Source organism: Geodermatophilus sp. SYSU D00965 (assembly GCF_054050075.1).
Map to the genome: position 1 here is coordinate 57,060 of NZ_JBJGYQ010000011.1, position 112,096 is coordinate 169,155.

At 75.2% G+C, this 112,096-nt stretch carries 114 protein-coding genes and 1 riboswitch (2 of these 115 only partly in view); of the genes, 56 read left to right on the forward strand and 58 right to left on the reverse strand.

The window, feature by feature from the left end; all coding sequences use genetic code 11:
* The 3 genes from ACI789_RS12175 to ACI789_RS12185 all read right to left on the reverse strand — a co-directional run.
* Positions 1–149: the 5' portion of an MFS transporter gene (locus tag ACI789_RS12175; RefSeq protein WP_457009303.1), read on the reverse strand. It extends 1,261 nt beyond the left edge of the window; the window shows 149 of its 1,410 coding nt (coding positions 1–149); its start codon is at positions 147–149; the stop codon falls past the left edge of the window.
* A gap of 48 nt (positions 150–197) precedes the next feature.
* Complete coding sequence (locus ACI789_RS12180; protein ID WP_457009305.1) at positions 198–560, reverse strand: carboxymuconolactone decarboxylase family protein; 363 nt, start codon at positions 558–560, stop codon at positions 198–200.
* A gap of 85 nt (positions 561–645) precedes the next feature.
* Positions 646–2,493 (reverse strand): glycoside hydrolase family 15 protein, encoded by a 1,848-nt coding sequence (locus tag ACI789_RS12185; RefSeq protein WP_457009307.1) that lies wholly within the window; start codon positions 2,491–2,493, stop codon positions 646–648.
* 125 nt (positions 2,494–2,618) lie between these two features.
* Between ACI789_RS12185 and ACI789_RS12190 the strand changes: the two genes are divergently transcribed.
* Positions 2,619–4,238 carry an SHOCT domain-containing protein gene (locus ACI789_RS12190; protein WP_457009309.1) on the forward strand — a complete coding sequence of 540 codons (1,620 nt, stop codon included), beginning with the start codon at positions 2,619–2,621 and terminating at the stop codon, positions 4,236–4,238.
* Positions 4,239–4,246: 8 nt separating this feature from the next.
* On the opposite strand, the gene ACI789_RS12195 is transcribed toward ACI789_RS12190, so the two are convergent.
* The 3 genes from ACI789_RS12195 to ACI789_RS12205 form a co-directional block, all read right to left on the reverse strand.
* The gene (locus tag ACI789_RS12195; RefSeq protein WP_457009311.1) at positions 4,247–4,861 is read right to left on the reverse strand and encodes a potassium channel family protein; all 615 of its coding nucleotides are present in this window, start codon (positions 4,859–4,861) and stop codon (positions 4,247–4,249) included.
* 144 nt (positions 4,862–5,005) lie between these two features.
* A complete protein-coding gene (locus ACI789_RS12200; protein ID WP_457009313.1) occupies positions 5,006–6,454 on the reverse strand; it encodes a DUF2252 domain-containing protein in 1,449 nt (482 codons plus the stop codon).
* Positions 6,448–6,765, reverse strand: a complete 318-nt coding sequence (locus ACI789_RS12205; RefSeq protein ID WP_457009315.1) for a hypothetical protein — start codon at positions 6,763–6,765, stop codon at positions 6,448–6,450. The genes ACI789_RS12200 and ACI789_RS12205 overlap by 7 nt, the downstream gene beginning before the upstream one ends.
* Positions 6,766–7,037: 272 nt before the next feature.
* Here ACI789_RS12205 and ACI789_RS12210 point away from each other — a divergent pair, with 272 nt between their 5' ends.
* Genes ACI789_RS12210 through ACI789_RS12220 form a run of 3 tightly spaced genes read left to right on the forward strand, consistent with a single transcriptional unit; the run spans position 7,038 to position 8,536 of the window.
* Positions 7,038–7,616, forward strand: a complete 579-nt coding sequence (locus tag ACI789_RS12210; protein ID WP_457009317.1) for an HdeD family acid-resistance protein — start codon at positions 7,038–7,040, stop codon at positions 7,614–7,616.
* Positions 7,617–7,674: 58 nt separating this feature from the next.
* On the forward strand, positions 7,675–7,962 hold the full coding sequence (locus ACI789_RS12215; RefSeq protein WP_457009320.1) for an SHOCT domain-containing protein: 288 nt from the start codon (positions 7,675–7,677) through the stop codon (positions 7,960–7,962).
* A gap of 46 nt (positions 7,963–8,008) precedes the next feature.
* Positions 8,009–8,536 (forward strand): DUF1269 domain-containing protein, encoded by a 528-nt coding sequence (locus ACI789_RS12220; RefSeq protein WP_456918417.1) that lies wholly within the window; start codon positions 8,009–8,011, stop codon positions 8,534–8,536.
* A 12-nt stretch (positions 8,537–8,548) separates the two neighbouring features.
* Here the strand turns inward: ACI789_RS12220 and ACI789_RS12225 are convergent, their stop codons facing one another.
* Positions 8,549–8,689 (reverse strand): hypothetical protein, encoded by a 141-nt coding sequence (locus tag ACI789_RS12225; protein ID WP_457009322.1) that lies wholly within the window; start codon positions 8,687–8,689, stop codon positions 8,549–8,551.
* A 39-nt stretch (positions 8,690–8,728) separates the two neighbouring features.
* Here ACI789_RS12225 and ACI789_RS12230 point away from each other — a divergent pair, with 39 nt between their 5' ends.
* A complete protein-coding gene (locus tag ACI789_RS12230; protein WP_457009324.1) occupies positions 8,729–9,559 on the forward strand; it encodes a class II glutamine amidotransferase in 831 nt (276 codons plus the stop codon).
* 118 nt (positions 9,560–9,677) lie between these two features.
* Here ACI789_RS12230 and ACI789_RS12235 read toward each other — a convergent pair whose 3' ends face one another.
* On the reverse strand, positions 9,678–10,628 hold the full coding sequence (locus ACI789_RS12235) for a YhjD/YihY/BrkB family envelope integrity protein (RefSeq protein WP_457009326.1): 951 nt from the start codon (positions 10,626–10,628) through the stop codon (positions 9,678–9,680).
* A gap of 195 nt (positions 10,629–10,823) precedes the next feature.
* Here ACI789_RS12235 and ACI789_RS12240 point away from each other — a divergent pair, with 195 nt between their 5' ends.
* Positions 10,824–11,126: a hypothetical protein gene (locus ACI789_RS12240; RefSeq protein WP_456918402.1), complete on the forward strand. Its 303-nt coding sequence runs from the start codon at positions 10,824–10,826 to the stop codon at positions 11,124–11,126.
* Positions 11,127–11,135: 9 nt separating this feature from the next.
* Positions 11,136–12,398: a cation:proton antiporter domain-containing protein gene (locus tag ACI789_RS12245; protein ID WP_457009328.1), complete on the forward strand. Its 1,263-nt coding sequence runs from the start codon at positions 11,136–11,138 to the stop codon at positions 12,396–12,398.
* An 18-nt stretch (positions 12,399–12,416) separates the two neighbouring features.
* Here ACI789_RS12245 and ACI789_RS12250 read toward each other — a convergent pair whose 3' ends face one another.
* The gene (locus ACI789_RS12250; RefSeq protein ID WP_457009330.1) at positions 12,417–12,599 is read right to left on the reverse strand and encodes a helix-turn-helix domain-containing protein; all 183 of its coding nucleotides are present in this window, start codon (positions 12,597–12,599) and stop codon (positions 12,417–12,419) included.
* 43 nt (positions 12,600–12,642) lie between these two features.
* On the opposite strand from ACI789_RS12250, the gene ACI789_RS12255 reads away from it, so the two are divergent.
* Both ACI789_RS12255 and ACI789_RS12260 read left to right on the forward strand, forming a co-directional pair.
* A complete protein-coding gene (locus ACI789_RS12255; RefSeq protein WP_457009332.1) occupies positions 12,643–13,290 on the forward strand; it encodes a hypothetical protein in 648 nt (215 codons plus the stop codon).
* Positions 13,287–14,477 (forward strand): YeiH family protein, encoded by a 1,191-nt coding sequence (locus ACI789_RS12260; protein ID WP_457009334.1) that lies wholly within the window; start codon positions 13,287–13,289, stop codon positions 14,475–14,477. The genes ACI789_RS12255 and ACI789_RS12260 overlap by 4 nt, the downstream gene beginning before the upstream one ends.
* On the opposite strand, the gene ACI789_RS12265 is transcribed toward ACI789_RS12260, so the two are convergent.
* Together ACI789_RS12265 and ACI789_RS12270 are read right to left on the reverse strand one after the other, a co-directional pair.
* A complete protein-coding gene (locus ACI789_RS12265; RefSeq protein ID WP_457009336.1) occupies positions 14,366–14,857 on the reverse strand; it encodes a hypothetical protein in 492 nt (163 codons plus the stop codon). The genes ACI789_RS12260 and ACI789_RS12265 overlap by 112 nt on opposite strands.
* Before the next feature lie 81 nt (positions 14,858–14,938).
* Positions 14,939–16,924 carry an alpha/beta-hydrolase family protein gene (locus ACI789_RS12270; protein WP_457009338.1) on the reverse strand — a complete coding sequence of 662 codons (1,986 nt, stop codon included), beginning with the start codon at positions 16,922–16,924 and terminating at the stop codon, positions 14,939–14,941.
* A 105-nt stretch (positions 16,925–17,029) separates the two neighbouring features.
* Here ACI789_RS12270 and ACI789_RS12275 point away from each other — a divergent pair, with 105 nt between their 5' ends.
* The 4 genes from ACI789_RS12275 to ACI789_RS12290 all read left to right on the forward strand — a co-directional run bounded on the left by ACI789_RS12275 (position 17,030) and on the right by ACI789_RS12290 (position 21,616).
* Positions 17,030–18,757 carry an alpha/beta hydrolase gene (locus ACI789_RS12275; RefSeq protein WP_457009340.1) on the forward strand — a complete coding sequence of 576 codons (1,728 nt, stop codon included), beginning with the start codon at positions 17,030–17,032 and terminating at the stop codon, positions 18,755–18,757.
* An 18-nt stretch (positions 18,758–18,775) separates the two neighbouring features.
* Positions 18,776–19,495 carry a CPBP family intramembrane glutamic endopeptidase gene (locus ACI789_RS12280; protein WP_456918388.1) on the forward strand — a complete coding sequence of 240 codons (720 nt, stop codon included), beginning with the start codon at positions 18,776–18,778 and terminating at the stop codon, positions 19,493–19,495.
* Between the two features lie 113 nt (positions 19,496–19,608).
* Positions 19,609–19,842, forward strand: coding sequence for a three-helix bundle dimerization domain-containing protein (locus ACI789_RS12285; protein WP_457009342.1), 234 nt, complete (start codon positions 19,609–19,611; stop codon positions 19,840–19,842).
* 10 nt (positions 19,843–19,852) lie between these two features.
* Positions 19,853–21,616, forward strand: coding sequence for a SulP family inorganic anion transporter (locus tag ACI789_RS12290; protein ID WP_457009344.1), 1,764 nt, complete (start codon positions 19,853–19,855; stop codon positions 21,614–21,616).
* A gap of 19 nt (positions 21,617–21,635) precedes the next feature.
* On the opposite strand, the gene ACI789_RS12295 is transcribed toward ACI789_RS12290, so the two are convergent.
* Entirely contained in the window at positions 21,636–23,009 is a 1,374-nt protein-coding gene (locus tag ACI789_RS12295; protein WP_457009346.1) for a diacylglycerol/lipid kinase family protein, read from the reverse strand.
* A 57-nt stretch (positions 23,010–23,066) separates the two neighbouring features.
* Positions 23,067–24,164 (reverse strand): AraC family transcriptional regulator, encoded by a 1,098-nt coding sequence (locus tag ACI789_RS12300; protein WP_457009348.1) that lies wholly within the window; start codon positions 24,162–24,164, stop codon positions 23,067–23,069.
* Between the two features lie 231 nt (positions 24,165–24,395).
* Between ACI789_RS12300 and ACI789_RS12305 the strand changes: the two genes are divergently transcribed.
* The 3 genes from ACI789_RS12305 to ACI789_RS12315 all read left to right on the forward strand — a co-directional run bounded on the left by ACI789_RS12305 (position 24,396) and on the right by ACI789_RS12315 (position 25,620).
* Entirely contained in the window at positions 24,396–24,638 is a 243-nt protein-coding gene (locus ACI789_RS12305) for a response regulator transcription factor (RefSeq protein ID WP_456918381.1), read from the forward strand.
* A gap of 263 nt (positions 24,639–24,901) precedes the next feature.
* Positions 24,902–25,276 (forward strand): YidH family protein, encoded by a 375-nt coding sequence (locus ACI789_RS12310; protein WP_457009350.1) that lies wholly within the window; start codon positions 24,902–24,904, stop codon positions 25,274–25,276.
* Positions 25,273–25,620, forward strand: coding sequence for a DUF202 domain-containing protein (locus ACI789_RS12315; protein WP_456918378.1), 348 nt, complete (start codon positions 25,273–25,275; stop codon positions 25,618–25,620). The genes ACI789_RS12310 and ACI789_RS12315 overlap by 4 nt, the downstream gene beginning before the upstream one ends.
* A gap of 9 nt (positions 25,621–25,629) precedes the next feature.
* Here the strand turns inward: ACI789_RS12315 and ACI789_RS12320 are convergent, their stop codons facing one another.
* Complete coding sequence (locus tag ACI789_RS12320; protein ID WP_456918377.1) at positions 25,630–25,833, reverse strand: hypothetical protein; 204 nt, start codon at positions 25,831–25,833, stop codon at positions 25,630–25,632.
* A gap of 68 nt (positions 25,834–25,901) precedes the next feature.
* On the opposite strand from ACI789_RS12320, the gene ACI789_RS12325 reads away from it, so the two are divergent.
* From ACI789_RS12325 to ACI789_RS12390, 14 genes are all read left to right on the forward strand, one after another.
* Complete coding sequence (locus ACI789_RS12325; RefSeq protein ID WP_457009353.1) at positions 25,902–26,786, forward strand: alpha/beta fold hydrolase; 885 nt, start codon at positions 25,902–25,904, stop codon at positions 26,784–26,786.
* Positions 26,787–26,853: 67 nt separating this feature from the next.
* Positions 26,854–27,054: a DUF1918 domain-containing protein gene (locus ACI789_RS12330; RefSeq protein ID WP_456918374.1), complete on the forward strand. Its 201-nt coding sequence runs from the start codon at positions 26,854–26,856 to the stop codon at positions 27,052–27,054.
* A gap of 4 nt (positions 27,055–27,058) precedes the next feature.
* Complete coding sequence (locus ACI789_RS12335) at positions 27,059–29,128, forward strand: elongation factor G-like protein EF-G2 (protein ID WP_457009356.1); 2,070 nt, start codon at positions 27,059–27,061, stop codon at positions 29,126–29,128.
* A 164-nt stretch (positions 29,129–29,292) separates the two neighbouring features.
* Positions 29,293–29,967: a CDP-alcohol phosphatidyltransferase family protein gene (locus ACI789_RS12340; protein WP_457009358.1), complete on the forward strand. Its 675-nt coding sequence runs from the start codon at positions 29,293–29,295 to the stop codon at positions 29,965–29,967.
* Entirely contained in the window at positions 29,964–30,884 is a 921-nt protein-coding gene (locus tag ACI789_RS12345; protein WP_457009360.1) for a DUF881 domain-containing protein, read from the forward strand. The genes ACI789_RS12340 and ACI789_RS12345 overlap by 4 nt, the downstream gene beginning before the upstream one ends.
* A 2-nt stretch (positions 30,885–30,886) precedes the next feature.
* On the forward strand, positions 30,887–31,219 hold the full coding sequence (locus ACI789_RS12350) for a small basic family protein (protein ID WP_456918370.1): 333 nt from the start codon (positions 30,887–30,889) through the stop codon (positions 31,217–31,219).
* Positions 31,216–32,238 carry a DUF881 domain-containing protein gene (locus ACI789_RS12355; protein WP_457009362.1) on the forward strand — a complete coding sequence of 341 codons (1,023 nt, stop codon included), beginning with the start codon at positions 31,216–31,218 and terminating at the stop codon, positions 32,236–32,238. The genes ACI789_RS12350 and ACI789_RS12355 overlap by 4 nt, the downstream gene beginning before the upstream one ends.
* Positions 32,239–32,283: 45 nt before the next feature.
* On the forward strand, positions 32,284–32,688 hold the full coding sequence (gene gcvH, locus ACI789_RS12360) for a glycine cleavage system protein GcvH (protein WP_457009364.1): 405 nt from the start codon (positions 32,284–32,286) through the stop codon (positions 32,686–32,688).
* 300 nt (positions 32,689–32,988) lie between these two features.
* On the forward strand, positions 32,989–33,504 hold the full coding sequence (gene odhI / locus ACI789_RS12365) for an oxoglutarate dehydrogenase inhibitor Odhl (RefSeq protein WP_456946200.1): 516 nt from the start codon (positions 32,989–32,991) through the stop codon (positions 33,502–33,504).
* Positions 33,505–33,571: 67 nt separating this feature from the next.
* Positions 33,572–34,288, forward strand: coding sequence for a transcriptional regulator FtsR (gene ftsR / locus ACI789_RS12370; RefSeq protein WP_457009366.1), 717 nt, complete (start codon positions 33,572–33,574; stop codon positions 34,286–34,288).
* 120 nt (positions 34,289–34,408) lie between these two features.
* Positions 34,409–34,897: a bifunctional nuclease family protein gene (locus ACI789_RS12375; protein WP_456907306.1), complete on the forward strand. Its 489-nt coding sequence runs from the start codon at positions 34,409–34,411 to the stop codon at positions 34,895–34,897.
* A 248-nt stretch (positions 34,898–35,145) separates the two neighbouring features.
* Positions 35,146–35,718 (forward strand): MerR family transcriptional regulator, encoded by a 573-nt coding sequence (locus ACI789_RS12380; protein ID WP_456918365.1) that lies wholly within the window; start codon positions 35,146–35,148, stop codon positions 35,716–35,718.
* Positions 35,719–35,885: 167 nt separating this feature from the next.
* Positions 35,886–38,906: an aminomethyl-transferring glycine dehydrogenase gene (gcvP, locus tag ACI789_RS12385; protein WP_457009369.1), complete on the forward strand. Its 3,021-nt coding sequence runs from the start codon at positions 35,886–35,888 to the stop codon at positions 38,904–38,906.
* A gap of 102 nt (positions 38,907–39,008) precedes the next feature.
* On the forward strand, positions 39,009–39,506 hold the full coding sequence (locus ACI789_RS12390) for a phosphate-starvation-inducible PsiE family protein (protein WP_457009371.1): 498 nt from the start codon (positions 39,009–39,011) through the stop codon (positions 39,504–39,506).
* A 182-nt stretch (positions 39,507–39,688) separates the two neighbouring features.
* Here ACI789_RS12390 and coaA read toward each other — a convergent pair whose 3' ends face one another.
* Positions 39,689–40,651, reverse strand: a complete 963-nt coding sequence (gene coaA / locus ACI789_RS12395) for a type I pantothenate kinase (RefSeq protein ID WP_457009373.1) — start codon at positions 40,649–40,651, stop codon at positions 39,689–39,691.
* Between the two features lie 101 nt (positions 40,652–40,752).
* Here coaA and ACI789_RS12400 point away from each other — a divergent pair, with 101 nt between their 5' ends.
* Entirely contained in the window at positions 40,753–41,565 is an 813-nt protein-coding gene (locus ACI789_RS12400; RefSeq protein ID WP_457009375.1) for a GNAT family N-acetyltransferase, read from the forward strand.
* A 29-nt stretch (positions 41,566–41,594) separates the two neighbouring features.
* On the opposite strand, the gene ACI789_RS12405 is transcribed toward ACI789_RS12400, so the two are convergent.
* Both ACI789_RS12405 and ACI789_RS12410 read right to left on the reverse strand, forming a co-directional pair.
* On the reverse strand, positions 41,595–42,494 hold the full coding sequence (locus ACI789_RS12405) for a serine hydrolase (RefSeq protein ID WP_457009377.1): 900 nt from the start codon (positions 42,492–42,494) through the stop codon (positions 41,595–41,597).
* 76 nt (positions 42,495–42,570) lie between these two features.
* Positions 42,571–43,116, reverse strand: coding sequence for a YbhB/YbcL family Raf kinase inhibitor-like protein (locus ACI789_RS12410; protein WP_457009379.1), 546 nt, complete (start codon positions 43,114–43,116; stop codon positions 42,571–42,573).
* 210 nt (positions 43,117–43,326) lie between these two features.
* Here ACI789_RS12410 and ACI789_RS12415 point away from each other — a divergent pair, with 210 nt between their 5' ends.
* Both ACI789_RS12415 and ACI789_RS12420 read left to right on the forward strand, forming a co-directional pair.
* A complete protein-coding gene (locus ACI789_RS12415) occupies positions 43,327–44,058 on the forward strand; it encodes an HAD family hydrolase (protein WP_457009381.1) in 732 nt (243 codons plus the stop codon).
* Complete coding sequence (locus ACI789_RS12420; RefSeq protein ID WP_457009383.1) at positions 44,055–46,418, forward strand: glycoside hydrolase family 65 protein; 2,364 nt, start codon at positions 44,055–44,057, stop codon at positions 46,416–46,418. Before ACI789_RS12415 ends, ACI789_RS12420 begins: the two co-directional genes overlap by 4 nt.
* Positions 46,419–46,499: 81 nt before the next feature.
* On the opposite strand, the gene ACI789_RS12425 is transcribed toward ACI789_RS12420, so the two are convergent.
* Positions 46,500–47,204, reverse strand: coding sequence for a M50 family metallopeptidase (locus ACI789_RS12425; protein ID WP_457009385.1), 705 nt, complete (start codon positions 47,202–47,204; stop codon positions 46,500–46,502).
* A gap of 99 nt (positions 47,205–47,303) precedes the next feature.
* Here ACI789_RS12425 and ACI789_RS12430 point away from each other — a divergent pair, with 99 nt between their 5' ends.
* Complete coding sequence (locus ACI789_RS12430; protein ID WP_457009387.1) at positions 47,304–47,945, forward strand: LysE family translocator; 642 nt, start codon at positions 47,304–47,306, stop codon at positions 47,943–47,945.
* A gap of 6 nt (positions 47,946–47,951) precedes the next feature.
* Here the strand turns inward: ACI789_RS12430 and ACI789_RS12435 are convergent, their stop codons facing one another.
* From ACI789_RS12435 to ACI789_RS12445, 3 genes are read right to left on the reverse strand one after another with little or no spacing between them, the layout of a single operon-like run.
* On the reverse strand, positions 47,952–48,548 hold the full coding sequence (locus ACI789_RS12435; RefSeq protein WP_457009389.1) for a TIGR03086 family metal-binding protein: 597 nt from the start codon (positions 48,546–48,548) through the stop codon (positions 47,952–47,954).
* Between the two features lie 55 nt (positions 48,549–48,603).
* Complete coding sequence (locus tag ACI789_RS12440) at positions 48,604–49,398, reverse strand: AraC family transcriptional regulator (RefSeq protein ID WP_457009391.1); 795 nt, start codon at positions 49,396–49,398, stop codon at positions 48,604–48,606.
* A gap of 21 nt (positions 49,399–49,419) precedes the next feature.
* Positions 49,420–49,782, reverse strand: coding sequence for a VOC family protein (locus ACI789_RS12445; RefSeq protein ID WP_457009393.1), 363 nt, complete (start codon positions 49,780–49,782; stop codon positions 49,420–49,422).
* Positions 49,783–49,902: 120 nt separating this feature from the next.
* Here ACI789_RS12445 and ACI789_RS12450 point away from each other — a divergent pair, with 120 nt between their 5' ends.
* The 3 genes from ACI789_RS12450 (at position 49,903) to ACI789_RS12460 (ending at position 51,592) form a co-directional block, all read left to right on the forward strand.
* On the forward strand, positions 49,903–50,148 hold the full coding sequence (locus ACI789_RS12450) for a type II toxin-antitoxin system Phd/YefM family antitoxin (protein WP_457009395.1): 246 nt from the start codon (positions 49,903–49,905) through the stop codon (positions 50,146–50,148).
* Complete coding sequence (locus ACI789_RS12455) at positions 50,145–50,519, forward strand: type II toxin-antitoxin system VapC family toxin (protein WP_457009397.1); 375 nt, start codon at positions 50,145–50,147, stop codon at positions 50,517–50,519. Before ACI789_RS12450 ends, ACI789_RS12455 begins: the two co-directional genes overlap by 4 nt.
* A gap of 89 nt (positions 50,520–50,608) precedes the next feature.
* Positions 50,609–51,592 (forward strand): hypothetical protein, encoded by a 984-nt coding sequence (locus ACI789_RS12460; protein WP_457009399.1) that lies wholly within the window; start codon positions 50,609–50,611, stop codon positions 51,590–51,592.
* A gap of 634 nt (positions 51,593–52,226) precedes the next feature.
* Here ACI789_RS12460 and ACI789_RS12465 read toward each other — a convergent pair.
* The 3 genes from ACI789_RS12465 to ACI789_RS12475 form a co-directional block, all read right to left on the reverse strand.
* Complete coding sequence (locus ACI789_RS12465; RefSeq protein WP_457009401.1) at positions 52,227–54,602, reverse strand: ATP-binding cassette domain-containing protein; 2,376 nt, start codon at positions 54,600–54,602, stop codon at positions 52,227–52,229.
* Positions 54,603–54,819: 217 nt separating this feature from the next.
* Complete coding sequence (locus ACI789_RS12470; protein WP_457009403.1) at positions 54,820–55,230, reverse strand: VOC family protein; 411 nt, start codon at positions 55,228–55,230, stop codon at positions 54,820–54,822.
* A gap of 5 nt (positions 55,231–55,235) precedes the next feature.
* Entirely contained in the window at positions 55,236–55,685 is a 450-nt protein-coding gene (locus ACI789_RS12475; protein WP_456918346.1) for a helix-turn-helix transcriptional regulator, read from the reverse strand.
* Between the two features lie 121 nt (positions 55,686–55,806).
* Between ACI789_RS12475 and ACI789_RS12480 the strand changes: the two genes are divergently transcribed.
* Positions 55,807–56,049 carry a hypothetical protein gene (locus ACI789_RS12480; RefSeq protein WP_457009406.1) on the forward strand — a complete coding sequence of 81 codons (243 nt, stop codon included), beginning with the start codon at positions 55,807–55,809 and terminating at the stop codon, positions 56,047–56,049.
* A gap of 49 nt (positions 56,050–56,098) precedes the next feature.
* Here ACI789_RS12480 and ACI789_RS12485 read toward each other — a convergent pair whose 3' ends face one another.
* A complete protein-coding gene (locus tag ACI789_RS12485; protein ID WP_456918344.1) occupies positions 56,099–56,521 on the reverse strand; it encodes a hypothetical protein in 423 nt (140 codons plus the stop codon).
* Between the two features lie 79 nt (positions 56,522–56,600).
* Here ACI789_RS12485 and ACI789_RS12490 point away from each other — a divergent pair, with 79 nt between their 5' ends.
* The 6 genes from ACI789_RS12490 (at position 56,601) to ACI789_RS12515 (ending at position 62,370) form a co-directional block, all read left to right on the forward strand.
* Positions 56,601–57,851 carry a MalY/PatB family protein gene (locus ACI789_RS12490; protein WP_457009408.1) on the forward strand — a complete coding sequence of 417 codons (1,251 nt, stop codon included), beginning with the start codon at positions 56,601–56,603 and terminating at the stop codon, positions 57,849–57,851.
* Positions 57,852–57,885: 34 nt separating this feature from the next.
* Complete coding sequence (locus ACI789_RS12495) at positions 57,886–58,662, forward strand: glycerophosphodiester phosphodiesterase (RefSeq protein ID WP_457009410.1); 777 nt, start codon at positions 57,886–57,888, stop codon at positions 58,660–58,662.
* Between the two features lie 2 nt (positions 58,663–58,664).
* Positions 58,665–59,552, forward strand: a complete 888-nt coding sequence (locus tag ACI789_RS12500) for a lysophospholipid acyltransferase family protein (RefSeq protein ID WP_457009509.1) — start codon at positions 58,665–58,667, stop codon at positions 59,550–59,552.
* A 121-nt stretch (positions 59,553–59,673) separates the two neighbouring features.
* Complete coding sequence (locus tag ACI789_RS12505; protein WP_457009412.1) at positions 59,674–61,023, forward strand: MFS transporter; 1,350 nt, start codon at positions 59,674–59,676, stop codon at positions 61,021–61,023.
* A gap of 73 nt (positions 61,024–61,096) precedes the next feature.
* On the forward strand, positions 61,097–61,840 hold the full coding sequence (locus ACI789_RS12510; protein ID WP_456918339.1) for a thymidine kinase: 744 nt from the start codon (positions 61,097–61,099) through the stop codon (positions 61,838–61,840).
* Positions 61,841–62,025: 185 nt separating this feature from the next.
* Positions 62,026–62,370 (forward strand): RNA polymerase-binding protein RbpA, encoded by a 345-nt coding sequence (locus tag ACI789_RS12515; protein ID WP_457009414.1) that lies wholly within the window; start codon positions 62,026–62,028, stop codon positions 62,368–62,370.
* A 161-nt stretch (positions 62,371–62,531) separates the two neighbouring features.
* Here ACI789_RS12515 and ACI789_RS12520 read toward each other — a convergent pair whose 3' ends face one another.
* From ACI789_RS12520 to kdd, 8 genes are all read right to left on the reverse strand, one after another.
* Entirely contained in the window at positions 62,532–63,095 is a 564-nt protein-coding gene (locus ACI789_RS12520; RefSeq protein ID WP_457009416.1) for an FxsA family protein, read from the reverse strand.
* A 41-nt stretch (positions 63,096–63,136) separates the two neighbouring features.
* On the reverse strand, positions 63,137–63,928 hold the full coding sequence (locus ACI789_RS12525) for a polyprenol monophosphomannose synthase (protein ID WP_457009418.1): 792 nt from the start codon (positions 63,926–63,928) through the stop codon (positions 63,137–63,139).
* Positions 63,925–65,565, reverse strand: a complete 1,641-nt coding sequence (gene lnt, locus ACI789_RS12530; protein ID WP_457009420.1) for an apolipoprotein N-acyltransferase — start codon at positions 65,563–65,565, stop codon at positions 63,925–63,927. Before lnt ends, ACI789_RS12525 begins: the two co-directional genes overlap by 4 nt.
* A 514-nt stretch (positions 65,566–66,079) precedes the next feature.
* Positions 66,080–66,478, reverse strand: a complete 399-nt coding sequence (kal, locus tag ACI789_RS12535) for a 3-aminobutyryl-CoA ammonia lyase (RefSeq protein WP_457009422.1) — start codon at positions 66,476–66,478, stop codon at positions 66,080–66,082.
* A complete protein-coding gene (gene kamE / locus ACI789_RS12540; RefSeq protein ID WP_457009424.1) occupies positions 66,475–67,224 on the reverse strand; it encodes a lysine 5,6-aminomutase subunit beta in 750 nt (249 codons plus the stop codon). The genes kal and kamE overlap by 4 nt, the downstream gene beginning before the upstream one ends.
* Positions 67,217–68,794 (reverse strand): lysine 5,6-aminomutase subunit alpha, encoded by a 1,578-nt coding sequence (gene kamD / locus ACI789_RS12545; RefSeq protein ID WP_457009426.1) that lies wholly within the window; start codon positions 68,792–68,794, stop codon positions 67,217–67,219. The genes kamE and kamD overlap by 8 nt, the downstream gene beginning before the upstream one ends.
* Before the next feature lie 77 nt (positions 68,795–68,871).
* Positions 68,872–70,386: an amidohydrolase gene (locus tag ACI789_RS12550; protein WP_457009428.1), complete on the reverse strand. Its 1,515-nt coding sequence runs from the start codon at positions 70,384–70,386 to the stop codon at positions 68,872–68,874.
* Positions 70,383–71,411, reverse strand: coding sequence for an L-erythro-3,5-diaminohexanoate dehydrogenase (gene kdd, locus ACI789_RS12555; RefSeq protein ID WP_457009430.1), 1,029 nt, complete (start codon positions 71,409–71,411; stop codon positions 70,383–70,385). The genes ACI789_RS12550 and kdd overlap by 4 nt, the downstream gene beginning before the upstream one ends.
* A gap of 99 nt (positions 71,412–71,510) precedes the next feature.
* On the opposite strand from kdd, the gene ACI789_RS12560 reads away from it, so the two are divergent.
* Positions 71,511–72,923, forward strand: coding sequence for a KamA family radical SAM protein (locus ACI789_RS12560; protein ID WP_457009432.1), 1,413 nt, complete (start codon positions 71,511–71,513; stop codon positions 72,921–72,923).
* A gap of 66 nt (positions 72,924–72,989) precedes the next feature.
* On the forward strand, positions 72,990–73,514 hold the full coding sequence (locus tag ACI789_RS12565) for a GNAT family N-acetyltransferase (protein ID WP_457009434.1): 525 nt from the start codon (positions 72,990–72,992) through the stop codon (positions 73,512–73,514).
* An 89-nt stretch (positions 73,515–73,603) separates the two neighbouring features.
* Here the strand turns inward: ACI789_RS12565 and ACI789_RS12570 are convergent, their stop codons facing one another.
* Positions 73,604–74,476 (reverse strand): lysophospholipid acyltransferase family protein, encoded by an 873-nt coding sequence (locus ACI789_RS12570; protein WP_457009436.1) that lies wholly within the window; start codon positions 74,474–74,476, stop codon positions 73,604–73,606.
* A gap of 47 nt (positions 74,477–74,523) precedes the next feature.
* Positions 74,524–75,705 (reverse strand): glutamate--cysteine ligase, encoded by a 1,182-nt coding sequence (locus ACI789_RS12575; RefSeq protein WP_457009438.1) that lies wholly within the window; start codon positions 75,703–75,705, stop codon positions 74,524–74,526.
* 247 nt (positions 75,706–75,952) lie between these two features.
* Here ACI789_RS12575 and ACI789_RS12580 point away from each other — a divergent pair, with 247 nt between their 5' ends.
* A complete protein-coding gene (locus tag ACI789_RS12580) occupies positions 75,953–76,798 on the forward strand; it encodes a hypothetical protein (RefSeq protein ID WP_457009440.1) in 846 nt (281 codons plus the stop codon).
* Positions 76,799–76,805: 7 nt separating this feature from the next.
* Here the strand turns inward: ACI789_RS12580 and ACI789_RS12585 are convergent, their stop codons facing one another.
* The 3 genes from ACI789_RS12585 to ACI789_RS12595 are packed head-to-tail and all read right to left on the reverse strand — an operon-like array spanning position 76,806 to position 80,081.
* Complete coding sequence (locus ACI789_RS12585) at positions 76,806–78,413, reverse strand: Rv2578c family radical SAM protein (RefSeq protein WP_457009442.1); 1,608 nt, start codon at positions 78,411–78,413, stop codon at positions 76,806–76,808.
* 50 nt (positions 78,414–78,463) lie between these two features.
* Positions 78,464–78,961 (reverse strand): Lrp/AsnC family transcriptional regulator, encoded by a 498-nt coding sequence (locus ACI789_RS12590; protein WP_456918321.1) that lies wholly within the window; start codon positions 78,959–78,961, stop codon positions 78,464–78,466.
* Positions 78,936–80,081, reverse strand: a complete 1,146-nt coding sequence (locus tag ACI789_RS12595) for a M24 family metallopeptidase (protein WP_457009445.1) — start codon at positions 80,079–80,081, stop codon at positions 78,936–78,938. The genes ACI789_RS12590 and ACI789_RS12595 overlap by 26 nt, the downstream gene beginning before the upstream one ends.
* A 66-nt stretch (positions 80,082–80,147) precedes the next feature.
* On the opposite strand from ACI789_RS12595, the gene ACI789_RS12600 reads away from it, so the two are divergent.
* A complete protein-coding gene (locus ACI789_RS12600; protein ID WP_457009511.1) occupies positions 80,148–81,065 on the forward strand; it encodes a 5'-3' exonuclease in 918 nt (305 codons plus the stop codon).
* On the opposite strand, the gene ACI789_RS12605 is transcribed toward ACI789_RS12600, so the two are convergent.
* From ACI789_RS12605 to ACI789_RS12640, 8 genes are all read right to left on the reverse strand, one after another.
* A complete protein-coding gene (locus tag ACI789_RS12605) occupies positions 81,062–81,673 on the reverse strand; it encodes a DUF4333 domain-containing protein (protein ID WP_457009447.1) in 612 nt (203 codons plus the stop codon). The two genes, ACI789_RS12600 and ACI789_RS12605, sit on opposite strands and share 4 nt — an antisense overlap.
* Before the next feature lie 119 nt (positions 81,674–81,792).
* Positions 81,793–84,639 (reverse strand): DEAD/DEAH box helicase, encoded by a 2,847-nt coding sequence (locus ACI789_RS12610; protein ID WP_457009449.1) that lies wholly within the window; start codon positions 84,637–84,639, stop codon positions 81,793–81,795.
* 93 nt (positions 84,640–84,732) lie between these two features.
* Positions 84,733–85,620 carry a diacylglycerol kinase family protein gene (locus ACI789_RS12615; RefSeq protein ID WP_457009451.1) on the reverse strand — a complete coding sequence of 296 codons (888 nt, stop codon included), beginning with the start codon at positions 85,618–85,620 and terminating at the stop codon, positions 84,733–84,735.
* Between the two features lie 7 nt (positions 85,621–85,627).
* Positions 85,628–86,569: a twin-arginine translocase subunit TatC gene (gene tatC / locus ACI789_RS12620; RefSeq protein ID WP_457009453.1), complete on the reverse strand. Its 942-nt coding sequence runs from the start codon at positions 86,567–86,569 to the stop codon at positions 85,628–85,630.
* Positions 86,570–86,615: 46 nt separating this feature from the next.
* Entirely contained in the window at positions 86,616–86,927 is a 312-nt protein-coding gene (tatA, locus tag ACI789_RS12625) for a Sec-independent protein translocase subunit TatA (RefSeq protein WP_456907174.1), read from the reverse strand.
* Between the two features lie 88 nt (positions 86,928–87,015).
* A complete protein-coding gene (locus ACI789_RS12630; protein ID WP_457009455.1) occupies positions 87,016–87,207 on the reverse strand; it encodes a hypothetical protein in 192 nt (63 codons plus the stop codon).
* A gap of 9 nt (positions 87,208–87,216) precedes the next feature.
* Positions 87,217–88,215 (reverse strand): helix-turn-helix transcriptional regulator, encoded by a 999-nt coding sequence (locus ACI789_RS12635; protein WP_457009457.1) that lies wholly within the window; start codon positions 88,213–88,215, stop codon positions 87,217–87,219.
* Between the two features lie 38 nt (positions 88,216–88,253).
* A complete protein-coding gene (locus ACI789_RS12640; protein ID WP_457009459.1) occupies positions 88,254–89,234 on the reverse strand; it encodes a helix-turn-helix transcriptional regulator in 981 nt (326 codons plus the stop codon).
* A 111-nt stretch (positions 89,235–89,345) separates the two neighbouring features.
* Here ACI789_RS12640 and ACI789_RS12645 point away from each other — a divergent pair, with 111 nt between their 5' ends.
* Positions 89,346–90,449 (forward strand): DUF3866 family protein, encoded by a 1,104-nt coding sequence (locus ACI789_RS12645; protein ID WP_457009461.1) that lies wholly within the window; start codon positions 89,346–89,348, stop codon positions 90,447–90,449.
* Between the two features lie 48 nt (positions 90,450–90,497).
* Here ACI789_RS12645 and pafA read toward each other — a convergent pair whose 3' ends face one another.
* The 8 genes from pafA to ACI789_RS12685 form a co-directional block, all read right to left on the reverse strand.
* Positions 90,498–91,856, reverse strand: a complete 1,359-nt coding sequence (gene pafA / locus ACI789_RS12650) for a Pup--protein ligase (protein ID WP_457009463.1) — start codon at positions 91,854–91,856, stop codon at positions 90,498–90,500.
* 120 nt (positions 91,857–91,976) lie between these two features.
* Entirely contained in the window at positions 91,977–92,855 is an 879-nt protein-coding gene (prcA, locus tag ACI789_RS12655; protein ID WP_457009465.1) for a proteasome subunit alpha, read from the reverse strand.
* Between the two features lie 5 nt (positions 92,856–92,860).
* Entirely contained in the window at positions 92,861–93,703 is an 843-nt protein-coding gene (prcB, locus tag ACI789_RS12660) for a proteasome subunit beta (protein WP_457009467.1), read from the reverse strand.
* Between the two features lie 153 nt (positions 93,704–93,856).
* Entirely contained in the window at positions 93,857–94,357 is a 501-nt protein-coding gene (locus tag ACI789_RS12665) for an endonuclease VII domain-containing protein (protein WP_457009469.1), read from the reverse strand.
* Positions 94,358–94,609: 252 nt separating this feature from the next.
* Positions 94,610–94,819: a ubiquitin-like protein Pup gene (locus tag ACI789_RS12670; RefSeq protein WP_457009471.1), complete on the reverse strand. Its 210-nt coding sequence runs from the start codon at positions 94,817–94,819 to the stop codon at positions 94,610–94,612.
* 107 nt (positions 94,820–94,926) lie between these two features.
* A complete protein-coding gene (gene dop, locus ACI789_RS12675; RefSeq protein ID WP_456916895.1) occupies positions 94,927–96,432 on the reverse strand; it encodes a depupylase/deamidase Dop in 1,506 nt (501 codons plus the stop codon).
* Positions 96,433–96,603: 171 nt separating this feature from the next.
* The gene (gene arc, locus ACI789_RS12680) at positions 96,604–98,376 is read right to left on the reverse strand and encodes a proteasome ATPase (RefSeq protein WP_457009474.1); all 1,773 of its coding nucleotides are present in this window, start codon (positions 98,374–98,376) and stop codon (positions 96,604–96,606) included.
* 140 nt (positions 98,377–98,516) lie between these two features.
* A complete protein-coding gene (locus ACI789_RS12685; protein ID WP_457009476.1) occupies positions 98,517–99,404 on the reverse strand; it encodes a tRNA (adenine-N1)-methyltransferase in 888 nt (295 codons plus the stop codon).
* A gap of 82 nt (positions 99,405–99,486) precedes the next feature.
* Here ACI789_RS12685 and ACI789_RS12690 point away from each other — a divergent pair, with 82 nt between their 5' ends.
* Both ACI789_RS12690 and ACI789_RS12695 read left to right on the forward strand, forming a co-directional pair.
* Positions 99,487–100,431 (forward strand): RecB family exonuclease, encoded by a 945-nt coding sequence (locus tag ACI789_RS12690; RefSeq protein WP_457009478.1) that lies wholly within the window; start codon positions 99,487–99,489, stop codon positions 100,429–100,431.
* A 100-nt stretch (positions 100,432–100,531) separates the two neighbouring features.
* Positions 100,532–101,722, forward strand: coding sequence for an amidohydrolase family protein (locus ACI789_RS12695; protein WP_457009480.1), 1,191 nt, complete (start codon positions 100,532–100,534; stop codon positions 101,720–101,722).
* Here ACI789_RS12695 and ACI789_RS12700 read toward each other — a convergent pair.
* Together ACI789_RS12700 and metH are read right to left on the reverse strand one after the other, a co-directional pair.
* Complete coding sequence (locus tag ACI789_RS12700) at positions 101,719–102,438, reverse strand: HAD family hydrolase (RefSeq protein WP_457009482.1); 720 nt, start codon at positions 102,436–102,438, stop codon at positions 101,719–101,721. The two genes, ACI789_RS12695 and ACI789_RS12700, sit on opposite strands and share 4 nt — an antisense overlap.
* Before the next feature lie 99 nt (positions 102,439–102,537).
* Positions 102,538–106,350, reverse strand: a complete 3,813-nt coding sequence (gene metH, locus ACI789_RS12705; protein ID WP_457009484.1) for a methionine synthase — start codon at positions 106,348–106,350, stop codon at positions 102,538–102,540.
* A gap of 115 nt (positions 106,351–106,465) precedes the next feature.
* Between metH and ACI789_RS12710 the strand changes: the two genes are divergently transcribed.
* The 4 genes from ACI789_RS12710 (at position 106,466) to ACI789_RS12725 (ending at position 109,408) form a co-directional block, all read left to right on the forward strand.
* Entirely contained in the window at positions 106,466–107,326 is an 861-nt protein-coding gene (locus ACI789_RS12710) for a PAC2 family protein (protein ID WP_457009486.1), read from the forward strand.
* Between the two features lie 146 nt (positions 107,327–107,472).
* Positions 107,473–108,207, forward strand: a complete 735-nt coding sequence (locus ACI789_RS12715) for a (2Fe-2S)-binding protein (RefSeq protein ID WP_457009488.1) — start codon at positions 107,473–107,475, stop codon at positions 108,205–108,207.
* A riboswitch (cobalamin riboswitch) is annotated at positions 108,205–108,387 on the forward strand. It overlaps the preceding gene by 3 nt.
* Positions 108,388–108,422: 35 nt before the next feature.
* The gene (locus ACI789_RS12720) at positions 108,423–108,623 is read left to right on the forward strand and encodes a CbtB domain-containing protein (protein WP_457009490.1); all 201 of its coding nucleotides are present in this window, start codon (positions 108,423–108,425) and stop codon (positions 108,621–108,623) included.
* 11 nt (positions 108,624–108,634) lie between these two features.
* The gene (locus ACI789_RS12725; protein WP_457009492.1) at positions 108,635–109,408 is read left to right on the forward strand and encodes a CbtA family protein; all 774 of its coding nucleotides are present in this window, start codon (positions 108,635–108,637) and stop codon (positions 109,406–109,408) included.
* Positions 109,409–109,468: 60 nt separating this feature from the next.
* On the opposite strand, the gene ACI789_RS12730 is transcribed toward ACI789_RS12725, so the two are convergent.
* Complete coding sequence (locus tag ACI789_RS12730) at positions 109,469–110,512, reverse strand: HD domain-containing protein (RefSeq protein WP_457009494.1); 1,044 nt, start codon at positions 110,510–110,512, stop codon at positions 109,469–109,471.
* Positions 110,512–111,795, reverse strand: coding sequence for a cysteine--1-D-myo-inosityl 2-amino-2-deoxy-alpha-D-glucopyranoside ligase (mshC, locus tag ACI789_RS12735; protein WP_457009496.1), 1,284 nt, complete (start codon positions 111,793–111,795; stop codon positions 110,512–110,514). Before mshC ends, ACI789_RS12730 begins: the two co-directional genes overlap by 1 nt.
* Before the next feature lie 83 nt (positions 111,796–111,878).
* On the opposite strand from mshC, the gene ACI789_RS12740 reads away from it, so the two are divergent.
* Positions 111,879–112,096: the 5' end (the start) of a maleylpyruvate isomerase family mycothiol-dependent enzyme gene (locus tag ACI789_RS12740; protein ID WP_456916881.1), read on the forward strand. 499 nt of this gene lie beyond the right edge of the window; 218 of the gene's 717 nt are visible here — the first part of the coding sequence; it begins with the start codon at positions 111,879–111,881; the stop codon falls past the right edge of the window.

Below are 112,096 nucleotides of genomic sequence, written 5' to 3' on the forward strand. Positions count from 1 at the left end.
ACGTCGGTGTCCAGGTCGTCGGCGATCGTGCTGATCGCGACGTTCATGTTCGACGCGGCGTAGCTGGCGATGAACTGGGCGAGGGCGAGGGGGAGGACGACGGCGCCTGCCGTCGCCGTCGCCGTCGTCCCGGCGCCGGTCCTGGTCATGGTGGGGTCCTCCGGGATCGGCGCCGGGCGGCGGGGGTCTGCGGGTGGTTACGAGGAGCGCTGCTCCGGGACCTGGTCGGCCAGGGCGGCCGCGCCGAGGACCCCGCGCAGGATCGCGCCGGCGGCCGCGGTCACCCGCGCGCTGCCGACGACGGGGGCGATGGCGACCAGGACGGCCTGCGCCTTCTCGGCCGTCAGGCCGGCCTCGGCCCCCGCGCCGAGGGTGATCGCGTAGGACATCGGCGCGGCATCCATGGCGACCAGTGCCGCGAGCCGCACCAGCAGGTAGGTCTCGGTGTCCAGCCCCGACCGCTCGGCCGCGTCGAGGTTCATCGCGAGGAGCGTCTCGAGGACCGGCGCGTCGCCCTGGGCGATGCTCTCGAGCGCGTTGTCGGGGGTGGTCTGCGTCATGGCTCCTCCTGAACGGGTGGGAACGGACGTCCAGCGTCGGTGCGCCGGCGGTCGCCCGTCCTCACCCGTTCCGGACGAGGCCCGGTCACCGGGGTGGGCGCCCGTCGAGGGCCGCGTCGAGCGTCGTCGCGGCGTCGATGAGCGCCAGGTGGGTGAAGGCCTGCGGGAAGTTGCCGATCTGCTCGCCGGTGAGGGCGATCTCCTCGGAGTACAGGCCCACGTGGTTGCCGTAGGTCAGCATCTTCTCGAAGGCGGTGCGGGCGTCGTCCAGCCGCCCGGCGCGGGTGAGTGCGTCGACGTAGGCGAACGTGCACAGCGAGAACGTGCCCTCCGACCCGCGCAGGCCGTCCGGCGAGGCCTCGGGGTCGTAGCGGTAGACCAGGCTGTCGGTGACCAGCTCGCGGTCCATGGCCGCCAGCGTGGTGGTCCACATCGGGTCACGGCCGTCGACGAAGCCGACCGTGGGCATCCGCAGCAGCGCGGCGTCCAGGACCTCGGTGTCGTAGTGCTGGACGAAGGCCTGCCGCTGGAAGTGGAAACCGCGCTCCATGACCTGCCGGTAGACCCGGTCCCGCTCGGTGATCCAGCGCTGCAGCTCGGCGGGCCGGCCGTGCTCGGTGGCCAGCCGGACGCCGCGGTCGAAGGCCACCCAGGACATCACCCGCCCGTAGGTGAACGGCTGCCGGCCGCCGCGGGTCTCCCAGATCCCCTCCTCGGGCTGGTCCCAGTTGTCGACCAGCCAGTCCAGCACGCCGCCGATCGCCGTCCAGCCCTGGTGGGCCAGGGGCAACCCGGCGCGCACGCCGCTGTACACGCTGTCCAGCGCCTCGCCGTAGATGTCGAGCTGCAGCTGCTCGGCGGCGCCGTTGCCGATGCGCACGGGCGCCGAGCCCCGGTAGCCGCGCCAGTGGTCGAGCACGTCCTCCTTGAGGTCGGAGGAGCCGTCGATGCGGTACATGATGTTCAGCGGTCCGCTGCCGGAGCCGACCCGCTCGCGGATGCGGTCGCCCAGCCACCGGCCGAACTGCGCGGCCTCCTCGGTCATGCCCAGCTTGAGCAGCGCGTGCACCGAGAAGGACGCGTCGCGCACCCAGGTGAAGCGGTAGTCCCAGTTGCGCTCCCCGCCGACCTGCTCGGGCAGCCCCGCGGTGGGTGCGGCCACGAGGCCGCCGCTGGGCGCGTAGGTCATCAGCTTGAGCGTGATCGCCGACCGCTGGACGTCCTCCCGCCAGCGGCCCGTGTAGGTCGAGCGGGCCACCCACGAGCGCCAGAAGGCCACCGTCTCCTGGAACAGGGCCCGCACCTCCGCCGGCCGGACCTCGCGCGGCCGGTCGGTCCCGCCCCACTCGAGCACCACCCCGCGGGTCTGGCCCGCCTCCAGGGAGACGGTCGCGTGCAGGTCGCCGTCGCCGAGGCGGACCTCGGCCAGCCGCTCGTCCTCCGGCTCCCGGACGACGTGCAGGGTCAGCCGCTGCCCGTTCGAGGTGAGGACGGCACCGTTCGCCGTCACGTCGACCTGGTGCGACTGACGGCCGTAGTCGAAGCGGGCGGCGAGGTCGATCTCGAAGGTCATCCGGCCGCGGACGCAGTCGAGAAGCCGCACGATCCGGTGGCTGTCGGTGGCGGCGGCGCCGGCGGGCGGCATGAAGTCGACGACCTGCCCCATGCCGGACTCGGTGAAGAACCGGGTCACCAGGACGGCGGCGTCGGGCAGGTACATCTGCTTGGACGTGTAGGCCACGTCGGCCGGGCGGATGCGGAAGTGGCCGCCGCGCTCGTCGTCCAGCAGCGCGCCGAAGACGCTGGGGGAGTCGAACCGGGGGGCGCAGAACCAGTCGATCGACCCGTCGGTCGTGACGAGCGCGGCGGTCTGCAGGTCGCCGATGAGCCCGTGCTCGGCGATGGCGGTCTCGATCCTGGGGGTCTCGGTCATGCCGACGACCGTGGCCGCCGGAGATCGGCCGACGCCTCATCCCTCGGGGGTGATGAGCCGGAGCGGCACCGGAACCAGGCTGGGCCGCTGACCGCCGGGCTCCGTGCCCGCGGAGGGGAGGAGCCATGCGCCGCTTCGCCGTCGGCCTGCTGGTGGTCGTCAGCGCCGTCTCCCTGGTCCTGGCCAGCACCTCGCTGTGGACCCGCCGCAACGTGGTGAACACGCACGTCTTCGTGACCAACGTCGAGACCATGGTCGACCTGCCCGCGGTGGAGGCACGCATCACCGAGCGGGTCACCTCCACCGTGATGGACAACCCGACGGTGAAGCAGGCCGTCGCCGACGCGGTCGCCGTCCTGCCGCCCCGCCTGCAGACGTTCCAGTCGACCGTGGAGGAGGGCATCAGCTCCCTCGTGTCGGCCGGCGTGCGCCGGTTGCTCACCGACGACCCGTTCCGCCCGCTGACGCGGGCCGCGCTCACCTCCGCGCACGACCAGCTGATCGCGGGGGAGCCGGTGCGGTTCACCCTCGGCCAGGCCAAGGCACGGGTGCCCGCCTCGCTGCAGGACGGCCTCGCCGGCCAGGTCCTCGCCCTGCTGCCGGACGACGTGGGGGTGACGATCGTGACCCCCGCCGACGCCCCGCAGCTCTACACCGCGATCGACCTGCTGAAGTCGGTCTGGTGGTGGCTGGGGCTGCTCGCGCTGGGCACGCTCGCCGGCGCGCTCGGCGTGTCCCGTCGCCGCCGCGGCACCCTCCGGGCCTGGGCCGTGACCACCACGGTGCTCACCCTCCTGGTACTGCTCGCGCTGCGGGTCGGCCGCGGGGTGCTCGTGACACAGGTCCGGGAGGACAACCGGGACGCCGTCGGCGCCATCTATGACGTGCTCGCCGCCGGCCTGCGGTCGTGGACGCTCTGGCTGCTGGCGGCCGCCCTGCTCGTGCTCGTGCTGACCCTCGTCTGGGGCCGGCTCGGCCTCGTGGCCGGGGTGCGGCGCGGCGTGGCCTCGGCCCGCGCGACCCTGCGCCGGCGGCGGGAGGAGTCCCGCGCGGCCGCGGCGCTCGCCGCCGAGGGGGCCGAGCCGGCGGCGGACGGCGTCCCCGCCGAGCCCTGGACGCGGCGGGTGGCCGCCGGGACGCGTGCCTTCGCCGAGGGGCTGGACCTCCCGCAGCGGACCGCCCGCCTCGGCGGGTTCGTCCGCACCCACCTGGTCCCCGCGCGGTGGACCGGCATCGCTCTCGGGGCGCTGTTGCTGCTGTTCTGGCCCGCGCCCACCCTGTCGGTGCTGATCTGGATCGCCGCCCTGGTCGCGCTCTACCTCGGGGCCCTGGCCTGGCTGGCCGACCGGGCCCCGGCGCCGGCCCCCGGGGCCGGGGAGGAGACCGTCACCGCGGTGGCGCGGTCCGCCGGGCCCGACGGCGTTCCGCTCGCGGGGGCTCCGGCTGTCGTCCCGGCCCCGCGGCCGGGACCCGCGCCGACCGACGGCGCGGCGGACCGCGCGCCCGGCGGCACGCTGGTCGCGACGGCGGTCGAGCCGGCTCCGTCCGCGCCGGCGTCGGCCGCGCCGCCCGCGCCGGCTCCGCCGGAGCCGGAGCGGTTCGTGCCGGCGGCGCTCACCCCCGAGACGATCACGACGCTCAACGACCGCCTCGACCTGCTCGTCCGGCTGGGTACCGCCCGCGACGCCGGCGTCCTCACCGAGGAGGAGTTCCGCCGCGAGAAGGGCCGGCTGCTGGGTGTGTGACCCGTGGGTCAGCCGGCGTGCGGCGGCGTGCCGGGATCGGTGGCCGCCCGTGCCCGTCGACGGCGGTCGACGGCGGCGAGGAAGAGCTTCAGCACCAGCCCGATGAGCACCAGGTCGCCCACCATCTGCGCCGTGGTGAGGACCCGTGCCACGTCGCTGACCGGGGCGATGTCACCGAAGCCCACGGTGGCGAAGACGGTGACGACGAAGTACAGGCCGTCGATGCGGCTGAGCGGCTCGGTGAAGGCGCCCGGGTCGCTGCCGGACAGCTGGACGAAGGCGGTGGCGAACAGCAGCAGGAACAGCGGGAGCGACAGCGCGATGCCCTCGACCGCCCGCAGCGCAGGGTGCGGCGCCCGCAGGATGGACCGCACCTGCCAGGTGACCAGTAGTGCCACGACCATCACGCCGGCGCCCAGCGCGGCGACCGTCCCGGCGGTGAACGCGCGGTCGAGGGGGAGGGCGAAGTAGACGAGCAGCAGGCCCACGCTGGTGAGCGTCGTCCGCGCCACGGCCACGAGCAGGGGTCGTCGTCCGGGGTCGCCGGGCGCCGTGCGCTCCGTGGGCAGCGCAGCCGCGGCGCCTCGTCCGGGGGACCGCTGGGCGCGGGCGGGGCCGTCCACCCGGTCGATGCTGGCCCGGCGGCGACCGCCGAGGATCACCCGCCCCGGGTGAGCGGCCCTGCCAGCGGCGTGTCCGACCGCCGGATCCCGATCGGCCGGGACCGGCGGCGGGGGAGCGCACGCCGTCCCACGGGCAGCTCGCGGTCAGAGGTCGGTGCGAGCCGGGATCCGGCCGCGGGCCACGGCCTCGGCCAGCCGGCGGTGGTCGTCCTCGTTCACGTCGGCGTAGGCCTCGGCGAAGTCGGCGATCGCGGTCTCGAACGCGGCCGAGGATCCGAGGTACCCGGAGATCGCGATGCGGTCGCCGGAGCGCGCGTGGGCGCGGGCCAGGCACCAGGCGCACTGCTCCCCGTAGATCTCGAGGCCCTGCGGACGCAGGTCGTCGACCTCGATCGACCCCTTCCAGTCCCGCAGCTGCCGCAGGTAGAAGTCGCGCTCGACCCCGTCGATGCCGGCGGTCCGCTGCCAGCCGAGGAAGATGTCGCTGGCCTGCTGCATGAGGCGCTGGCCGGCCACCACCCGCTGGCCCTGGTTGGTGTACCGGCTCCGGCCCACGAACTCCGCGTGCACCGAGGGCTCGGCCTCCTTGACCTGCAGCAGCAGCGGGTCGTCCTCGTCGCGCCCGATCAGCAGGAGGACCCAGCAGCGAGTGCCGACGCTGCCCACGCCGACGACCTTGCGCGCCATGTCGACGTAGCCGTAGCGCTCCAGCAGGGTGCGCCGGTCGGACTGCAGCGTGCCGCGGTACTGCCGGATGAGCGAGGGGAACGCCTCGGCCGGGTCGTCGCCCTCCTCTCCGGGGGCGAGGTCGCGCAGCGGCACGAGCAGCGGGGGGTCGGCCTTGATCCGCGGCGCCCCGTCGACCACCTCGGTGAGCTTCCCGAACGCCTGCAGCGTGTCCCGCGTCCGCGCCCGCTCGAGGGCCTGCGCGAGGCGGTCGCGCCGCGCGCGGTCCAGCCGGGAGGCGAGCTGCACGGTCAGCTGGTCGGCGTCGATGTGCGAGTACCAGACCTCGATGTCGCGGGCGGCGGCGAACTCGGTCATCGCCGTCCGGTAGCGGGCACCGGCCGCGAGGGTGATCGCCCGCCGCCGCTTGCGCGACACCCCGTTCTGCCGGCCGGCGACCTCCAGGCTGGCGACCAGCCGCTTGACGTCGAACTCGAACGGGCCGGGCAGCGTCTCGTCGAAGTCGTTGGCGTCGAACACCAGCCGCCGTTCCGGCGAGCCGAACATCCCGAAGTTCGAGACGTGCGCGTCCCCGCACATCTGCACGGTCAGACCCGAGCGCGGGGTCCCGGCGAGGTCGGCGGCCATGACGCGGGCGGCGCCGCGGTAGAAGGCGAACGGGGACTGCAGCATGCGGCCGTAGCGGATCGGCAGCAGGTCGGGCACCCGGGTCGCCCCCTGCTCCACGAGCAGGGTCAGCGGGTCGGGCGAGGACGCCGTCCGGGCGAACTCCGCCTGCGCGGCGAGCGGAACGCCGGTGCGCAGTGCCTTGCCGGCGGCGCGCCGCTCCTTCGGGGTGGGCCGGGTGGCCGGTGCGGCGTCCCGCGCGGAGCGCTCGTCGCGGGACGCCGGGGCCGTCGTCAGCACGTCGAGCCCACCTGGTCGGCCAGGGCCCGGGCGTCGGTGAGCAGGACGCCGACGGCGGAGGCGACCGCGCCCAGCGTCTGGGCCGAGGCGTCCTGCTGCGCCGAGCCGAGGGCGGTGCGCACCTGGTCGGCGTCGCCCTGCACGCGGTCGACGTCGTCGGCGTACTCCGCCCCGGCCTCGGTCCGCAGCTGCGCCAGCGCGCTCTCCACCGACGTGAAGGCCTGCTGCACCGCGTCCGTGCCCTGTTGGACGACCTGGACGTCCCCGAGTGCGGTGATCGACGCCCGCAGGTCGTCGACGGCCTTGCACATGTCTCCGCTCGACGTGGCCGCCGCGCTCGCTGACGTGACGCTCGACGTGGCCGCGCTCGATGTCGCCGCGCTCGTGGACGACCTCGAGTCCGAGCACGCGGTGAGTGCCAGTGCGACGACGACGGCCCCGATCCCGGTTGCGCTCCTCCGCCTCATGGCCCCGACGGTGCCGGGCCGGGACGGGCGGCTGCGTCATCCAGGGGGGATGAGGTCACCTCCCGCACCGGAGACCAACCTCGGCAGCCAGGAGCGCAGACCGGGGAGGAACCGTCATGACCGCCAACGTGTCCAGCCCCTACGCCGCCGCCCCGTCGGGGCACAAGGGACTGCGGATCGCCGTCGGGCTGCTCGGCGTGGCCGTCGTGGTCGTCGGGATCGTGCTGCTGTTCAACCCGGTCGCCGCGGCCCGCAGCCTGGCGCTGCTGCTCGGCCTGGCCTTCGTGGTCGGCGGGCTGCTGGAGATCGCGGTCGGCTGGGACGCCGAGCGGCACCGCACGGGCTCGCTCGTCCTGGGAGCGGTCCTGGTCATCGGCGGCATCCTCGCCGCGTTCTGGCCCGGCCTCACGCTGTGGACGCTGGTGCTGATCACCGGGCTGTCCCTGATCGTCCACGGCGCCGGCCGGGTCGGCCTCGCCGTCGTCGCGCGGGACGAGATCCCCGGGTGGGGCTGGCTCGTCGCGCTCGGCGCGGTCAACGTCATCGTGGGCGTGCTGGCGATCGTCTGGCCCCAGGCGACCGTGCTGGTGCTCTGCATCGTCTTCGGCCTGCAGGTCGTCTTCCTCGGCCTGGCGCTGGTCGCCGCCGGCTTCTGGCGGCCCGGCACCGAGCGTGCGGTCCCGTCGATGGGCTGAGCTCCACCCCTTCCCAGCCGGCCGCCGGCCGGCACCGATGAGAACCAGAGGAGCCGACATGCCAGGACTGCTGCGCGGGATGGCCCGCACCGCCGTCGTCGCGGGGACGGCGACCGCCGTGTCCAACCGCGTCTCCCGCCGCCAGGCCAACCGGTGGGCCAACCAGCAGGCCTACTACGCGCCGGAGCCGCAGTACGCCGAGCCCGCACCAGCCCCTGCGGCCCCGCCGCGCACCGACACCACCACGAAGCTGGCCCAGCTGCGTGAGCTGGCCCAGCTCCGCGACTCCGGCGTCCTCGACGACGCGGAGTTCGAGCTCCAGAAGAGCCAGATCCTCAACTCCTGACCCCGGACCACCCGGTTCCGGTCGCGCACACACCGAGGAGATGTCCATGGCCACCATGACCGTCTGGAAGTTCCCCACCGCCCACGGTGCGGACCGGGCCGAGGCGACGCTGCGGGACCTGCAGCGCAGAGAGCTGATCCGGATACACGACGCCGCGATCGTCAGCTTCCCGGAGGGGGCCAAGAAGCCGAAGACCCGCCAGCTGACCAACATGGCCGGCGCGGGTGCGCTCGGCGGCGCCTTCTGGGGCCTGCTGTTCGGCCTCATCTTCTTCATCCCGTTCCTCGGGATGGCGATCGGCGCGGGGATGGGGGCGCTCACCGGCAGCATGACCGACGTCGGCATCGACGACAGCTTCATCCGCCGGATGCGCGACGAGATCCAGCCCGGCACCTCGGCGCTGTTCGTCCTCTCCTCGGACGCCGTGATCGACAAGGTGAAGCAGGCGTTCGAGGGTCAGGACATGGTCCTGGTGGAGAGCAACCTCAGCCAGGAGCAGGAGGAGAAGCTGCGTGACGTGTTCGCGGAGGAGCAGGTGACGCCGGCACCGAGGACGCCCGCAGCGACGAGCTGAGCGCGACCCCGGTCAGGGGCCCGGCTGCCGCGGCAGCCGGGCCTTGGGGTGCCCCTGCCCGAGCAGGTAGACGGCCCGGACCGGGCGGCGGGCGGCCGGGCGTCGTTCTCCGCGGGTGAGGCTCCCCGCGGAGCCGTCCTGATCGGTTGACACCACGTGGACCTCGCTGGTCCACGGGGGAGAGAGGTGGCGATGTGCAGGTGGATGGCCTACTCCGGCGACCCGGTGTCGGCCGGGGAACTGTTGTTCCGACCGGCTCACTCGATCATCGACCAGAGCCTGCACGCCCAGCTCGGCGGATTCACGACCAACGGTGACGGCTTCGGCATCGGCTGGTACGGCGACGGGGCGGCGCCCGCTCTCTACAAGAGCACCCAGCCGGCCTGGAGCGACGAGAACCTGCGGGAGCTGGGCGGACAGATCCGCACGCGCCTCCTCTTCGCGCACGTCCGCGCCTCCAGCGGGACCCCGGTGCAGCGCAGCAACTGCCACCCGTTCCGGTACGGCCGCTGGCTGTGGATGCACAACGGGTCACTGGCGCGGTTCGCCGAGGTCAAGCGCGACCTCGTGCTGGCGGTCGATCCCTCGCTGTACCCGGCCATCGAGGGGTCGACCGACACCGAGACGCTGTTCTTCCTGGCCCTCACGTTCGGGCTGGCCGACGACCCTCCCGGAGCGGTGGCCCGCGCGGTGGGGCTGGTGGAGGACGTCGGCCGGCGCCACGGCGTGGAGTACCCCGTCCACATGACGGTGGCCACCAGCGACGGCGAGTCCATCTGGGTGTTCCGCTACTCCTCCGAGAAGAGCACGAGCTCCCTGTACTTCTCCAGCGACGTCGCCCAGGTGCGGCAGCTGTACCCGGACCTGGAGGCGCTCGACAAGCTCGGGCCCGCCACGCGCTTCATCGTCTCCGAGCCGCTGCGTGAGCTCCCGGGAGCGTGGAATGAGGTCCCGGAGGCGTCGTGGGCGCTGGTCCGCGACGGTCGCCAGGAGACGCAGCCGTTCGCCCCGGTCCCCGCCTGATCGCACCTGTCGTCGTCGAAGTACCGGGCGCTCCCGCCCGCAGCGACGGTGCCTGCTCGCGGTCGGTCGGGGCACCCGGCGCACCGGGGAGCTGCGGCGGTCACCGCCCGAGGTGGGCTCAGCCGCGCAGAGAGGGGAGGTCCCCCGGGGTGGGCTCGCCGTCCACCGGCCGGGGGCCGTCCGCGGCCGCCGGGGCGTCGCCCCGCCGTCCCAGGCCGAGCCGGTTGCGCAGGCGCACGGCCCAGCAGTCCGGCGCCCGGTCGAACTCGGCGGCCAGGATCGTCGTCCCGACGAAGATGAAGGCGATGCACAGCAGCCACCCGATGAGCGCCAGCGTCACGCCGAACAACCCGTACCGCAGGCTGTAGGTGGACATCAGCCGGGGCATGTAGACCGTGGTGGCGAGGGCGTAGACCCCCGCGCAGGCGGCGGTGAGTGCCCCGGTCGGCAGCAGCCGGCGCCAGGAGACCCGCCGGTCCAGCAGCAGCCACGGGATGGTCGTCCAGAGCAGCAGGCTCCCCAGGACCGACATCGTCCCGCCCAGCGCCCACCCGGCCGGCAGGGCGCCGACCAGCGTGCGGAGCAGGAGGAGCAGGCTCAGCTCCACCAGCAGAAAGGCCAGGGCGGCGGCGGCGTTGAGCGAGCCCCGGACCCCGCGGCGCGGCGGGAGCTGCCAGGCGTCCTGGTACATCCGTTGCATCCGCCGGGTCAGCGAGACGCCGGAGAACACGAGGAGCACCACGCTGAACACGCCGGTGGAGGCTGCGGAGGGGTGGGCGAAGAGCTCGCGCACCGCGTCGGCGGCCGAGCCCTCCAGGGTGAACTTGCGGATGAGGAGGTCGGCGACCAGGTCGCGGTGGTCGGCCGGTGCCAGCCCGGAGGCGAGCAGGACCAGCGGGATCAGCGCGGTGAAGGCCTGGGCGGCGATGGCGGTCGCCCGGTCGATCCCCTGGAGGGCCATGAAGGAGCCGACAGAGCGGCCCAGCAGTGTCGTCTCCAGCCGGCGCAGGGTGCGGGACGCGGCACCGACCCCGGTGGTGCCCGCCGGGCTGGGGCTCTGCTGAGCCACGACCGCCTCCTCCGCCGCAGCCGACGGTAGGAGCTCACCGGTACCGACCGGCGTCCCCCCGCGGGGATGACCCGACCCGCTGCGGCGGCCCGGCGACTCACCCCGGGCGGAGGAGGCCCCGCCCCTCTGACGGCAGCATCATTCCGACCGGTCCCGACCGCGGCCGAGTGAGAGGACGAGCCAGTGGTCACGACAGTGGATCAGGTATCGACGGGGTCGGCCGACGCCGCCGTGGTCGCGCAGACCCTCCGGATCGGTCACGGCGCGCTGCTGCGGGCGCTGCAGGGCAACACCGTCAACGTGCCCCTCCCCGTTCTCGGCACCGTGCGGCTGCCGCCGCTGGACAGCCTCGTCTGGTTCGGCGGGCTGGCCACGCTGGCCGCGGTCGGGGTCATCGAGTGGCCCGTCGCTGCGGCCATCGGCGTCGGTCACCTGCTGGTACAGCAGGAGCACTTCCGGATCCTGCACGACTTCGGGGAGGGGCTCGTGAAGGCCTGACCGCCGACCGTGGAGACGGCCGTCCTCGTCGTGGCCGCGGCGGTCTTCCTGTGGGGCGTGGTGTCGGCGCGGCTGGAGCGCGCGGACCTGAGCGCTCCGATCGTGTTCGTGCTGCTCGGCGCCCTGCTGGCCGCGGCCGGGCTGGTCGACGCCACCACCGCTCCGGAGACCCTCAAGCCGCTGGTCGAGGTCACCCTCGTCTGGGTGCTCTTCGCCGATGCCGCGCGCGTCCGGGTCCACGACCTGCGTTCCGACGCCGGGCGCTACGTCCGGCTGCTCGCGATCGGCCTGCCGATGACCGTGGTCGCCGGCTGGGGGCTCGCGGCGGGGCTGTTCCCCGATCTCGGACCGTGGCTCGCCCTGCTGGTCGGCGCCGCCCTGGCACCCACCGACGCCGCGCTCGGGACCCCGGTGGTGACCAACCCGGCGGTGCCGTCCCGGGTGCGGCGGCTGATCAACGTGGAGAGCGGGCTCAACGACGGGATAGCCACGCCCGTCGTCGTGTTCGCGGTCGCCGGGGCGGCGTCGGCGGAGGGGCGTGCGGAGGCCCCCGGGCTGGCGCCGGCGCTGCTCGAGCTGGCGGTCGGCGTGTTCGCGGGGGTGGCCGTCGGCGCGGCCGGCGGGGAGCTGCTGCGCCGGGCGCGTGACCGGGGATGGGTCGCGGAGGACTTCGCGGGGCCCGCCGTGCTCGCGCTGGCCCTCACCGCCTACGCGGCGGCGCTGGCCGTGCACGGCAACGGGTTCGTCGCGGCGTTCTGCGGCGGGCTGGCCTTCGCCGCGAGGACCGGCCCGCGCGGCCCCGCCGAGCTGGTCTTCACCGAGCAGACCGGCGCCCTGGTGTCGCTGCTGGTGTGGTCGGCCTTCGGCGCAGTCGCGGTCCCGATCCTGCTCGACCGCGGGACCTGGAGCGTGGCGCTGTACGCGGTGCTCAGCCTGACCGTCGTGCGGATGGTCCCGGTGACCCTGGCGCTGATCGGCTCCGGTCTGGACCGGCCCACCGTCGCGTTCATCGGCTGGTTCGGCCCCCGCGGCCTGGCGTCCCTGGTGTTCGCCCTGCTGGCGCTCGAGGACCTGGGGCCGGCCGCCGACGAGGCCGTGGCGGTCATCGCCGGCACCGTCCTCCTCAGCGTCCTCGCCCACGGGGTCAGCGCCGCGCCGCTGGCCGCGCGCTACGGCCGCAGCGCTGCGGCGCGCTGCCCTGAGCCCGGCGGCCCGGTCCCCGACCTGCCGGTGCGCGGACTGCCACGTCGTCGTCACCCCCATCGCGTGTGAGCGGCCGGCGGGAGCCGCTCAGCCCGGCGGCAGCTGCTGCGCCCGGGAGCGCCACTCGGTGGGGCTGACGCCGGAGCGCGCGCGGAACCACCGGGAGAAGTCGCTGGGCGCGGTGAACCCCAGCAGCTCGGAGACCTCGGTCAGCGAGTACCGCTCGGCCGCGAGGTAGCGCTCGGCCAGCGCCTCCCGCGTCGCGTGCACGATCCCGGAGAACGCCGACGCCGACGCCGACGCCGGTGAGCCCGTGTCGACGGGGGGCCGGGCGCGGCTGCGCACGCTGGTCAGCACGCCGTCGGTGATCTGCGCCTACGTCGGCAGCGGTCTGCAGCTGTTCATCGCCGGGTCGCTGTTCGCCTGGCTGCCCAGCTACCTCAACCGCGCCTACGGTCTGCTGCCGGACCGGGCGGCCGCCGTCGCCGCCGTCGCCATCCTCTCCATGGGCCTCGGCATGATCGTCTGCGGCTGGGTCACCGACCGGCTGAGCCGTCGCGCGGCCATCCGCAAGTGGACGTCGGCGATCGCCTACTCCGTCGTGTCGCTGGTCTGCCTCGGGATCGGGTTCAGCCTGGCGCCCGGTGCGGGGCAGCTCCTGCTCCTGGCGGTCGGCGTCTTATTCGTCGCCGGCACCACCGGCCCGGCCGGCGCCATGGTGTCCAACCTGACCCACGAGTCGATCCGGGCGACCGCGTTCGGCGTGCTCACCCTGGCCAACAGCCTGCTGGGGCTCGCCGCGGGACCGCTGGTCACGGGCATCCTCGCCGACCGGCTGGGCCTGGTCGGTGCGATGCAGCTGGTGCCCCTGGCCGCAGCCGGCGCGCTGGTCGCGCTGGTCCTGGGCTGCCGGGCCTACCCGGCGAGCCTCGCCCGGGTGCACGCCGCGAGCGCCCGGTGAGCGCAGCCGTCGTCCCGGTCCCCGCGCCGCCCGGTGGAGCTGCGGGTCCCGGGGACGGCCCGGCCGCCGGCGAGCAGGCCCGGCCCCGCCGATGGCCGGGGCTGCTCGCCGCCGCAGGGGGCCTGGGCGCGGCGCTGCTGGCCCACCACCTGGTGCCCGCGGTCGGCGTCCTCACCTGGGCCGTGGCGCTCGGGATGGTCGCCGGCAACACCCGGCTGCTGCCCGCGGCGGCGCGGCCGGCACTCAGCCACCTGACCAGGCGGCTGCTGCGGACCGGCATCGTGCTGCTCGGGTTCGGGGTGTCCTTCGGGGCGATCGTGGCGCTGGGGCCCGGCACGATCGCGCTCGTCGCGGGCACCCTCGTCGCCACGCTCGTGGTCACCACGTGGCTGGGCCAGCGGGCGAGGCTGGGCCGGGCGCGCAGCCTGCTGATCGGAACCGGCTTCGCCATCTGCGGCGCCTCGGCCATCGCCGCCATGGAGGAGACCGCGGGCGCCGACGAGGAGGACGTCGCGGTGGGCATCGCGATGGTCACCCTGTTCGGCAGCGTGGCGATGGTGCTGCTGCCCCTGCTGCAGCGACCGCTCGGGCTCAGCGACGTCCAGCTCGGGATCTGGGCCGGCGCGAGCATCCAGGAGGTCGGCCAGGTCGTCGCGGCAGCCGGCGCCGGTGGCGCGGCGGTCGTGGGGGTCGCCGTCGTGGTCAAGCTGACGCGGGTGCTGCTGCTGGCGCCGGTGGTCGCGGCGGTCAGCGTCCGGCGCCGGATGGCCGACCCCGAGCGGCGCCCGGCCGGGAAGCGGCCGCCGCTGGTCCCGCTGTTCGTGCTCGGGTTCCTCGCCTGCGTCGCGCTGCGCAGCACCGGGTGGTCCCCGCGGGGGTGCTGGCGGTCGTCGAGCACGTCCAGGTGGCGACGCTGGGGGCGGCGCTGTTCGGGATGGGCGCCGGCGTCCGGCTCTCGTCACTGTTCCGGGGCAGCGGTCGGGTGCTGCTCGTCGCGGCGGTCTCCACCCTGTTCGTCGCCGGGGTGTCCCTCGCCGGCGTGGTGCTCCTGGGCGGGTGACCCGGTCGGGGCCGGTCAGTGGACCAGCGCCTTCAGCCCGATCAGCCCGGCCCCGATCAGCGCCACGAGCGCGCCCTTGAGCAGCGCGTGGTGGGACGCCGCGCCGGCGAACCGGGCCGCCCAGTAGCCGTAGAAGCCGATCAGGCCCAGGCCGGTCCACTTGGCGATGCGGAATGCGGTGCCGACCTCGAGCAGCCCGAGCGCGGACAGCACGAAGAACACGGCGGGGAAGGCGACGCCGAAGCCGACCGCCGCGGCGTCCTCGGCCATGTGCCCGAACTGCGGCCGGGTGACCGGCCTGCGGGTGCTGGTCTCCGCGCCGACGACCTCGCTGTAGACCTCGGCGAGCCCCACCGCCAGGGCCGTGCCGAGCAGCCAGACGGCCATGACCCACGCCGCCGGCGGGTGCTTCTCGATCGCCACGACCAGGGCCAGCCCGATGATCGAGCCGTAGACCACCTTGCCGACCTGCCGGGACCCCAGGTGCGCTTCCAGACTCGCCCGCATGGCGGCAGGGTCGACCCGTGCCGGTGCGGCGCGCACCGTCCGGACCGGAGGATGTGTCGACCTGCCGGGCCGCGCTCAGCGTCAGCCGACGGCTCCGGGGACGACGGCGAACAGCCGTTCCCGCACGGACTCGCGCAGCATGAGGGTCTCCTCGATCCGGACGAGCTGCTCCTCGTCGGCGGGCAACCCGAACACGCTGCTGAGGAAGCGCGGCAGGTCGGCGCGGTAGTCGTGCTGCGTCGCCGCGAAGGCCCCCGACGAGGTCTGCGCGTTCTTCATGTCCACCAGGCCCTGGAAGAACGAGGTCACCGGCCGCCACCGCATGGCCGGCGGGATGCCGCGGGGGCTCCCGACGGCGACCGGCTCGAGCGGTGGCCGCGCGGGGCCCAGCCAGTCCGGGGGGTACCAGAGCAGGTCCTGGCCGAACTTCGTCACCCCGTCGTTGTCGTGGCTGAGCAGGACGAAGCGCGGCGCGCGGCCCCGCTGCTCGACGAGGGCGGCGTACTGGGCGTGGTCGTTGACCACGGCGACGGCGTCGGCGTCCACGTCGAGGCGGTCGCCGCGGGTGACCTGGCGCATCCACCCGCTCCCGTACGGCGTGCCGATCCACAGCGCGCGGTCGATCCCCATCGCGTCGAGACCGAGCGTCCCCCAGTGCAGGAACACGTCCTGGCTGGTGTGCGCGCCGAGGCTCTCGCCGAACAGCGCGATGCGCGGACGGCGACCCGGGCGCTCGCGTAGTCGCTGCAGGACCCGCAGCCACAGCAGCCGGTTCTGCTCCCGCGCGGTGTGCACCATCCCGAGGGACAGCGGCGACGGTCGGCGCGAGTACTGCAGGGTCACCGTGGCGACGTCGCCGAGCGCGAGGTACTGCAGCGCGGCCACCGCGACGTAGTTGACGTAGCCGGTGCCGGTCGGGGAGACCAGGACCAGCAGCGACCGGTCGAACGCGCCGGTCCGTTCCAGTTCGGCCATCGCGAGGTCCACCCGGGCCCGCGGGGTGGGCGCGTTGTCCAGCCCGACGTACACCTGGACGGGGGCGGCGCGTGCCGGCGTGCCCATGACGGTCTCGATCGACAGGTCCGGCACGCCGTCCGGGAGGCCCTCGAGCGGCTGCGGGCGGACCGAGGCCAGCGCGTGCAGCCGGCCGTCGCGCCCCATGCCCTCCCAGGCGACCAGGCTGCCGGGGCCGCCGCTGACCGTCGGCGGCACCCACCGGTCGCCCTCGCCCGGCTCGAGCACCGGGACGTCGACCGACGTCCGCGCCTCGATCCGCCGCATCGCCCGGTGCCACACCGTGGAGACGCCGAGCCCCAGGCCGGCGAGGGAGCCCGCGTGGCCGGCCAGTCGCCAGACCTCGGGCGGACCGGGCAGGACGGCGGCCAACCGGCGGGCGGCGAGGTCGGTGAGGGCGTGCTCGCCGTAGGCGACGCCGCCGAGGGACCCGACGATCCCCGACGCGACGGCCAGCGAGGTCAACGGCGAGGGGGCCGGGGGACCGTCGGTGCTCTCCGTGTGCCCGCGCGCCCGCAGCCGGTCCAGCGCGAACGCGACGCCGAGGCCGACGGGGACCGCCAGGGGGACGGCGGCCAGGCGTCCGCCGAGCCGGAGGCGATCGTCGAGCGCACGCGTGCCGAGCTGGGCGCCGCCGAGCAGCGCGCCGCCGAGGCCGGCGGCACCGAACCGCCAGGCGGCCTGGCGCACGGCTCCCCGCAGCGTGTCGTCGGCCCGCGGCGGCAGGGCCCGGAGCACGGCGAGCCCGGCGGGCACGGCCGCGCAGTCGAGCGCCATCGTGGCGGCGCGCTGCGCGGCCGGGGACCGTCTCCCGGCGAGGACACGGGCGGTGGCCACCAGCACGTCCTGCGCCCCGACCGACAGCAGGTAGTGCACCCCGGTGGCCAGCCCGGTCACCAGGCCCTGGTCGAGCGCGGTGCGCGGCGAGAGCGACGGGGTGAACGTGCCGGGAGCCGTCGCCGCGGCCACCACCAGCCCGACGTCCGGCGGGGAGCCCGGCGCCGGCCACCGCACCGGGATCCGTCGTCGCGTGCGCGCTGCTGCTCGTCCCATGGCCGGATGGTGGCCGCGGGCCGGCGTCCGCGGCTCATCCTCCTGGTAGGAGTTGCGCCCGCCGCGGTCTCCGTAGCGTCGTCCCTCCTCCGAGGGGAGCGGGCGATGACGACCGAACCGGTGACCAGGCCCCCCGACGACCGCACCGACGTCGTGTCCACGCCGCCGGCGCCGCCGGCCGACCCGCAGCGACGTGCCCGGCGGTGGACGCGGTGGCTCCCGCGGTACACGTGGAGCGGGACGGTGGGCGCGGTCCTGCTCGGCTGCGCCTCGCTCACCCCGTCGCTGCTGCCCCGGGGCTGGCTGCTGCAGGGCCTCATCGCCGGGATCACCGCGGCCATCGGCTACGGCGGAGGGGTGGCGGTCGCCTGGTTCGTCGCCGAGGTCACCGAACGCCGGCTCTCCGCCGGGACCCGGCGCCTCACCTGGCGGGCGCTGGCCGTCGCCGGGCCGGCGCTGGTCCTGGTCGCACTGGGCTTCGGCGCGTACTGGCAGCGGCAGATCCACCTGATCATGGGCCTGGACCCGCCGGAGGGGTTCTCCTCGCTCGGCATCGTCGTCGTGGCGGTGCTGGTGTTCGCCGGACTGGTCGCGATCGCCCGCATCGTCCGGCGCGCGGCCCGCTGGCTGGTCCGGGTCCTGGGGCGGGCGCTGCCGGGGCGGGTCGCCCGCCCGCTCGGGGTCGTCGCCGTCGTCGTCCTGCTGGTCTTCCTGCTCAACGGCGTCCTCTTCCAGGGGCTGGTCGAGGCCATGAACTCCACGTTCAGCGTCAAGGACGACGGCACGGAGGAGGGCGCCGTCCGCCCCACGATCCCCGAGCGGTCGGGCAGCCCCGGGTCGCTCGTGCCCTGGGACCAGTTGGGTCTGCAGGGGCGCAACTTCGTCGGCACCGGGCCGACGCCGGAGGAGCTCACCGCCTTCTCCGGCCGCCCGGCGCGCCAGCCGGTCCGCGCCTACGCCGGCCTGGCGGCCGCCGAGGACGTGGGCGACCGCGCGGCCCTGGCCGTCCGCGACCTCGAGCGAGCGGGTGGCTTCGACCGGGAGGTCCTCGTCGTGGTCACCACCACCGGCACCGGCTGGGTCGACCCGGCGGCCGGCGGCGCGCTGGAGTACGCGCTCAACGGCGACAGCGCGATGGTGGCGATGCAGTACTCGTACCTGCCCAGCTGGCTGTCCTTCCTCGTCGACCAGGCCAAGGCCCGGGACGCCGGGCGGGCGCTGTTCGACGCCGTGTACGGGACCTGGGCGCAGCTGCCGCCGGACGACCGGCCGGAGCTGTACGTCTTCGGGGAGAGCCTCGGGACCTTCGGCGGCGAGGCCGCGTTCAGCGGCCTGGCCGACATCCAGAACCGCACCGCCGGGGTGGTGTGGGCCGGGCCGCCGAACTTCAACGAGCTGTGGCGCGGCCTGGTGGCCGACCGGGACGCCGGCTCGCCGGAGTGGCTGCCGGTGTACGACGAGGGCCGGACCGCGCGGTTCGCCGACGAGGCGCCCGACCTCGCCGCACCGCCGGCCCCGTGGGAGACGCCCCGGGTGGTCTACCTGCAGAACGCCTCCGACCCGATCGTGTGGTGGTCCCCGCGGCTGCTGCTGAGCCGACCCGACTGGCTCGAGGGCGCACGCGGGCCGGACGTGTCGCCGGACATGGCCTGGCTGCCGTTCGTCACCTTCTGGCAGGTCACGGCCGACCTGGTGTTCTCGACCGGGGTGCCCGACGGGCACGGCCACAAGTACGAGGCCGACTACGCGGACGCGTGGGCGGAGGTGGTCCAGCCGCCCGGCTGGACCGACGCCGACACCGACCGGCTGCGGCAGCTGGTCGGCGGCGGCTGACGTGCCCAGGCCGCGGGAGTGACGACGTCGGCCGCCCGCCGCCGGCGGTACCGCCTGTTCTCCGGCGCCGTCGTCGTCGCGATCGCCGCGGTCGACGTCGTCGACCACCTGCTGCACCCGCCCTGGTGGGTGCGCGGGCTGCAGGGCGCCGCGCTGCTGGCCTGGGCGCGGTTGGACGGACTGACCTGGGCCCAGCTCGGTCTGGGCCGGGACCGGCTGCGGTCGGGCTGCCGCTGGGCGCTCGGGGCGGTCGCCGTCGTCGCCGGCGTCTACGTGGTCGGCGTGCTGCTCCCGCTGACCCGGCCGGCGTTCCAGGACGAGCGCTACGACCTCCCGCTGCCCGACGCGCTGCGCACCGCACTGGTGGTCATCCCGCTGGGCACGGTGCTGCTCGAGGAGCTGGCCTTCCGCTCGGTGCTGTGGGGGGCCCTGTCCCGCCACTGCCGCCCGTGGCAGGTGCTGGTCACCACCGCGGTGCTCTTCGGGTTGTGGCACGTCTTCCCGGCGCTGGGCATCGGCAGCACCAACCGCGGCGTCTCCGGCGCGGTCGGGGACGCGGGCAGCGGCGTCGTCGTGCTCGCCACCGTCGCCTTCACCACGGTCGGCGGCCTGGTCTTCGGGGAGCTGCGCCGGCGCAGCGGCAGCGTCGTCGCGAGCGCGGGAGCGCACTGGGCCACCAACTCCCTGGGCGTCCTGTTCGGCCTCCTCGCCCGGCAACTGGACGCGACGGCACGCTGACCTGCGGCGTCCGGGGGCGCGGTCACCCTCCGCGGGTGATGCCGGCCGGCCCGGCCGCCGCCACGGTGACACCGGTCCGCCGCCGGAGCCGTCGGGGACCAGGAGGTGCGCCGGTGACCGCGCTCGTGACGGGGGTCGTCCCCGAGGACGACGACCCGCTTCCTCTCGGGGTGTCGTTCGTCGACCTCCTGGTGGCCCGGGTCGCCGCCGAGTACGGCGCGGACCCCGCGGAGGTGCGCGACCGGGCCGTGGCGGCGCTGGCCGCGTTCGCCGGCGCCCGGGTGCAGGCGTTCGTCCCGATCCTGGTGGAGAAGAGGGTGCGGGAGACCTACCGCGGCGGCCGGTGAGGGGGCGGCCATGACCCCCGTGCCGCCCGGTCTCCGTGCGCTGACCGGCTACCGCCGGCAGTGGCTGGTCAAGGACGTCGTCGCGGGGGTCGTGCTCACCACGCTCCTGGTGCCGCAGGGGATGGCCTACGCCCAGCTCGCCGGGCTGCCGTCGATCACCGGCCTGTACACGACGATCACCTGCCTGCTCGCCTACGCGCTGTTCGGCCCGTCGCGCATCCTCGTGCTCGGCCCCGACTCCTCGCTGGGGCCGATGATCGCGGCGACCGTGCTGCCGCTGGTGGCCGCGGGCGGGGACCCCGAGCGGGCGGTCGCGCTGGCCTCGATGCTGGCGATCATGACCGCGGCGGTGATGATCGCGGCGGGCTGGGCCGGGCTGGGCTTCGTCGCCGACCTGCTCTCCAAGCCGACCATGATCGGCTACATGAACGGGCTGGCGCTGACCATCCTGGTCGGCCAGCTGCCCAAGCTGCTCGGGTTCTCGGTGGACGCCGACGGGCTGCTGGTGGAGGTGGTGGCCTTCGCCCGGGGGGTCGCGGCGGGGGAGACGGTGCCGGCCGCCGCGGCGGTCGGGATCGGCGGCATCGCGGTGGTCCTCGCGCTGCGCCGGTGGGCGCCCCGGGTGCCGGGCGTGCTGGTCATGGTCGTCCTGGCCCTCGCCGTGAGCAGCGCCTTCGACCTGGGGCAGCGGGGCGTGAGCCTGGTCGGGGTGCTGCCGGAGGGCTTCCCGCCGCTGACCGTCCCCGCGATCGCCTGGTCCGACGTCGCACCGCTGCTCGCCGGGGCGCTGGCGATCGCGCTGGTCTCCCTGGCCGACACCATCTCCACCGCCTCGTCGTTCGCCGAGCGCACCGGCCAGGAGGTGCGCGGCAACCAGGAGATGATCGGCATCGGCGCGGCCAACCTCGCCGCCGGCCTGTTCCAGGGCTTCCCGGTCAGCACCAGCGCCTCGCGCACCGCGGTGGCCGAGCGCGCCGGGATGCGCTCGCAGCTGACCGGGGTCACCGGCGCGGCGCTGATCGTCGTGATGATCGTGTTCCTGCCGGGCCTGTTCCGGGACCTGCCGCAGGCGGCACTGGCGGCGGTGGTGATCACCGCGTCCCTCTCCCTGGCCGACGTGCCCGGCACCGCGCGCCTGTGGCGCCAGCGGCGCGTCGAGTTCAGCCTGTCGCTCGTCGCGTTCGCCGGGGTGGCGCTGCTCGGCGTCCTGCCCGGCATCGCAGTCGCCGTCGGCCTGTCGATCCTCAACGTCTTCCGCCGGGCGTGGCGCCCGTACCAGACCGTCCTCGGCCTGGCCGACGGCGTGGCCGGGTACCACGACGTCCGCTCGTACCCGGACGCGCGGCAGCTCCCGGGGCTGGTGATCTACCGGTTCGACGCGCCGCTGTTCTTCGCCAACGCCAAGACCTTCCGCGACGAGGTCAGGGCCATCGCCCGCGCCGAGCCCGCGCCCCGGTGGATCCTGGTCGCCGCCGAGCCGATCACCGACGTCGACACCACGGCCGCCGACGTCCTGTTCGACCTCGACCGGATGCTGGACGAGCACGGTCAGACCCTGGTGTTCGCCGAACTCAAGGACCCGGTCCGGCGCAAGGTCGAGCGCTACGGGCTGACCCGCGAGATCGAGCCGCACCACTTCTTCCCGACGGTCGAGGCCGCCGTCGACGCCTTCCAGCAGCAGACCGGCGCCACGTGGCCGGCACCCCGCCCGGCGCCGGACGTGGAGAGCGGGGTCCTCCAGCGACCGGACCCGCCACCCCACGTGCAGGCGTGAGGCCGGGCGCGCGGCGCGGTCAGCCGTCCCGCCGGGCCGGGGGAGGGGTGGGGTCCGCGCCCACCGGCGCGGTCCGTGGCCTGGGCAGCGGGGCCGCGGCGCTGCGGCCGAGGGCCAGGTGCCAGAGCGCCGCCCAGTGCAGGCGCCCGCGCGGCGGCCGGATGCCCGGCCGCTCCCGCGGGAGCCGCACCCGCAGCGCGCCCGGCCGGACCGCACACCGGACCGGTGTGGACAGCTGCACGGTCTCGCCGTCGATCCCCACCGGGACCTCGGGGACGTCGGCGGTCACCAGCACCTCCCGCGCCTCCACTCGCCGCACCCCCCGCCGGTGGGCTCCCTGCAGCAGCCCGACGGCCTGCCGGGCGGTGTCCACCCGCACCGCGATCACGCCGAGCACGCCGCGGTCGAGCCGCGAGCGCCGGCCCATCCCGGCGAGGTCGGAGTCCTCGTAGGGGTTGTTGCTCACCAGCAGCGCGTGCGGTGCGTCGACGACCACGTCGCCGGCCTCGGCCACCAGGTGGGCGCCGCGCCGGCGGCTGAGCAGGTCCGGCAGCGCCGCCAGGGTGGTGCCGCGCTTGTCGTCGCGGTAGGCGGGGTCCTCCACGATCTCGGCGTACGCCCCGAACGAGGCGTTGTTGACGAACGGCCGCCCGTTGACCTCGCCCAGGTCGATCCGGGCCTCCACCCCGTCGCGCAGCGCCTCGAGGCAGCGAGCGGGGTCCTGGCGGTCCAGCCCGAGGTCGAGGGCGAAGTGGTTGCGGGTGCCGGCACTGACCACCAGGAACGGCACCCCGTGCTCGGCGGCGACCTGAGCCACCAGCGCCTGCGTGCCGTCCCCGCCGGCCACGCCGAGCAGGTCCGCGCCGCGGGCGAGCGCGTCCCGCGCCAGCTGCTGGACGTCGGTGCCGGGCCGGTCGAGCAGCGCCACCTCCGCGCCGAGCTCCTCGGCCCGCTCCCGCAGCCGGAACCGGCCGACCTTGCCCCCGCCCGAGCGCGGGTTCATGACCACGAACGGGCGCCGGGGCGGGGGGACCTCGGTCACCGGCAGCACCCACTCCGACCGGTCCGGGGCCAGCGCGGTGTGCGCCGCGGCCACCCCCGCGGCCAGCAGCACCGCGGCCACGACCGCCACCCACAGCAGGCCGGCGACCGCGAAGACCACGACCAGCGCCACCGGCGCGCCCAGGGCCAGGGCGAGCGCGAGCCAGCGCACCGGCCCGCGGTGCAGCAGGACCCAGAAGCCCGCGGCCACGACGACGACGACGGCCGCGACGGTCAGCAGCACCAGCCACAGGCCGCCGTCCCCGGCGAAGGACAGGAGGAGCAGGAAGGCGGCGGCGACCAGGACCAGGGCGCCCCGCGCCCACCACCGCCGGGCACGCACCGAACCCACCGCACACCTCCCTGGGCCGTCGTGCCGCGATGCTCCCGGGCCGGGGCCGCCGGGTGCTCACCCTCCCCGGACGGTTCTGCGCGGCGCGGTGCGGGGTGCCGGGAGCGGGGTGGGGACCGGTCGCGCCGTCCCCGGCGGGGGAGCGGTGCCGGCCGCGGTCCGGGCGGCCCGCCGCCAGTCGCTCGGGCTGGTGCCGAACCGCCCGCGGAACCAGCGGGTGAAGGCGCTGGGCGCCCGGAAGCCGAGCAAGCCGGACACCTCGGTGAGCGAGTACCGGTCGGAGGACAGGTAGCGCTCGACGAGTCCGGCCCGGGTGGCGTGCACGACCGACGAGTAGCTCTCGCCCTCCTCGGCCAGGCGCTGCTGGAGCACCCGCGGGCGCAGCCCCAGGTGCCGGCTCACCTGCTGCACCGAGCAGCGGCCCAGCGGCAGCAGCATCTCCACGGTCTCCGCCACCTGGTCGACTGCCGTCCGCGCCCCGGGCGCCACGACCGTGTGCAGGAACCGCTGGCTGTAGGGACGCAGGGACGGGTCGGAGATGACGACGGGAGCGGCCAGGTCCTGCGAGCGGAACACCAGGCAGGTGGCGTCCTGCCCGAACCGGACCCCCGGGCCGAACACCCGGTGGTAGGCGCCCGGGTCGGCCGGCTGCGGTCGGGCGAAGGACGCCGACAGCGGCGTCCAGCCGCCGCCCACCAGCGCCCGGATCACCCCCAGGACCGCCGCCATGGTCAGGTCGAGCGCCTGGTCGGTCGGCGCGGGCTCCCCGAACTCCAGCCACAGCGTGAGCGTGGCCAGGCCGTCGAGGCTGGCCAGGCGCACGTGCAGGGCCTCGTTGTACACGCGCTCGTACCGGATCAGCAGGTCCAGGGCACTGCCGAGGTCCGGCTCGTCGCGGAGCACGACGCTGATCGGCCCAAGGGCGCCGAGCCGCCGCAGCTCGGCCAGGCGCAGTCCGAGGTCCGGGCAGTCGGCGTCCCGGGCGGAACGCTCGAGCACGCGGGCGACGGCGGCACCGGGGAGCCACCGGTCCGGGACGTCGAGATCGGAGACGTCCAGGCCCTCGGAGACCAACGCGGCGGCCGGGTCCAGGCCGAGCGACCGCGCCAGGTCGGCGTACCCGGTGAGCGCCGCACTCCGCACGCGAGGCCGCATCGGCGTCCCCTCCTCGGCGATGCGCGAAAAGGTAAGAGGCGGAACCCGATGCGTAAAGCGCCCTCCGGCCCTCCTCCCTACCGTGGCACCACCGGATGGTGGACGACCGGTCGTGCTGTGGTCCCCCTCCGCCCGTTCCCCTCGGAGGACGCCGTGCCGTGTCCGTCCCGCACCGTCGCTCCACCGGGGTGGTGCGTCCCCGCGCCGCGCCGGCCCGTCCAGGAGGGCGCCATGCCGTCACTGATCCCGCGCCCCGGAGGAGCCCGTCCCGCCGACGGGGTCGCCGTCCTCACCGACCGCGACGTGGAGCTGTTGCGCCACCTGGCGGAGGGCCGGTCGACGGCCCAGATCGCGGCGGCCATGGCGGTCACGAGCAACACCGCCCGCACCCGCATCCGCCGGGTCCGGGGCAAGCTGGCGGCCGCCGGGCGCCCGCAGGTCGTGGCGGCCGCGCGGGGGCGCGGGGTCATCTGACGCCGCCGGACATCCGCGTCTCCCGTGGCCGAGTCGCGGATGTCCGGCGGTGGGTCACACTGGGGGCACCTCGCCAGGCGGGCGACAGAGGGCCCGCGGGTCCGTGGTGCGCGCGCCTGGCGAGGCCCGGCACACGCCCGGCCCGGTCGTCTCTCCGGCGGGACCTGCCGGCCGCGGCCGGACCGCCCGCCGGCGTCCTGCGGGCCTGACCGGCGCCGGGGCAGGATCGGGCGCATGGACTGCCGCGCCCGGGACCTCGGCCGGTGAGCGGGCCGCGGACGCGCGGCCGGTTCCCGCGGGCGGTCTACGGCCGGGGCGACGAGCCCGACCCCCGGTTCAGCCTGGCCAACGAGCGCACCTTCCTCGCCTGGATCCGCACCTCGCTGGCCCTGGCCGCCGCCGGCGTGGCCCTGGAGGCGCTGGAGTTCCCGCCGTCGCCGGGCCTGCGCCTGGCCTGCGTCCTGCTGCTGGTCGGGCTGGGCATCCTGGCGCCGCTGCAGGCCTGGTGGGGGTGGGTGGCCACGGAGCGGGCGATGCGCCTCGGGCGGCCGCTGCCGGCGCCCCGGCTCTCGCCGGTCATCGCCGCGGGCACGCTGGCCGCCGGCGTCCTCCTGCTGCTGGGCGTGCTGCTGCGGTGAGCGGGGCGCCGGACCGGGTCTTCGACGCCGGCCTGCAGGCCGAGCGGACCGCGCTGGCCTGGCGGCGCACCGCCCTGGCCCTCGGCGTGGGCGCGGTGGGCGCCGGCCGGTTGGCCGCGCCGGTGGTCGGCGCGCTCGCCGTCGCCCTGGCCGCGCTGGGGCTGGTCCAGGCCGTCGCCGTGGCCGTCGCCGCCCAGCGCAGGTACCGGCTGGCCTCCCGGTCCCTGACCGCGCGCGGCGACCTCTCGGCGGTCTCCTCCGGGCTGCCGATCGCGGCGCTGGCCCTGACCGGGGTCACCGTCGGGCTGCTCGCGCTGGCCTTCGTCCTCGACCCCCGTAGCTGAGCCGGCCGCTCAGGCGGGCGCCAGCCGGCGGCACTCCGGGCACGGGTCGGCCGAGCCCAACCCGCGCCGTCCGCTCCAGCTGCCCTGCACGACGGCGACCGGGGTGCCGCAGACGGCGACCCACGGCGGCGGTCCGTCGGCGGCGTCCCGGGGGACCGCGTGGGCCCGGCCGGACTCCTGCTCCCGGCCGGCCGCGTGCGCGCTGCTCGTCATGGGCTCCAGCATGGGCGGCCCGGGAAACCGGTCGACGGGCCGGTCCCGCGGCGGCCAGGGTGTCGGTCGTGGAGCACCGGATCCCCGTGGCGCCGGACGTCGAGCTGTGGGCCGAGGAGCGCGGCGACCCCGCCTCCCCGGCGCTGCTGCTGGTCATGGGCGCCAACGCCAGCGGGGTGGTCTGGCCCGACGCGCTCGTCGACCGGCTCGCCCGGCAGCACCGGGTGATCCGTTACGACCACCGCGACACCGGCCGCTCCACGCGCGCGTTCGAGCGGCGGCCCTACGCCGTCCGGGACCTCGCCACCGACGCCGTCCGCCTGCTCGACGCGCTCGGCATCGACCGGGCGCACGTGGTCGGCATGTCCATGGGCGGCACGCTGGTCCAGCTGCTCCTCCTGGACGCGCCCGACCGGCTGCGCAGCGCCACGGTCCTGTGCACCTCCGCGCTGGGCACCGGCCTCGCCGACGTCACCGGGGAGGGCGCGCTGCCCGGGCCCGACCCCCGGCTGCTCGCCCACTGGGAGTCGATGGGGGAGGAGCGGGACGCCGACGCCGAGCTGGCCTGGCGGGTCGAGCACTGGCGGCTGCTCTCGGGAGGAGGGCTGCCGTTCGACCCGGCGGAGTTCCGCGCGCTGGAGGAGCGGGTGGTCGCCCACAGCGGCACCTCCCGCAGCCCGGTCGCCCACGCGCTGGCCGACCGGTCCGGACTCGACCGCGGCGCCGAGCTGGCCGCCGTCCGGGTGCCGACGCTGGTGGTCGAGGCGCCGGCGGACCCGATCAACCCACCGCCGCACGCGGCGCACCTCGCGGGGCTGATCGGGTCCGCCCGGCTGGTGACCCTGCCCGGCACGGGCCACGCCCTGCCGGCCGCCGTCGTGGCCCCGCTGGCCGAGGCGATCACCCGGCACACCGCCGCGGCCGACGCCCGGGATCAGCCTGCGGCCCCTTGATCGGCTCCCGGCCCGCGGGCAGGCTGTGACCCACAACACAGACCGGGTCAGCCGCCGGGAGGCCGTCGTGGAAGCACGAGTCGGGGACAGGATCGTCGTCCACTCCACCCACCAGGGAGAGCCGGAGCGCCACGGCAGGGTGCTCGAGGTACGCGGCCAGGGCGGTGGACCGCCCTACGTCGTCCAGTGGGACCCCGACGGGCACACCGGGGTCTTCCACCCGGCCGCGGGCTCGTGCGCCGTCGTCCCCGAGCCGGCGAACGGCTGAGCCCGTGGCCAAGGACACCGGGCCCGCCCCGGCCCCGCGCCCCGCCGAGAGGGTCCGCAACGTGGCCCTCGTGGGCCACGCGGGCGCGGGCAAGACCACCCTCGCCGAGGCCCTGCTGGTCGCCACCGGGGCGATACCGCGGGCCGGCCGGGTGGAGGAGGGCACCACCTGCCTGGACAACGAGGAGGTGGAGGTCCGGCAACAGCGGTCGGTGTCGCTCGGCGTGGCCACCGTCGAGCACGCCGACCACCGCATCACCCTGCTCGACACCCCCGGCTCGCCGGACTTCGTCGGCGAGCTGCGGGCCGGGCTGCGGGCCGCCGACGCCGCCCTGTTCGTCGTCTCCGCGGTCAACGGGGTCGACGCGGGCACCGTGCAGCTGTGGGAGGAGTGCGCGGCGGTCGGCATGCCGCGCGCGGTGGTCGTCACCCAGCTCGACCGCGCGCGGGCCGACGTCGAGGAGACCGTCCGGCTGTGCCAGACGATGCTCGGCGCGGGTGTCTACCCCGTCCACCTCGTCGAGCGGGGATCGGACGGGTCCGTCACGGGGGTGACCTCGCTGCTCGACCCGGGCGCGGACGCCCCGGACGCCGACCGGCTCCGCAGCGAGCTCATCGAGGGCATCATCGGCGAGAGCGAGGACGAGGCGCTGATGGAGCGCTACCTCGCCGGTGACGAACTGGTCCAGAACGACCTCATCAGCGACCTGGAGACCGCCGTCGCCCGCGGCCACTTCCACCCCGTGCTCTGCGCCGCGCCGCTGCAGGGCATCGGCATCGACCCGCTGCTCTACCTGCTGGTCAACGGCTTCCCGTGCCCGATGGAGCACGGCTGCCCGCCGGTCACCCGCCTGGACGGCTCGCCGGCGCCCGCGCTGTCCTGCGACCCGGACGGGCCGCTGGTCGCCGAGGTGGTCAAGACCACGACCGACCCCTACCTCGGCCGGGTCTCGCTGGTGCGGGTGTTCTCCGGCACGCTGCGGCCCGACACCCCGATCCACGTCTCCGGGCACGGCATGGCCGAGCGCGGCCACCCCGACCACGACGTCGACGAGCGCATCGGCGCGGTCTCCTCGCCGCTCGGGTCGAGCCTGCGCCCGGTCGCGGCCTGCCCCGCCGGGGACGTCTGCGCCGTCGCCCGCCTGACCTCGGCCGAGACCGGCGACACGCTGTCCTCACCGGAGGACCCGCGGCTGGTCCCGCCGTGGGACCTGCCCACCCCGCAGCTGCCGGTCGCCCTGGAGGCGGCGTCCCGGGCCGACGAGGACCGGCTGGCCACCGCGCTCACCCGCCTCGTCGCCGAGGACCCGACGGTGCGCCTGGAGCGCCGCCCCGACACCGGACAGCTGTTGCTGTGGTGCGTCGGCGAGGCGCACGCCGAGGTGCTGCTGGAGCGGCTGCGCACCCGGCACGGCGTCACCGTGCAGACCGTGCCCGTGCGCGTGCCCATGGTGGAGACCCTCGCCGGGCCGGCGAAGGTCACCGGCCGGCACGTCAAGCAGTCCGGCGGGCACGGGCAGTACGCGATCGTCATCGTGGAGGCCGAGCCCGGGGCGCCGGGGTCGGGCGTGGTGTTCGAGCAGCGGATCGTCGGCGGGACGGTGCCCAGCCAGTTCCACGGCAGCGTGGAGAAGGGCATCCGGTCCCAGGCCGAGCGCGGCGTCTCCGGCGACCGCCCGATCGTCGACGTCCACCTCGTCCTCGTCGATGGCAAGGCCCACTCGGTGGACTCCTCCGACGCGGCCTTCCAGGCCGCCGGCGCGCTGGCCCTGCGGGAGGCGGTCGCCGCCGCCGGCACCCGGGTGCTCGAGCCGTGGTGCGAGGTGCAGGTGGTCGTCCCGGGCGAGTACGTGGGCGCGGTGATGAGCGACCTGTCCTCCCGGCGGGCGCGGGTCACCGGCAGCGACGCCGATCCCGACCGCGACCGGACGACGGTCCGCGCCGAGGTGCCCGAGGTCGAGCTGCTCACCTACGCCGGCGCGCTGCGCTCGGTCTCCCACGGCACCGGCAGCTTCACCCGCCGGCCGATGGGGTACGAGCCGGCGCCGCCGTCGCTGACCGCCGTGCCCGCCTGAAGAAGGGACCCCCTGCAGAGGCGCCGCCCGCCCCGGTGCGGGCCGGGGCGGGGTCGCCCTGCCCGGTGGGGCCCGGGGGTGACGCGCGTCCCGGTGCGCCGCCGGTGGGGCCGTCGGCGGAACGCACTAGCCTCGCAGGCGGTGTTCAGCGGGGTGGAGGTCACGTGACGTCGTCCAACGGTCCCTCGGCGGCTGCCCCGGCTCCGGCGCCGGGTGCGGCGCTGCCCGACCGGCCGGTCGTCACCGACCGCAACGAGCTGCCCGACCGTGTGTGGACGGTCCCCAACGCGCTGTCGGTGCTGCGCCTGCTCGGCGTGCCGCTGTTCCTCTGGCTGCTGCTCGGGCCGCACGCCGACGGCTGGGCGGTGCTCGTGCTGGCCCTCGCCGGCGTCAGCGACTGGGCCGACGGGAAGATCGCCCGCGCGCTGGGCCAGTCCAGCCGGCTGGGCGCGCTGCTCGACCCGGCCGCCGACCGGCTCTACATCGTGGCCACGCTCATCGCGTTCGTGCTGCGCGACGTCGTCCCGTTCTGGGTGGTCGCCGTCCTCGTGGGCCGCGAGGTGGTGCTGGGCCTGATGCTGCTGGTCCTGCGGTGGTACGGCTACCCGCCGCTGCAGGTGCACTACCTGGGCAAGGCGGCGACGTTCAACCTGCTCTACGCCTTCCCCCTGCTGCTGCTGGCCGACGGGGACGGGCCGGTGGTCGCCGTCGCCCAGCCGATCGCCTACGCCTTCACCATCTGGGGCGGCGCGCTGTACGTGCTGGCCGGCGTCCTCTACGTCGTGCAGGTGCTCGGCATCGTGCGCGCCGAACGCGCCGCCGCGGGAGCCGCGCCGTGACGTCCACCCTGCAGCGCGGCGGCGGGCCGCGCTCACTGGGCGCCTCCCTCCTCGACCAGGTGCTGGCCGAGACCCTCGACCCCGCGTACCGCCAGGCCGCCGAGGCCCGGGCGGCCCGCGCGGCCGAGGGCGCCCCGCCGCGGCCCCGCCGGTGGGGCCAGGTGGCGGTGGCGGTCGTGCTCGCCGTCGCCGGCGTGCTGGCCGCGGTCACCTACGACCAGGCGGCGGCCGGCGCGCAGGGCCGCGAGGGGGTGCGCGCGGCGCTGGTGGCCGACATCGCCCAGGAGTCCGACACCAACGACGAGCTCACCGCGGAGCTCGAGCAGCTGCGCGCGGACGTCAACGCCGCCCGCGACGACGTGCTGGCGGCGACCGGCGAGGGCCAGCGGGCGCTCGAGGACGTGGAGGACGCCGAGATGGCCGCCGCGCTCCAGCCGGTCACCGGCCCGGGCCTGCTGGTCACGCTCGCCGACGCCGAGCCCGACGCCGACGCCGACCCGGTGGGCGGAGCGGGGGAGGAGGACCCCCGCGGGCAGGTCCTCGACGGCGACCTGCAGGTGGTGGTCAACGCCCTCTGGGCGGCCGGCGCCGAGGCCGTCAGCATCAACGGCCGGCGGCTCGGGCCGACCACCGCGATCCGGTTCGCCGGCGAGGCCGTGCTGGTCGACTTCCGGCCGGTCACCAACCCCTACCTGGTCAGCGCCATCGGCGACCCGGAGACCCTGCGGTCCCGGTTCCTGGCCAGCCCGGAGGTCATCGCCCTGGCCGGCTACTCCGAGTCCTTCGGCCTGCGTTTCGACTTCGCCCAGGAGGACGAGCTGTCCCTGCCCACCGGGAGCTCACCCGAGCTCCGCTCCGCCACCCCGGTGACCGAGGAGCCCGACGCGCCGGCTCCCGACCCCACCCCGGGAGGCTGACCGTGATCCCCGTCATCGGCCTCGCGCTCGGCGTGGTCCTCGGCCTCTTCTTCGACCCGACCGTCCCGCTGTGGCTGCAGCCCTACCTGCCGATCGCCGTGGTCGCCGCCCTCGACGCCGTGTTCGGCGGCGTCCGGGCCCGCTTCGACGGCATCTTCGACGCGAAGGTGTTCGTCATCTCCTTCGTCTCCAACGTGGTCGTCGCCGCGCTGATCGTGTTCCTCGGCGACCAGCTGGGGGTGGGCGCGCAGCTGTCGACCGCGGTGGTCGTCGTGCTCGGCATCCGCATCTTCGGCAACGCCGCGGCCATCCGACGGCACGTGTTCCGGGCATGAGCGGCGACGACCGGCCCGCCTCCGGGCCCGACGCACCGGTCCCGGACGACGCCCCGCGGCCCGCTCCGGAGGCGGGCGCGCCGGACGGCGCCCCCGCCGGGCCCTCCGCCGAGGCGGCCGCGGATCCGCCGCTGGGGGAGCGCGAGCCCCCGGCGGCCGAGGAGGAGCGACCAGCCGCCGAGGGGGAGCGGCCGGCCGCCGAGGAGCCCGAGCCGCCGGCGGCGGAGGGGGAGCAGTCGGCCGCCGAGGCGGGGTCACCGGCCGCCGAGGCGGGGTCATCGGCCGCCGAGGCCGAGCCGCCGGCTCCGCCCGCCACCGCAGCCCGCCGGCGCCGGCGGGACCCGCTGGCGGCACTGCTCATCGGCGTCCTCACCCTGTTGCTGGGGTTCGCCTTCGCCGTCCAGGTGCGCAACTCCGGCACCGACGAGGACCTCGCCGGGGCGCGCGAGGAGGACCTGGTGCGCATCCTCGACGAGCTCAACGCCAGCGAGGACCGGCTGCGCGCCCAGATCGCCGACCAGCGGACCGACCTGCGGCGGCTGAACAACTCCGACAACCAGTCCGAGGCCGCCCTCGAGGAGGCGCGGCAGCGGGCCGAGGCCCTCGGCATCCTCAACGGCACCGTCGCCGCGCAGGGCCCGGGGCTGGTCATGACCGTCCGCGACCCGGAGGGGCGGGTGCGGGTGGCCGACCTGCTCGACGCCGTCCAGGAGCTGCGCGGCGCCGGCGCCGAGACCATGCAGATCGACGGCGTCCGGGTCGGGGTGTCGACCGCGATCACCGGCGAGCCCGGGGCGCTGCGGGTGGACGGCGAGCCGGTCAGCAGCCCCTACGAGGTCCACGTCATCGGCTCCCCGCAGGACCTCGAGACCGCGATGAACATCCCCGGCGGGGTGGTGGACCGGGTGGGCCGCCAGGGCGGGACGGTGGAGATCACGCAGTCCGACCGGGTCGTCGTGGACGCGTTGCGGCCCCTGGACACGCCTCAATACGCTTCGCCGGACGACGGCGACGACTGACGCCCCCGCCGCACGCGCCGACCCACGAACTGGAGACCACGCCGCATGAGCACGCCCGACGACCGTCGCTACACCGAGCAGCACGAGTGGGCCCTGGTCCAGCGGGGCGAGGGCGCGGCGACCGTCGTCCGGGTGGGCATCACCGACCACGCCCAGGACGCGCTCGGCGACATCGTCTTCGTGCAGCTGCCGGAGGTCGGGGCGGACGTCGCGCCGGGCAACCCGATCGGCGAGGTGGAGTCGACCAAGTCGGTGTCGGACGTCTACTCGCCGGTCGCCGGGGTCGTCGCCGCGGTGAACGAGGCGCTCACCGACGCGCCGGAGACGATCAACGCCGACCCCTACGGCGCCGGCTGGCTGGTGGAGATCACCGTGGCCGAGGAGGACGGCGACCCCACCGCGGACCTGCTGGACGCCGCCGCCTACCAGGCTCTCGTCGACGCCTCCTGACCCGCCGGCCGGCTCCGGCGACACCGTCGGCGAGCCGGTCACCTGACCCGCCGCAGCGCCGACGGCGATCACTATGCTCACCGGGGGCGAGGGGTCGCGCCGCCTGCCGAGGGCGACGCCAGCCTCACCCTGGACCTCCGGTTGACCCTCGGGTCGGCCGCTGGTTCCATGACCAACGGCCCGCCGTGACCCACACGGCGGCCGACCCGCGACGGGCCGTCCGGCCCGTCGTCCGCCGGCCGCCCGCGGCCCATCCCTGAGTCCGCGGCGGTGCCACCCCCTGCACCGGAGGAGACAGACGTGCACTGCACTCGCTGTGGCCACAACAACCCCGAGGGCAGTCGCTTCTGCGCGCAGTGCGGCGCAGCGCTGTCCCAGGAGCGGATCGGCGAGTCCACCAGCGTCATCCCCAAGGTCGGCGGCGAGGACTCGGCGGAGACGCCGGAGGTCACCGAGGCCGACGCCCACGCCGGCGCCATCGAGTCGCTGCCGGCCGGGTCGGCGCTGCTGGTCGTCAAGCGTGGCCCGAACGCCGGCAGCCGCTTCCTGCTCGACCAGGACGTGACCACCGCCGGGCGTCACCCCGACAGCGACATCTTCCTCGATGACGTCACCGTCAGCCGCCGGCACGTGGAGTTCCACCGCGAGGGCGGCGGGTTCTCCGTGCACGACGTCGGCAGCCTCAACGGCACCTACGTCAACCGCGAGCCGGTCGACGTCGCGACCCTCGCCGGCGGCGACGAGGTGCAGATCGGCAAGTTCCGGCTGGTGTACCTCACCGGTCCGCGGACGGGCGAGCCCGCTCCTCGCTCGTGACGGCGCCGGCGGACGGGCTCCCGGACGGGGACGCGGTCCCCGCGGCAGCGACGGCAGCGTGACCGCGGTGGCCTCGCGCGCGAGTGCGTTCGGGGACGCCGGCGACCAGCACACCCCTCGCCTGACCATCGGCGAGGTGCTGACCGTCCTCCGCGACGACTTCCCCGACGTGACGATCAGCAAGATCCGATACCTGGAGTCCGAGGACCTGGTCCACCCGCAGCGCACGCCGTCGGGGTACCGGAAGTTCTCCTCGGCCGACGTGGCCCGGTTGCGGTACGTCCTGGCCGCCCAGCGCGACCAGTACCTGCCGCTGCGGGTCATCAAGGAGCACCTCGACGCCCTCGACCGCGGCGAGCCGCTGCCGGGGGCGGCGCCGTCGACGGCCGAGGAGCCGAGCGGGGAGCCGGCGGCCGGCAGCCTGCCGCCGGAGCAGTTCGCCGCGGCGGCCGGGCTCGAGCCGGGGCAGCTCGCCGACTGCGTGCAGTTCGGCCTGCTCGCCCCGGACGCCGACGGCCGCCACCCCTCGGCCGACCTGCCGATCGCCCGCGCGGCGGCGGGGCTGGCCCGGCACGGCATCGAGCCGCGGCACCTGCGCGTGTACCAGAACGGCGCCGAGCGCGAGGCCGGCCTGGTGGAGCAGCTGGTCGCCCCGGTGCTGCGCGCCCGGTCGGAGGAGGCCCGGACCCGGGCCACCGAGAAGCTGCGCGAGCTGGCCAGCCTGTCCGCGCAGCTGCACGGCGCGTTGCTGGAGGCGCGCCTCCGGGACCTCCTGCGTCCCTGACTCGGGCGTACCGTGTTCGAGGTCGGGGTCTGGAGCCCACGGGCCCTCGTGCCGATCCGTCCACCAGCCGCCAGAACTGATCCGCCCGCCCGTCCGGGCCGCAGCTGAGGGAGCCCTCCCGTGCAGGAACTGAGAGTCGTCGGGGTCCGGGTTGAGCTGCCCGGGAACCAGCCGATCCTGCTGCTCAAGGAGACGCAGGGGGAGCGGTACCTGCCCATCTGGATCGGCGCGGTGGAGGCCGCCGCGATCGCGTTCGAGCAGCAGGGCGTCCGGCCGGCCCGGCCGATGACCCACGACCTGCTCAAGGACGTCGTCCGCGCGCTCGGCGCGACCCTGGAGGCGGTCAACATCACCGAGATGCGCGACGGCATCTACATCGCCGAGCTGGTGTTCGGCGACGACCGCGTGGTCAGCGCCCGGCCCTCGGACGCCGTGGCCCTCGCCGTCCGGACCGGCGCGCCGATCTTCGGCGCCGAGGACCTGCTCGACGAGGTGGGGATCGAGATCCCCGACGAGCAGGAGGACGAGGTCGAGAAGTTCCGCGAGTTCCTGGACCAGATCTCCCCGGAGGACTTCGGCGCCGGCTCCGGCTCCGGCGGGACTCCGTGACGTCGTCCGATCACCCTGCGTCTGGGCTCAAGTAGAGGTCCAGACCTGCCGATACCCCTCTGATGGGTGAGTGCAGCGACACGCCGCCCGCCTCAGTTGACCGACCTCTGGCCCCGGCTTACGGTCGGCGAACAACACCGGTGTGACACGTGGGACTCGACACGGCGCGGACGTGCAGTGACAGGCCCGGAACGGCGCGCCGGGGTCCCCGCGGTGAGGCGCTGCGGGACGCAGAGGAGGACGCTGACGTGAGCGACCAGAGCAAGGGCTCCCAGGGTCAGCTCTTCAGCGACGCTGCTGTCGGGGCACCGTCCTACGACGAGGTCGACACCGACCTCGTCGGGTACCGCGGCCCGACGGCGTGTGCCGCTGCCGGCATCACCTACCGCCAGCTGGACTACTGGGCCCGTACCGGACTGGTCGCACCCTCGGTGCGCAGCGCCACCGGCTCCGGGACACAGCGGCTGTACTCCTTCCGCGACATCCTGGTGCTGAAGGTCGTCAAGCGCCTGCTGGACACCGGGGTGTCCCTACAGAACATTCGCAAGGCCGTGGACCACCTGCGCAACCGCGGGATCAAGGACCTCGCCAACGTCACGCTCTTCTCCGACGGCGCCACGGTGTACGAGTGCACCTCCGCCGAGGAGGTCGTCGACCTGCTCGCCGGGGGACAGGGCGTCTTCGGCATCGCCGTCTCCGGTGCGCTGCGCGAGCTCTCCGGCGACATCGCCGAGCTGCCCGCCGAGCGCCTCGACGGCGGCCCGGCGCACCCCTCCGACGACGAGCTCTCGCTGCGCCGTCGCCGCCGCGTCGCCGGCTGAGGCGCTCACCCCGTCGTCCACCGGACGACGACCACGGCTCGGTGCCCGGCTGCGCCGTCCTGTTGATCATGGGCTCGTTGCCGGGTGCCCCGGCGTGTGGTCGCGTGTCGCCGGCAACAACCCCATGATCAACGGGGGTCCCTCGCGGCGCTGGTAGCGTCGGGGCAATGGCGGACCGTGCTCCTGGCGCTTCCGATCCCACCTCCCTCCCCGCGCTCCGCGACCTCGATCCCGCGGGTTCCTTCGCCGGCCGGCACATCGGCCCGCGGGCGGACGAGACCGAGGCGATGCTCGCCGCCGTCGGCCACCCGACGCTGGAGTCCCTGGTCGACGCCGCCGTGCCCGAGGGGGTGCGCGACCGGACGCCGCTGGGCCTGCCGCCCGCGGCCGACGAGGCCACGGTGCTGCGGCTGTTGCGGGAACGCGCCGCGGCCAACGACGTCTACACCTCGATGATCGGCCTCGGGTACTCGGGCACGGTCACGCCGGCGGTGATCCAGCGGACCATCCTGGAGAACCCCGCCTGGTACACCGCCTACACCCCGTACCAGCCCGAGATCAGCCAGGGCCGGCTCGAGGCGCTGATCAACTTCCAGACGATGGTCGCCGACCTCACCGGGCTGCCGGTGGCCGGCGCCTCCATGCTCGACGAGGCGACCGCGGCCGCCGAGGCGATGACCCTGGTCCGCCGCGCGGGGCGGGCCAAGCCGGACGCGGTGTTCGTCGTCGACGCCGACACGCTGCCGCAGACCCTCGGGGTGCTGCAGACCCGCGCCGAGCCGCTGGGCATCCGGCTGCACGTCACCGACCTGTCCGCCGGGTGGCCGGCCGACCTGCCCGAGGCCGGCGCGTTCGGCGTCCTGCTGTCCTACCCCGGGGCCAGTGGCGCCGTCCGGGACCACCGGGCGCTGGCCGCCGCCGCCCACGAGGCCGGGGCGGCCGTGGTCGTCGCCGCGGACCTGCTCGCCCTCACCCTGCTGGAGGCGCCGGGGGAGTGGGGCGCCGACGTGGCGTGCGGCAGCTCCCAGCGGTTCGGCGTCCCGATGGGCTACGGCGGTCCGCACGCCGGGTACCTGTCGGTGCGCGAGGGGCTGGCCCGCCAGCTGCCCGGGCGGCTGGTCGGGGTGTCGGTGGACGCCGACGGCGACGTCGCCTACCGGCTGGCGCTGCAGACCCGCGAACAGCACATCCGCCGGGAGAAGGCGACCAGCAACATCTGCACCGCCCAGGTGCTGCTGGCGGTCATGGCCGGCGCCTACGCGGTCTACCACGGCGCGGAGGGGCTGACCGCGATCGCCGCCCGGGTGCACCGCAGCGCGCAGGTGCTGGCCGGCTGGCTGCGGGCGGGCGGGGTGGACGTCGTCCACGACCGGTTCTTCGACACCGTGCAGGCGCGGGTGCCCGGCCGCGCGGCCGAGGTGGTCGCCGCCGCCGCGCAGCGCCGGGTCAACCTGCGCCTCGTGGACGGCGACACCGTCGGCGTGGCCTGCGACGAGACGACGACGCCGGACACGCTGCGCGCGGTCGCCGCCGCCTTCGGCGTGCCGGCCGACGACGCCGCCCTGGCCGACGCCGGCGCGGACGCGCTGCCCCCGGAGCTGCGCCGCCGCACCGGGTTCCTCACCCACCCGGTGTTCTCCGCGCACCGCTCCGAGACCGAGCTGATGCGCTACCTGCGCTCGCTCGCGGACAAGGACCTGGCGCTGGACCGGACGATGATCCCGCTCGGCTCCTGCACGATGAAGCTCAACTCCGCGGTCGAGATGGCCGCCATCACCTGGCCGGAGTTCGCCCAGCTCCACCCGTTCGCCCCGGCCGAGCAGGCCCGTGGCTACCGGCAGCTGATCGACGAGTTGTGCGCCGGGCTGGCCGAGGTCACCGGCTACGCCGCGGTCAGCGTGCAGCCCAACGCCGGCTCCCAGGGCGAGTTCGCCGGCCTGCTCGCCATCCGCGGGTACCACCACTCCCGCGGGGAGGCGCACCGCGACGTCTGCCTGATCCCCTCGTCGGCGCACGGCACCAACGCCGCGAGCGCGGTCATGGCCGGCATGCGCGTCGTGGTCGTGGCCTGCGACGAGGCGGGCAACGTCGACGTCGCCGACCTGCGGGCCAAGATCGACCAGCACGCCGACCGGCTGGCCGCGATCATGATCACCTACCCGTCCACGCACGGCGTCTTCGAGACCGAGGTGCAGGAGATCTGCGCCGCGGTGCACGACGCCGGCGGGCAGGTCTACGTCGACGGGGCCAACCTCAACGCGATGGTGGGGCTGGCGCGGCCGGGCCGGTTCGGCTCCGACGTCAGCCACCTCAACCTGCACAAGACCTTCTGCATCCCGCACGGCGGGGGAGGGCCCGGCGTCGGGCCGATCGGCGTCCGGGAGCACCTGGTGCCGTTCCTGCCCAACCACCCGCTGGCCCCCGAGGCGGGTCCGGCGACCGGCCCCGGGCCGGTGTCGGCCGCGCCGTGGGGCTCGGCCGGCATCCTGCCGATCTCCTGGGCCTACCTGCGGCTCATGGGCCCCGACGGCCTGACCCGCGCCACCGAGCACGCCATCCTCGGGGCCAACTACCTGGCCGCCCGGCTGCGGGAGCACTACCCGGTGCTCTACACCGGCGCCGGTGGGCTGGTCGCCCACGAGTGCATCCTCGACATCCGGCCGCTGACCAAGGCCACCGGGATCACCAACGACGACATCGCCAAGCGGCTGGTGGACTTCGGCTTCCACGCGCCGACGATGAGCTTCCCGGTGGCCGGGACGCTCATGGTCGAGCCGACCGAGAGCGAGGACAAGGCCGAGCTCGACCGGTTCGTCGACGCGATGGTCGCCATCCGCGGCGAGATCGAGAAGGTGGCCTCCGGCGAGTACGACCGCGCCGACAACCCGCTGCGCAACGCGCCGCACACGCTGAGGATGCTGGCGGGGGAGTGGGACCGGCCGTACCCGCGGGAGGCGGCGGTGTTCCCCGTGCCCGCGCTGCAGACCCGCGGCTACCTCAGCCCGGTGCGCCGCATCGACCAGGCCTACGGCGACCGCAACCTGGTCTGCTCCTGCCCGCCGCCGGAGGCGTTCGCCGAGCCCGAGCCGGCCGCGGAGCCGGTCGCGCGGGTGCCCGACCGCAGCGAAGGGTCACCGGACGACCTGGGGACGGCGGCCGACGCGGTGCCGGCGGGGGCGCAGAGCTGACCTGAACGCCGCACCACCCGGGACCGACGCGGCGCCCCGATCGGGCGACCCCGTGGGCCGCACCCAGCGACCGGGGGCCCGGATGCACGAGGATCGCGCAGCGTGACGCGGCATCGGGAGGACGACGTCGAGGACCACGTGCCCCCGCCCGGCTTCGGCCGGGTCGGCACGCGGGCGCTCGAGGTCGCGGAGAACGTGGTCTACGCGGGCATCGCGGTCCTGCTCATCGCGGGGTCCCTGGTCCTGCTCGTGCTGGCCGGCCGGCAGTCGGTCGCGCTGTTCTCGGACTTCACGCAGGCCCCGCTGCTCGAGATGCTCGACGTGCTGCTGCTGGTCTTCATCTTCGTGGAGCTGCTCTTCGCGGTGCGGGCGACGGTGGAACGACGTGAGCTGGTGGCCGAGCCGTTCCTGATCATCGGCATCATCGCCTCGATCAAGGAGATCGTCGTCCTCTCGGTCGAGGCGGCCGGCGTCGTCGGGCAGGGGGACGCGTTCACCCACCGGCTGGTCGAGATCGGCGTCCTCGGCGTCCTGGTGCTCCTGCTGGGCCTGACCTCCTGGCTGCTGCGGCGCAAGGAGCGCGAGCCCGAGGAGGGCTGAGCGCGGCGGCGGGGTGAGCGCGGCGACACCGAGCACGTCGGCGGGGTTGAGCGCGGCGGGCCCAGCACGGTGGCACCGAGCGGGGACGACCCTTCCCTCCAGTCCCACCGTTATCCCCAACACCACGCGCCCCAGAGCCAGGGGCGGGAAGAGCGCAGCGAGGGGCGCGACGAGGACCGGGCTCAGATCTTGCGCAGCAGCACCCGCCGCACCTCGTGGTCGGCCGCCTTCTGCAGCACCAGGCGGGCGCGGGACCGGGTGGGGGCGATGTTGCTGCGCAGGTTGGGGCCGTTCACCGCGGTCCAGATGCCCAGCGCCATGTCCCGGGCCTGGTCGTCGGTGAGGTCGGCGAACCGGTGGAAGTAGGCCGAGCTGTCGGCGAACGCCGTCCGGCGCAGGGCGAGGAACCGCTCCACGTACCAGCGCTGGATGTCGGCCTCGGGGGCGTCGACGTAGACGGAGAAGTCGAAGAAGTCCGAGAGGAACACCTCGGGGGCGTTGCCGTCGGCCCGCCGTCCGGCCTGGAGCACGTTGAGCCCCTCGAGGACGAGGATGTCGGGCCGGTCCACGACCTGGCGGGCGCCGGGGACGACGTCGTAGGACTGGTGGTCGTAGAGCGGGGCGCTGACCTCGCCGCGGCCGGACTTCACGTCGGCGAGGAAGCGCAGCAGGGCCCGCCGGTCGTAGCTCTCCGGGAAGCCCTTGCGGCCGAGGATCCCGCGCTCCTCCAGCACGGCGTTCGGCCAGAGGAAGCCGTCGGTGGTGACCAGGTCCACCCGCGGGGCGCCGGGGCCGGCGGCCAGCAGCGCCTGCAGCAGCCGGGAGGTCGTGCTCTTGCCCACGGCGACGCTGCCGGCCACCGCGATGACGTAGGGGACCTTGGCCGTCGAGTCGCCGAGGAACTCGCTGCGCGCCGCCCACAGGCGCCGGCTGGCCTCCACGTGCAGCCGCAGCAGGCCGGCCAGGGGCAGGTAGACCGTGGCCACCTCGTCGAGGTCGATGCGGTCGCCCAGCGAGGCCAGCGAGCGCAGCTGCTGCTCGTCGAGGGGCAGCCGGGTGCCCGCCGCGAGGGCTCGCCACGAGGCGCGGTCGAACACCGCGTAGGGCGAGACCTGGTGTCGTGTCCCTGCCGTCACGGTGCCCATCGTGCCGTCCGGCCCGATCTCCTCACCCGGCCGGGTGGCCTGCGGGGACGAGCGGGCCGCCGTCCGGGGCCCGTCCGCCGACCGGCGTCTAGGGTGCCGGTGTGCCGCCGTCTCCCGGGCTGCTCGACTGCATCGAGCGGTACTTCGCCGCCGCGCCGCTCCCCGATGCGCGGATCCAGGCCGCGGGCGCCCTCGACGTGCCGGTGGGCACCGCGGAGTGGCCGTACCCGGCGCGGCCGCGGGCGGGGGAGACGGTCACCGCCGACGACGTCCGCGCCGCGGTCGCCGTCCAGCAGCAGGCCGGGCTGCCGGTGGCGCTGGAGTGGGTCTGCGAGCGCGCGCCGTCAGCCGCGGCGGCGGCGCGGGAGGCGGGCCTGGTCGTCGAGGAGTCCCCGCTGCTGGTCGCCGCCGACCCGGTGGAGCTGCTGCTGCCGCACGGGGTGCGGCTCTACCTGGTGGGCGCCGACGACCCGGCGCTGCCCCGTTACCAGCGGCTGGCGTCGATCGCCTTCGCCCACCCCGGCCCGCGCGCCGACGTGGGGGAGGAGCCGGTCGCCGAGACGCCGCAGGAGCCGCGGACGTCGGTGCTGCGGGAGCGGATCGCCAGCGGGCGCACGGTGATGATGGTGGCCGTCGAGGGCTCCGACCCGGTCGCGGTCGGCGCCCACCACCCCCTCGACGTCGGCGGTGGCACCGAGGTCAGCGAGATCACCGGCGTGGCGACGCTGCCCCGGTTCCGCGGCCGCGGCCTGGGGGCGGGGGTGGCCTCGGCGCTGGCCGCGCACGCCCGTGAGACCGCCGACCTGGTGTTCCTGGTCGCCGGGGACGACGACGTCGCGCGGGTGTACGAGCGGGTGGGGTTCGCCCGGCTGGCCACCGTCGGGGTGGCCGGCCCGCCCGCCGCCGACGACTGACCCGCGCCGGGCACGACGGTCTCCGCGGCTCAGGACGCGGGCGGCACCGCCGCGATCGCCTCGGCGGCGGCGGTCAGCGCGGCCCGGCCGGCGTTCCAGCCGACCGACCGCGGCACCTCGCTGAGCAGCACGACGACCTGACCGTCCTGGACGGCCACCGAGTGCAGGTGCCGCTGGCCGCCCACGCAGCACATCCAGCCCTGCTTCACCGCCGGCGTCCCGGGCAGCGTGCCGAAGGCGCCGAACTGCTGGTCGAAGCCGTCCGCGGCCACCGGTGTCGCCTCCCGCATCCAGCCGGTGAGCGTCGCGACGTCGTCCGGGTGGGGGAGGACGGGCAGGAGGGCGAGGAAGCGGGCGAGGTCGCGGGCGGTGGTGGTCGCCTCGCCCCACTCGCCGGCCACCCGCGGCGGCGCGGTGCGGGTCAGGCCGTAGCGGGCGGCGACCTCCCGCACCAGGCCGACGCCGCCGAAACGCACCCACACCGCCGAGGCGGCCGCGTCGTCGGAGCGGGCGATCATCCGCTGCAGCGTGGCGAGGTCGCTCGGGCCGAGGGTCACCTGGCCCGCGCGGGCGCGGCGGAGGACCCCCTCGGCGAGGAAGAGCTTCACCAGCGACGCGGTCGGGAAGACCCGGTCGGCCTGCCCGTTGTCGGCGCTGGCGGCGACGAGCCGGGCGGTCCGCGCCTCGACCGCCCGTGCGGTCAGGCCGGTGAGCGGGCTCTGCTGCGGCGCTACGACGACGGCGAGCGTGCCGGTCGACCCGAACGCGTCCGCGGCCGCCGTGACCGCCTCCGCGGCGGGGTCGCCGGCGGCGGAGGCCGGCCGGGCCGGCTGCGCGGCCAGGAGCAGGGCGGTGACCAGGAGGACCACGGCCGCGGCCGTGCTGCGGGCGCGCCCGAGGCCGGATCGGTGCGACGCGGCCGCCGGCATGGGGTCATGGTGCGCCGCTCACCTGGGAGAACCTGCAGTTCTCAAGCACCGACTGCGTGTTGTTCACTCGATGTGGTCACCCCTGTTCGTAGGTGGCAACGAGGGTCGCCCGTCCGAGTGTGTGGCCGAACAGGTTGAAGCCGAGGACGGCGGGCGTGGTGTCGGGCGTGACGTCCAGGGCCTCGGTGTCGACGGCGTGCACGGTGACGAAGTAGCGGTGCGGACCGTGACCGGCCGGGGGAGCGGCGCCGACGTACCCGGGGAAGCCCGCGTCGTTGCGCAGCTGCACCGCGCCCTCCGGCAGGCCGGAGCCGGCCTGGTCGCCGGCGCCGCTGGGCAGCTCGGTCACCGTGACCGGGATGTTGGCCACCGCCCAGTGCCAGAAGCCGCTCTGCGTGGGGGCGTCCGGGTCGTAGACGGTGACCGCGAAGCTGCGCGTGCCCTCCGGGAAGCCCGACCAGGACAGCTGGGGGGAGCGGTCCTCGCCGCCGGCGCCCATGACCCCGCTGACGTGCGGCGTGGCCAGTGGCTCACCATCGCGGCAGTCGGTGCTGGTCACCTGGAAGCCCGGGACCTGCGGCAGGAAGTCGAAGGGGTTGGGCGGCGTCGGGCGGGCAGCCATGGTTCTCCTCTCCTCGGTCGCGCGGAACGGGCGTCCCGCGTCCGTCGCCGACCCTAGAAGGACCCCGTCCTCCTCACCGCTCGCGAGCTCGCGGCGAGCGCCTCGACGGGGCCGCGGCGACCCCTCAGGGGGCCGGGGGCGGGGTGGCCCACCCGTGAACAGGGGCTTTCCCGACCGACGCGCGGCCCCGGGCGCCGGTAGCGTCGGGACGTGCTCGGACTCCCGGACTCCATCCGCGCCTGCCTGTTCGACCTCGACGGCGTCCTCACCCGGACCGCGACGGTGCACATGGCGGCCTGGAAGCGCACGTTCGACGAGTTCCTGCACCGCCACGACCCGTCGGCACCGGAGTTCACCCAGGACGACTACAACCGCTACGTCGACGGCAAGCCCCGCCTCGACGGGGTGCGCGACTTCCTCGCCGGCCGCGGGATCACCCTGCCGGAGGGCACGCCCGACGACCCGCCGGACGCGGAGACGGTCAACGGCGTCGGGCGGCGCAAGAACGACCTGGTGCTGGCCGAGCTCGCCGAGCACGGCGTGGAGGTCTACCCCGGCTCGGTGCGCTACCTGCGGGCGGTCAAGGACGCCGGGCTGCGCACCGCCGTGGTGACCGCCTCCCGCAACGGTGGCGACGTCGTGGCCGCCGGCGGGTTCGCCGACCTGGTCGACACCCGGGTCGACGGCGTGGTCGCCGCCGACCAGCAGCTGCGCGGCAAACCGGCGCCGGACACCTTCCTCGCCGCCGCCCGCGAGCTCGGGGTCGACCCGGCCGCCGCCGCGGTGTTCGAGGACGCCCTCGCCGGGGTGGCGGCCGGCCGGGCCGGGCGGTTCGGCCACGTCGTCGGCGTCGACCGGGTGGGCCAGGCCGAGGGGCTCCGGGCCTCGGGGGCCGACGTCGTCGTCACCGACCTGGCCCAGCTGCTGGAGGACCGGTCATGACCCAGGGACGGCCCAGCTTCCCGGTGGAACCGTGGGCGCTCACCGAGATCGGCCTCGACCACGCCTCGCTGGCCGTGCACGAGTCGGTGTTCGCGCTGGCCAACGGGCACATCGGGATGCGCGGCTCGTTCGAGGAGGGCGAGCCCATCGTCGTCCCGGGCACCTACCTCAACGGCTTCTTCGAGGAGCGGCCGCTGCCCTACGCCGAGGTCGGCTACGGCTTCCCCGAGCAGGGGCAGACGGTGGTCAACGTGACCGACGGCAAGCTGATCCGGCTGCTGGTCGGCGACACCCCGCTCGACCTGGACTACGGCGAGATCGTCGAGCACCGCCGCACCCTCGACCTGCGCCGCGGCCTGCTCCGCCGCACCACCGAGTGGCGCTCGCCCAACGGGCGCACCGTCCGCGTCACCAGCACCCGGCTGGTCTCGCTGCGCCGCCGCTCCATCGCCGCCACCGAGTACCGCGTCGAGTGCACCGACGGCCGCGGCGACCTCTACATCGCGCTGCAGTCGGACCTGCTGGCCAACGAGCCGGTCGACAGCGGCAGCGAGACCGAGGACCCGCGCGCGGCCGCGGCGCTGGCCCACCCGCTGGTCAGCGAGATGGCGGTGGCCCGCGGCCAGCGGGCGGTGCTGGTGCACCGCACCCGCCGCAGCCGGCTGCGCATGGCCGCCGGCATGGACCACGTCGTCGAGGTGCCCGACAGCTCGACCGGGGACATCGAGGCGGGGGAGGACCTCGCCCGGTTCACCCTCGCCGCGCGGCTGCCCCAGGGGTCGGCGGTGACGATGGTCAAGTACCTGGCCTACGGCTGGTCCTCCCGGCGGTCGGCGGCGGCGCTGCGCGACCAGGTCGAGGGCGCGCTGGCGACGGCGAAGCTCGCCGGGTTCGAGCAGCTGGTGCGCGAGCAGCGCGAGGTCCTCGACGCGCACTGGGCGCACGCCGACGTCGAGGTCGAGGGGGACGACGAGCTGCAGCAGGCGGTGCGGGTCGGCCTGTTCCACGTGCTGCAGGCCGGGTTGCGGGCCGAGCGGCAGCCGATCCCGGCCAAGGGGCTGACCGGCCCCGGCTACGACGGCCACACCTTCTGGGACACCGAGACCTACGTCCTCCCGGTGCTGACCTACATCGCCCCGGAGGCGGCCCGCGACGCGCTGCGCTGGCGCCACTCGACGCTGGACCTGGCCCGCGAGCGCGCCCGGGTGCTGGGCCTGCACGGCGCGGCGTTCCCGTGGCGGACCATCCGCGGCGAGGAGACCTCCGGCTACTGGCCGGCCGGGACGGCGGCGTTCCACATCAACGCCGACATCGCCGACGCCGTCGTCCGGTACCACAACGCCACCCTCGACGAGGAGTTCGACCGCGACCACGGCGCGGAGCTGCTCATCGAGACCGCGCGGCTGTGGGCCTCCCTGGGGCACTTCGACGACGAGCACGGCTTCCGGATCGACGGCGTGACCGGCCCCGACGAGTACACCGCCGTGGTCGACAACAACGTCTTCACCAACCTCATGGCGCAGCGCAACCTGCGCGAGGCGGCCGCGGCGGTCAAGCGCCAGCCGGACGTCGCGGGGCGGCTGGACGTGAGCGACGCCGAGGTCGACACCTGGCTGCGGGCCGCGGCGCTGATGGCCGTGCCCTACGACACCCGGCGCGGGGTGCACATGCAGTCCGACGCCTTCACCCACCACGAGGAGTGGGACTTCGAGAACACGCCGCCGCAGTGCTACCCGCTGCTGCTGCACTACCCGTACTTCGACATCTACCGCAAGCAGGTGGTCAAGCAGGCCGACCTGGTCATGGCGTTGCACCTGCGCGGCGACGCGTTCAGCCACGAGGAGAAGGTCGCCGACTTCGCCTACTACGAGGCCCGGACGGTGCGCGACTCCTCGCTGTCAGCGGCGCCGCAGGCGGTGGTCGCCGCCGAGACCGGCCACCTCGACCTCGCCCACGACTACTGGGGCGAGGCCGCGCTCACCGACCTGCAGAACCTGCACGGCAACTCCGGGCACGGGCTGCACATCGCCGCGCTGGCCGGCGGCTGGACCGTCGCGGTCGCCGGGTTCGGCGGCATGCGCGACCACGACGGGCACCTGACCTTCGCCCCCCGGCTGCCCGAGGGGCTCACCCGGCTGCGCTTCCGGCTCAACTACCAGGGCCGCTGCCTGATGGTGACGGTGACGCCGACCGAGGCCGGCTACCGGCTGTCGGAGGGGGAGCCGCTTGACGTCCACCACCACGGCCGGCGGCTGACCGTCGCCGAGGACGAGGTGGTGGCCCCGATCCCGCCCGCACCGCCGGTCGAGCCGGTGCACCAGCCGGCCGGCGCGGCACCCCGGCGGCGCGCCCGCAAGTAGCCGGCGCGGCCGCCGGTCCCCGCGTGGGCCGGCGCTCCCCACCCCGTCGGTTTCCGCGGGGACCGACGGGCGGCACTGCGGTCAGCCGAGCAGCCACCAGGCGCCCAGCAGCAGGGCGCCGACGTCGACCAGCAGGAACACCCCCACCCAGAGCACCGCGGGCAGCCGGGTGAGCCGGGCCAGCTGGTCGGCGTCGGAGTCCGGCGCGCCCCGGCGGCGGCGCGAGCGCTGCAGCTCCAGCACGGTCTTCGGGGCGGCGAGCAGCAGGAACCACGTCCCGGCGGCGGCGAAGGCGGCCTGCCCGTCCGGAGGCAGCCACGCGGTCACCGCCATCAGCACCGCTGCGGTGACCAGCACCGCCCACAGCCCGAACCAGTTGCGGATCTGCACCAGCAGCAGCGCCAGCAGGGCCAGCAGCGCCCACAGCAGCCCCACCGCGTGCCCGCCGGCCAGCAGCGCCGCCGCGCCGAGCCCGAACAGCGCCGGCCCGGTGTAGCCCGCCGCGCAGGTCAGCACCATGCCCAGGCCGGTGGGACGGCCGGCCGACACGGTCAGCCCGGAGGTGTCCGAGTGCAGCCGGATGCCCGACAGGCGCCGGCCGGCGGCCAGGGCCACCAGTCCGTGCGCTCCCTCGTGGGCGATGGTCACGACGGTCCGGGCCGGGCGCCACAGGGCGGGGGAGAGGACGACGACCGCGGCCGCGGCCAGGGCGGCCACCAGCACCGCCGTGGGCAGGTCGGGCACGGGGGTGGTGACCCGGGTCCAGAAGCGTGCGACGGCGTCCACGGCGGCGAGTCAACCGCACCCGCCTGTGAGTGACCGGCCACGCCACGGCCCTCGGGAAAGGCGTCGACCCGCGGGCGCCGCGGCTGTCACCATCCGGCCGTGGACGTCGTCTCCTCGCTGCCGGCCTTCGTGCTGGCGGTCCTGCTCATCTCGGCCTCACCGGGGCCGGCGATGGCGCTGATCTTCCGGCGGGCGGCGCTGCGCGGGCTGGCCGGCGCGGTGCCCACCGTCCTCGGCCTCGAGCTGGGCCTGTACCTGTGGGCGCTGTTCGCCGGGGCCGGCTTCGCCGCGCTGGTCGCCGCCTCCGAGATCGGCTACCTGGTGCTGCGGGTGGTCGGCGCCGCGGTGCTGCTGGTGCTCGGCGTCCGGGCCTGGCGGGCCGCGTGGCGCGAGCGGGGGCGGCCCGACGTCCCGGCGCCGGTGCCGCCCCCGGCCGGCCGGCGCTGGTGGACGTCGTTTGGCGAGGGCCTGCTCGTGCAACTGGCCAACCCGAAGGCGGCCGTCTTCATGATCGCCTTCTATCCGCAGTTCGTCCCCGCCGACGGCCCGGTGTTCGCCACGACCGCGCTGCTCGGGCTGCTGCAGATCACCCTGGAGACCGGGCTCTACCTGGCGCTGGCCGCCGGCGTCGCGCGCGCCGGGACGTGGTTCCGGCGCCCGCGCATCCGCCGGCGGCTCGAGGCGGTCAGCGGCACGGTGCTCGTGGCCCTCGGTGTCCGGGTGGCGGTGTCCAGCCGCTGAGCCCGGTCAGGGCCGCCACCCGGGGTCGCGGCCGGAGAGCCGCAGCGCCCGCTCGAAGGTCGGCGTCGCGTCGTCCACCGGCAGCTCGTCGGCGAACCCGCCGTACTGGCGGAACAGCGGGCCGTGCTCGACGACCAGGTCCAGGACGAGGCGGGCGGTCTCCTCGCCCACCTCGACCTGCTGGCCGGTCGCCCGGGCGACGTCCCAGCCGTGGACGACGAGCTCCTTCACCAGCATCCCGGCGACGGTCTCCGCCGGAACGGCCGTGCCGCCGAGGTCGACGTCGCCCTGCCACGCGGCGGGGTCGCGCCAGGCGGCGAGCGCGCGGTCGAGCTGGTCGGCGTAGCGCTGCGGCCAGTCGGGGTCGGCGGCGAAGTCGCGGGTGGTCAGCTCCTCCGGGATCGGCACCCGCCGGGCGCGGCACTCCAGGCCGTGGGCGCTGTAGAGCACCCAGTGGTCGACCAGGGCGCGCAGGTCCCAGTCGCCGTCCGGGGTGGGGGAGTCCAGGAGCGCGCCGGCGGCCCCCGCGGCGACCCGGCGGGCCACGCCGGCCGCCTCCGCGAGCCGGTCGTACAGGGCGGGCAGCGTGTCGGTGGCGGTCATGGCGGCGAGGCTAGGAGCGCACCGGGTCGTCGGTCTTGGAGGAACGCGACACCGGTCAGCCGCGGACCTCGCGGGCGTAGCGGGCCGGGGGAGTGCCGACGGCTGCGGTGAAGTCGCGCACCAGGTGCGCCTGGTCGCTGTAGCCGAGTTCGGCGGCGACCGCGGCCCAGTCGACCTCCCCGACCAGGGCCCGCTCGGCGACCTCCCGCAGCCGGGCGGCGCGGATCAGCTGCTTGACCGGCAGGCCGACGACGTCGGCGAACGCCCGCTGCAGCCGGCGGACGCCGAAGCCGGTCCGCTCGGCCAGGTGGTCGACGCGGGTGATGGACCGGTCGGACTCGATGAGCGCGACGGCGGCCTCCAGCTCGGCGCGGTCGGCGACGGGGGAGTGCGGCAGGGCGCCGAGCCACTCCTCGAGCACCGCCCGCGCCGCGGCGAGCCCCGCAGCCCCGGCGACCCGTCCGGCCAGGTCGGCCGGCAGGGGGAGCAGGTCGGCGGCCGGCACCACCCGGTCGCGCAGCTCGCGGACCGGCCGGCCGGCCAGCGCCCGGAAGGACCCCGGCCGGAACCGCACCGCGGTGACGGTGGCCGCCCCGGCCAGCGACCGCCGGTAGGTGCCCGACACCGGACCGGTGACCCACACGCCGTCGGGCTCGACGGAGAGGTTCACCGCCGGATAGGACAGCACCAGGGACTCATGGCTCGTGCCGGGCGGCAGGTCCCAGGTCACGCGCCAGAACACCGCGACGAGGTCGGCGAGGCCGGCGGACGGCGGCAGCCGCTCGAGCCGGTAGACGTCGGGGATCGCCGCCGGGCGGACGATGGCCCTCGTGCTGCTGGCGGCCTCCACGCCGAGGACTGTACGAGCAGGTCAGAGCGTGTGCGTCAGGTTCACCACGTTGCCGTCGGGGTCCTTGACGTGCGCGACGCGCTGGCCCCACGGCATGTCGTTGGCCGGACCGGGCGCCTCGCCGCCGAGCTCGGTCACCCGGGGCAGGAGCGCGTCGACGTCGTCCACCTCGATGCTGAGCAGCATCCGGCCGGGGGCGCCGGGCACGACCGAGCCGTCGGAGGACAGGCCCAGCTCGGAGTCGCCGACCTGCAGGCCGACGTAGAGGACCGGGCCGTCGTCGGGGTGGCGCATCGTCTCCGTGGCGCCGAGGACGCCGGTGTAGAAGGCGAGGAGCCGGTCGACGTCGGGCGTGACGATGATCGGGCGGACGGTGCTGGGCACGGAGGGCCTCCTGGGCGGCCGGGGACTCGTCTGAGGGCAGACGCCCGCACAGCCGCCGACTCATCGGTCACCCTCCGGACGCGCTTGACTTAGCCAGACTTAGCCAAGGACCATGGGGGCATGGAGCACACGGTCAACGTCCACGAGGCGAAGACCCACCTGTCGCGCCTGCTGGAGGCCGTGGAGCGGGGGGAGGACGTGGTGATCGCCCGGGCCGGGAAGCCGGTCGCGCGGCTGGTCCCTGCTGCCCCGGCCCGGCGGCGGCGGGAGCCGGGGGCGTGGCGGGGGCAGGGGTTCATCGCCGACGACTTCGACGAGACGCCGGAGAGCCTGATCGCCGCCTTCCACGGCGAGTCCGGCTCGTGACGCTGCTGCTCGACACGCACGTGCTGCTGTGGTGGCTGTTCGGCGACGCCCGGTTGACGCCGACCATGCACGCGGCGATCGCCGACCCGGCCACGGCGGTCACGGTGTCGGCGGCCTCGGCGTGGGAGATGGCGATCAAGGCGGCACTCGGCAAGCTGTCCGTCCCGGACCGGCTCGCCGAGGAACTCGACGACCAGGGCTTCGACACGCTGCCGATCACCGTCGAGGACGGCCTGGCCGCCGGCGCGCTGCCGCGACACCACGACGACCCCTTCGACCGCGTGCTCATCGCGCAGGCGCTGCGCCGCAGGATGGTGCTCGTCACGGCCGACCGGCGGTTCGCCGACTACGACGTCCTCACGCTGGCGTAGCGGCCGCGCGCGGGACCTTCGGCAGCGGCCGGCCGCCGGGGCGTGCGGGACGGTGGCCGGCACGGACGGGCGAGCGATCGGAGCCGACGATGAGCACGCGAGACCCCCTGACCGCCGTGGTCGCCGACCTGCCGTTCCTCCCGCTCGAGCAGCGCAACGCGCTCGTGGACAGCCTGTTCTACGACGTGGGCGGCCTGTCGGCCGAGGAGCTGGCCCAGCTGTCGCCGCTGACCGACCGCGAGGGCAGCGTCGTCGTCGTGCCGCCCACCGGCAGGGGAGCGGTGCGGCACTACCGGACCGCGCTGCGCTTCCTCGACGCCGAGGGCGACCGGATCCGGGCCCTCGCCGTGGCCGGGGTCGGCAGCTCCGTCGTCGGCACGGTGGCGCTGGCCCGCAACGTCGCCGACGCGATCGGCTCCGACGTCGCCGGAGTGGTGACCGGCTACGGCCTGACCGACCTGGCCACCGAGGCGCTGGGCGGCTGGTTCCTGTTCGGCGCCGCCGACCGGGCCCGGATGTGGCTCGAGGAGTGGATGGAGACCACGCGGGTCACCCTGACCGGCGCGGTGCCGGCGGCACTGGCCGCCCGCGACCTCGAGCCGCTGCGGCACCTGCAGCCGGTGCCGGGTCTCGACGTCGCCACGGTGGGCGACATCCTCCGGGCCGGCCCGCCGGAGCTGGTGCTGCTCGTCGGGCACAGCAAGGGCAACCTGCTGCTGGACGTCGTCCTGGAGCAGTTCGTCGACGACCTGGACGGCGACGGGCACGCCTGGTTCGACCGGCTGCACGTGGTGACGTTCGGCGCGGTGGTCGGCCTGCCGGCAGAGGTCCACCACGTGCGGCAGTACCTGGGCTCCCTGGACGTGCTCGGCCGGCTGAACTCGCGGCGGGGCACGCCGCGGACCGTCGTCCCGCGCGCCGGGCACCACCTCAACCGCCGGCTGCCGTGCCACCTCGACGCCGTCCGGACCCTGCAGGAGTACCTGGCCGGGGGCGCGGTGACCCGGCTCGGTCCGGACGACCGCGGCTGGACGGCGGTGGAGGAGGCGCGGCCACGGGCGTGGTGGTCGTGAGCCACGGCGAGAGGAGGCCGGCGCCACGTCAGTTGACATAATGTGCATTATCGGCGCGACAGATACCTGCGGGACGACGTGCTGCAACGCCGGCCGGCGTCGCCCAGCCGGCGTCCCGCGGACTCGCACGGCGTCCGGACCCGCGTCGTCGTCGTGCATCGACGCCGTCGGCGCGGCACGTGCGGGCGCTCGTCCGGCCGCCGGGCGGCCTGACGACGCACTCCGCACCCGTCCGCGGCCGCCCGGTCTCACCCTGCCCGCACGGCCCGAGACGATCTTCCTCCTGGGTCGACCGCCTCGGCTCGACGTCCCGCCGAGCCGTGCGGCCACCCCGCCCGGGTCCACCGATCCACCCGTCATTACGTCACTGTGACGCAACGACGGGTGTGTGCGTCTGGTGCACGGCGACCCGGGTGCACAGCCGCGCCGGGTGCACAGCCGTGCCCGCGCGCCGACGGCGATCCCGCCACGACTCCCCCGGACCGCCTCGGCCGGCGCGACCGCACCGCCCGACCGGGAGCGAGGCGACCCGCGCCGACCGGCGGACGTTCCGGGTGACCCTCCCCCCTTCACCCGCTGACCCACCCCCTGTTCCGTCACAGTGACGGAATCGGGGGTGGGTCAGCGGGTCCGGTCAGGCGCCGACGTAGTCGGCCAGGTGCCGGCCGGTGAGGGTGGAGCGGGCGGCGACCAGGTCGGCGGGCGGGCCCTCGAAGACGACCGTGCCACCGTCGTGGCCGGCGCCGGGGCCGAGGTCGATGATCCAGTCGCCGTGCGCCATGACCGCCTGGTGGTGCTCGATGACGATGACCGACTTGCCGGAGTCGACGAGCCGGTCGAGCAGGCCGAGCAGCTGCTCGACGTCGGCCAGGTGCAGGCCGGTGGTCGGCTCGTCGAGGACGTAGACGTCGCCCTTCTCGGCCATCTGGGTGGCCAGCTTGAGCCGCTGCCGCTCGCCGCCGGACAGCGTGGTGAGCGGCTGGCCGAGGGTGAGGTAGCCCAGGCCGACGTCGACGAGCCGGTCGAGGATCTTGTGCGCGGCGGGCGTGCGCGCCTCGCCGGTGCCGAAGAACTCCTCGGCCTCGACCACCGACATGCCCAGGACGTCGGCGATGTCCTGCCCGCCCAGCGTGTACTCCAGCACCGACGCCTGGAACCGCTTGCCCTCGCAGTCCTCGCAGGTGGTCTCGACGGTGGCCATGACGCCGAGGTCGGTGTAGATGACGCCGGCGCCGTTGCAGGTCGGGCAGGCGCCCTCGGAGTTGGAGCTGAACAGCGCCGGCTTGACGCCGTTGGCCTTGGCGAAGGCCTTGCGGATCGGCTCGAGCAGCCCGGTGTAGGTCGCCGGGTTGCTGCGTCGCGAGCCCCGGATCGCGGTCTGGTCGACCACCACCACGCCCTCGCGGCCGGCGACCGAGCCGTGGATCAGCGAGCTCTTGCCGGAGCCGGCGACGCCGGTCACGACGCAGAGCACCCCCAGCGGGATGTCGACGTCGACGTCGCGGAGGTTGTGGGTGCGGGCACCCCGGACCTCCAGCACCCCGGACGGCGTCCGCACCGAGGGCTTGAGGGCGGCGCGGTCGTCCAGGTGCCGCCCGGTGAGCGTGCCGCTGGACCGCAGCCCCTCGACGGTGCCCTCGAACACCACTTGGCCGCCCTCGGTGCCGGCACCGGGGCCGAGGTCGACGACGTGGTCGGCGATCGCGATCGTCTCGGGCTTGTGCTCCACGACGAGCACCGTGTTGCCCTTGTCCCGCAGCTGCAGCAGCAGGTCGTTCATCCGCTGGATGTCGTGCGGGTGCAGGCCGATGGTGGGCTCGTCGAAGACGTAGGTGACGTCGGTGAGCGAGGAGCCCAGGTGGCGGATCATCTTGGTCCGCTGCGCCTCTCCCCCGGAGAGGGTGCCGGCGGGCCGGTCGAGGGAGAGGTAGCCCAGCCCGATCTGCGCGAACGAGTCGAGCAGGTGCTGCAGCCCCGTGAGCAGCGGGGCCACCGAGGGCTCGTCGAGGTCCCGGACCCACTCGGCGAGGTCGCTGATCTGCATCGCGCACAGGTCGGCGATGTTCTTGCCACGGATCCGCGACGACCGGGCTTCCGGGGCCAGGCGGGTGCCCTCGCACTCGGGGCACGTGGTGAAGGTGATCGCCCGCTCCACGAAGGCCCGGACGTGCGGCTGCATCGCCTCGACGTCCTTGGACAGCATCGACTTCTGGATCTTGGGGATGACTCCCTCGTAGGTGAGGTTGACCCCCTCCACCTTGATCTTCGTCGGCTCCCCGTAGAGCAGCGTGTGCAGCTCCTTCTTGCTGTACTGCCCGATCGGCTTGTCCATGGGCAGCCCCGCGCCGCTGAAGATGCGGCCGTACCAGCCGTCCATGCTGTAGCCGGGGACGGTCAGCGCACCCTCGCTGAGCGACTTGCTCGCGTCGTAGAGCGCCGTGAGGTCGAAGTCGGTCACCGAGCCCATGCCCTCGCAGCGCGGGCACATGCCGCCGAGCCGGGTGAAGGTGGCCTTCTCCGCCTTGGTCTTCGCGCCGCGCTCGACGGTGATCGCACCGCTGGCCCGCACCGTGGGGATGTTGAAGGAGAACGCGTTGGGCGAGCCGATGTGCGGCTGGCCCAGCCGGCTGAACAGGATGCGCAGCATCGCGTTGGCGTCGGTGGCGGTGCCGACCGTGGACCGCGGGTTGGCGCCCATCCGCTCCTGGTCGACGATGATCGCGGTGGTCAGGCCGTCGAGCAGGTCCACCTCCGGCCGCGACAGCGTCGGCATGAAGCCCTGCACGAAGGCGCTGTAGGTCTCGTTGATCAGCCGCTGCGACTCCGCGGCGATCGTCCCGAACACCAGCGAGCTCTTGCCCGAGCCCGAGACCCCGGTGAACACGGTCAGCCGCCGCTTGGGCAGCTCGACGTCGACGTCCTTGAGGTTGTTCTCCCGCGCGCCGTGCACGCGGATCAGGTCGTGGCTGTCGGCGACGTGCAGCGCGGGCGACTGCGTGTCCGTGCTCATCAGGTCTCCATCTGTCGGGCGGGCGGCCGCGGCGGTCCCGGAGGCGCCGCCGGGCTCGAGCAGCGCGCCGTCGTCGGCGCGGTCGCGGCATCGCTTGCGCTGTCTACCTCATCGGCGGGGCCGGCGGGAGGCGCGACGCCCGTCCGGCTGACGCCGGGCGGGGTCGCGGGCAGGGGTGCGGTCGAGGTGGGGCCGATCGGCGGTGGGTCCGGTCGGCTCAGCGCAGCTGCTGGATGCGGACCATGTTGCCGGCGGGGTCGCGGAAGGCGCAGTCGCGGACGCCGTAGGGCTGGTCGGTCGGCTCCTGCACGACCTCGACGTCGGCGGCCTGGATCTTGTCGAAGGTGCCGTCGAGGTCGGGCGTGGCCAGCAGGATCCAGCCGTAGGTGCCCTTGGCCATCATCTCGGCGATGGTGCGGCGCTCGTCGTCGGTGATGCCGGGGTCCGCCGCCGGGGGCGCCAGGAGGATCGACGTCCCGGGCTGCCCGACGGGGCCGACGGTGATCCAGCGCATGGCGCCCCGGCCGACGTCGCTGCGGACCTCGAACCCGAGGACGTCGCGGTAGAAGGCCAGCGAGGCCTCGGGGTCGGTGTGCGGGAGGGCCGTGGTGTGGATGGTGATGTCCATGGCGGTCACGCTAGGTGCGGCCCGGTGACCTGGGCTTCTCGATTCCTGACCGGTCTGGTGACCCGCTTCGCCACGCACGACGGCATCCCCGCCGTCGCCCGCGCCGCCTCCCGCCGGTAGGTGCTCGGCGGCATCCCGACCAGCTCGGTGAACCGGGTGCTGAAGGTGCCCAGCGACGAGCAGCCCACCGCGAAGCAGACGTCGGTGACGCTGAGGTCGCCCCGGCGCAGCAGCGCCATCGCGCGTTCGATCCGCCGGGTCATCAGGTAGCTGTAGGGCGACTCGCCGTAGGCCCGCCGGAACTCGCGACTGAGGTGGCCGGCCGACATGTGCACGCCGCGGGCCAGCGCCTCGACGTCCAGCGGCTGCGCGTACTCCCGGTCGATCCGGTCGCGCACGCGGCGCAGCCGCGCGAGGTCGCGCAGGTGCTGCGTCTCGGCGGAACCGCTGGTCACCCGGGCGATCGTGCCACGCCGCGCCGGGGACGGACCGGCCGCGACCCGCCGTCGAACGCCCGGGATGCGGACCCGGGAGTTCGACGGGCGGACCTCCTGCGGGCTGCCTAGGGTTCCAGACATGCAACTCCGACGTCCGATCGCCGCACTGATGACTGCTCTGGCGCTGTTCGGGGGCGGCGCGACGTTGACCGCCTGCGAGGCCGCCGGGCAGGACCAGAACGACGGGACCACCGACAGCGGGGACGCGCCCAACACCGACACCAACGAGGAGTCCGACCCGTCCCAGGACAACGTGCCGGACAACTCCGACCAGGGCGACGGGGTCGAGCAGGGCGAGGGCGAGGAAGAGGAGGACGGCTGACCGTCCCGGTCCCCGGTCCAACGGCCCGCGCCGCCGGCTGACGGTGACGTCAGCCGGCGGCTCGCTCGGAGACCCAGAGCTTGTCGAGCCGACCGGTGGAGCGGACCAGGTCGGCCAGCGAGCGTTCCAGCTCGGCCTTGGTGTGCCGCTCCCCCAGCAGGGTCTGCACGTCCTCGATCGCGCACCGCAGCTGGTAGAGCCGGTCCTGCAGGCCGTCGAGCTCGGCCCGCGTCACCAGGACGACGTCGCCGGACAGCCCCGCCTTCGCCGTCGCCGACCGCTGCTCGTAGGCGCGCTGGCGGCAGGCCTGCCCGCAGTACTGGCGGGGCCGGCCCACCGACCCCTGCTGCGGGAGCACCCGGCGGCACCACCCGCAGCGGCGCTCGGTGCCACTGGCCTGGCGGGGGCCGGGCAGCGCGGGATCGGTCGATGCCTCCTCGTCGGTCACCTGCGTGCTGTCGTGCTTGGCCACGCAGGGCACGGTAGACGTGACCCCTGACAGGACCGAGGGACACGCCCGACACGCGGAGCGCACCAGGAGGGAGCACGCCGTGCAGGAGTTCGACGCGGTCACCGAGGAGGCGCTGCGCGCCGGGGGCAGCCTGAAGTGGACGCGCTACGGGACGGCGATCGGCGCGTTCGTGGCCGAGATGGACTTCGGCACCGCCCCCGAGGTGCAGCAGGTGCTGCACGCGGCGGTCGACCGGGCCGCGTTCGGCTACCTGACTCCGGAGGCCGCCGCGGCGATGTCCCGCGCGTGCGCCGGCTGGTACGCCGAGCGGTACGGCTGGGCGGTGCCCGCGGAGTGGGTCTCCCCGCTGGCCGACGTGCTGGCCGGGCTGCAGGTGGCCATCGAGCAGTTCACCCCGCCGGGCAGCCCCGTGGTGCTGCCGACGCCGGCGTACATGCCCTTCCTCACCCTCCCCGGGATGCTCGGCCGGGAGCTGATCGAGGTGCCGATGGTCGAGCGGGACGGCCGGGCCGGCTACGACCTCGACGGCATCGCCCGCGCCTTCGCCGCCGGCGGGGCGCTGCTGGTGCACACCAACCCGCACAACCCGCTGGGCCGGGTCTTCAGCGAGTCCGAGCAGCTCGCCCTGGCCGAGGTCGTGGAGCGGGCCGGTGCCCGGGTGTTCGCCGACGAGATCCACGCGCCGCTGGTGTACCCGGGCGCGCGGCACCGCCCCTACGCCGCACTCTCCCCCGCCACCGCGCGGCACACCGTCACCGCGACGTCGGCGTCCAAGGCCTGGAACCTGCCCGGCCTCAAGGCCGCGCAGCTGCTGCTGTCCAACGAGGCCGACGCCGCCACCTGGGCGCGGGTCGGGGCCCGGTACACCCACGCCGCCGCCACGCTCGGGGTGCTGGCCAACACCACCGCCTACACCGAGGGCGGCCCGTGGCTGGCCCGGGTGCTGGACTACCTCGACGGCAACCGCCGCCGCCTCGGGGAGCTGCTCGCCGAGCACCTGCCCGGGGTGCGCTGGACCCCGCCGGAGGGCACCTACCTGGCGTGGCTGGACTGCCGCGCCCTGGACCTGCCCACCTCGGCGGGGACGTTCTTCCTCGACCGCGCGGGCGTGGCCCTGGTCGACGGCCCGGAGTGCGGCACCCCCGGCGCCGGGCACGTCCGGCTCAACCTCGCCACGCCGCGGCCGGTGCTGGAGACCATCGTCGCCCGCCTGGGCGGAGCCGTCGCCGGCCGCACGGACGGGGCCGTCGCCGGCCGCACGGACGGGGCCGTCGCCGGCCGCACGGACGGGGCCGCGGAGGCACGAGGAACGGGTGGGACGAGGCCCTGACCGGCGCGGAGGGCACCGGCGTTAGCGTGTCGGCGTGGTCCCGGTCCGGTACGCGTTCCTCGACGGGCCGACCCCCATCGCCATGGCCCACCGCGGCGGCGCGATCGAGCACCTGGAGAACACCATGCCGGCCTTCCAGGCCTGCGTGGCGCTGGGCTACCGGTACCTGGAGACCGACGTCCGCGTGACCGCCGACGGGGTGCCGGTCGTCTTCCACGACGCGACCCTGGACCGGGTCACCGACCGCTCCGGCCGCATCGACCAGCTGCCGTGGGCGGAGGTCGCCGCGGCGCGCATCGGCGGGCGGGAACCGATCCTGCGGCTCGAGGAGCTGCTCTGCGCGTGGCCCGACGTCCGCTTCAACCTCGACATCAAGGCCGCCGGCGTCCTGGCCCCGTTGGCCCGCACCGTGCGGCGGCTGGACGTCGCCGACCGGATCTGCCTGGGGTCGTTCTCCGACGCGCGGATCGCCGCCGCCCGCCGGCTGTTCGGGCCCACGGTGTGCACCTCGCTGGGCCCGCGCGGGGTCGCCGCCCTGCGCCTGTCGTCCTACTCCCCCCGGGCGGCCGGCCTGGTGCGCATCCAGGCCGGCTGCGCCCAGGTGCCCCTGCAGCTGGGCGGGCGGGCCCTGGTCGACGAGCGGTTCCTGGCCGCCGCGCACGCCCGTGGCCTGCAGGTGCACGTCTGGACGGTCAACACCGAGGAGGAGACGACCGCGATGCTCGACCTCGGCGTGGACGGCGTCATGACCGACCGCCCGGCGATGCTGCGCGAGCTGCTGGAGAAGCGCGACCAGTGGGTGGCGCGGTGAGCATGGGTGCGCGGGTCCGGGCCTGGCGGCCGCCGGCGCCACCGCTGCCGGACGACGTCGCGCACCTGGTCGGCCCCGACGACCCGGAGTGGTTCGCCCGCGAACTGGCCATCGCCGCCACCCCGCCGTGGTGGTTCTGGCGGTTCGCGCTGCGGTGGCTCTCCTGGCTGCCCAGCGTCTTCGGCCGGATCCAGGTGACCGGGTCGATCCCCGAGGAGTGGCGGGACGGCCCGCTGCTGCTGGCGGTCAACCACATCGGGGACTTCGACACGTTCGTCGTCGCCGCCGCGCTGCACAAGGCCGGCGTCACCCCGCGGTTCATGGCCACCGGCGGCATCATGCGCGCGCCGGTCGTCGGCCCGCTGCTGGAGCGCGCCGGCGGCATCCGGGTGGACCGCGGCACCGACGTCGCCGCGCACGCGCTCACCGTCACCCAGGTGGCCCTGGCCCACGGCGGCCACGTCGTCGCCTATCCCGAGGGCCGGGTCGGCCTGACGCCCGACGGGTGGCCCGAGCGCGGCCGGACAGGGCTGGCCCGGATGGCGCTGGCCGCCGACGTGCCGGTGATCCCGGTCAGCCAGTGGGGCGCCCACGAGCCGCTGCAGTACGCCAACGACTGGGGCAAGCTGCGGACCCTGCTGCGCGCGTTCTGGCGGCAGCCGGCGCTCAAGGTGCACATCGGCCCGGCCGTCTTCTTCGAGGACCTGCAGCCGGGCCGGGTCGGCGACGCCAACCGGGCGCGCACCCGCATCGCCGCGGCGATCACCCGGGGCCTGGCGCCGCTGCGCGCCGGGGAGCCGGCCGACCGGCCCGCCTTCGTGGACCCGACCCGGCCGACGACGGCGACGGCGGCGTTCCCGGGCGGCGTCGTCCCGGACGACATCAGGTGACCGGTCCTGCGCGCGCCGGGAAGCGCAGCACCGTCGGTCACGGCGTGGCCGACCACCGGCGAGGACACCCCGTGACCGGCGCGTGCTGGACCGGCCCCCCCACGGCTGACACCCTGCGCCCGTGACGACGGCCGCCACCCCGACCGCCCCCTCCACCGACCGCGCCCTGCGCCGCGAGCGGTTCGGCTGGTACTCCTACGACTGGGCGATGTCGGTGTTCAACACCAGCGTCACCACCGTCTTCCTGGGCCCCTACCTCACGGCGATCGCCGAGGAGGCCGCCGGGCCCGACGAGCGCCTGTCGTTCCTCGGCCTGTCGATCGCCGCCGGCAGCTGGTTCTCCTACGTCCTGTCGGCGTCGGTGCTGCTGCAGGTGCTCGTGCTGCCGCTCACCGGCGCCGTCGCCGACCGCACCGGCCGCAAGCGGGAGATGCTGGCCGGCTTCGCCTTCCTCGGCGCGCTGGCGACCACCGGGCTGTACTTCGCCGGGGACGGCCGGTGGTTGCTGGGGGCGGCGCTGTTCGTGGTCGCCAACATCAGCTTCGGCGCGGCGACGGTCGTCTTCTACTCCTGGCTGCCGGACCTGGCCGGCCCCGACGAGCGGGACGCCGTCTCCAGCCGCGGCTGGGCGTTCGGGTACGTCGGCGGGGCGCTGCTGCTCGCCGTCCACCTCGGGCTCGTGGTGGGCGCCGAGGGGCTCGGCCTGACCACCGGCGAGGCGGTGCGGATCTGCCTGGCCACGGCCGGCCTGTGGTGGGGCGGGTTCACCGTGTTCACGGTGTCGCGGCTGCGCAACCGCCCGGTGCGCGACCCCGACGCGGTCGGCAGCCGCAGCGGCTTCCGCCAGCTGGCCACGACCCTGCGGGAGATGCGGGCGTTCCCGCTCACGCTGTGGTTCCTCGGCGCGTACCTGCTGTTCAACGACGGCGTCCAGACCGTCATCGCGCTGTCGGCCACGTACGCCACCGAGGAGCTGGGCCTGGACCAGTCGGTGCTCACCGGCGCGATCCTCATGGTGCAGGTGGTGGCGGTCGCCGGGGCGCTGGGCCTGGGCCGGCTGGCCGCCCGCTACGGCGCCAAGCGGGTCGTGCTGGGCAGCCTGGTGGCCTGGATCGGCGTGCTGGTCGCCGCGTTCTTCCTGCAGGCCGGCGCGGTCGGCCAGTTCTACGCGTTGGCCGCCGTCATCGGCCTGGTCCAGGGCGGCACCCAGGCGCTGTCCCGGTCGCTGTTCAGTCAGCTGATCCCGGCGGGCAAGGAGGCCGAGTACTACGGCTTCTACGAGATCAGCGACCGCGGCACCAGCTGGCTCGGGCCGCTGGCCTTCGGCCTCACCTACCAGCTGACCGGCTCCTACCGGCTGGCGATCGTCAGCCTCGTCGTCTTCTTCGTGGCCGGCTTCGCCGCGCTGGCCGCGCTGCCCATCCGCCGCGCGGTCGTCGCGGCGGGCAACCCCGTCCCGGAGCGTTTGTGACCGAGCCGGCGAGGTCACCCGAGGACACAGCACCTCAGGGAACGGTGCCGACGAGCGCCAGCGAGGAGGCAGCGTGACCCCTCCCCTCGACTCCGACGCCCGCACCGAGCGCCGGCTGGTCTCCGTCCCCGTCGCCGGGGACCGCCGCCGCCACCCGGCGCCGGCACACCTGCGGTTCTTCCACGGCCCGATGGACTGCGGGAAGTCGACCCTCGCGCTGCAGGTCGACCACAACCAGAGCCGGCAGGGACGGCGGGGGCTGCTGCTGACCCAGGGGGACCGCTCCGCCCGCCCGCAGATCAGCTCCCGGGTCGGGCTGTGCCGGGAGGCGATCGAGGTCGACGCCGGCACCGACCTGCGGCTGCTGGTCCGCGACTCCTGGGCGGTCGGCGACCGGGTGGACTACCTGATCGTCGACGAGGCCCAGTTTCTCACCGACGCGCAGGTCGACCAGCTCGCCGAGCTCGTCGACGAGTCGCACGTCGACGTCTACGCCTTCGGCCTGACCACGGACTTCCGCACCCGGCTGTTCCCCGGCACCCAGCGGCTGCTGGAGGTCGCCGACGACGTCCAGCGGGTCCAGGTGGAGGTGCTGTGCTGGTGCGGGCTGCCCGGCCTGCTCAACGCCCGGGTGGTGGACGGCGCCATGGTGCGCGAGGGCGCGACGGTCGTCGTCGCCGACACCGCGCCCACGCCGGCCCCCGACGAGACGGGCCCCGACCCCGAGGTGCACTACCAGGTGCTGTGCCGGCGGCACCACGTCCTGGGCCAGCTCGGGCCGACGGCCGCGGGCCCCGGGCAGCTCGCCCTGCCCTGACCTACCCCATCGGGGGGTGGCCGCGGGCTCCTATACCACCCCATGCGATGATTTCGAACCGACTCTGCGGAATCTCTCCGCGAAATCTGTCGTTGGTCCTTTCGACTCCCTCGCCGGGTGGGTAACCCCCCGTCCAGCGACGTCGAGAACCGACCGACACCACCAGCACGAGAGGACGGTGTGCCATGGGCGAGCGTTCCCTGCGGGGCAGCCGACTGGGCAGCGTGAGCTACGAGACCGAGCGGAACACCGCACCGATCGAGCGCCAGTACGTGGAGTACCGGTGCCCCTCGGGCCACCTGTTCACCGTGCCCTTCGCGGATGACGCCGAGGTGCCCGACACCTGGGAGTGCAAGTTCGACGGCTCCGCCGCCAAGCTCGTGGGTGGCGCCGAGCCGGCTCCCAAGAAGGTCAAGCCCCCGCGGACGCACTGGGACATGCTCCTGGAGCGTCGCTCGGTGGACGACCTCGAGGAGGTCCTGGCCGAGCGGCTCGAGGTGCTCCGCGGCCGGCGGACCCGCGCCAGCTGAGCTGAGGGCCCGCCTCCCGGAGGCAGGCGGACCGACGGAACGGCCCCGGTGGGACTCCCCACCGGGGCCGTTCCGCGTCCGGAGCCCGACGACTCCCGCTCCCCCGGCCGGTCCGACCTGCCGCGGGCCGGCCAGCGAGTCGTCGGCCAGCGAGCCGACGGCTAGCGAGTCGGCCCGTCCTGGACCTGGCCCTCGACGACCCCGCCCTCGACGACCCCGCCTTCGACGACCCCGCCCTCGACGACCTGGCCTTCGACGACCCGGCCCTCGACGACCAGCGGCCGGTCCGCAGGCGGCGGCCCGGCATACCGGACCTCCTCGACGCGTCGGCTGCGGACGTGCACCGGGCCGCGCAGCTGCACGGGCAGTCGGTTGGCGAGCACCCGGCCCAGGACGGCGCGCACCAGGAACCGGGTGGGCGGGAGCAGGCACAGCAGGCCGACCAGGTCCCCGAGGAAGCCCGGCAGCACCATGAGCAGCCCGCCCAGGCCGATCAGCCCGGCGTCGCCGAGGGCGCGGCCCGGGAGCCGGCGGTCCCGGGCGCGGTCGCGCAGCTCGGACAGCGCCCGGGTGCCCTGCCGGGCCAGCAGCGCCCAGCCCAGCGCGCTGGTGGCCAGCGTCGCCAGCAGGGTCCAGCCGACCCCGATCCAGCTCGCGACCAGCACGAAGACGACGACCTCGGCCAGGGCGAACAGCCCGGCTGCGATGCGCACGCGGCGACCCACGGCTCTCCTCTGCCCGCCCGGCGCGTGCGGCCCCGGCCCGCCTACCGGACCGCGGTCGACCGCCCGCCGTCGCGGACCCGTCCCGGCACGGGGCGGCGGACCCGGCCCGGCAACCAGTCGGCCAGCCGGTCCTGCAGGCCCCACCAGGTGACCCGTACCAATGCCTCTCCAACGATCGAACCGCTCATCTTGCTCCTGCCGAACGCCCGTTCGGTGAAGGTGATCGGCACCTCGACCACGCGGGCCCCGGCGCGGACGGCGCGCCAGGCCCAGTCGACCTGGAAGCAGTAGCCCTGGCTGGCCACGTCGTCGAAGGGCAGCCGGTCGACCAGCGCGGCCCGCACCGCGCGGAACCCGCCGGTGGCGTCGGCGAGCGGCAGCCGCAGGGCCCAGCGGGTCCACAGGTTGCCCGCCCGGGACAGCAGCAGCCGGTGCGCCGGCCAGTCCTCCACCCGGCCGCCGGGCACGTACCGGGAGCCCAGCGCCAGGTCGGCGCCCTCCAGCGCGGCCAGCAGGGCGGGCAGCTGCTCGGGGTGGTGGGAGCCGTCGGCGTCCATCTCGACCAGGACGTCGTAGCCACGCGCCCGCCCCCACCGGAAGCCGGCCACGTAGGCCGGCCCGAGCCCGGCCTTCACGGTGCGGCGCAGCACGTGCACCCGCGGGTCGAGGGCGGCCAGCTTCTCGGCGAGCTCCCCGGTGCCGTCCGGCGAGCCGTCGTCCACCACCAGGGCGTGCGCCGCGGGGACGCTGCGGTGCAGCCGCTCGAGGATCGGCTCGAGGTTGTCCACCTCGTCGTAGGTGGGGACGACGACGAGGACCCGCGCCGCGGTCACGCCGAGCTCCGCCGGGCGCGACGGCGGACGGCCGCGGGCACGACCACGGCCAGCAGCGCCCCCGCCGCCAGCGCGCTCAGCCCCCACTCCGGCCCGGCGCCGAGCCGCTCGGCCACGGTGGTCGAGTCGCGCTGGGCGACGTCCTCGACGAAGACCGCCGGCTCGAACAGCTCCGAGCGGGCCGCCAGGGACCCGTCGGGGGCGACGATCGCCGAGATGCCGCTGGTGGCGGCGACCAGGACGGTGCGGCCGAACTCCACCGCGCGCAGCCGGCTGGCGGCCAGCTGCTGCTCGCTCTCGTCGGTGTAGCCGAAGGTGGCGTTGTTGGTCTGGACGACGACCATCCCGGCCCCCGCCCGGACCACGTCGCGCACCAGCCCGTCGTAGACGACCTCGAAGCAGATGAGGTCGCCCACCTGCGCGCCGCCGGCCTCCAGCACCCCGACCTCGGTGCCGTGCACGAAGTCCCGCCGGATCAGGTCGACCTTGTCGCTGAACAGGCGGAAGAAGCTCCGGGCCGGCACGTACTCGCCGAAGGGCACGGGGTGGCGCTTGACGTAGGTGTCCCCGGGCCCGGTCTCGGGGTCCCAGACGATGCCGGTGTTGCTGATGTACCGCCCCGGGCCGTCGACGACCGCGCCGACCAGGATCGGCGCGCCGACGGCCTCGGCGGCCCGGCTGATCGCGCGCGCGGCGTCGGCGTTGAGGTAGGGGTCGATGTCGGAGCTGTTCTCGGGCCACACGACGAGGTCCGGCTGCGGCCGCTCGCCCGCCGCGACCGCCTCGGCCAGCTCCACGGTGCGGGTGACGTGGTTGTCCAGGACCGCCCGCCGCCGCTCGTTGAACTCCAGGCCGGGCTGGGGCACGTCGCCCTGGACGACGGCGACGGTGCGCGTCGGGCCGCCGTCGGTCAGCGACGGGCCGGGCAGGGGCGCCCAGGCCAGCCAGCCCAGCAGCGGCACCGCGACCGCGCCGGCGAGCGCGAGCACCGCCGCCCGCAGCCCGGCGTCCCGGCCGGCCCGCGGCGGAGCCCCCCGGGCGGCCCGCCGCGCGGTCAGGCGCAGCACCCCGGCGGCCAGCAGCGTGCCGGTGAGCGCGACGGCGAAGCCGACCAGCGGCACCCCGCCGTAGGCGGCCAGGGAGAGGAACGGGCCCTCGGTCTGGCTCAGCCCCAACCGGCCCCAGGGGAACCCGCCCAGGGGCAGCCGGCCGCGCAGCGCCTCGTCAGCCACCCACAGCGCCGCCGCCCACAGCGGCCACAGCGGCAGCCGGGACGTCGCCGCGGTGGCCGCACCGAGCAGCGCGACGAACAGCGCCTGCGACACCGCCAGGGCCAGCCACGGGAAGGCGCCGACGTAGATGCCGCTCCACGACAGCAGCGGCACGAAGAAGGTCAGGCCGCAGACCAGGCCCAGCCAGGCGCCCGCGCGGGCGCGCTGTCCGGCGACGGCGAGGGCGAGGGCGGCCACGCCCAGCGGCGCCAGCGGCCACAGGCCCCAGCCGGGGAAGGCCAGCAGCAGCAGTCCTCCGCCGGCGGCGGCCAGCATCGTGCGCCAGGGCAGGCGGCGGCGGGACGGGGATGCCGGCCGCGGTGTCTCGGAGGGGCGCTCCAGCGTGCCGGAGGCGACTGCGCCCACCGTCGCCTCCCGTGCTCGTGCGCTTCCCGGGCCCGGGCGGGTCGCACCGGGCCGCGACCGCCGGCGCCGTTGCCGCGGTCCGCGCCCAGCATCCCATCCCGGCGCGGCCGGACGGCGCCCCCGAGGTCGGGGTGCGTCGTCCGCGCCGGGACTCCGGTCGGCGCCGGCGGCTCCCGCGCTCGGGTGGTCGCACCTTCGGGCCGGCCGGCCGGTCGCTGGCGGCGATCGGGCGGCCGTTGTCTGGTGGTGCGGACCCGGACGGGCCCCGCCGGGTGCCCGGACCGCGCTCCCCCGGCCAGCCGCCGGCGCTCACGACCCGGGCTGCGGACGGCGGGCGCCGTCCGCGCGGCCTGAGGGCCCGCACGACTGGTCCGGGGAGGCACGTGCCGGTGCTCCCGGAGTGGAACTGCAGGCACTGTAAGAAGTGCGCCGACAGGCGCGCCCGCCTCTGGAGGGGCTCGTGACGAACTGTGACCTGTTCGTTACGGCGTGGCGCCTGGACAGCCCCGCGGGGTCAGGCCGGACCGGGGACGACGAGGGCGGCGGTGGCCTCCACGACAGTCACTGGCGGGTCCAGCACGGCGGCCGCCGAGGGGCCCCGCTCCGGCTGCGCGCGGGCCACCACGCGCGCGGTGCAGCGCAGCTCGCGGCTGCGCCGGCCGATCCGGACCACCTCGGCGGTCGCCTCCAGCACGTCCCCGGCCTGCACCGGGGCGAGGAAGCGCACGTCCGAGTACCCGGCCAGCAGCCCCTCGTCGCCGTCGAGCACGATCGCGACCTCGGTGGCGACGTCGCCGAACAGGCCGAGCGTGTAGGCGCCGTCCACCAGGTTCCCGCCGTAGTGGGCGTGGCTGGAGGGCACGTACCGGCGGTGGGTGACGGTCAGCCCCAGGCGGGGGTCGGGCTCGGTCATGCGGCGGCTCCGGTCGGGACGAGGGCGGACACGAGGTAGCTGGCGACCTCACCGGGCGTCGTCCCCCGGCCGAAGACCTTGTCGACGCCGAGGTCGCCGGCCATCGCCGGGTCGAAGCGCGGGCCGCCGACGACCAGCAGCGGGCGGTCCTCCCCCATCGCCTCGCGGAAGGCGGCGGCCAGCTCGCGGGTGTTGCGCAGGTGGGCGTCGCGCTGGGTGACCACCTGGGAGACCAGGACGGCGTCGGCCCGCGCCGCCCGCGCCCGCGCGACCAGCTCCGGCACGCTCACCTGCGCGCCGAGGTTGGCCACCTCCAGCTCCCGGTAGTACTCCAGGCCCTTCTCCCCCGCGAAGCCCTTGAGGTTGAGGATCGCGTCGATGCCGACGGTGTGCGCATCCGTGCCGATGCACGCGCCCAGCACGACCAGCTTGCGGCGCAACCCGGTGCGGATCGCCGCGTTCACCTCGGCCGGGGAGAGCAGCGGGTAGGCCCGCTCCTCCACGGCCACCGCGTCGAGGTCGACGAGGTGCCGCACGCTGCCGTAGACGACGAAGAAGGTGAACCCCTCCCCCATCCCGTGGCTGTGCACGACCATCGCCGGGTCGATGCCCATCTTGTTCGCCAGCTGCAGGGCGGCGCCGTCGGCCCGCGGGCCCGGGGGCACCGGCAGGGTGAACGACAGCTGGACCATCCCGTCGCCGGTGGTGTCCCCGTACGGGCGGACCACGGTCACCTCGTCAGGCACGGGTCACCTCCCGCTCGAGCAGCTCCAGCGCCGGGTTGTACGCCTCGGGGCCGAGGCGGACGACGCCGTCGAGGCCCTTGCCCCGGTCCGGCGGCCGCCTGGTGATGCCGAAGGTGCCGTCGGCGATCGCCTCCAGCAGGCCCTCGTCGGCGATCCGCTCCAGCAGCTGCACCGCCTCGGTGAGCACGGTGTGCGCGCGGCGGTCGATGAAGCCGCCCTTCGGGGGCGCGAAGTCCTCGGTCAGCCCCCCGGCGGCGTCCAGGACGTAGCGCACGTTGCGCAGGGCGAGGTCCCGGTCGGACAGCCACGGGGTGACCACGGCCTCGGTCATCATCCCGACCAGCAGGATGCCCTGGCCGGTGAGCGCGCCGGCCAGGTTGAAGAACCCGTCGAGCAGGTAGCCGCGGAAGACGTCGCCGGTCATGTGCTTGGTCGGCGGCATCCACTTCAGCGGTGCGTCGGGGAACAGCGCCCGGGCGAGCATCGCGTGCGCCAGCTCCAGCCGGAACGACTCCCGCCGGTCCGGGTCGATCTCGAAGGCGTGCCCGAGCCCCAGCTGCCAGTCCTCGAGGCCGGCCTCCTTGGCCAGGGTCTCGTTGAGCAGCTGGCTGACGGTGACGGTGTGCGCCTCGTCGACGGCGTCGGCGGTGGTGAGGTAGTTGTCCTCGCCGGTGTTGATGACGATCCCGGCGCGGGCGTGGACCATCCGGCTGAACCGCTGGTCGACGAAGGTGCGCTGCGGGTTGATGTCGCGGAAGAGGATCCCGTACATCGCGTCGTTGAGCATCATGTCCAGCCGCTCCAGCCCGGCCAGGACGGCGATCTCGGGCATGCACAGGCCGGACGCGTAGTTGGTGAGCCGGACGTAGCGGCCCAGCTCCGCGCCGACGTCGTCCAGCGCGGCCCGCATGAGCCGGAAGTTCTCCTGGGTGGCGTAGGTGCCGGCGTAGCCGGTGCGGGTGGCGCCCTCGGGCACGTAGTCCAGCAGCGACTGCCCGGTGGAGCGGATGACCGCGATGACGTCGGCGCCGGCCCGGGCGGCGGCCTGCGCCTGCGGGATGTCCTCGTGGACGTCGCCGGTGGCCACGATCAGGTAGATCCACGGCCGCCGCGGCGGGTCGCCCAGCCGGGCGACGAGCTCCTCGCGGCGGGCACGGTTGGCGTCGATCCGGGCGATGCCGGCGCCCACCGCGGCCCGGGCGGCCTCCCGCGCCCGCTCGGCGTCCGTTCCCGTCGGGATCTCGAACCGGGCGGTGCCGGCGCCGACGTCCTCGGCGAGCTCCTGCAGGGACCCGCCCGAGGCGAGCGCGTGCCACACCGGCAGCGCGACGCCGGACTCCAGGCCCACCTGCTCCCGGACGGCGTCCACCACCCGGTTCACCCACGGCACCCGGTCGGTCCCCGCCCCGTTGCCGGTGACCGGGTCGGTGCCGGTGAGCCCGGCCAGCCGCAGCACCGCCCGCTCGACGGAGACGGTGGTGTGCCGCCGGGCGAGGTCCACGACGGGCTGCGCCGCCCGGACGGCGAGCTCCCGTGCCCGCGCCACCAGCACCGGGTCCAGCTCCAGCACCGGTCCCCTCCGCCGGTCCCCGGGAGGACCGGCGTCTCCGGACCGGCGGTTTCCGCGGAAACCGTCGCGTTCCTCGGTCATGGCGTCGCTCCGATCGGTTCGCCGTCGACCAGCAGGGCGCGGCAGGCCGGGCGGGCCCGCTCGGCGAGGACGGCGGAGAGGGTCTGCGCCGTCTCCCACAGCGCCAGGTCCGCGGGCGCGCCGACGGCCAGCGGGCCCGCGGGGTGCTCGGCGCGGGCGGCGTGCCAGCCGCCGTGGGTGGCCGCGTCGAAGGCGTCGAACGGCCGCAGGCCCGAGGTCGGCGTGCGGTGGTCGACCGCCGCGTGCACCCCGCCCCACGGGTCCAGCGGGGTGACCGGCGCGTCGCTGCCGATCGCCAGCGCGACCCCGGCGTCGGACAGGTCGGCGAACGGGTTGCAGTTCCGCGCCCGCTCCGCCCCGAGCCGCTCGGCGTACATGCCGGACGGACCGCCCCAGGCCGCGTCGAAGGCGGGCTGGACGCTGGCGACCATGCCCCAGTCGCGCATCCGCTCGACCGCCGCCGGGTCGGCCATCTCCACGTGCTCGAGCCGGTGGCGGCAGGCGCGCACGGCGGCCCGGCCCAGCTCCTCGACGACCGCGCCGACCGCGGTGAGCACCTGCGCGACCGCGGCGTCCCCGATGCAGTGGAAGCCGGCCTGCACCCCGGCGAGGGTGCAGGCGCGCACGTGGTCGACCAGCGACGCGGTCGCGAAGCGCAGCGCCCCCGCGGTGCCGGGCGCGTCGGCGTACGGCGCGCTCAGCGCGGCGGTGTGCGAGCCGAAGGCGCCGTCGCAGAAGAGGTCTCCCCCGGCACCGGCCAGGTCCAGCTCGGCGACGACGGCCAGGCCGCCGCGCTCGGCGAGCTCGCCCCAGTAGCCCAGCACCCGCGGGCCCGGGGTCTCGCCGGCCAGCGCGAGGAGCCCGGCGAGGTCGTCGGCGCCGGACACCTCGGGGCCGGCCATCTCGTGCAGGCTGCCGATGCCCAGGGCGGCCGCGGCGGCGAGCGTGGCGCGCTGCGCGGCCCGGCGCTGGCCGGCGTCCACCGCGCCGTAGGCGGCCTGCCGCGCGGCGTGGTGGGCGTCCAGCCGCAGCCGCCCGTCGGGGGCGAACCCGGGCAGCTGCGCGATCCCCGGCACCCGGTCCAGCAGCGCGGTGGAGACCGTGGCCGAGTGGACGTCGACCCGCGCCAGGTAGGCCGGCCGGTCGCCGACGACGGCGTCGAGGTCGTGCCGGGTGAGCCCGCGGCCCTCCGGCCAGGTGGTCTCGTCCCACCCGGTGCCCAGCAGGATCCCGTCCGCGGCGGTGGCCGCGTGCTCGCCGACCGACGACACGGCCGCCTGCAGGCTCACGCTCGAGTGGAGGTCGAGCCCGGTGAGCGCCAGTCCGGTCGCCGTGGCGTGCACGTGCGCGTCGACGAACGCCGGGGTGAGCAGCGCCCCCTCCCCCGGCAGCACCCGGTCGGCGGGCGCGGCGTCGGCGGCGTCGCCGAGCCAGGCGATCCGGCCGTCCTCCACGCGCACCGCCCGGCCGGGCCGGTCGCCGACGGTCACGTCGGTGACGAGCAGGCTCATGCGCTCACCCGGGGGTCGATCAGGGCCCGCACGCCCGGGGTGGTCCGGTAGAGGTCCAGGGCCAGGGCGGCGTGCCCCGGCGTGTAGCCGTTCCCGATCAGCATGGTCACGTCTGCCGCCATCCCCTCCGCTCCGAGCGCCGCCCGCGCGAAGGACGTCGCCATGGAGAAGAAGACCACGGTGCCGCCGTCGGCCGTCGCGAGGACCGCCCCGTGCTCGGCGCCCGGCGCGTCGACGCAGACGACGGCGACCTCGGCCGGGGTGCCGACGGCCGCGGCGACCGCGAGCGGGTCGGTGGCGTCGGCGACGACGACCCGGCCGGCCAGGCCGGTCGCGGACAGCGCCGCGGCCTCGCGCTCGTCGCGGACCAGGCCGGTCAGCTCGGTGGCGCCCGCGGCCCGGGCGGCGGCCAGGCTGAGGCAGCCGGACTTGCCCGCTGCTCCGAGGACGACGACCGACCGCGCGCCCGTCCGCTCGACCACCCGGGCGGTGGCCGCCGGGGCCCCGCACACGTCGAGCAGCGCGAGGGACACCGCGTCGGGCAGGTCGTCGGGCAGGACGGCGGCGATGGAGCGGGCGAACAGGATCGCCGTCCCGGCGGCCGGGACCTGCTCGGAGCGCCCGTCCCAGCCGGCCAGGCCGTCGGTGATCCGCAGCGGGGTGAGGGTCAGCGAGACCAGCGTGGCCACCCGGTCCCCCACGCGCAGGCCCAAGGGGGAGGCCTCCCCCACCGCGTCGACGACGCCGAGCAGCATCCCGCCGGAGCCGGTGACCGGGTTCTGCACCTTCCCGCGGGTGGCGGCGATCTCCACGACGGCCGCCCGGACCGCCGCGCCGTCCCCGCCGCAGGCCTCCGACAGCTGCCGGAACGACGCCGCGTCGAGGTTCAGCCGCTGCACCGCCACGCGCACCTCGTCGGGGCCGATCGCCGGGTCGGGGTCCAGGCGGTCGGCGGCCTGCGGCAGCACGCCGGGCGGCGCCAGCACCCGGTGGACCCCGAGTGCGCGGGCCACGTCTGTCGCCATGTACGCCTCCATCGCCGGAGAACCTAGCGCGAACCGTGCCGCAGACCGAAGTTCTTCCCGTACAGTCCCTCGGACAGCGGAGAAAGCGAGGCACCGGCCGTGCTGGAGCAGCCGTACGAGTACACCGCCCGGGAGCTCACCGAGCCAGACTGGCGTCGCCTGCCGGGCTTCGCCGGGGTCTCCGAGACCGAGTGGCGCAGCGCCCAGTGGCAGCGGGCGCACTGCGTGAAGAACGTCCGTCAGCTGTACGGCGTCTACGGCGACCTGCTCGACGACGCCTTCTACGCCGACGTCGAGGCCGACCAGGCCGGCCGGGCGACGATGTCGCTGCTGCTGCCGCCGCAGATGCTCAACACGATGGTCCCCGACGCGGTGCCGGACGCCGCGGCGCTGCGCGCGGACCCGGTGCGCCGCTACATGCTGCCGGTCGCCTCCGACCGGCTGCCCGGGGCCGCGGCCAGCCACCCGTACGCGGCCCGCGACTCGCTGCACGAGCACGAGATGTGGGCCGTCGAGGGGCTCACCCACCGCTATCCGACCAAGGTGCTCGCCGAGCTGCTGCCGACCTGCCCGCAGTACTGCGGCCACTGCACCCGGATGGACCTGGTGGGCAACTCCACCCCCGCCGTCGCCAAGCTGCGGTTCGCCCGCAAGCCGGTCGACCGGCACGCCGCCATGCTGGAGTACCTGCGGGCCACCCCCGGCGTGCGCGACGTCGTCGTCTCCGGCGGGGACGTGGCCAACCTGCCGTTCCGGACCCTCAAGGCGTTCGTCTCCGGCCTGCTGGAGATCGAGTCGGTGCGCGACATCCGGCTGGCGTCCAAGGCGCTGATGGGGCTGCCGCAGCACTGGCTGCAGGACGACGTCGTCGCGGGCATGACCCGGCTGGCCCGCACGGCGCGGGACCGCGGCGTGGCGCTGGCCGTGCACACCCACGTCAACGCCGCGCAGCAGGTGACGCCGCTGGTGGCCGAGGCGGCCCGGGCGATGCTCGCGGCGGGGGTGCGCGACGTGCGCAACCAGGGCGTGCTGCTGCGCGGGGTGAACGCCACCGCGCCGGCCCTGCTGGACCTGTGCTTCGCGCTGCTCGACGGCGCCGGCATCACGCCCTACTACCTCTACATGTGCGACATGGTGCCCAGCGCCGAGCACTGGCGGGTGTCGCTGGCCGAGGCGCAGGTCCTGCAGCACGACATCATGGGCTACCTGCCCGGCTTCGCGACGCCGCGGATCGTCTGCGACGTCCCCTACGTCGGCAAGCGCTGGGTGCACCAGGTCGCCGAGTACGACCGCGAGCGCGGGATCAGCTACTGGACGAAGAACTACCGCACCGGCATCGAGCGGGCCGACGAGGACGCCCTCGACCGCCGCTACACCTACTACGACCCGATCGCCACGCTGCCCGAGAGCGGCCGGGCCTGGTGGCGGGCCCGCGGGGTGTGGGCGGACGGGTGGAGCGGGGCCGCCGACGTGGCCGCGGCCGCCTCCCGGCAGGCCTCGCTGACCGACTGAGGCAGGACCCCCGGGACGGGCCGGCTCCGGGTGGCCGGGGCCCGTGCCCGGCGGTAGGCAGAGCGGGTGAGCGACGGCGGGGAGTGGTGCACCCCTCGCCTGCGGCTGCGGCCGTGGACCACCCGCCGCGACGACCTGGCCCGGCTGACCGACCTGTACGGCCGTGACGAGGTCACCCGCTGGCTGGGCGGGACGCCGTCCCTCACGCCGGTCGAGCTCGTGGCCCGCTGGGCGGCGGTCTGCGCCGACGCGCGGTTCGGGGTGTGGGCGGTCGAGGTCGCTTCGTCCGGGCGGGTGGCCGGCACGGTGCTGCTCAAGCCGCTCCCCGAGGGCGTCGGCGAGGTGGAGGTGGGCTGGCACCTGCACCCGGACTGCTGGGGGCACGGGTACGCCACCGAGGCCGCGCGGGCGGTCATCGACCACGCCTTCGCCGCCGGCGTGCCGGAGGTCTACGCGGTCGTGCGGCCGGGCAACACGCCGTCCCTGGCGGTGTGCCGGCGGCTGGGCATGCAGCCGCTGGGCCGGATGCGCCGCTGGTACGACGTCGAGCTGGAGGTGTTCCGGCTGATGGCCCCGCCGGTCGTCGACTGAAGGAGGACCCCGTCCTCCCCACCCTTCGCACGCTCAGGGCGGGACCCGGGACGGGGCCACGGTGAGGCTCTGCAGGGGGCCGGGCCGTGTCAGCGGGCGGCGCGGCGGCGGGCGAGCCGGGCCCGGAGGCGGGCCACCGGGTGCGGGCGGTGCACCGTCGGCTTGAGGCCGCGCACGTCGTGGTGGTCGAGCGCCACCGCCTCCTCCGGGGTCGGCGCGGTGCCGCCCAGGTGCGCCGGCAGCCACCAGCGGTCGTCGGGCCCGGCCGGCTGCTGGGGATAGGTCCGCTGCGCCTCGTCGACCAGCTCCTCCATGGCCGCCCGGATCCGGCGGAGCAGCTGCTGGGTCTTCTCCCCCGGCTGCGGGACCAGCGGCTCGCCGAGGACGACGGTGATCGCGACGTCCCGCCTGAGGTCGACGGGGTGGTGCTTGGTGGCGATCCGCTGGCCCCCCCAGACCGCCGCCGGGATGACCGGCACGCCGGCGTCGATCGCCATGCGGGCCGCGCCGGCCTTGAGGTCCTTGACCACGAAGCTGCTGCTGATCGTCGCCTCGGGGAAGATCCCGACGACCTCGCCGTCCTTGAGCGCGCGCACGGCGGACTCGAAGGCGGCCGTGCCGGCCCGGCGGTCGACCGGGATGTGGTGCATGGCCCGCATGAACGGCCCGGAGAGCCGGGAGGCGAACACCGACTCCTTGGCCATGAACCGCACCAGCCGCCGCTGCGGCAGCGCGGCCAGCCCGAGGAAGGTGAAGTCCAGGAAGCTGACGTGGTTGCTGCAGACGATCGCGCCGCCGCTGGTCGGCACGTGCTGGGAGCCGCGCACGGTGAACCGGAAGCGCAGCAGCCGGAAGACGAGCAGGACCAGCCGGATGACCCACCGGTAGGCGCGGTCCCGCCGGCCGGGGTGCGGCCCGAGCAGGTCCCGGCGGACGACGTCACGCCAGCGGGCGGTGTCCATGGCGGGACGATAACGGGCGGTTCCCGGGGGCCGCGCCGGTGCCCGGCTCAGTCCTGGGTGACCTCCACCGCGGCGCGCACGACGGCGGCGAGGTCGCCGGTCTCCCGGTGCACCCGGCGCTGCAGGTCCGCCCCGGTGCCCCGGGACAGGAGGGCGGCGACGCCGGCCTCCACCCGGTCGGCGTCGCCGGCGTCGGTGAGGGCGGGCCGGACGTGGTCGACCAGGGCCCCGACGACGTCGGCGGCCGGCGCGGGGCGGCCGGTGACCGGGTGCACGAGGTCCCCGGCCAGCCCGGAGCGGCCGGCCCGCCAGGCGGCGACGCGGATCAGCTCGCTGCGGACGGCGGGCGCGGGCACACCGGCGCGCCACTCCCGGGCGGCGGTCTCCACCAGGCCGCGGACCAGGCCGGCCAGGGTGACGGTGTCCTCGGCCCGGAGCGGGACGTCGGCGACGCGCACCTCGACCGTCGGCCACCGCTCGGACAGGCGGGCGTCGAAGTAGACCATCCCGGTGTCGACGATGGTGCCGGTCGCGACCAGCTCCTCGATCAGCCGGTGGTAGGCGCCGGCGTCGGCGAACAGCTCGGTGGGTCCCGAGGAGGGCCAGCGGTTCCAGGCCTGCGAGCGGAAGCTGGCGTGGCCGCTGTCCCGGCCCAGCCAGAACGGCGAGTTGGCGCTCATCGCGGTGAGCACGGGCAGCCAGCCGCGGATCCGGTTGAGGACGGCGACGCCCTCCTCGTCGCCGTCCACCGCGACGTGCACGTGGCAGCCGCAGCTGAGCAGCTCGACGGCGGTCAGCCCGAAGGTGTCGGTCATCGCCGCGTAGCGCTGCCCCGGCGTGGTCACCGGCTCGACGTCGACCGGGGAGCTGGCCAGGGCCGCCACGCGCGCGCCCACCCCCCGCGCGGCGGCGTCGGCCCGGCGACGCCAGTGGCGCAGGTCCGCGGAGACGTCGGCCAGCCCGGTGCACACCCGCGTGGCGAACTCCAGCTGCTGGGCCTTGAGCTCGGGCACGAGCTGTCCCCGCGGGTCGCCGTCGTCCCCGGCGTCGGATCGGGCATCATCGCGGGGCCGCCGGTCCTCGAGGTCCCGGTCGGCCCGGTCGTGCTCGGCGACGGTCTCGCCCTCGCCCCGCCGGGCGGCGATCTCGAGCGCGGCGGGACCCAGCGGCACGGGCCGGCCGCCGGGGTCGACGACGAGCAGCTCTTCCTCCACGCCCACGGTGCGCACCCGCACATGATCACCACCGGCGGCCGGGAGCGCGTGCCGAGAGCGACGAGCCGGCGGATCCATCCCCGTTATGCCCAAGACACATCCTGAGAGATGAGCACCCCTGCGGGTGCTCCACCCCGTGGGGCACTCCCGGCCCGACCTCGCGCGATCACTGCTCCGGCGCCGCAGGCGCCGGCACCCGGAGTCGGCAAGAGCCCACGAAATAGTGTCGCGTTTTCGTTGGGGATAACGGTAGAGTTCGATCATGACGGGTGCTTGGCAGCCCGCGCTGCCGCAGATGCCGGCCCCTCCCCCGGTCCGGGCCTGGCGCCGGATCCGGCCGCCGGAGGGCTACGAGGTGCAGTGGCGCCGGCTGGCCGAGGCCGCGCTCGAGCTGGGCCTGGGGCCCGACCAGCTGGCCGAGGACGGGCTGGACCCGATCGCCGCGGCCCGGGGCTGGAAGCCCGCGACGGTGGCCCTCTACAGCAAGGTCGCCCGCTACGGCGGCATCGCGCTGCCCTCGGTGCCCACCCCCGAGCCCGAGCCCCCGACCCTGGAGTTGCGGCCGCTCCGCGAGATCCGCAGCGACGACCCGGAGCACCTGCGCACGGTCGCCTGGTGCGCCCTGGCGCTGCACTGGCCCGCCACCGTCGGGCAGTTCCGCGCGCTGCGGCGCGACCAGGTGCACCCGACCGCACGGCGGCTGCTGGTGCGCACCGAGGACGGTGAGTGGTCGGTGCCCGGCGCGCTGACCGCCTGGCACGCCTGGGAGGCCTGCCGCTCCCGCTTCCCCGCCCTCGCCGACAGCCCGTGGGTGCTGCCCGCGTTGCGCCGCGGCCCCGGGCTGGCCTCGGCGGTGGGCGGGCAGCTGTCGACCCAGGCGCTGCAGGTGACCTTCGCCAAGCACGCCGTCCGCACCGGGCACGCCCTGCGGCTGACCGCGCCGCCGGCGCGGCGGGCCTGGGCCGAGGAGCTGGCCGCGGCGTACCTGACGCTGTCCTACGACTCCTACCGGCGGCTGGCGCTGGCCGCCGGCGCCGCCCCGGTGAGCCCCCGCGGCGCGGTCCGCGCGCTGCGCAGCGTCTCCCGGGCCGCCCGGCTGGCCGGCTGACCGGCGCTCAGATCAGCGCCAGCTGCTCCGCGGCCGGGGCCGCCGCGGCCGGCCGCGGCGGGACGGCGCCGGGCAGGCTGCCGGCCGGGAAGTCGCTGTCGGCGTCCCCGGGGACCCCGCCCGGCGCGCCGTCCACCCCGCGGGCCGCTCCCCCGGCCTGCCGGTCCAGGCCGTAGCGCGCCAGCAGCGGCGCCACCCGGCCGGCCAGCCAGCGCCGGTACTCCGGGTCGACCGCGGCCCCGCGCCGGTAGAGCTGCTGGTAGCGCGGCACCAGCTGGGGGTGCTCGCGGGCCAGCCAGGCGGAGAACCACTCGCGCGCCCCCGGGCGCAGGTGCAGCGGGACGACGGTGACCCCGCTGGCGCCGGCCTCGGCGATCGCCCGCAGCGCCGCGTCGAGGTCGGCCAGCCGGTCGGTCAGCCCCGGCAGCACCGGCGCGAGGAAGACCCCGCAGGACAGGCCGGTGTCGGCGATCGCCCGGACCAGCTCCAGCCGCGCCCGCGGGCTGGGCGCCCCCGGCTCCAGCGAGGCGTGCAGCGCGTCGTCCCAGATGGCCATCGACACGCCCAGGCCGATCGGCACGTCGCGGGCCGCGGCGGCCAGCTGCGGCAGGTCCCGCCGCAGCAGCGTGCCCTTCGTCAGGATGGAGAACGGCGTGCCGGAGCCGGCCAGCGCCGCGATCACCCCGGGCATGAGCCGGTAGCGCCCCTCGGCCCGCTGGTAGGGGTCGGTGTTGGTGCCCAGCGCCACGTGCTCCCGCCGCCACGAGGCGCGGCCCAGCTCGCGGCGCAGCACGTCGACCAGGTTGGTCTTCACCACCACCTGCGTGTCGAAGTCGGTCCCGGTGTCCAGCTCCAGCCACTGGTGGGTCCCGCGGGCGAAGCAGTTGTGGCTGACCACCCCGTTGGCCACGAAGTCCCCGGTGCCGGTGGTGATGTCGACCATCGGCATCTCCCGCCCGAGGTCCTCGACCGCCGTCACCCGCAGCTCCGGGCCCCCCACGACCGCCGTGCCGACGAGGTGGGACGTGGGCAGGTCCCGGGCGCCGGCGCGCCCGGTCGCGGAGCCGATGAGGTCGAGGGCGCGGCCGGGGCCCTGCAGGACGTCCTCGGTGGTGAGCGCCGGGCGCCGTTCCCCGCCGGCGGTGACGTGCCGCCAGCCGCGGCCGGTGAGGAAGCGGTGGTCACCGCTGGCGACCAGCTCGGTCCCGTCAGCCAGCCGCACCCGGGAGGCCGGCTCCACCGTCGGCCAGTGCGCCAGGACCTCCGTGGTCACGAAGCGCCGGACGCCGTCGCGCAGCTCGGTCCCGACGATCCGGTCCCCCACGCGCAGGTCGGCGATCGGCGCCTGCCCGCCGTCGGCCAGCAGGACGAGCGTGTCGCCGGCCACGCAGTACACGCAGGCGTGCGTGCAGCCGCGGTAGGGGTTGATCGTCCAGCGGAACGGCATGGCCGAGGGGCCGGGCACCTGGTTGAGGGCGCTCTTGCTGCGCACCTCGTGGAAGGTCACGCCCGGGAACTCCGGCACCTGCACGCTGCGCAGCAGGCCCCGCGTCGTGGGCATCCCGGGCAGCGCGCCCACCTCCGGGGCATCCAGCCGCTGGGCGTCCCACCGCATGACCCCCATCCGAACACGCGTTCGAAGCCGTGTCCAGTGACGCGCGGGCCCTACAGCGGCGGGCGGTCCTCGTAGAACGTGGACAGCACCACCGTGGTGCGCGTGGTCACGTTCGCCGCCAGCCGGATCTTGTGCAGCAGCACCTCCAGCGCGTCGGGCGAGGGCACCCGCACCTTGAGGATGTAGCTCTCCACCCCGGCCACCGAGTGGCAGGCCTCGATCTCGGTCAGGTGGGCCAGCCGGGACGGCGCGTCGTCGGGCTGCGCGACGTCGATCGGCGTGATCGAGACGAACGCGGTCAGCCCCAGCCCCAGCGACCGGGCGTCGATCTTGGCGTGGTAGCCGGTGATCAGCCCGCGCTGCTCCAGCCGGCGCACCCGCTGGTGCACCGCCGAGACCGACAGCCCGACCCGTTCGGCCAGCTCGGTGTAGCTGGCCCGGCCGTCCCGGGCGAGGGCGGCCAGCAGCGCCCGGTCGACGTCGGCCGACGGGGTGGGCGGGCCGGCGGCGGGGCCGCCGCCGTCAGCCGGCGAGGGTGACGAGGTCACGCGGGCCCTCGTTGAGCGTCGTGACGCCGTCCTCGGTGCAGACGACGATGTCCTCGATGCGGGCGCCGCAGCGGCCGGCGAGGTAGATGCCCGGCTCCACCGAGAACGCCATCCCCGGCACCAGCGGCAGGTCGTTGCCGGCCACGATGTAGGGCGCCTCGTGGGTGTCCAGGCCGATGCCGTGACCGGTCCGGTGGATGAAGTGCTCCCCCCAGCCGGCGGCGGCGATGACGTCGCGGGCGGCGGCGTCGACCTGCTCGGCGGTCACCCCCGGGCGGACGGCGGCGGTCGCGGCGGCCTGCGCCTGCTGCAGCACCCCGTACCACTCGGCGACCTCGGCGCCCGGCGCCCGGCCCACCGCGTAGGTGCGGGTGCAGTCCGACCGGTAGCCGGTGGCGGTCTCCCCGCCGATGTCGACCACGACCAGGTCGCCGTCGGCCACCACCCGGTCGGAGAGCTCGTGGTGCGGGCTGGCGCCGTTGGGGCCGGAGCCGACGATGGTGAAGTCCACGCCGACGTGCCCCTCGGCGAGGATGGCCGCGGCGATGTCGGCGCCGACCTCCGCCTCGGTGCGTCCGACCCGCAGCCACTCCCCCATCCGCGCGTGCACCCGGTCGATCGCGGCGCCGGCCGCGGCCAGCTCGGCGACCTCCGCCGGCGTCTTGACCATGCGCAGCCGGTCGACGACCGGGGCGGCCAGCTCCAGCGCCGCGCCGGGCAGCGCCCGCTGCACGCCCAGGGCGTGCTCGGCCCAGGTCCGCGCGCCGACCGCGACGCGGGCGGGGGCCGCGCCCAGCCGGGCGGTGACCGTCCGCGCCAGCAGGGCGAAGGGGTCGTCGGTCTCGTCCCAGGCCAGGACCTCCAGGCCCAGGCCGCCGGCCGGGCCGGCGTCGACCATCGGCGCCTCCAGCCGGGGCACGACGAGGAACGGCTCCGCGCGGCGGGGCACCACCAGAGCGGTGAGCCGCTCCATCGCGTGGGCGTGGTACCCGCACAGGTAGCGCAGGTCCGAGCCCGGCGTCAGCACCAGCAGGTCGATCCCGAGCTCGGCGGCGACCTCCCGCGCGGTGTGCACGCGGTCGACGGTCACCAGCGGCCCGGACGGGTTCGAGGGGGGCACGGTCGGGAGACTATCCACGAGCACCGGGAGCGTTCCTGACAGTTACCGTGCCGGGTCGTGACGACCATGCTGCTCGACGCGGCCAGCCTCTACTTCCGGGCCTTCTACGGGGTGCCGACCAGCGTGACCTCCCCGGACGGGCGCCCGGTCAACGCCGTCCGCGGGTTCCTGGACATGACCGCCCGGCTGGTCACCGCCCACGCCCCCGAGCGGCTGGTGGCCTGCTGGGACGACGACTGGCGGCCGGCCTTCCGGGTCGAGGCGCTGCCGTCCTACAAGGCGCACCGGGTGGCCGCGGACGGCGGCGAGGAGACGCCCGACGAGCTGGGCCCGCAGGTGCCGGTGCTGGTGGAGGTGCTCGCCGCGGCCGGGATCGCGCGGGTCGGGGCGCCCGGCTACGAGGCCGACGACGTCATCGGCACGCTGGCCGCCCGCGCGGAGGGCCCGGTCGACGTGGTCACCGGGGACCGCGACCTGTTCCAGCTGGTGGACGACGCCCGGCAGGTGCGGGTGCTCTACACCGCGCGGGGCATCGCCGACATCGAGTGCGTCGACGAGGCGGCGGTGACCGCCAAGTACGGCATCCCCGGCCGCGCCTACGCCGACTTCGCCGTGCTGCGCGGGGACCCCAGCGACGGGCTGCCCGGCGTGGCCGGCGTCGGCGCCAAGACCGCCGCGGCGCTGATCTGCGAGTTCGGCGACCTGGCCGGGATCCGGGCGGCCGCGGCGCGCACCGTCGTCGCCAAGGCGCCCCTGACCGCCGCGGTGCTGAAGAAGCTGCACGCCGGGTCGGCCTACCTCGACGCGGCGCCGGTCGTGGTCGCCGTCGCCCGGGACATCGACCTGCCGCCGGTGCAGGACGCGCTGCCGCGGCGGCCGGCCGACCCCGCGGCGCTGGCCGGGCTGGCCGAGGCGCACGGGATCGGCTCCTCGCTCAAGCGGCTGGGCGCCGCGCTGGGCTGGCCGGCCGACGTCCTCCCCTAGACCTCTTCCCAGGTGTAGGCGGCGGTGGCCTCCTCGGTGACCACGAGCCGGAGGGTGACCTCCTCGCCGTCGCTGGTGGTGCCGGTGCACTCGTAGGTGGCGCCCTCCTCGACGACCATCTCGTCGTCGCAGGTGAGGTCCAGCGCGACGCCGTTGACCTGCTCGAACTGCGCGGCGACGTCGCGCTCGACGGCCGACCGGTCCAGGACCGCGGTGCCGAGGAGCCGGGAGAGGACCACGGCCAGGACCAGCAGCGCGACCAGCGCGACCAGGCCGAGGTAGAGGCGGGCGTGCGACTTCTTCGGCGGCGCCGACCCGTACGGCGGCTGCCCCGGCCCGTAGCCGGGCTGGCCGTAGGGCTGCTGCCCGTACGGGCCGGGCTGGCCGTACTGCGGGGCGCCGTAGCCGGGCTGGCCGTACTGCGGGGCGCCGTAGCCGGGCGGCCCGTACTGGCCCGGGGGCTGCTGACCGTGGGGAGGGGGCTGCTGACCGCCGTAGCCGCCGGGCGCGGGGGCGCCGTAGCCGCCGTACTGGCCCGGCTGCTGCCCGTACGGGCCGGGCGGGCCGTAGGGCCCCGGCTGGCCGCCGCCCGGCGGGGGGTTGGTCATCGTCGCTCCTGCTCCTCCGGTCGCCGCCCCGGGACTGCGCGTTCCCGAGCGGGGGAATTGTGCACACAGCGGGTCGCCCGGCGGTGGCCCCGCCGCGAGCCGCGGGGGATGCGGTCCCCTCAGCCGCCCACGGCGACCGCGACCACGCCGCGGCGCACCCGGTCCACCGCCTTGCGCGACGTGGCGGCCACCGTCTCGTCGGCGCTCTTGGCCAGCTGGTCGAGCAGGTCGATCAGCTGCCGCGCCCAGCGCACGAAGTCCCCGCCGGAGAGCTCGGTGCCGGCCTGCTCGGCGCCGGCCAGCACGCGGTCGAGGCTCTGCCCGTCGGCCCACCGGTAGGCGGCCCAGGCGAACCCGAGGTCGAGGTCGCGGCTGGCCGGCACGCCGTGGTCGAGCTCGACGTCCTGCAACCGCGACCGGATGCGGCGCATCTCCCCGATCGCCGCGGCGACCTTGCCGGCCGGGATCGCCGGCTGGCCGGGGGTGTCCCGCCGTGCCTCGAACACCAGCGTGGACACCGCGGCGGCCAGCTCCGCCGGGGTCAGGCCGCGCCAGACCCCGGCCCGCAGGCACTCGGCGACCAGCAGGTCGGCCTCCGACCAGATGCGGGCCAGCCGCCTGCCGTCGTCGGTGACCACCGGGACGTCGTCGGTCGCCGGGACGGCGTCGGTGTCGGCCGGGACCAGCGGCGCCACCTCCGGCACCAGGTACCCCAGCTCCTCGAGGACGTCGCAGGTGCGGTCGAACTGCCGGGTCAGCGAGCCGGTGCGCTCGGCCATCTTCCGGTGGGTGGCCTCGGCCTCCCGGACCGCGCGCAGCCAGCGCTCGGCGGCGCGCACCCGCTCCTCCCGGTCGGGCAGCCCGTGCACCGGGTGGTTGCGCAGCGCGCGGCGCAGGTCGTGGAGCACCGGGTCGTCGGCGGCCGCCGAGCGCGCCTTGACCCGCCGGGCGCCGAGGTCGTTCTCCACCCGGGCGTTGCGCAGGGTGGCGGCGAGGTCGCGGCGGGCGTGCGGGCTGCGGTGGTTGAAGTTCTTCGGCACCCGGACCCGGGCCAGCGCGGTCACCGGCGTCGGGAAGTCGACGGCGCCCAGCCGCCCGGCCCACTTGTCCTCGGTGAGCACCAGCGGGCGCGGCTCGGCGAGGTCGGTGACGCCGGGGTCGAGGACGACGGCCAGGCCCTGCCGCCGTCCGGACGGGACCCGGATGACGTCGCCGGGACGCAGCGCGGCCAGGGCGTCGGTGGCCTCCATCCGCCGCTTGGCCTGGGAGTCGCGGGAGAGCTCCTTCTCCCGCTCGGAGATCTCCTGCCGCAGCGCCGCGTACTCCCCCACGTCGCCGCCCTCGCTGTGCATCTCGGCGGCCCATCGCTCGGCGTCCTTCTCGTGCCGGGCGGCCGCGCGGGCCAGCCCCACCACCGAGCGGTCGGCCTGGAACTGGGCGAAGGAGGAGGCCAGCAGCTCGCGGGCGCGGGCCCGGCCGAACGAGCCGACCAGGTTGACGGCCATGTTGTAGCTGGGCCGGAACGACGAGCGCAGCGGATAGGTGCGGGTGGAGGCCAGCCCGGCCACCACCGACGGGTCCATGCCCGGGGCCCACACGACCACCGCGTGCCCCTCGACGTCGATGCCGCGGCGGCCGGCGCGGCCGGTGAGCTGGGTGTACTCCCCTGGCGTGACGTCGACGTGCGCCTCGCCGTTCCACTTGACCAGCCGCTCGAGGACGACGGTGCGGGCGGGCATGTTGATGCCCAGGGCCAGGGTCTCGGTGGCGAAGACGGCCTTGACCAGGCCGCGGACGAAGCACTCCTCGACGGTCTCCTTGAACGCCGGGACCAGGCCGGCGTGGTGGGCGGCGAGACCGGCCAGCAGGCCCTCCCGCCACTCCCAGAAGCCCAGGACGTGCAGGTCCTCCTCGGGCAGCGAGCCGGTGCGCTCGTCGATGATCGCGGCGATCTCCGAGCGCTCCCGCTCGTCGGTGAGCCGCAGCCCCGCGCGCAGGCACTGGTCGACGGCGGCGTCGCAGCCGTTGCGGCTGAACACGAAGGTGATCGCCGGCAACAGGCCGGCGCGGTCGAGCCGCTCGATCACGTCCGGGCGGGCCGGCGGCCGGTAGCGCGGCTTGTGCCAGTCGCGGTCCCGGCGCGAGCCCCCGTTCCCGCCGCCCCAGCTGTCCAGCCGCCGCTCGTGCTCGCGCACGTACCGCACCAGCTCGGGGTCGACGACGCTGGCGCCGCGCTCCCGGGTGGACAGCCCGCGCGGGGTCTCGCCCTGCTCGGCGGCGTGCGCGGCCGGGCGCAGGCTGAACAGGTCGAACACCCGGTTGCCGACCAGCATGTGCTGCCACAGCGGGATCGGCCGGACCTCGCTGACCACGACCTTCGTGTGGCCGCGGACGGTGACCAGCCAGTCGGCGAACTCCTCGGCGTTGCTCACGGTGGCCGACAGCGACACCAGGGTCACCGACTGCGGGAGGTGGATGATCACCTCCTCCCAGACCGCGCCGCGGAAGCGGTCGGCCAGGTAGTGCACCTCGTCCATGACGACGTAGCCGAGGCCGTCGATCGCCGGGGACTCCGCGTAGAGCATGTTGCGCAGCACCTCGGTGGTCATCACGACCACGGGGGCGTCACCGTTGATGGCGTTGTCGCCGGTGAGCAGGCCGACCTTCGCCTCGCCGTAGCGCTCGACCAGGTCGTTGTACTTCTGGTTGGACAGCGCCTTGATCGGCGTCGTGTAGAACGCCTTGCGCCCCTCGGCCAGCGCCTTGTGGACGGCGAACTCGCCGACGACGGTCTTGCCCGCCCCGGTCGGCGCGCAGACCAGCACACCCGCGCCCTGGTCGAGGGCCTCGCAGGCCTCCACCTGGAACGGGTCGAGGGAGAACCCCAGGTCGGCGGTGAAGTCGGCCAGCGTGGGGTGGGCGCTGCGCCGCCGGGCAGCCGCGTACCGCTCAGCGGGGCTGGACATGACTCCACAGTAAGGACCTCCCTGCTCCCCACCACTCGCAGGCTCGCGGCGGGCCCCTGCAGGGAGGCCATCGCGCTCAGGAGGCCGTCGGGCTCAGCGGCGGCCGCTGCCCAGCACCCGCAGCGCACCCGGCACGCAGGTGCTCACCGCGGGCAGCGGGGCGACCGGCTCGCCGTCGGCGTAGGTGGTCAGCCCCTCCCCCGCCAGCTCCACCCGGGCGGCCCGGTGCACGCTGACGGCCGGGTGCTCGACGTGGGTGCCGGCGGTCAGCCGCGGCCGGGTGGCCACCAGCTGGCGCCGGCTGACCGGGCCGACGACGGTGACGTCGAAGGCCCCGTCGGCGGGGTCGGCGGCCGGGCACACCCGCATGCCCCCGCCGTACCAGGGCGTGTTGCCGACGGCGACCAGCGTGACCGGCAGGGTGCGCGCGGCGCCGTCGAGGACGACGGTCAGCTCGCGGGGGCGCAGCCGGGCCAGCTCGGCGAGGATCGCCACGTCGTAGCGGCGCGGCCCGCGCGGCCACCGCAACCGCTCGGCCCGGGCGGTCACCGCCGAGTCGAAGCCGCAGCACAGCACGGTGGCCCACCACCGGCCGCCGGTGCGCCCGGCGTCGAGGGCGCGCACCCGCCCGCCGCGCAGGTCCTCGGCGGCGGCCCGCGCCGCGGCGACCGGGTCGCGCGGCGTGCCGAGGGCCAGCGCGAGGTCGTTGCCCGTCCCCGCCGGGACGACGGCCAGCGGGGTCGGCGTGCCCGCCACCGCCTGCAGGGCCGCGTGCGCCGCGCCGTCCCCGCCGACGGCCACCACCGCCGCCGTGCCCGCGGCCACCGCGGCGGCGGCCTGCTGCTCGGCGGCCGCGCGGCTGGCGGCCGGCAGCACCGCCGGGTGCAGCCCGCCTGCGCGCAGCGCGTCGAGCACGGCGGCGGTGGCCGCGCGGGCGCGGCCCCGCCCGGCCGCCGGGCTCACCAGGACGGCGACGTCCACCCGGGGTTCAGCGGCGGGAGCGGGCGCCCGGGCCGTCGACCGGCGCGTTGGCGTCGTCGGCGCGCTGCAGGTCGTCGAACGGCGTGGGCGCGGCGTCGAGCCGCGACGGGCTCGCGTCCAGCGGGGAGGCCTCGTCGTCGCCGAGGTCGTGGAAGTGCTCGGCCGCCGCCCGCTTGGCCCGCCGCCGGTCGACGAAGCGGGCGATCTGGATCGCCGCCTCGAACAGCACGATCATCGGCCCGGCCATCAGGAGCATGGTGAACGGGTCCTGGGTGGGCGTGACGAACGCGGCGAAGACGATGGTGAGGAAGAAGATCCAGCGCCGGCTCTTGCGCAGCACCTCGTAGGACAGGACGCCGACCAGGTTGAGCGCGACGGCGACCAGCGGCACCTCGAAGCTGACCCCGAAGGCGACCAGCAGGGAGAGCACGAAGCCGATGTAGTCCTGCGCGGTCAACGCCACGACCACGCCGTCGCCGGCCAGGCTCAGCAGCAGCTCCAGGCCCGCGGACAGCGAGACGTAGGCCAGCACCGCGCCGAGGGCGAACAGCGTCGTCGACACCGCGACGAAGGTGATCCCGTACCGCTTCTCGTTGCGCCTGAGGCCCGGGGTGATGAACGCCCACAGCTGGTAGAGCCACACCGGCGCCGACAGCACCGCGCCGGCCAGCAGGCTGACCTTGAGCCGGATGAAGACCCCGCCGAAGACGTCGGTGATCAGCAGCCCGCAGGCGTCGTCGGCACCCTGCCCGAAGCGCAGGTTCCCGGGCAGCCCGCAGTACGGCGCGCGGATGAAGTCCCCCAGGCCGTGCCCGTACCACCAGAAGGCGAACGCGGACGCCAGCAGCAGCGCCAGCAGCGCCTTGGCGATCCGGTTGCGCAGCTCGGTGAGGTGCGCGATGAGCGACATGGTCGCCTCGGGGTCCCGCGGGCGACGGCGTCGCCGCACGCGGGGACGGTGCAGCCCCTGCTCGCTCATCGTGGTGCCGGAGGGGTCAGCGGGAGGTGTCGCTCTGCTGCGCGGCGCGGGCCCGCAGCTCGGCGGCCCGGGCCTCGGCGGCCCGCGCCTCGGCCTCGAGGGCGGTGGCGTCGGGGCCGGCCGGCGGCAGCACCTCGCCGCGCACCGGGGTGGTGCGGGCGGCGTCCTTGGTGCGGACGTCGTCGTCCTTCATGCCCTTCATCTCGCCCTTGAAGATGCGCAGCGAGCGGCCCAGCGAGCGCGAGGCGTCCGGCAGCTTCTTGTAGCCGAAGAGCAGCAGGATGGCCAGGATGATCAGGCCGATCTCCAGGGGGCCGAGTCCGGCCATGTCGTCCTCCAGGTTCACAGGTGGCAGCCACGATGCTACGTGCGGATCCGGCCTCCGCCTCCCCCGTAACCGGGGGGTCGCCGGGAATTCAGCCGCGGCCGGCGACGTCCCCGGCGCGCGCCGCGGTGGCCTGCACCTCGGTGAGCACCGGCTGCAGCTCGGCCTGCAAGGCGGCGACCTCGCGGCCGAACCGCCGCAGCGCCCCGAGCAGGCCGAACGCGAGGATCCCGAGGACGACGACGGCGAGCACGGCGGCGGTGATCCAGACGACGAGCAGCACGCGGCGACCCTATCCGCCGTCGCCGGGAGCCGGCTGTGCGTCGGCTGCGTACCGGGCGAGCGCGGCGCGGGCGTCGGCGGCGACCTGCGCGGCCAGCTCGGCGGGCTCGTCGACGGTCGCCGCGCCGCCGAGGCTGGCCACCAACCGCCGGGCCCAGGCGACGTCCGCCGTCCGGACGGCGACCGCCAGCCCGCCGGGCGGGTCGTCGACCTCCCGCACGTCCTCGACCGGGTAGTACTCGGCCACCCAGCGGGCGTTGCGGGCCAGCCGCAGGCGGACCACCGGCGACCCGGGCTCGGGCTGGTACAGGCCGGCGTCGACGTCGCGCAGGTGCACGTCCGGCGGCGGCGCGGCGGGCTCGTCGAGGATCTCGACGTCGTCGATCCGGTCCAGGCGGAACAGCCGGACGCCGGCGACCTCCCGCGACCACGCCTCCAGGTACCAGCGGCCGTCGACCAGCAGCAGCCGCAGCGGGTCGACGACGCGCTCGGTCCGCTCGTCGCGAGTGGGCACGTAGTAGTGCAGGTGCAGCGCGCGCTTGCGCTCCAGCCCCTCCCGGACGACGGCCAGCGCCTGCTCGCGGGCGTCGACCGACAGCGCCACCGGGGTGACCCGATCACCGGCGTGCCCGGCGGCCGCCGACACCTTGGCCAGCGCCCGGCTGACCGCCTCCTGCTCGGCCAGGCCGGGCAGCTCCAGCAGCGTCCGCAGCGCCACCACCAGGGCGACCGCCTCGTCGGTGGTCAGCCGCAGCGGCCGGACCATGCCCGCGGTGAAGGTGACCCGCACCCGGTCGCCCTCGAAGGCCAGGTCGATGAGGTCGCCGGGGCCGTAGCCGGGCAGGCCGCACATCCACAGCAGCTCCAGGTCGCGGCGCAGCTGCCGCTCCGGGACGCCGAAGTCGCGGGCCACCTCGGCCAGCGGCACGCCCTCGGGCCGGGCGGTGAGGTACGGGACGAGGGACAGCAGCCGGGTCATCCGCTCCGTCGTCGTCGGCGCGCTGGTCATGCCACCGTCCTCATGCCATCGCCCTCATGCCATCGCCCTCATGCCATCGCCGCCAGCCGGGTCAGCCGCTCGACGACGGCCCGCCGCACCTCGGCGGGCGCCTCCACCACCACGTCGGCGCCGTAGGCGGCCAGCTCGCCGGCCAGCCGCATCGGCTCGGTGGTGCGCAGCTGCAGCCGGTCCCAGTCCTCGCCGCCGCCGCCCTCCGCCGGACCGAGCGGGGTGGCGTGCCGGCGCAGCCCGATCGCCGCGCCGGGCCGCGCCCGCACCACCACCAGCTGCTCCTCGCCGCCGGACTGCCCGGCCACCATCGCCGCCAGGTCGACGTCCTCCGGCGGCTCGAAGGCACCGGCCGGGCCGACCGCCCGCGGCGTGCCCACCACCCGGGAGAGCCGGAACACCCGCGGCGCCCGCCGGTCGAGGTCGAGCCCGCCCAGGTACCAGCGGCCGTGCCAGGCCACCACGCCCCACGGCTGCACGTGCCGGCGGGCCGGGGCGTCCTCGTCGGGCCGGCGGTAGTCGAACTCCAGCGCCCGCCGGTCGCGGGCGGCGGCGTAGCAGGGCTCGAAGGCCGGCTCGTCGGAGTCCAGCCGCGGCCGCAGCGGCAGCGCCCGGCCGGTGTCGACGTCCACCCCGGCGGCCTTGAGCTTGACCAGCGCGCTCTGCGCCGCACCCGCCAGCTGCGCGGACTCCCACAGCCGCAGCGCCAGGCCGACCGCGGCGGCCTCCTCGCCGGTGAGGGTGATCTCGGGCAGCTCGTAGTCGGCGCGGGCGATGCGGTAGCCGTCCTCAGTGTCGAAGACGCTGGTGCGGCCGGTCTCCAGCGGCACGCCCATCTCGCGCAGCTCGGCCTTGTCCCGCTCGAACATCCGCTTGAACGCCTCGTCGGCGCGGGCGGTGCCGTCGTCGGGCTCGTAGCCGGGCACGGTGGCCCGGATCCGCGCCGCGGTCACGTACTGCCTGGTCCCGAGCAGGGCGATGACCAGGTTGACCAGCCGCTCCGCCCGCTTCGCCGCCACGCGCCCAGGCTAGTCATGGTCCGCCGGGGCGGGAGGGCGGGCGGAGTGCACCGCGGCCGGACGGGCTCGACCAGCACGGCGACCTGCGAGCGGGCTGACTAGCCTGCCCGCGTGGGGGAAGCGACTTCGACGCAGCAGCGGATCCGGTGGCGACGCGGCACGGTGACCGCGCTGGGGCGGTCCTGGCGGGACGCCCAGGAGCTCACCGTGCAGGTCCCGGAGGACGGTGAGGTGCGGGCGCTGGCGCACCCGTCGCTGGTCGGGGTGCCCGAGGTCGGGGACGCGGTGCTGCTCAACACCACCGCCTGGGCGCAGCGCCTGGGCACCGGCGGGTACGCCCTGGTCGTCGCCGTCCCCGACCGGCTCCCGCCGGACCCGGCCGGCCCCGGGCACCTGGTCAAGGCCCGGTACACGCCGATGCAGGTGACCGTGCAGGGCGTCGACGAGCAGGAGACCGGGTCCCACGAGACCATCGCCGAGGCCGAGGACCTGGGGGGCATGCCCGTGGTCGTCGCGGACCTGCACTCGGCGCTGCCCGCGGTGCTGATCGGCGTCCTGGCCACCGACCCGGACCTGAAGGTCGCCTACGTCATGACCGACGGCGGGGCGCTGGTGGCCGGGTTCTCCCGCACGCTCTCGGCGCTGACGCCGTCGCTGGCCGGGACGGTCACCGTGGGCCAGGCCTTCGGCGGGGACGTCGAGGCGGTCACCCTGCACACCGGGCTGCTCGCGGCCAGGCACGTGCTCGCCGCCGACGTGGCGATCGTGACGCAGGGCCCGGGCAACCTCGGCACCGGGACCCCCTGGGGCTTCTCCGGGGTGGCCGCCGGCGAGGCGTGCAACGCGGTGTCCGTGCTCGGGGGGACGGCGGTCGGCGCGCTGCGGATCTCCGACGCCGACCTGCGGCCGCGACACCGCGGCGTCTCCCACCACTCGCTGACCGCGTTCGGGCGGGTGGCCCTGGCCGGGGTGACCCTGGTGGCGCCGCGCGGGCTCGGGTCGGAGCTGGGCGGGCAGGTCGAGGAGGACCTCGCCGGCCAACCCGAGCGCAACCCGGTCGTGTGGATGGACGTCGACGGGCTGGAGGAGGCGCTCGGCCTCTCCCCGGTGCCGCTGTCGACCATGGGCCGCGGCTGGCCCGAGGAGCGCGCCTACTTCCTCGCCGCGGCCGCCGCTGGCCGGTACGCCGCGCTGCAGGTGCCCGTGGAGGAGTGAGCGGAGTGCCCGGGCGCGGTTTCCGCGCCCGTGGCACTCCGCTCGACCTCACATGCTCGCGATGAGCTTGTCGACGCGCTCGTCGACGGCCTTGAACGGGTCCTTGCACAGCACGGTGCGCTGGGCCTGGTCGTTGAGCTTGAGGTGCACCCAGTCGACGGTGAAGTCGCGGCGCTTCTCCTGGGCCCGGCGGATGAACTCCCCGCGCAGCCGGGCGCGGGTGGTCTGCGGCGGCACGTTCTTGGCCTCGAAGACCCGCGGCTCGTGGGCCACCCGGTCGACCTGGTTGTTGCGCTCGAGCAGGTAGTACAGGCCCCGCCGGCGGCTGATGTCGTGGTAGGCGAGGTCCATCTGGGCGATCCGCGGGTGCGACAGCGGCAGGTCCCGCTTCGCCCGGTAGCGCTCGATCATCGTGTACTTGGTGGCCCAGTCGATCTCGCGGTCGATCAGCGACAGGTCGCCGGAGTCGACGGCCTTGAGCACCCGGCCCCACAACTCGAGCATCTGCCGGTGCACCGGGCCGAAGCCCTCGCGGTCGACGAACTCCGCGGCGCGGCTGTGGTACTCGGACTGGATCTCCAGTGCCGACATCTCCCGGCCGTTGGCCAGCCGCACCTTGCGCCGCCCGGTCATGTCGTGGCTGATCTCGCGGATGGCCCGGATCGGGTTCTCCAGCGCCATGTCCTTGATCGGGACGCCGGCCTCGATCATCCGCAGCACCAGGTCGGTGATCGCGACCTTGAGCAGCGTCGTCGTCTCGTTCATGTTGGAGTCACCGACGATGACGTGCAGCCGCCGGTAGCGCTCGGCGTCGGCGTGCGGCTCGTCGCGGGTGTTGATGATCGGCCGGGAGCGCGTGGTGGCCGACGAGACGCCCTCCCAGATGTGCTCGGCCCGCTGGCTGACGCAGTAGATGGCGCCGCGCGGGGTCTGCAGCACCTTGCCGGCGCCGACGACGATCTGCCGGCTGACCAGGAACGGGATCAGCACGTCGGCCAGCCGGCTGAACTCCCCGTGCCGGCCGACCAGGTAGTTCTCGTGGCAGCCGTAGCTGTTGCCGGCCGAGTCGGTGTTGTTCTTGAACAGGTAGATGTCGCCGGTGACGCCCTCCTCGGCCAGCCGCTGCTCGGCGTCGACCAGCAGCCCCTCGAGGATCCGCTCGCCGGCCTTGTCGTGGACGACCAGCTCGGTGAGGTCGTCGCACTCGGCGGTGGCGTACTCCGGGTGGCTGCCCACGTCGAGGTAGAGCCGGGAGCCGTTGCGCAGGAACACGTTGGAGCTGCGCCCCCACGACACCACGCGGCGGAACAGGTAGCGGGCGACCTCGTCCGGGGACAGCCGGCGCTGCCCGCGGAAGGTGCACGTGACGCCGTACTCGGTCTCGATGCCGAAGATCCGTCGTTCCACGATCCGACTCTAGGCGCCGAGGCCGACCCTGGCCCGGTCGCCGCGCGCGGCTCCTCCCGCCGCTCGTCCAGCCGCCGCGGGGCCGCCGCCCCGGGGCTGCGAGGGGCGGGAGGAGCTCCCTCAGGTCGTGGGCGCCTCTCCCCCGCTGCCCGCGGTGCCGCCGGTGTCCGGCGCGCTCGGCTCGCCGAGGCCGGCGGGCGTGCCGGGGGCGGGCGTGCTGGGGGCGTGCGAGGCGGTGTGCGGCTCCTCGGCGGACTCGACGGCGGTCTCGGCGGCGGCGGCGTCGCCGCGGTCGAGCAGCGTGCGCAGCGCGGCGCCGACGACCCGCCGGAAGGCACGCTTGGGCCGGCGACGGTCGAGGACGGCGACCTCGAGCTGCTCGGCGCTCAGCAGCGACGGACCGCCGCCGTTGCTGCCGCTGGTGGCCGGGCTGACCGCCGACAACGCCCGGACGCCGACCTGTAGCGCGTCGGCCAGGCTCATGCCGGGGAGGTAGTGCTCCCGCAGGTGGGCGCTCACCGCCTCGGCCTGGCCGCCCATGACCACGAAGTCGGGCTCGTCGACGACCGAGCCGTCGAAGGTGAGCCGGTAGAGCTGGTCGGTCTCCGGGGTGTCGCCGACCTCGGCCACGCACAGCTCCACCTCGTAGGGCTTCATCTGCTGCGTGAAGATCTCGCCGAGGGTCTGCGCGTAGGCGTTGGCGATCACCCGGCCGGTGACGTCGCGCCGGTTGTAGGAGTACCCGCGGACGTCGGCCAGCCGCACGCCGGCGACCCGCAGGCTCTCGAACTCGCTGTACCGGCCGACGGCGGCGAAGCCGATCCGGTCGTAGAGCTCGCCGACCTTGTGCAGCGTGGAGCTGGGGTTCTCGGCGATGAACAGCACGCCGTCGGCGTAGGTGACCACGGCGACGCTGCGGCCGCGGGAGATGCCCTTGCGGGCGTACTCCGAGCGGTCGCGCATCAGCTGCTCGGGCGAGGCGTAGTACGGCATGGTCATGGCGATCAGCCCTGCCCCTCGGCGGCGGCCCGCTCGTCGACGATGGTCTTGGCGACGGCGGCGACCTCGTCGTCGGTCAGCCGGACGGCGCCCTCGGCGTCGACCCGGTAGACGATCGGGTAGAGCCGGCGCACCGGGTCGGGGCCCCCGGTCGCGGAGTCGTCGTCGGCGGCGTCGTAGAGGGCCTCGATCAGGCTGCGGGTGGCGGTCTCGCCGTCCTGACCCGGCCGCCACGTCTTCTTCAGCGAGTTGCGGGCGAACAGCGACCCCGAGCCCACCGCGGCGTAGCCACGTTCCTCGTAGTTCCCGCCGGTGACGTCGTAGCTGAAGATGCGGCCCGGGGTGGCGTCGGGCGGGGCGTCGAGGTCGAACCCGGCGAACAGCGGGACGACGGCCAGGCCCTGCAGGGCCGCGCCGAGGTTGCCGCGGATCATCTGCGCCAGCCGGTTGGCCTTGCCGTCCAGCGACAGCGTCAGCCCCTCGATCTTCTCGTAGTGCTCGAGCTCGACCTGGTAGAGCTTGACCATCTCGATGGCGATGCCGGCGGCCCCGGCGATGCCGATGACCGACCAGGTGTCGGCCGGGTAGACCTTCTCGATGTCCCGGCTGGAGATCAGGTTGCCCATGGTGGCGCGCCGGTCGCCGCCCATGAGGACGCCGCCCTCGTAGGTGACCGCGACGATCGTCGTGCCGTGCGGGGTGATGTCACCGACCGGGACCTGCGGCACCGGGCGCCGGCCCGGCAGCAGGTCGGGGGCGGTGACCGCGAGGAAGTCGGTGAACGAGGAGCCCACCCGGTCCAGGTAGGCGGGCGGGAACCCGCTCCGGCCAGCTGACGACTCGTTCACCCGTCCGCCTCTCCCGCCGCAGCGCGGCGTCGATCGTCGTGTCGCTGGGGACCCTACCGGCGGCTCGACGGGGCGGCTGTCCGCCTCGGGCGAACGCGTCGCACGTCACCGTGCCGTCCTTGCGACGGGGCGACTCGGACTGGCTCGGTGCGGTCAGCCGTCGGTTCGCATCGCCAGCCACCGGACGTATCCCGGACTGCGCCGGCGGTCGCGTGAACCGTTGGGGCGCCGTTCACCGGCCGGGGCACCGGGGCGCAGGCCGGCTCCCTGTCCATCGTTGACACCAGTCAGACGACTCCGGTGCCGCTCGACGTACCCCGCGGCCGCGCGGAGGACGTCCGGGTCGTCCTTGAACTGCCCGAGCCCACCGTTGCAGTTGAAGCAGAGCAGTTCTCGCACGCGGCCGGTCTCGTGGTCGTGGTCGACGTGCGCGGCTGAAGCGGTGTTGCAGATGGCGCAGAGCCCGTCCTGGGCTTCGAGCATCAGATCGGCCTCGGCAGCCGAGATGCCGTACCGGCGGCTGAGGTGGTAGGTCCGCGAGCCGCCAATCTTCTCTCTCGATGCCTTGCCCCGAGCGTTGTGACAGGGCAGGCAGTAGGTGGCGCGCCCCGTGCGCGAGGCAGTCGTTCGAGGGAACTGCTCGAGCGGTAGCACGGAGTCGCAGTCAGGGCACCACTTGTGACCATCCGGAACCGTGAGGCCAGGCGGGGTGAACCGGTGCGTGCGCGGTTCGACGCGACGGGCCTCACGGCTCCGAGCGGCGCGCTCCGAGAGGTGGACACGGCAGTAGAACGCCAACCCGTCCCGAGATCTCCTGTTCCGGCTGAACTCGGACACGGGCCGGTGACTCCCGCAGTCGCGGCAGAACTTCGTGTCCACGAGCATGTCAGACCAAGATGATCTTGGTCACTGGCCGCCTTTTTGTACGTAGCTACGGACGAATTCTTCTGCATTCTCCTCGAGCACCTCGTCGATCTCGTCGAGGATCGAGTCGACGTCCTCGGTCATCTCCTTGTGGCGCTCGGCGACCTCGGTGTCGACCGAGGCCTCGACCTCCTCGGTCTCCTCGCGGGTGCGCGTCGTGCGCTGCTGACCGCCGGTGTCCCTCGTGGCCATGGCTGCCTCCAGGTCGGTGCGTGGCTGGTGCTGTGAGCAGAAGTTACCCGCGGGGGGTGACGAACGGGTGTCGACCGCGGGCCGCCGGGGACGGCCCGCGGAGGGGCTCAGCCGCCGGTGATGGTGTCGACCAGCTCCTGCGCCGAGGACGTCGACTCGAACAGCGCGCCCACGTGGTCGCGGGTGCCGCGCAACGGCTCCATGGTCGGGATCCGCACCAGGTTCTCCCGGCCGAGGTCGAACACCACCGAGTCCCAGGACGCGGCCGCCACCTGGGCGGGGTAACGGCGCAGGCACTCGCCCCGGAAGAACGCCCGGGTGTCGGTCGGCGGGCGCAGCATCGCGCGGGTCACCTCGTCGTCGTCGAGCAGCCGCCGCATCGAGCCGCGGGCCACCAGCCGGTGGTAGAGCCCCTTCTCCGGCCGGACGTCGGAGTACTGCAGGTCCACCAGGTGCAGCCGGGAGTCGCCCCAGCCCAGCCCGTCGCGGGAGCGGTAGCCCTCCAGCAGCCGCAGCTTCGCGGGCCAGTCCAGCCGGTCGGCGCACCGCATCGGGTCGACGGCGAGGTCCTCGAGCACCTCGGCCCAGCGGCGCAGCACGTCGGCGGTCTGCTCGTCGGCCTCCCCGGTGCGGTCGACGTGCCGCTGCGCCATCTCCAGGTAGGCCTCCTGCACCTCCAGCGCGGTCATCCGCCGCCCGTCGCGCAACTTCACCTGGTGGGTCAGCGACGGGTCGTGGCTGATCGCCTGCAGCGCCTCCACCGGCTCCTCGAGGGAGAGGTCCTGGGTGAGCGTCCGCGCCTCGATCATCGCCAGCACCAGCGACGTCGTCCCGACCTTGAGGTAGGTGGACAGCTCGGCGAGGTTGGCGTCACCGATGATCACGTGCAGCCGGCGGTACTTGTCGGCGTCGGCGTGCGGCTCGTCGCGGGTGTTGATGATCGGCCGCTTGAGCGTCGTCTCCAGGCCCACCTCGACCTCGAAGAAGTCGGCCCGCTGGGAGAGCTGGAAGCCCTGGGTGCGCCCCTCGGTGCCGATGCCCACCCGGCCGGAGCCGGCGACGACCTGGCGGGTCACGAAGAACGGGATGAGCCCGCGGATGATGTCCAGGAACGGCGTGCGCCGGTCCATCAGGTAGTTCTCGTGGGCGCCGTACGAGGCGCCCTTGCCGTCGGTGTTGTTCTTGTACAGCTGGATCGGCTGGGTGCCCGGGATGCGCGCGGCCCGCCGGGCGGCCTCGGCCATCACCTGCTCCCCCGCCTTGTCCCACAGGACGACGTCGCGCGGGTTGGTGACCTCCGGCGTCGAGTACTCGGGGTGGGCGTGGTCGACGTAGAGCCGCGCGCCGTTGGTGAGGATGACGTTGGCCATCCCCGAGTCCTCGTCCAGGTCGTTGTGGTCGAGGGCCTGCGCCGGCGAGAGGTCGAACCCGCGCGCGTCGCGCAGCGGCGACTCCTCCTCGAAGTCCCAGCGCGGGCGGCGCGGCGCCGGCGCCTCGGCCACCGCCCAGGCGTTGACCACCTGGCTGGACAGGGTGGTCGGGTTCGCCGTCGGCTGCCCGGGCACCGAGATGCCGTACTCGACCTCGGTGCCCATGACCCGCCGCACGCTCATGCACCAACCCTAGGCCGCGCTGCCGACACCGTCCGGGACCACCTCCGCGGCACGGACGACGACGGCCCGGCCCCCGTGGAGAACGGGGACCGGGCCTCGTGACGTGCCGGGGCGGCCCTGCTGCAGGGGCCCACGCCGGGCGTGCGAGGCGTGGGCGGCAGCAGGGTCCTCCTACAGGTACTGGCCGGTGTTGGTCGCGGTGTCGATCGCGCGGCCGGACTCGGTGCCCTTGCCGCTGATGAGCGTGCGGATGTACACGATCCGCTCGCCCTTCTTGCCCGAGATCCGCGCCCAGTCGTCGGGGTTGGTGGTGTTGGGCAGGTCCTCGTTCTCCTTGAACTCGTCGAGGCAGGCCGCCATCAGGTGACCGACCCGCAGACCGCCGCCGGGGCCGGCCTCCAGGCGCTCCTTGATCGCCATCTTCTTGGCGCGGTCGACGATGTTCTGCAGCATCGCGCCGGAGTTGAAGTCCTTGAAGTACAGGACTTCCTTGTCGCCGTTGGCGTAGGTCACCTCGAGGAAGCGGTTCTCCTCGCTCTCGGTGTACATGCGCTCGACGGTGCGCTGGATCATCCCGGCGATCGTGGCCTCGCGGCTGCCGCCGTGCTCGGCGAGGTCGTCGGGGTGGATCGGCAGCGAGGTGGTCAGGTACTTGCTGAAGATGTCGCGGGCGGCCTCCGCGTCCGGCCGCTCGATCTTGATCTTCACGTCCAGCCGGCCCGGCCGCAGGATCGCCGGGTCGATCATGTCCTCCCGGTTGGAGGCGCCGATGACGATGACGTTCTCCAGGCCCTCGACGCCGTCGATCTCGCTGAGCAGCTGGGGCACGATCGTGCTCTCGACGTCGGAGGACACGCCGGACCCGCGGGTGCGGAAGATCGAGTCCATCTCGTCGAAGAAGACGATGACCGGCGTCCCCTCGCTGGCCTTCTCCCGCGCCCGCTGGAACACCAGCCGGATGTGCCGCTCGGTCTCCCCGACGTACTTGTTCAACAGCTCGGGGCCCTTGATGTTGAGGAAGTAGGACTTCGCCTGCCCCTCCCCCTTCACCGAGGCGACCTTCTTGGCCAGCGAGTTGGCGACCGCCTTGGCGATCAGCGTCTTGCCGCAGCCGGGCGGGCCGTAGAGCAGGATGCCCTTGGGCGGGCGCAGCTCGAACTCGCGGAACAGGTCGGCGTGCAGGAACGGCAGCTCGACGGCGTCCCGGATCTGCTCGATCTGCCGGGCCAGGCCGCCGATGTCGCCGTAGTCGATGTCGGGGACCTCCTCGAGGATGAGCTCCTCGACCTCGCTCTTGGGGATCCGCTCGTAGACGTAGCCCGAGCGGGTCTCCAGCAGCAGCGAGTCGCCGCTGCGCAGCGGCTGGCCGGTCAGCGAGTCGGCGAGGTAGACCACCCGCTCCTCGTCGGTGTGCCCGATGACCAGCGCGCGCGGCGTCACGCCGTCGATCGGCTCGAGCAGCTCCTTGAGCATGACGATGTCGCCGGCGCGCTCGAAACCGCACGCCTCGACGACGTTCATCGCCTCGTTGAGCATCACCTCCTGGCCGTGCTGCAGCGCGTCGACCTCCACCGCCGGGGAGACCGAGACGCGCAGCTTGCGGCCGCCGGTGAAGACGTCGACCGTGCCGTCCTCGTGGCGGGCGAGGAAGACGCCGTAGCCCGACGGTGGCTGGCCGAGCCGGTCCACCTCCTCCTTGAGCGTCACCAGCTGCTCGCGCGCCTCGCGCAGCGTGGCGGCCAGCTTGTCGTTGCGCTCGGAGAGGAAGGCCGCGCGGCCCTCCGCCTCGGCGATCCGCTCCTCCAACGCCCGCACCTGCCGGGGGCTCTCGGCCACCTTGCGACGCAGCAGCCCGATCTCCTCCTCCAGGTAGGAGATCTGGCTGAGCAGCGCAGAGACGTCACGTTCACGCCGCGCTCGGAACTCGTCGGGACCCAGGCCCATCGCGCACCTCCGCACACATCGGGAGAGCCAGGAGGCAAATCTATACACGCCCGGCGACAGCCTGCCGGGGGCTCACGGGCACCCCGGTCACGAGGAGGGAACAGCTGGGTTGCGAATCGTCCCAGGCGCCCCGCCCGGGGTCATCCCTTCTGCGCGCGCCGCTGCCGGACGGGGGCGACGACGCCCTCCGCGAGCCGCCGCGCGGTCACCAGGAAGGCCGTGTGCGCGACCATCCGGTGCTCGGGCCGGACGGCCAGCCCGACGGCGTGCCAGGGGCGCAGCAGCGTCTCCCAGGCGTGCGGCTCGGTCCACACCCCCTGGGCGCGCAGCGCCTCCACGAACGTCGACAGCTGGGTGGCGGTCGCGACGTACCCGACCAGCACCCCGCCGGGCCGCAGCGCCGCGGCCACGGTGGGCAGCACCGCCCACGGCTCGAGCATGTCCAGGACGACGCGGTCGACCACCTCCTCGGCGGGGTGCTCGGCGAGGTCGCCGAGGCGCAGCGACCAGGTCGGCGGCACCTCGCCGAAGAACGCCCCGACGTTGGCCCGGGCGACGTCGGCGAAGTCCTCCCGCCGCTCGTAGCTGGTGACGCTCCCCCGCTCCCCCACCGCGCGCAGCAGCGAGCAGGTCAGCGCCCCGGACCCGGCGCCGGCCTCCAGCACCCGCATGCCCGGGCCGACGTCGCCGAACCCGACGATCTGGGCGGCGTCCTTCGGGTAGATGACCTGCGCTCCGCGCGGCATGGACAGCACGAAGTCGGCCAGCAGCGGGCGGAACGCCAGGTAGCCGGTGTTGGCCGTGGAGTGGACGACGGAGCCCTCGGGGGCGCCGATGAGGTCGTCGTGCGCGATCGCGCCCCGGTGGGTGTGGAACTGCTTGCCCGGCTCCAGGACGACGGTGTGCAGCCGGCCCTTGGGATCGGTGAGCTGGACCCGGTCGCCGGCGACGAACGCGCCCGGCACCGGTGCGGGGGCCGGGGTCGCGGCGGGCTCGTCGGGGGTCTCGGGGGTCTGCTGCACGTCCACGGGCGGCCAGCCTACGGAGCCACCGTCGGCGTCCCGGCGCGCGCACTCGGAACTGTCGGTGGGCCCGCCTAGCCTCGAGGGCATGACGACGGCGACGGTTCCCGCGCAGCCGGCCGAGGCGGCCGCTGCCCCTTCCCCGGACTCGCCCGTCGAACCGACGGCGACCCCGCGCCGCCCCTCGCTCTCCCCGAGCCGGGCGGCGGACTTCAAGACCTGTCCCCTGCTCTACCGGTTCCGCACCATCGACCGGCTCCCCGAGCGCAAGAGCCTGGCCGCCGTGCGCGGCACGCTGGTGCACACGGTGCTCGAGAAGCTCTACGACCTGCCCGCCCGGCAGCGCACCCCCGCGGCCGCCCGCGAGCTGGTCGCCCCGGCGTGGGAGGAACTGCGGGCCGATCCCGAGGTCGCCGAGCTGTTCGCCGAGGGCGGCGCGGCCGACGACGCACCGGCCGGGCAGTCCCTGGAGGCGTGGCTGGCGTCGGCCGGCACGCTGGTGGAGACCTACTTCTCCCTGGAGGACCCGTCGCGCATCGAGCCGGACGGCCGGGAGCAGCTGGTCGAGGTCACCCTGCCCGACGGGCTGCTGCTGCGCGGCTACGTCGACCGGCTCGACGTCGCGCCCAACGGCGCGCTGCGGGTGGTCGACTACAAGACCGGCTCGATGCCCCGCGAGGCCTTCGAGGCCAAGGCCCTGTTCCAGATGAAGTTCTACGCGCTGGTGCTGTGGCGCACCCGGGGCGTGGTGGCCAGCCAGCTCAAGCTGCTCTACCTCGGCGACGGCGACGCGCTGACCTACGCGCCGGACGAGGGAGAGCTGGTCCGCTTCGAGCGCACCCTCCAGGCCATCTGGGCGGCGATCGAGCGCGCGGTGGCCACCGGAGACTTCCGGCCCAACCGGACGCGGCTGTGCGACTGGTGCGACCACCAGGCGCTGTGCCCGTCCTTCGGCGGCACTCCCCCGCCGTTCCCGGCGGAGGCCGCCGCCGCGGCCGGCTGGCACACCCTGCCGATCGTCGAGCGCGACTGAACCGTCGGCCCTCGGCCCGGAGGTCGCCGTCGACGCGCTCGACGAGGGGACGGCCGGGGGCCCCTTCCGCTGACCGGTCCTGCGGTCGACAGTGGGCGGCGTGCGGGCGTATCGGGCCCAGCGGGCCTTCGACGGCGAGCAGGTGCTGCCCGGCGGGGTCCTGGTCCTGGTCGAGGGCGGCACGATCGCCGGCGTCGAGCCGGGCGACGCCCCCGCGCCGCCCGGCTGCCCGGTCACCGAGCTGCCGGACACCACGCTGCTGCCCGGCCTGGTCGACACGCACGTGCACCTGTGCGGCGACAGTGGGCCGCGGGCGCTCGACCAGCTCCCCGAGCTGTCCGCCGACGAGCTCGACGCGATCGTCACCGAGGCCGGGCGGGAGCAGCTGCGCGCCGGGGTGACCGCCGTCCGGGATCTCGGCGACCACCGGTGGGCGGTCCTCGAGCGCACCCGGCGGGCCGACGGCGGGCCGACGGTCGTCGCCGCCGGGCCGCCGATCACCTCCCCCGGCGGGCACTGCTGGTCCATGGGCGGTGAGGCGGCCGGGATCGACCAGCTGCGCCGCGCGGTGCCGGAACGGGCCGAGCGGGGCGCCGGCGTCGTCAAGATCATGGCCAGCGGAGGCCTGCTGACGCCCGGGACCGACCTGGCCGCCGGTCAGTTCTCGCTGGCCGAGCTGCGCGTGGTCGTCGAGGAGGGGCACCGGCACGGCCTGCCGGTCACCGCGCACGCGCACGCGCTCACCGCCGTCGAGGACTGCCTCGCCGCCGGGGTCGACGGCATCGAGCACTGCAGCTGCCTGACCGCGAAGGGCGTCCGGACGCCGCCCGAGCTGGCGGCCGGTCTCGCCGCGGCCGGCATCCTGGTGTGCCCGACCGTCGGCCGGGTCCCCGGGATCGACCCGCCGCCGCACGTCCAGGCGCGGATGGCGGCCACCGGGGCCTCCTTCGAGGCGCAGCTGGTGAACGTGGCCGAGCTGCACCGGGCGGGGGTCGTGCTGCTCGCCGGCACCGACGCCGGCATCGGCCCGTCCAAGCGGCACGGGCTGGTGCCCATGGCGGTGGCCGACCTGGTGGACTGCGGCGTCCCGGTGGCCGAGGCGCTGGCGGCGGCCACCGGCCGGGCGGCCCGCGCGTGCGGGCTGGGCGACCGGACCGGGCGGCTGACGCCCGGTCTGGACGCCGACCTGCTCCTGGCCGACGGGGACGTGACCCGCGACGTCACCGGGCTGCAGCGCCCCCGGCTTGTGCTGTCCCGGGGCCGCGAGGTGGCGCCGGCCGCTCAGGCCTAGGCAGAGACCGCGTCGCGGGCGGCCAGCACGTCGACGAGGTCGGCCAGGCCCACGCCGTCCAGCGTGTCCCGCAGCACCAGTCCGGGCGCCGGCGGCAGCGGCTGCAGCGAGGGCACGCCGAGCACCGCGGCGCCCGCGGCGAGGCCGGCGGTGGCGCCGGCGACGGAGTCCTCCAGCACCACGCAGCCGGCCGGCTCCACGCCGAGCGCGGCCATGGCCTGCAGGTAGGGCGCCGGGTCGGGCTTGCGCGCGGGGACCTCGTCGCCGCAGACGGTGACGTCGAACGGCGGGAGGTCGGGGAAGGCCCGGCCGATCGCGGCGAGCACGACGTCGGCCAGCCGCCGCGGCGTGGTGGTCACCAGCGCGGTGGGCGTCGCGGCGGAGCGGACCTCGGCGATCAGCTCCCGCGCCCCCGGGCGCCAGTGGATCTCCCCTTCCAGCAGCACGGCCACCCGGTCCTCGATCCACCGGCTGTCGGCGAGGAACTGCTCCTCGGTCCGCTCCACGCCGAGGTCGGCGTACAGGATACCCATCGCCACGTGCATGCTGGTGCCGACGGTCCGCTCGCGGGCCTGCTCCGAGAACTGCCCGCCCAGCTCGCGCGCCAGGGCGAACATCGCCTCGCCCCAGTACTGCTCGGTCTCCACCAGCGTGCCGTCCATGTCGAACAGCACCGCCTGCAGCCGGCTGTCGGACGAGAGGGCCGTACCGCTCACGCCGCGGGTGTCAGGGGTGTGCACTGCACCAACCCTACGGCGGCGGGAGGGGGGCCGGCCGCGGCGGCGGCGTGATCGTCGCCGCACCCGGGCGCGGGCTCAGTCCTCGTCGGTGCGGTAGCCGAGGTTGGGCGAGAGCCACCGCTCGGCCTCGGCGACCGTCCAGCCCTTGCGCCGCGCGTAGTCCTCGACCTGGTCGCGGCCGATCCGCCCCAGGTTGAAGTAGCGCGCCTGCGGGTGCGAGAAGTACAGGCCGCTGACCGCCGCGCCCGGCCACATCGCCATGCTCTCGGTGAGCTCGATGCCCGTGGTGGCCTCGACGTCGAGCAGCTCCCAGATGGTCCGCTTCTCGGTGTGCTCCGGGCAGGCGGGGTAGCCGGGGGCCGGCCGGATGCCGGTGTACCGCTCGGCGATCAGCGCGTCGTTGTCCAGCCGCTCGTCGGCCGCGTAGCCCCAGAACTCCGTGCGCACCCGCTGGTGCAGCCGCTCGGCGAACGCCTCGGCCAGCCGGTCGGCCAGCGCCTCGAGCAGGATCGCGCTGTAGTCGTCGTTGGCCTTCTTGAACGCCGCCACCCGGTCGGCCAGGCCGAGCCCGGCGGTCACCGCGAACGCGCCGACGAAGTCGGGCAGGCCGCTGTCGGCCGGGGCGACGAAGTCGGCCAGCGACTTGCGCGGCGCGCCGTCGCGGCCCTCGGTCTGCTGGCGCAGCTGGTGCAGGGTCGCCCGGACGGCGCGGCGCGACTCGTCGGTGTAGACCGCGATGTCCTCGCCGTCCACCCGGTTGGCCGGGAACAGGCCGAAGACGCCGGCGGCCCGCAGCCACCGCTCCGCGACGATCCGGTCGAGCATCGCCTGGGCGTCCTCGTACAGCCGCCGGGCGGCCTCGCCGGTCGCGGGGTTGTTGAGGATGTCGGGGAACCGGCCGCGCATCTCCCAGGCGGTGAAGAACGGCTGCCAGTCGACGTACCGGCGCAGCTCCTCGATCGGCTGGTCGGCGACCACCCGCACGAACTGGGTGGCCACGCCGTGCGGGTGCTCGGAGCCGGTGTCGCGGGCCTGCTGGAGCAGCATCCGCGGCCGCGGCGGGGTGTAGCCGCTCCAGTCGATGCGCGGAGCGGCCGCGCGGGCGGCGGCCAGCGGCAGCATGGTCCGGGTGTCCTGGCGGGCGGCGTGCCGCTCGCGCAGCGCCGCGTAGTCGGTCTCGGTCTCGGCCAGCAGCCGCGGGCGCTGCTCGTCCGACAGCAGCGCGGCGACCACCGGCACCGACCGGGAAGCGTCCTTCACCCAGATGACCGGCCCGTGGTAGCGCGGGGCGACCTTGACCGCCGTGTGCGCCCGGGAGGTGGTGGCGCCGCCGATCAGCAGCGGGATGTCGAAGCCCTGGCGCTCCATCTCCGCGGCGAGGCCGGCCATCTCGTCGAGGGACGGCGTGATGAGCCCGGACAGGCCGATGATGTCGGCGCCCTCGTGCTTGGCCGCGTCGAGGACCTTCTGCGCCGGGACCATGACGCCGAGGTCGACGACGTCGTAGTTGTTGCACTGCAGGACGACGCCGACGATGTTCTTGCCGATGTCGTGCACGTCGCCCTTGACGGTGGCCATCACGACCTTGCCGTTGCTGCGCTCGGCGTCGCCGGGCTGCTTCTCGGCCTCGATGTACGGGATCAGGTGGGCGACGGCCTTCTTCATGACCCGGGCGGACTTCACCACCTGGGGCAGGAACATCTTCCCGGCGCCGAACAGGTCGCCGACGACGTTCATGCCGTCCATCAGCGGGCCCTCGATGACCTCGATGGGCCGGCCGCCGCGGGCGCTGATCTGCGCGCGCAGCTCCTCGGTGTCGGCCTCGACGAACTCGTCGATGCCCTTCACCAGCGCGTGGGTGATCCGCTCCGCCACCGGCAGCGACCGCCACTCGTCGGTGGCGACCTCGCGGGCCGCGCCGTCCCCGGCGTAGTCGCCGGCGATCTCCAGCAGCCGCTCGGTGGCGTCCGGGCGGCGCGCCAGGACGACGTCCTCGATCCGCTCCCGCAGCTCGGCCGGCACCTCGTCGTAGACCTCGAGGGCCCCGGCGTTGACGATGCCCATGTCCAGGCCGGCGGCGATCGCGTGGAACAGGAAGACGGCGTGGATGGCCTCCCGCACGCGGTTGTTTCCGCGGAAGGAGAAGGAGACGTTGGAGATGCCGCCGGAGACCAGCGCGCCGGGCAGGTGCTGCTTGATCCAGCGGGTGGCCTCGATGAAGTCCAGCCCGTAGCGGGCGTGCTCCTCGATGCCCGTGGCGACGGCGAAGACGTTCGGGTCGAAGATGACGTCCTCGGCGGGGAAGCCGACCTCCCGGGTGAGGACGTCGTAGGCCCGGCGGCAGACCTCGGTGCGCCGCTCGAACGAGTCGGCCTGGCCGGCCTCGTCGAAGGCCATCACCACGACCGCGGCGCCGTACTTGCGGCACAGCCGGGCCTGCCGGACGAAGTCCTCCTCCCCCGCCTTCAGCGAGATGGAGTTGACGATCGCCTTGCCCTGGACGTTCTTCAGGCCGGCCTCGATGACCTCCCACTTCGAGGAGTCGATCATGATCGGCACGCGGGAGATGTCGGGCTCGGCGGCGACCAGGCGCGTGAAGCGGTCCATCGCCTCGACGCCGTCGATCATGCCCTCGTCCATGTTGACGTCGATGACCTGCGCGCCGGCCTCGACCTGCTGGCGGGCGACGGCCAGCGCGGTGGTGTAGTCGCCGGCCTTGATCAGGTTCCGGAAGCGCGCCGAGCCGGTGATGTTGGTCCGCTCGCCGACGTTCACGAACAGGCTCTCGTCGGTGACGGTGAGCGGTTCCAGCCCGGACAGGCGCAGCGCCGGCGGCACCTGCGGCGGGGTGCGGGGCGCGGTCCCCTCGACCGCCGCGGCGAGGGCGGCGACGTGCTCGGGCGTCGTGCCGCAGCAGCCGCCGACGAGGTTGACCAGGCCGCTGGCCGCGAACTCCCCGACGAGCGCGGCGGTCTCCTCCGGCGACTCGTCGTACTCGCCGAAGGCGTTGGGCAGGCCCGCGTTCGGGTAGCAGGAGACGAACGTGTCGGCGACCCGCGCCATCTCGGCGAGGTAGGGCCGCATCTCCTTGGCGCCCAGGGCGCAGTTGAGGCCGACCAGCAGCGGACGGACGTGCCGCACCGAGTGCCAGAACGCCTCGGTCACCTGCCCGGACAGCGTCCGCCCGGAGGCGTCGGTGATGGTGCCGGAGATCATCACCGGCCAGCGGCGGCCGCGCTGCTCGAACAGCGTCTCCAGCGCGAAGACCGCCGCCTTGGCGTTGAGGGTGTCGAAGATCGTCTCGACGAGCAGGACGTCGCAGCCGCCGTCCACCAGCCCGGAGGCCTGCTCCAGGTAGGCCTCGACCAGTTCGTCGTACGTGACGTTGCGGGCGCCGGGGTCGTTGACGTCGGGCGAGATGGACGCCGTCTTGCTGGTCGGGCCGAGCGCGCCGACGACGAACCGCGGCCGGCCCGGGGTGCGTGCGGTCATCGCGTCGCACTCGCGGCGGGCCAGCCGGGCCGCCGCGACGTTGATCTCGTGCGCGAGGTCGGCCATGCCGTAGTCGGCCAGCGAGATGCGGTTGGCGTTGAACGTGTTGGTCTCGACCAGGTCCGCGCCGGCCTCGAGGTACTCGCGGTGGATGCCCGCGACGAGCTCGGGCCGGGTCAGGCACAGCAGGTCGTTGTTGCCCTGCACGTCGGTGGGCCAGTCGGCGAACCGCTCGCCGCGGTAGCCGGCCTCGTCGGGCCGGTCGCGCTGGATCGCCGTCCCCATGGCGCCGTCGAGCACCAGGATGCGCTGCTGCAGCAGGGCGGTGAGCTCCGCGGTCGCATCGGGGCGGAGGGACGACGTCCCGGTGGCGGAAGACGTGTTGCGGGGCGACACCGAGTCAGGGTATCGGTCCCCCGGGGCGGCGAGTCGCTCCTGCGGGGGACGTGGGCCACACGCACGGGTCGGCGAACACGCGGCGTGTCCTCCCCCGCGACGTAGGCTTCGAGGGGTGATCGACCCGAAGTCCACCCCTGAGGACCTGCCCCGGCTGAACGACCCCGTCGTGGTCGTCGCCTTCGAGGGCTGGAACGACGCCGGGGACGCCGCCACCGGGGCGCTGGAGCACCTCGAGCTCATCTGGGACGCCACCCCGCTCGCCGCGCTGGACCCCGAGGACTACTACGACTTCCAGGTCAACCGGCCCACCGTCTCGCTCATCGGCGGGGTCAGCCGCCGGATCGAGTGGCCCACCACCCGCATCTCCGTCGCCCGCCCGCCGGGTTCCGACCGCGACGTCGTCCTGATCCGGGGCATCGAGCCCAACATGCGCTGGCGGGGCTTCTGCGAGGAGCTCATCGACCTGTGCCAGGAGCTCGACGCCCGCACCGTCGTGGGGCTCGGCGCGCTGCTGGCCGACACCCCGCACACCCGCCCGACCCCGGTGACGGGGTCGGCCTACGACACCGAGTCCGCCGAGCGGTGGGGTCTGGAGACGTCCCGGTACGAGGGCCCGACCGGCATCCTCGGCGTCTTCCAGGACGCCTGCGTGCAGGCCGGCCTGCCGGCGATCAGCTTCTGGGCCGCGGTGCCGCACTACGTCTCTCAGCCGCCGTCGCCGCGGGCCACCGTCGCGCTGCTGCAGCGGGTCGAGGAGGTCCTCGAGCTCGCCGTGCCGCTCGGCGCGCTGCCGCAGCAGGCCGAGGACTGGGTGAAGACCGTCGACGAGATGGCCAACGAGGACGCCGAGGTCGTGGAGTACGTGCGCTCCCTCGAGGAGCGGGCCACCGAGGTCGACCTCTCCAACGCCAGCGGCGACGCCATCGCCCGCGAGTTCGAGAGATACCTGCGCCGCCGGGGCGGCACGAACTGACGACGCGGCCCTCCGGCTCGCCCGACTGAGCCGCCCCGCTCACGCGGGGGTCCGCCGCGCCTTCGTCGCGGTGGTCGGCCGCCGTTGCATGGCTCGACGGTGTTGGGGATAACGGTCGAGGTCGGGTGGTGCGGGACGATGGCCCGGTGACCGGATCCGCCGCGGTGGAGGCGCTGGCGGCGGCCGGGGCGCTCGGCCCGTTCTTCGCCGTCGCGCCCGAGGCCGGACCGGGCTGGGTCTCCTGGACCGCCCTGGTCGACGGCGGCCCGCTGGAACAGCGGATCGCCGACGTGCGCGCCGCCCTGGCCGCGGCACCCGGCGCCCCCGACGTGGACCGGCGGGTGGCCGCGTCCCTCGCGCACCTGGGGCTGGTGGCCCGCCTCCTCTCCCCCGTGCTCGGCGCCGCCCTGGTGCGCGGCGTCCTGCCGGTGGCCGCGCCGGAGGAGGTGCACCTGCACCTCGCCGGGGCCAACCCGCTGCCGTTGGCCCTGCCCGCCGCCGGGACCGTCCCCGCGGCCGGCCCGGACGCGCTCGCCGGCGCGCTGGACCGGTGCTGGCTCGTGCCGGCCGTGCAGCCCCTGTCGGCGGCGGTGGCCGCCTGCACCGGCTTGTCCACCCAGGTGCTCGACGGCAACACGATCTCCGCGGTCGCCGGTGCGCTGCGGATGGCGAACACCGCCGTCCCGGAGCTCGCGCCCCTCACCGCGGCGACGCTCGACGCCGTGCTCGCCGAGGGCACGCTGGCCGGCACCGGTGCCCGCCGCGGCGACGGCAGCTTCGTCCGCCGCTCCTGCTGCCTGTTCTACCGGCTGCCCGGCGCCGGCACCTGCGGCGACTGCGTCCTCACCCGACCCGGGCCCGGCGCGAGTCGCGGGGTGTAGCGTTCGCGCCGCCGCAGTGTCAGGGAAGCCGGTTCAAGTCCGGCACGGTCCTCGCCACTGTGACCGGGGAGCGGACCCCCACGGCACCACTGGTGCCCCTCGCCGAGGCGGGGGACGCCGGGAAGGTCGGGGCGAGCGTCGATCCGGGAGTCAGGAGACCGGCTGCGGCGCGCACCACGTCATTCCACGAGGCATGGAAGAAAGGGTTCCTCCGCATGACCTCTCCGCACGCCCAGTCCGCCCCGTCGCGCGCCCGCATCGCCGTCCCCGCCTGGGCCTGGGCACTGGCCCTGCTCGCGCTGTTCGGCCTGTACCTGATCGCCCAGGACAGCGGCGCCGTGCTCGCCTCCCTCGGCGACACCGCGCACGAGTTGTTCCACGACGCCCGGCACTCGCTGGGCATGCCGTGCCACTGAGCGGCGCCCCCGTGACCGGGACCCTCGACCGTCCCGCCGTCGGCCAGCCGCTCCGCTTCGGGCAGCTGTTCGGCCGGATCGTGCTCGCCGGCCTGGTCGCCGGCGTGCTGGCCGGCCTGTACTCGCTGCTGGTGACCGAGCGGGCCATCGCGCCCGCCCTCGCCGTCGAGGAGGCCCGCGCGGCCACCGGGGGCGGCCACGAGCACGGCGCGGAGCTGTTCAGCCGCCCCGAGCAGCTGTTCGGCGGGTTCCTGGGCACCGTGCTGGCGGGCGTGGTCCTGGCGGTGGTGTTCGCGGCCGTCTACGGCCTCGTGCGGCACCGGCTGCCCGGCCGGACCGACGTCGCCCGGACCGCGCTGCTGGCCGCCGTCGGCTTCGCCGTGCTCGCGCTGCTGCCGGCGCTGAAGATCCCCGCCAACCCGCCGGCCGTCGGCGACCCGGCCACCGTCGGCACCCGCACCGCGATCTACGGCGGCGTGCTGCTGTGCGGTGTCGTCGGCGCGATGCTGGTGGCCGCGCTGGTCAGCTGGCTGCGCAGCCGCGGCACCGGTGACGCGGTCACGGCGATCGCCGCGACCGTGGCCGGTGCGGTCCTGCTGGCGCTGGTGCTGGTGCTCGTGCCGGACGACCCCGACACCATCGCCGCCGACGTGCCGGCCGCGGTGGTGTGGGACTTCCGGCTCGCCTCGCTCGGCCAGCTGGCCGTGCTGTGGGCCGGGCTCGGCCTGACCAGCGGCTGGCTGCTGGACAGGCTCCCCCGCCGCCGGGCCGTTCCCGCCGGCTGACCGGCCGGCGCCGTCGACCGCCGCGTGCCGGCGGCCGACGGTGCGGTCCGGGCCGGACGGCTAGGGCAGGCGGAGCAGCGGGCGCATCGCCGACGCCGCGTCGGCGTCGAAGAGCCGGTCGTGCATCGTCAGGGCGAACCTGTCGGTCATCCCCGACACGTAGTCCACGACCTGGGTCACCGGGTCGGCCTCGGTGTCCCGGTAGGACGCCGGGATCAGCTCGGGGTGGGCCAGGTGGTGGTCGACCAGCCGGCGGGTCACGTCGATGGCCAGCTGCTTCTGCCCGGCCGCCGTCTCCGACGCGTAGACCCGCTCGAACATGAACGTCCGCAGCTCGTGCATGGCCGCCAGCTGCTCGGGCGCCATCACCACGGCGCCGGCGGTGTTCCCGGGTGACAGCGACCCCTCGACGACCGCGTCGATCATCGCGCCGACCATCTGGCTGCCCGGGTCCCCGAACGCGGCGCGGGCGCGGGCCGGCAGGTCGCCCACCCGCAGCACCCCGGCCCGGACGGCGTCCAGCGCGTCGTGGGACAGGTAGCCGATCCGGTCGGCGTAGCGGACGCACTCGGCCTCGCGGGTGTCCGGCGGCGGGTCGATCTTCCAGCTGTGCGCCCGGATGCCGTCGCGGACCTCCCAGGTGAGGTTGAGCCGCTCGAGCACCTCGACGATGCGCACCCCCTGCGCGGCGTGGTGCCACCCGCCGGGCACGTAGGGCTCGAGGGCGTCCTCGCCGATGTGCCCGAACGGCGAGTGGCCCAGGTCGTGGCCCAGCGCGATCGCCTCGGCCAGGGTCTCGTTGAGGCCCAGCGCGCAGGCCAGGGAGCGGGCGACCTGGGTGACCTGGAGGGTGTGGGTCAGCCGGGTGACGAAGTGGTCGCCGTCGGGGTTGAGGAACACCTGCGTCTTGTGCTTGAGCCGGCGGAAGGCCTTCGCGTGCAGGATGCGGTCGCGGTCGCGCTCGAACGCCGTCCGCAGGGGGTCCTCGGGCTCGGCGACCGCCCGGCCGCGCGTGGCCGCCGACCGGGTGGCCGACGGCGCGAGGTCCTCCTCGGCCGCCTCGCGCGCCGCCCGGTCGACCAGCCGGAAGGGCTCCGACGCCATCAGCCGTCCTGCAGCGCGCTACCCATGGCGCACGTGTCCAGCGCGATCCCCAGCAGCGCGTCGACCGCGTCGCACACGACCGTGGGGGCGCCGTCCTCCAGGTCGTCGCCGTCCCCGGCCGCCAGCGTCCGGGCCGCCCACCGGTCGACCACGGCGATCGCGCCGGGGGTGTCGAGGTCCTCGGACAGCCGCTCCCGCAGGCCGTGCAGCACCGGTGCGGCCGGCGCGCCGGCCGCGCGGGCCACGGCGCGGCGCCAGGTGACCAGCCGCTGCTCGGCCTCCCGCAGCAGGTCCGGCGTCCAGGCCCGGTCGGTGCGGTAGTGGCCGGACAGCAGCGCCAGGCGGATCGCCATCGGGTCCACGCCCTCGCCGCGGAGCTTGGACACGAACACGAGGTTGCCGCGGCTCTTGCTCATCTTCTCGCCGTCCAGGCCGATCATCGCCGCGTGCACGTATGCCCGGGCGAAGGGCTTGGTGGCGGTGAGCGCCTCGGCGTGGACGGCGGAGTACTCGTGGTGCGGGAAGACCAGGTCGCTGCCGCCGCCCTGGACGTCGAAGGCCATGCCGATGGTCTCCAGCGCGATCGTGGCGCACTCGATGTGCCAGCCGGGCCGGCCGGCCGTGCCGCGGGGGCCGGGCCAGGAGGGCTCCCCCGGGCGCTCGCCGCGCCACAGCAGGGGGTCGAGCCGGTTCCGCTTGCCGGCGCGGTCGGGGTCGCCGCCGCGCTCGGCGAAGAAGCGCAGCATGGTCGGCTCGTCGTAGCGGGACTCCGCGCCGAAGCCCGGCGCCTGGGCGACGTCGTGGTAGACGTCGCCGGTGCCGTCGTCGAGGACGTAGGCCAGGCCGTCGTCGAGCAGGTCCTCGATGTGCGCCACGATCCGCGGGATCGACTCGACCGCGCCCACGTAGTCCTCGGGCGGGAGCACCCGCAGGGCGGTCATGTCCTCCCGGAACAGCGCGGTCTCGCGCATGCCCAGGACGATCCAGTCCTCCCCGTCGCGCTCGGCGCGCTCGAGCAGCGGGTCGTCGATGTCCGTGACGTTCTGGACGTAGTGGACCGCGTGCCCGGCGTCCCGCCACACGCGGTTGACCAGGTCGAACGCCAGGTAGGTCGCGGCGTGGCCCAGGTGCGTGGCGTCGTACGGGGTGATCCCGCAGACGTACATGCGAGCGGTGTCCTCGGGCGAGGTGGCGACGACCTCCCCCCGGGAGGTGTCGTACAGCTTGAGCGCGGGACCGGTGCCCGGGAGGGTCGGCAGGAGCGGAGCAGGCCAGGCGAGCACGCCCCGAGCCTAGAGGCGGCTTCCGACGACGCCCGGCGGCCCTCATCCTGAGGGAGCGACAGCAGCCCCGTCGGAGGTGGATCGTGGAGCTCGACCAGTACCTGCCGGTCCTGCAGAAGGCGGACGCGCGCTTCGCCGAGGCCGCCGCCGAGGCGGTGCTCGCCCGCGGCTGGTCCGCGCCGGTGACCGGCTGCCCCGGCTGGACGCTGGCCGACCTGGTCTGGCACCTGGCCGAGGTGCAGCACTTCTGGGCCTGGGTGGTGCGCACCCGCGCCGTCGACCCCGGCGGCTACGTCGAGCC

What these genes read in the sequence shown, in the direction of transcription:
- ACI789_RS12180 (WP_457009305.1), bottom strand. Translation starts at nt 560, where the DNA reads ATGACGCAGACCACCCCCGACAACGCGCTCGAGAGCATCGCCCAGGGC.
- ACI789_RS12185 (WP_457009307.1), bottom strand. Translation starts at nt 2,493, where the DNA reads ATGACCGAGACCCCCAGGATCGAGACCGCCATCGCCGAGCACGGGCTC.
- ACI789_RS12190 (WP_457009309.1), top strand. Translation starts at nt 2,619, where the DNA reads ATGCGCCGCTTCGCCGTCGGCCTGCTGGTGGTCGTCAGCGCCGTCTCC.
- ACI789_RS12205 (WP_457009315.1), bottom strand. Translation starts at nt 6,765, where the DNA reads ATGTGCAAGGCCGTCGACGACCTGCGGGCGTCGATCACCGCACTCGGG.
- ACI789_RS12210 (WP_457009317.1), top strand. Translation starts at nt 7,038, where the DNA reads ATGACCGCCAACGTGTCCAGCCCCTACGCCGCCGCCCCGTCGGGGCAC.
- ACI789_RS12215 (WP_457009320.1), top strand. Translation starts at nt 7,675, where the DNA reads ATGCCAGGACTGCTGCGCGGGATGGCCCGCACCGCCGTCGTCGCGGGG.
- ACI789_RS12220 (WP_456918417.1), top strand. Translation starts at nt 8,009, where the DNA reads ATGGCCACCATGACCGTCTGGAAGTTCCCCACCGCCCACGGTGCGGAC.
- ACI789_RS12230 (WP_457009324.1), top strand. Translation starts at nt 8,729, where the DNA reads ATGTGCAGGTGGATGGCCTACTCCGGCGACCCGGTGTCGGCCGGGGAA.
- ACI789_RS12265 (WP_457009336.1), bottom strand. Translation starts at nt 14,857, where the DNA reads ATGCGGGCGAGTCTGGAAGCGCACCTGGGGTCCCGGCAGGTCGGCAAG.
- ACI789_RS12270 (WP_457009338.1), bottom strand. Translation starts at nt 16,924, where the DNA reads ATGGGACGAGCAGCAGCGCGCACGCGACGACGGATCCCGGTGCGGTGG.
- ACI789_RS12275 (WP_457009340.1), top strand. Translation starts at nt 17,030, where the DNA reads ATGACGACCGAACCGGTGACCAGGCCCCCCGACGACCGCACCGACGTC.
- ACI789_RS12290 (WP_457009344.1), top strand. Translation starts at nt 19,853, where the DNA reads ATGACCCCCGTGCCGCCCGGTCTCCGTGCGCTGACCGGCTACCGCCGG.
- ACI789_RS12300 (WP_457009348.1), bottom strand. Translation starts at nt 24,164, where the DNA reads ATGCGGCCTCGCGTGCGGAGTGCGGCGCTCACCGGGTACGCCGACCTG.
- ACI789_RS12305 (WP_456918381.1), top strand. Translation starts at nt 24,396, where the DNA reads ATGCCGTCACTGATCCCGCGCCCCGGAGGAGCCCGTCCCGCCGACGGG.
- ACI789_RS12320 (WP_456918377.1), bottom strand. Translation starts at nt 25,833, where the DNA reads ATGACGAGCAGCGCGCACGCGGCCGGCCGGGAGCAGGAGTCCGGCCGG.
- ACI789_RS12355 (WP_457009362.1), top strand. Translation starts at nt 31,216, where the DNA reads ATGAGCGGCGACGACCGGCCCGCCTCCGGGCCCGACGCACCGGTCCCG.
- gcvH (WP_457009364.1), top strand. Translation starts at nt 32,284, where the DNA reads ATGAGCACGCCCGACGACCGTCGCTACACCGAGCAGCACGAGTGGGCC.
- gcvP (WP_457009369.1), top strand. Translation starts at nt 35,886, where the DNA reads ATGGCGGACCGTGCTCCTGGCGCTTCCGATCCCACCTCCCTCCCCGCG.
- coaA (WP_457009373.1), bottom strand. Translation starts at nt 40,651, where the DNA reads ATGGGCACCGTGACGGCAGGGACACGACACCAGGTCTCGCCCTACGCG.
- ACI789_RS12405 (WP_457009377.1), bottom strand. Translation starts at nt 42,494, where the DNA reads ATGCCGGCGGCCGCGTCGCACCGATCCGGCCTCGGGCGCGCCCGCAGC.
- ACI789_RS12410 (WP_457009379.1), bottom strand. Translation starts at nt 43,116, where the DNA reads ATGGCTGCCCGCCCGACGCCGCCCAACCCCTTCGACTTCCTGCCGCAG.
- ACI789_RS12420 (WP_457009383.1), top strand. Translation starts at nt 44,055, where the DNA reads ATGACCCAGGGACGGCCCAGCTTCCCGGTGGAACCGTGGGCGCTCACC.
- ACI789_RS12435 (WP_457009389.1), bottom strand. Translation starts at nt 48,548, where the DNA reads ATGACCGCCACCGACACGCTGCCCGCCCTGTACGACCGGCTCGCGGAG.
- ACI789_RS12450 (WP_457009395.1), top strand. Translation starts at nt 49,903, where the DNA reads ATGGAGCACACGGTCAACGTCCACGAGGCGAAGACCCACCTGTCGCGC.
- ACI789_RS12460 (WP_457009399.1), top strand. Translation starts at nt 50,609, where the DNA reads ATGAGCACGCGAGACCCCCTGACCGCCGTGGTCGCCGACCTGCCGTTC.
- ACI789_RS12465 (WP_457009401.1), bottom strand. Translation starts at nt 54,602, where the DNA reads ATGAGCACGGACACGCAGTCGCCCGCGCTGCACGTCGCCGACAGCCAC.
- ACI789_RS12470 (WP_457009403.1), bottom strand. Translation starts at nt 55,230, where the DNA reads ATGGACATCACCATCCACACCACGGCCCTCCCGCACACCGACCCCGAG.
- ACI789_RS12480 (WP_457009406.1), top strand. Translation starts at nt 55,807, where the DNA reads ATGCAACTCCGACGTCCGATCGCCGCACTGATGACTGCTCTGGCGCTG.
- ACI789_RS12500 (WP_457009509.1), top strand. Translation starts at nt 58,665, where the DNA reads ATGGGTGCGCGGGTCCGGGCCTGGCGGCCGCCGGCGCCACCGCTGCCG.
- ACI789_RS12515 (WP_457009414.1), top strand. Translation starts at nt 62,026, where the DNA reads ATGGGCGAGCGTTCCCTGCGGGGCAGCCGACTGGGCAGCGTGAGCTAC.
- kal (WP_457009422.1), bottom strand. Translation starts at nt 66,478, where the DNA reads ATGACCGAGCCCGACCCCCGCCTGGGGCTGACCGTCACCCACCGCCGG.
- ACI789_RS12550 (WP_457009428.1), bottom strand. Translation starts at nt 70,386, where the DNA reads ATGAGCCTGCTCGTCACCGACGTGACCGTCGGCGACCGGCCCGGCCGG.
- kdd (WP_457009430.1), bottom strand. Translation starts at nt 71,411, where the DNA reads ATGGCGACAGACGTGGCCCGCGCACTCGGGGTCCACCGGGTGCTGGCG.
- ACI789_RS12570 (WP_457009436.1), bottom strand. Translation starts at nt 74,476, where the DNA reads ATGGACACCGCCCGCTGGCGTGACGTCGTCCGCCGGGACCTGCTCGGG.
- ACI789_RS12580 (WP_457009440.1), top strand. Translation starts at nt 75,953, where the DNA reads ATGACGGGTGCTTGGCAGCCCGCGCTGCCGCAGATGCCGGCCCCTCCC.
- ACI789_RS12585 (WP_457009442.1), bottom strand. Translation starts at nt 78,413, where the DNA reads ATGCGGTGGGACGCCCAGCGGCTGGATGCCCCGGAGGTGGGCGCGCTG.
- ACI789_RS12600 (WP_457009511.1), top strand. Translation starts at nt 80,148, where the DNA reads ATGCTGCTCGACGCGGCCAGCCTCTACTTCCGGGCCTTCTACGGGGTG.
- ACI789_RS12605 (WP_457009447.1), bottom strand. Translation starts at nt 81,673, where the DNA reads ATGACCAACCCCCCGCCGGGCGGCGGCCAGCCGGGGCCCTACGGCCCG.
- ACI789_RS12610 (WP_457009449.1), bottom strand. Translation starts at nt 84,639, where the DNA reads ATGTCCAGCCCCGCTGAGCGGTACGCGGCTGCCCGGCGGCGCAGCGCC.
- tatA (WP_456907174.1), bottom strand. Translation starts at nt 86,927, where the DNA reads ATGGCCGGACTCGGCCCCCTGGAGATCGGCCTGATCATCCTGGCCATC.
- ACI789_RS12635 (WP_457009457.1), bottom strand. Translation starts at nt 88,215, where the DNA reads ATGACCAGCGCGCCGACGACGACGGAGCGGATGACCCGGCTGCTGTCC.
- prcA (WP_457009465.1), bottom strand. Translation starts at nt 92,855, where the DNA reads ATGACCATGCCGTACTACGCCTCGCCCGAGCAGCTGATGCGCGACCGC.
- ACI789_RS12670 (WP_457009471.1), bottom strand. Translation starts at nt 94,819, where the DNA reads ATGGCCACGAGGGACACCGGCGGTCAGCAGCGCACGACGCGCACCCGC.
- dop (WP_456916895.1), bottom strand. Translation starts at nt 96,432, where the DNA reads ATGAGCGTGCGGCGGGTCATGGGCACCGAGGTCGAGTACGGCATCTCG.
- arc (WP_457009474.1), bottom strand. Translation starts at nt 98,376, where the DNA reads ATGGGCCTGGGTCCCGACGAGTTCCGAGCGCGGCGTGAACGTGACGTC.
- ACI789_RS12690 (WP_457009478.1), top strand. Translation starts at nt 99,487, where the DNA reads ATGACGACGGCGACGGTTCCCGCGCAGCCGGCCGAGGCGGCCGCTGCC.
- ACI789_RS12720 (WP_457009490.1), top strand. Translation starts at nt 108,423, where the DNA reads ATGACCTCTCCGCACGCCCAGTCCGCCCCGTCGCGCGCCCGCATCGCC.
- ACI789_RS12730 (WP_457009494.1), bottom strand. Translation starts at nt 110,512, where the DNA reads ATGGCGTCGGAGCCCTTCCGGCTGGTCGACCGGGCGGCGCGCGAGGCG.